Source organism: uncultured Bacteroides sp. (assembly GCF_937912035.1).
In the GTDB taxonomy this organism is placed as follows: Bacteria; Bacteroidota; Bacteroidia; order Bacteroidales; family Bacteroidaceae; genus Phocaeicola.
Genome location: NZ_CALDPF010000035.1, coordinates 57,672 through 173,014, shown reverse-complemented (window position 1 = coordinate 173,014; position 115,343 = coordinate 57,672). Strand labels below are relative to the sequence as shown.

Annotated in this window: 98 protein-coding genes and 1 pseudogene (2 of these 99 cut by a window edge); 49 read left to right on the top strand and 50 right to left on the bottom strand. The window is 39.2% G+C overall.

Annotated features, from left to right (window positions below; all coding sequences use genetic code 11):
- A protein-coding gene (locus Q0486_RS10015) for an efflux RND transporter periplasmic adaptor subunit (protein WP_299232547.1) crosses the window boundary here: on the bottom strand, positions 1–571 show its 5' portion. 644 nt of this gene lie to the left of the window's left edge; only the first 571 of its 1,215 coding nucleotides appear in the window; the start codon lies at positions 569–571; the stop codon falls past the left edge of the window.
- Between the two features lie 284 nt (positions 572–855).
- On the opposite strand from Q0486_RS10015, the gene Q0486_RS10010 reads away from it, so the two are divergent.
- A complete protein-coding gene (locus tag Q0486_RS10010) occupies positions 856–2,235 on the top strand; it encodes a threonine/serine exporter family protein (RefSeq protein ID WP_299232545.1) in 1,380 nt (459 codons plus the stop codon).
- Positions 2,236–2,326: 91 nt separating this feature from the next.
- Here the strand turns inward: Q0486_RS10010 and Q0486_RS10005 are convergent, their stop codons facing one another.
- Genes Q0486_RS10005 through Q0486_RS09985 form a run of 5 tightly spaced genes read right to left on the bottom strand, consistent with a single transcriptional unit; the run spans position 2,327 to position 7,375 of the window.
- Positions 2,327–3,079: a lysophospholipid acyltransferase family protein gene (locus Q0486_RS10005; RefSeq protein WP_299232543.1), complete on the bottom strand. Its 753-nt coding sequence runs from the start codon at positions 3,077–3,079 to the stop codon at positions 2,327–2,329.
- A gap of 23 nt (positions 3,080–3,102) precedes the next feature.
- Complete coding sequence (locus Q0486_RS10000) at positions 3,103–4,254, bottom strand: metallophosphoesterase (RefSeq protein ID WP_299232541.1); 1,152 nt, start codon at positions 4,252–4,254, stop codon at positions 3,103–3,105.
- A gap of 59 nt (positions 4,255–4,313) precedes the next feature.
- Positions 4,314–5,216 carry a vitamin B12 dependent-methionine synthase activation domain-containing protein gene (locus Q0486_RS09995; RefSeq protein WP_299232539.1) on the bottom strand — a complete coding sequence of 301 codons (903 nt, stop codon included), beginning with the start codon at positions 5,214–5,216 and terminating at the stop codon, positions 4,314–4,316.
- Positions 5,217–5,260: 44 nt separating this feature from the next.
- Positions 5,261–6,601: a dihydroorotase gene (locus tag Q0486_RS09990; protein ID WP_299232537.1), complete on the bottom strand. Its 1,341-nt coding sequence runs from the start codon at positions 6,599–6,601 to the stop codon at positions 5,261–5,263.
- 24 nt (positions 6,602–6,625) lie between these two features.
- Positions 6,626–7,375: a polyprenol monophosphomannose synthase gene (locus tag Q0486_RS09985; protein ID WP_299232535.1), complete on the bottom strand. Its 750-nt coding sequence runs from the start codon at positions 7,373–7,375 to the stop codon at positions 6,626–6,628.
- A gap of 285 nt (positions 7,376–7,660) precedes the next feature.
- Here Q0486_RS09985 and Q0486_RS09980 point away from each other — a divergent pair, with 285 nt between their 5' ends.
- The 3 genes from Q0486_RS09980 to Q0486_RS09970 all read left to right on the top strand — a co-directional run bounded on the left by Q0486_RS09980 (position 7,661) and on the right by Q0486_RS09970 (position 10,327).
- The gene (locus tag Q0486_RS09980) at positions 7,661–8,254 is read left to right on the top strand and encodes a hypothetical protein (protein WP_299232533.1); all 594 of its coding nucleotides are present in this window, start codon (positions 7,661–7,663) and stop codon (positions 8,252–8,254) included.
- Positions 8,255–8,268: 14 nt separating this feature from the next.
- Positions 8,269–8,631, top strand: coding sequence for a hypothetical protein (locus Q0486_RS09975; RefSeq protein WP_299232531.1), 363 nt, complete (start codon positions 8,269–8,271; stop codon positions 8,629–8,631).
- Positions 8,632–8,809: 178 nt separating this feature from the next.
- Positions 8,810–10,327 (top strand): DUF3843 family protein, encoded by a 1,518-nt coding sequence (locus Q0486_RS09970; protein WP_299232529.1) that lies wholly within the window; start codon positions 8,810–8,812, stop codon positions 10,325–10,327.
- Between the two features lie 118 nt (positions 10,328–10,445).
- Here Q0486_RS09970 and Q0486_RS09965 read toward each other — a convergent pair.
- The 30 genes and pseudogenes from Q0486_RS09965 to Q0486_RS09820 all read right to left on the bottom strand — a co-directional run.
- Positions 10,446–10,655: pseudogene (locus tag Q0486_RS09965) on the bottom strand (GGGtGRT protein); the annotation flags it as partial.
- Positions 10,656–10,979: 324 nt separating this feature from the next.
- Positions 10,980–12,755, bottom strand: a complete 1,776-nt coding sequence (locus Q0486_RS09960) for an NACHT domain-containing protein (protein WP_299232527.1) — start codon at positions 12,753–12,755, stop codon at positions 10,980–10,982.
- 154 nt (positions 12,756–12,909) lie between these two features.
- The gene (locus Q0486_RS09955) at positions 12,910–13,527 is read right to left on the bottom strand and encodes a hypothetical protein (RefSeq protein ID WP_299232525.1); all 618 of its coding nucleotides are present in this window, start codon (positions 13,525–13,527) and stop codon (positions 12,910–12,912) included.
- Between the two features lie 3 nt (positions 13,528–13,530).
- Positions 13,531–13,941, bottom strand: coding sequence for a hypothetical protein (locus tag Q0486_RS09950; protein ID WP_299232523.1), 411 nt, complete (start codon positions 13,939–13,941; stop codon positions 13,531–13,533).
- Position 13,942: 1 nt separating this feature from the next.
- On the bottom strand, positions 13,943–14,188 hold the full coding sequence (locus Q0486_RS09945; protein WP_299232521.1) for a hypothetical protein: 246 nt from the start codon (positions 14,186–14,188) through the stop codon (positions 13,943–13,945).
- A 594-nt stretch (positions 14,189–14,782) separates the two neighbouring features.
- On the bottom strand, positions 14,783–15,604 hold the full coding sequence (locus Q0486_RS09940) for a hypothetical protein (protein ID WP_299232519.1): 822 nt from the start codon (positions 15,602–15,604) through the stop codon (positions 14,783–14,785).
- Between the two features lie 326 nt (positions 15,605–15,930).
- Complete coding sequence (locus Q0486_RS09935; RefSeq protein WP_299232518.1) at positions 15,931–16,377, bottom strand: JAB domain-containing protein; 447 nt, start codon at positions 16,375–16,377, stop codon at positions 15,931–15,933.
- An 87-nt stretch (positions 16,378–16,464) separates the two neighbouring features.
- The gene (locus Q0486_RS09930; RefSeq protein ID WP_299232516.1) at positions 16,465–16,740 is read right to left on the bottom strand and encodes a Txe/YoeB family addiction module toxin; all 276 of its coding nucleotides are present in this window, start codon (positions 16,738–16,740) and stop codon (positions 16,465–16,467) included.
- Entirely contained in the window at positions 16,728–17,018 is a 291-nt protein-coding gene (locus Q0486_RS09925) for a type II toxin-antitoxin system prevent-host-death family antitoxin (RefSeq protein WP_118485072.1), read from the bottom strand. The genes Q0486_RS09930 and Q0486_RS09925 overlap by 13 nt, the downstream gene beginning before the upstream one ends.
- Before the next feature lie 132 nt (positions 17,019–17,150).
- Positions 17,151–18,170 carry a DUF3871 family protein gene (locus Q0486_RS09920; RefSeq protein WP_299232514.1) on the bottom strand — a complete coding sequence of 340 codons (1,020 nt, stop codon included), beginning with the start codon at positions 18,168–18,170 and terminating at the stop codon, positions 17,151–17,153.
- A gap of 333 nt (positions 18,171–18,503) precedes the next feature.
- Positions 18,504–19,280 (bottom strand): hypothetical protein, encoded by a 777-nt coding sequence (locus Q0486_RS09915; RefSeq protein ID WP_299232512.1) that lies wholly within the window; start codon positions 19,278–19,280, stop codon positions 18,504–18,506.
- A gap of 749 nt (positions 19,281–20,029) precedes the next feature.
- The gene (locus tag Q0486_RS09910; protein ID WP_299232510.1) at positions 20,030–21,799 is read right to left on the bottom strand and encodes a hypothetical protein; all 1,770 of its coding nucleotides are present in this window, start codon (positions 21,797–21,799) and stop codon (positions 20,030–20,032) included.
- A complete protein-coding gene (locus Q0486_RS09905) occupies positions 21,796–22,227 on the bottom strand; it encodes a hypothetical protein (protein ID WP_299232508.1) in 432 nt (143 codons plus the stop codon). Before Q0486_RS09905 ends, Q0486_RS09910 begins: the two co-directional genes overlap by 4 nt.
- A 57-nt stretch (positions 22,228–22,284) precedes the next feature.
- Positions 22,285–22,809, bottom strand: a complete 525-nt coding sequence (locus tag Q0486_RS09900; protein WP_299232506.1) for a hypothetical protein — start codon at positions 22,807–22,809, stop codon at positions 22,285–22,287.
- A gap of 290 nt (positions 22,810–23,099) precedes the next feature.
- A complete protein-coding gene (locus Q0486_RS09895; RefSeq protein WP_299232504.1) occupies positions 23,100–24,056 on the bottom strand; it encodes a hypothetical protein in 957 nt (318 codons plus the stop codon).
- A gap of 86 nt (positions 24,057–24,142) precedes the next feature.
- Positions 24,143–25,360 carry a site-specific integrase gene (locus Q0486_RS09890; protein ID WP_299232502.1) on the bottom strand — a complete coding sequence of 406 codons (1,218 nt, stop codon included), beginning with the start codon at positions 25,358–25,360 and terminating at the stop codon, positions 24,143–24,145.
- A 345-nt stretch (positions 25,361–25,705) separates the two neighbouring features.
- Positions 25,706–26,716 carry a GGGtGRT protein gene (locus Q0486_RS09885; protein ID WP_022125481.1) on the bottom strand — a complete coding sequence of 337 codons (1,011 nt, stop codon included), beginning with the start codon at positions 26,714–26,716 and terminating at the stop codon, positions 25,706–25,708.
- Positions 26,717–26,735: 19 nt separating this feature from the next.
- Complete coding sequence (locus Q0486_RS09880) at positions 26,736–27,437, bottom strand: hypothetical protein (RefSeq protein ID WP_154044054.1); 702 nt, start codon at positions 27,435–27,437, stop codon at positions 26,736–26,738.
- A gap of 282 nt (positions 27,438–27,719) precedes the next feature.
- Complete coding sequence (locus Q0486_RS09875) at positions 27,720–29,489, bottom strand: ATP-binding protein (RefSeq protein ID WP_299232496.1); 1,770 nt, start codon at positions 29,487–29,489, stop codon at positions 27,720–27,722.
- An 18-nt stretch (positions 29,490–29,507) separates the two neighbouring features.
- Positions 29,508–30,194, bottom strand: coding sequence for a response regulator transcription factor (locus Q0486_RS09870; protein ID WP_235339106.1), 687 nt, complete (start codon positions 30,192–30,194; stop codon positions 29,508–29,510).
- A gap of 102 nt (positions 30,195–30,296) precedes the next feature.
- Positions 30,297–31,346 (bottom strand): type I asparaginase, encoded by a 1,050-nt coding sequence (locus tag Q0486_RS09865; RefSeq protein ID WP_299232493.1) that lies wholly within the window; start codon positions 31,344–31,346, stop codon positions 30,297–30,299.
- A 363-nt stretch (positions 31,347–31,709) separates the two neighbouring features.
- Positions 31,710–32,489 (bottom strand): tryptophan synthase subunit alpha, encoded by a 780-nt coding sequence (trpA, locus tag Q0486_RS09860; RefSeq protein ID WP_299232491.1) that lies wholly within the window; start codon positions 32,487–32,489, stop codon positions 31,710–31,712.
- A 14-nt stretch (positions 32,490–32,503) separates the two neighbouring features.
- On the bottom strand, positions 32,504–33,115 hold the full coding sequence (locus Q0486_RS09855) for a phosphoribosylanthranilate isomerase (protein WP_299232489.1): 612 nt from the start codon (positions 33,113–33,115) through the stop codon (positions 32,504–32,506).
- A gap of 142 nt (positions 33,116–33,257) precedes the next feature.
- Positions 33,258–34,067, bottom strand: a complete 810-nt coding sequence (trpC, locus tag Q0486_RS09850) for an indole-3-glycerol phosphate synthase TrpC (RefSeq protein WP_299232487.1) — start codon at positions 34,065–34,067, stop codon at positions 33,258–33,260.
- 13 nt (positions 34,068–34,080) lie between these two features.
- Complete coding sequence (gene trpD, locus Q0486_RS09845; RefSeq protein ID WP_299232485.1) at positions 34,081–35,076, bottom strand: anthranilate phosphoribosyltransferase; 996 nt, start codon at positions 35,074–35,076, stop codon at positions 34,081–34,083.
- Between the two features lie 96 nt (positions 35,077–35,172).
- A complete protein-coding gene (locus tag Q0486_RS09840; RefSeq protein WP_299232482.1) occupies positions 35,173–35,739 on the bottom strand; it encodes an aminodeoxychorismate/anthranilate synthase component II in 567 nt (188 codons plus the stop codon).
- 105 nt (positions 35,740–35,844) lie between these two features.
- Complete coding sequence (locus Q0486_RS09835; protein WP_299232481.1) at positions 35,845–37,251, bottom strand: anthranilate synthase component I family protein; 1,407 nt, start codon at positions 37,249–37,251, stop codon at positions 35,845–35,847.
- 39 nt (positions 37,252–37,290) lie between these two features.
- On the bottom strand, positions 37,291–38,475 hold the full coding sequence (gene trpB, locus Q0486_RS09830) for a tryptophan synthase subunit beta (RefSeq protein ID WP_299232479.1): 1,185 nt from the start codon (positions 38,473–38,475) through the stop codon (positions 37,291–37,293).
- Between the two features lie 273 nt (positions 38,476–38,748).
- Entirely contained in the window at positions 38,749–39,117 is a 369-nt protein-coding gene (gene folB, locus Q0486_RS09825) for a dihydroneopterin aldolase (protein WP_299232477.1), read from the bottom strand.
- Positions 39,118–39,206: 89 nt separating this feature from the next.
- On the bottom strand, positions 39,207–41,759 hold the full coding sequence (locus Q0486_RS09820) for an adenosylcobalamin-dependent ribonucleoside-diphosphate reductase (protein WP_299232475.1): 2,553 nt from the start codon (positions 41,757–41,759) through the stop codon (positions 39,207–39,209).
- Between the two features lie 280 nt (positions 41,760–42,039).
- Here Q0486_RS09820 and Q0486_RS09815 point away from each other — a divergent pair, with 280 nt between their 5' ends.
- A complete protein-coding gene (locus tag Q0486_RS09815) occupies positions 42,040–42,792 on the top strand; it encodes an NADPH-dependent oxidoreductase (RefSeq protein ID WP_299232473.1) in 753 nt (250 codons plus the stop codon).
- A 128-nt stretch (positions 42,793–42,920) separates the two neighbouring features.
- Here the strand turns inward: Q0486_RS09815 and Q0486_RS09810 are convergent, their stop codons facing one another.
- The gene (locus Q0486_RS09810; protein ID WP_299232471.1) at positions 42,921–45,113 is read right to left on the bottom strand and encodes a tetratricopeptide repeat protein; all 2,193 of its coding nucleotides are present in this window, start codon (positions 45,111–45,113) and stop codon (positions 42,921–42,923) included.
- An 85-nt stretch (positions 45,114–45,198) separates the two neighbouring features.
- Here Q0486_RS09810 and mfd point away from each other — a divergent pair, with 85 nt between their 5' ends.
- The 7 genes from mfd to Q0486_RS09775 all read left to right on the top strand — a co-directional run bounded on the left by mfd (position 45,199) and on the right by Q0486_RS09775 (position 57,745).
- Positions 45,199–48,570 (top strand): transcription-repair coupling factor, encoded by a 3,372-nt coding sequence (gene mfd, locus Q0486_RS09805; RefSeq protein ID WP_299232628.1) that lies wholly within the window; start codon positions 45,199–45,201, stop codon positions 48,568–48,570.
- An 84-nt stretch (positions 48,571–48,654) separates the two neighbouring features.
- Entirely contained in the window at positions 48,655–51,948 is a 3,294-nt protein-coding gene (locus tag Q0486_RS09800) for a S41 family peptidase (protein WP_299232469.1), read from the top strand.
- 400 nt (positions 51,949–52,348) lie between these two features.
- Positions 52,349–52,909 carry a cytochrome c nitrite reductase small subunit gene (nrfH, locus tag Q0486_RS09795; RefSeq protein ID WP_299232467.1) on the top strand — a complete coding sequence of 187 codons (561 nt, stop codon included), beginning with the start codon at positions 52,349–52,351 and terminating at the stop codon, positions 52,907–52,909.
- Between the two features lie 20 nt (positions 52,910–52,929).
- Entirely contained in the window at positions 52,930–54,405 is a 1,476-nt protein-coding gene (gene nrfA, locus Q0486_RS09790) for an ammonia-forming cytochrome c nitrite reductase (RefSeq protein ID WP_299232465.1), read from the top strand.
- A gap of 7 nt (positions 54,406–54,412) precedes the next feature.
- Positions 54,413–55,636, top strand: coding sequence for a cytochrome c biogenesis protein ResB (locus Q0486_RS09785; RefSeq protein ID WP_299232463.1), 1,224 nt, complete (start codon positions 54,413–54,415; stop codon positions 55,634–55,636).
- 16 nt (positions 55,637–55,652) lie between these two features.
- Complete coding sequence (gene ccsA, locus Q0486_RS09780) at positions 55,653–56,441, top strand: cytochrome c biogenesis protein CcsA (RefSeq protein ID WP_299232625.1); 789 nt, start codon at positions 55,653–55,655, stop codon at positions 56,439–56,441.
- A gap of 17 nt (positions 56,442–56,458) precedes the next feature.
- Positions 56,459–57,745, top strand: coding sequence for an alginate export family protein (locus Q0486_RS09775; protein ID WP_299232461.1), 1,287 nt, complete (start codon positions 56,459–56,461; stop codon positions 57,743–57,745).
- A 48-nt stretch (positions 57,746–57,793) separates the two neighbouring features.
- Here Q0486_RS09775 and Q0486_RS09770 read toward each other — a convergent pair whose 3' ends face one another.
- A complete protein-coding gene (locus Q0486_RS09770) occupies positions 57,794–58,486 on the bottom strand; it encodes a Crp/Fnr family transcriptional regulator (protein WP_299232460.1) in 693 nt (230 codons plus the stop codon).
- A 174-nt stretch (positions 58,487–58,660) separates the two neighbouring features.
- Here Q0486_RS09770 and Q0486_RS09765 point away from each other — a divergent pair, with 174 nt between their 5' ends.
- From Q0486_RS09765 to Q0486_RS09715, 11 genes are all read left to right on the top strand, one after another.
- Positions 58,661–59,176 (top strand): pyridoxamine 5'-phosphate oxidase family protein, encoded by a 516-nt coding sequence (locus tag Q0486_RS09765; protein WP_299232458.1) that lies wholly within the window; start codon positions 58,661–58,663, stop codon positions 59,174–59,176.
- Positions 59,177–59,197: 21 nt separating this feature from the next.
- Positions 59,198–60,346: an aspartate aminotransferase family protein gene (locus Q0486_RS09760; RefSeq protein ID WP_299232456.1), complete on the top strand. Its 1,149-nt coding sequence runs from the start codon at positions 59,198–59,200 to the stop codon at positions 60,344–60,346.
- Positions 60,339–61,154 carry a bifunctional hydroxymethylpyrimidine kinase/phosphomethylpyrimidine kinase gene (gene thiD, locus Q0486_RS09755; protein ID WP_299232455.1) on the top strand — a complete coding sequence of 272 codons (816 nt, stop codon included), beginning with the start codon at positions 60,339–60,341 and terminating at the stop codon, positions 61,152–61,154. The genes Q0486_RS09760 and thiD overlap by 8 nt, the downstream gene beginning before the upstream one ends.
- 238 nt (positions 61,155–61,392) lie before the next feature.
- On the top strand, positions 61,393–64,044 hold the full coding sequence (locus Q0486_RS09750; protein ID WP_299232453.1) for a TonB-dependent receptor: 2,652 nt from the start codon (positions 61,393–61,395) through the stop codon (positions 64,042–64,044).
- A gap of 43 nt (positions 64,045–64,087) precedes the next feature.
- Complete coding sequence (locus Q0486_RS09745) at positions 64,088–65,533, top strand: hypothetical protein (RefSeq protein ID WP_299232451.1); 1,446 nt, start codon at positions 64,088–64,090, stop codon at positions 65,531–65,533.
- Between the two features lie 196 nt (positions 65,534–65,729).
- On the top strand, positions 65,730–66,641 hold the full coding sequence (locus tag Q0486_RS09740) for a metallophosphoesterase (RefSeq protein WP_299232622.1): 912 nt from the start codon (positions 65,730–65,732) through the stop codon (positions 66,639–66,641).
- A 299-nt stretch (positions 66,642–66,940) separates the two neighbouring features.
- On the top strand, positions 66,941–68,452 hold the full coding sequence (gene accC / locus Q0486_RS09735) for an acetyl-CoA carboxylase biotin carboxylase subunit (protein WP_154043614.1): 1,512 nt from the start codon (positions 66,941–66,943) through the stop codon (positions 68,450–68,452).
- Between the two features lie 12 nt (positions 68,453–68,464).
- On the top strand, positions 68,465–68,980 hold the full coding sequence (locus tag Q0486_RS09730; protein ID WP_154043613.1) for an acetyl-CoA carboxylase biotin carboxyl carrier protein subunit: 516 nt from the start codon (positions 68,465–68,467) through the stop codon (positions 68,978–68,980).
- Positions 68,981–68,982: 2 nt separating this feature from the next.
- Positions 68,983–70,515: an acyl-CoA carboxylase subunit beta gene (locus Q0486_RS09725; RefSeq protein ID WP_299232448.1), complete on the top strand. Its 1,533-nt coding sequence runs from the start codon at positions 68,983–68,985 to the stop codon at positions 70,513–70,515.
- 194 nt (positions 70,516–70,709) lie between these two features.
- The gene (locus tag Q0486_RS09720; protein ID WP_299232620.1) at positions 70,710–71,222 is read left to right on the top strand and encodes a TlpA disulfide reductase family protein; all 513 of its coding nucleotides are present in this window, start codon (positions 70,710–70,712) and stop codon (positions 71,220–71,222) included.
- 10 nt (positions 71,223–71,232) lie between these two features.
- The gene (locus Q0486_RS09715) at positions 71,233–72,024 is read left to right on the top strand and encodes an N-acetylmuramoyl-L-alanine amidase (protein ID WP_299232446.1); all 792 of its coding nucleotides are present in this window, start codon (positions 71,233–71,235) and stop codon (positions 72,022–72,024) included.
- A 57-nt stretch (positions 72,025–72,081) separates the two neighbouring features.
- Here the strand turns inward: Q0486_RS09715 and Q0486_RS09710 are convergent, their stop codons facing one another.
- On the bottom strand, positions 72,082–72,954 hold the full coding sequence (locus tag Q0486_RS09710) for a helix-turn-helix domain-containing protein (RefSeq protein WP_299232444.1): 873 nt from the start codon (positions 72,952–72,954) through the stop codon (positions 72,082–72,084).
- Positions 72,955–73,167: 213 nt separating this feature from the next.
- Between Q0486_RS09710 and Q0486_RS09705 the strand changes: the two genes are divergently transcribed.
- The 16 genes from Q0486_RS09705 (at position 73,168) to Q0486_RS09630 (ending at position 93,374) form a co-directional block, all read left to right on the top strand.
- The gene (locus Q0486_RS09705; protein ID WP_299232442.1) at positions 73,168–74,193 is read left to right on the top strand and encodes an efflux RND transporter periplasmic adaptor subunit; all 1,026 of its coding nucleotides are present in this window, start codon (positions 73,168–73,170) and stop codon (positions 74,191–74,193) included.
- A 29-nt stretch (positions 74,194–74,222) separates the two neighbouring features.
- Positions 74,223–77,318, top strand: a complete 3,096-nt coding sequence (locus Q0486_RS09700; RefSeq protein ID WP_299232440.1) for an efflux RND transporter permease subunit — start codon at positions 74,223–74,225, stop codon at positions 77,316–77,318.
- 25 nt (positions 77,319–77,343) lie between these two features.
- Positions 77,344–78,630 carry a TolC family protein gene (locus Q0486_RS09695; protein ID WP_299232438.1) on the top strand — a complete coding sequence of 429 codons (1,287 nt, stop codon included), beginning with the start codon at positions 77,344–77,346 and terminating at the stop codon, positions 78,628–78,630.
- Between the two features lie 980 nt (positions 78,631–79,610).
- Positions 79,611–80,654 (top strand): 23S rRNA (adenine(2503)-C(2))-methyltransferase RlmN, encoded by a 1,044-nt coding sequence (gene rlmN, locus Q0486_RS09690; protein WP_299232617.1) that lies wholly within the window; start codon positions 79,611–79,613, stop codon positions 80,652–80,654.
- A 20-nt stretch (positions 80,655–80,674) separates the two neighbouring features.
- Complete coding sequence (locus Q0486_RS09685) at positions 80,675–81,730, top strand: DUF4837 family protein (RefSeq protein WP_299232436.1); 1,056 nt, start codon at positions 80,675–80,677, stop codon at positions 81,728–81,730.
- 24 nt (positions 81,731–81,754) lie between these two features.
- On the top strand, positions 81,755–82,849 hold the full coding sequence (gene pdxA / locus Q0486_RS09680; protein ID WP_299232434.1) for a 4-hydroxythreonine-4-phosphate dehydrogenase PdxA: 1,095 nt from the start codon (positions 81,755–81,757) through the stop codon (positions 82,847–82,849).
- Positions 82,839–83,831, top strand: a complete 993-nt coding sequence (locus Q0486_RS09675; RefSeq protein ID WP_299232432.1) for a lysylphosphatidylglycerol synthase transmembrane domain-containing protein — start codon at positions 82,839–82,841, stop codon at positions 83,829–83,831. The genes pdxA and Q0486_RS09675 overlap by 11 nt, the downstream gene beginning before the upstream one ends.
- Before the next feature lie 7 nt (positions 83,832–83,838).
- Complete coding sequence (locus Q0486_RS09670) at positions 83,839–84,774, top strand: CDP-alcohol phosphatidyltransferase family protein (RefSeq protein ID WP_299232430.1); 936 nt, start codon at positions 83,839–83,841, stop codon at positions 84,772–84,774.
- Positions 84,771–85,475, top strand: a complete 705-nt coding sequence (locus Q0486_RS09665) for an IspD/TarI family cytidylyltransferase (protein ID WP_299232428.1) — start codon at positions 84,771–84,773, stop codon at positions 85,473–85,475. Before Q0486_RS09670 ends, Q0486_RS09665 begins: the two co-directional genes overlap by 4 nt.
- A 46-nt stretch (positions 85,476–85,521) precedes the next feature.
- Complete coding sequence (locus Q0486_RS09660) at positions 85,522–86,214, top strand: CDP-alcohol phosphatidyltransferase family protein (RefSeq protein ID WP_299232426.1); 693 nt, start codon at positions 85,522–85,524, stop codon at positions 86,212–86,214.
- Between the two features lie 112 nt (positions 86,215–86,326).
- The gene (locus Q0486_RS09655) at positions 86,327–88,957 is read left to right on the top strand and encodes a DUF5686 and carboxypeptidase-like regulatory domain-containing protein (RefSeq protein WP_299232424.1); all 2,631 of its coding nucleotides are present in this window, start codon (positions 86,327–86,329) and stop codon (positions 88,955–88,957) included.
- A 70-nt stretch (positions 88,958–89,027) separates the two neighbouring features.
- Positions 89,028–90,374 (top strand): sigma-54 dependent transcriptional regulator, encoded by a 1,347-nt coding sequence (locus Q0486_RS09650; protein WP_299232422.1) that lies wholly within the window; start codon positions 89,028–89,030, stop codon positions 90,372–90,374.
- Positions 90,361–90,891: an LptE family protein gene (locus tag Q0486_RS09645; protein ID WP_289075585.1), complete on the top strand. Its 531-nt coding sequence runs from the start codon at positions 90,361–90,363 to the stop codon at positions 90,889–90,891. The genes Q0486_RS09650 and Q0486_RS09645 overlap by 14 nt, the downstream gene beginning before the upstream one ends.
- A gap of 12 nt (positions 90,892–90,903) precedes the next feature.
- On the top strand, positions 90,904–91,731 hold the full coding sequence (locus Q0486_RS09640; RefSeq protein WP_299232419.1) for a tetratricopeptide repeat protein: 828 nt from the start codon (positions 90,904–90,906) through the stop codon (positions 91,729–91,731).
- Positions 91,732–91,737: 6 nt separating this feature from the next.
- A complete protein-coding gene (gene secG, locus Q0486_RS09635) occupies positions 91,738–92,100 on the top strand; it encodes a preprotein translocase subunit SecG (protein WP_299232417.1) in 363 nt (120 codons plus the stop codon).
- Between the two features lie 89 nt (positions 92,101–92,189).
- Positions 92,190–93,374, top strand: a complete 1,185-nt coding sequence (locus Q0486_RS09630; protein ID WP_299232415.1) for a DUF418 domain-containing protein — start codon at positions 92,190–92,192, stop codon at positions 93,372–93,374.
- 90 nt (positions 93,375–93,464) lie between these two features.
- Here Q0486_RS09630 and Q0486_RS09625 read toward each other — a convergent pair whose 3' ends face one another.
- Positions 93,465–95,204, bottom strand: coding sequence for a glutamine--tRNA ligase/YqeY domain fusion protein (locus Q0486_RS09625; RefSeq protein WP_299232412.1), 1,740 nt, complete (start codon positions 95,202–95,204; stop codon positions 93,465–93,467).
- Between the two features lie 630 nt (positions 95,205–95,834).
- On the opposite strand from Q0486_RS09625, the gene Q0486_RS09620 reads away from it, so the two are divergent.
- From Q0486_RS09620 to Q0486_RS09610, 3 genes are read left to right on the top strand one after another with little or no spacing between them, the layout of a single operon-like run.
- Positions 95,835–97,109: a replication-associated recombination protein A gene (locus Q0486_RS09620; protein WP_299232410.1), complete on the top strand. Its 1,275-nt coding sequence runs from the start codon at positions 95,835–95,837 to the stop codon at positions 97,107–97,109.
- A gap of 33 nt (positions 97,110–97,142) precedes the next feature.
- Positions 97,143–98,102, top strand: a complete 960-nt coding sequence (locus Q0486_RS09615; RefSeq protein ID WP_299232408.1) for a D-2-hydroxyacid dehydrogenase — start codon at positions 97,143–97,145, stop codon at positions 98,100–98,102.
- A 4-nt stretch (positions 98,103–98,106) separates the two neighbouring features.
- Positions 98,107–98,571, top strand: coding sequence for a C-GCAxxG-C-C family protein (locus Q0486_RS09610; protein WP_299232406.1), 465 nt, complete (start codon positions 98,107–98,109; stop codon positions 98,569–98,571).
- Between the two features lie 212 nt (positions 98,572–98,783).
- On the opposite strand, the gene Q0486_RS09605 is transcribed toward Q0486_RS09610, so the two are convergent.
- The 6 genes from Q0486_RS09605 to Q0486_RS09580 form a co-directional block, all read right to left on the bottom strand.
- Positions 98,784–99,512, bottom strand: coding sequence for a LytTR family DNA-binding domain-containing protein (locus Q0486_RS09605; protein WP_299232404.1), 729 nt, complete (start codon positions 99,510–99,512; stop codon positions 98,784–98,786).
- Between the two features lie 25 nt (positions 99,513–99,537).
- Positions 99,538–100,587, bottom strand: a complete 1,050-nt coding sequence (locus tag Q0486_RS09600) for a histidine kinase (protein WP_299232403.1) — start codon at positions 100,585–100,587, stop codon at positions 99,538–99,540.
- 185 nt (positions 100,588–100,772) lie between these two features.
- The gene (locus Q0486_RS09595) at positions 100,773–101,993 is read right to left on the bottom strand and encodes an ABC transporter permease (protein ID WP_299232402.1); all 1,221 of its coding nucleotides are present in this window, start codon (positions 101,991–101,993) and stop codon (positions 100,773–100,775) included.
- A 25-nt stretch (positions 101,994–102,018) separates the two neighbouring features.
- Positions 102,019–102,765, bottom strand: coding sequence for an ABC transporter ATP-binding protein (locus tag Q0486_RS09590; RefSeq protein WP_204393290.1), 747 nt, complete (start codon positions 102,763–102,765; stop codon positions 102,019–102,021).
- Between the two features lie 14 nt (positions 102,766–102,779).
- Positions 102,780–103,994, bottom strand: a complete 1,215-nt coding sequence (locus tag Q0486_RS09585; protein ID WP_299232401.1) for an efflux RND transporter periplasmic adaptor subunit — start codon at positions 103,992–103,994, stop codon at positions 102,780–102,782.
- Positions 103,995–104,044: 50 nt separating this feature from the next.
- On the bottom strand, positions 104,045–105,388 hold the full coding sequence (locus Q0486_RS09580; RefSeq protein ID WP_299232400.1) for a TolC family protein: 1,344 nt from the start codon (positions 105,386–105,388) through the stop codon (positions 104,045–104,047).
- Between the two features lie 163 nt (positions 105,389–105,551).
- On the opposite strand from Q0486_RS09580, the gene Q0486_RS09575 reads away from it, so the two are divergent.
- The 3 genes from Q0486_RS09575 to Q0486_RS09565 are packed head-to-tail and all read left to right on the top strand — an operon-like array spanning position 105,552 to position 108,497.
- Complete coding sequence (locus tag Q0486_RS09575; protein ID WP_235340220.1) at positions 105,552–105,773, top strand: DUF4492 domain-containing protein; 222 nt, start codon at positions 105,552–105,554, stop codon at positions 105,771–105,773.
- A gap of 32 nt (positions 105,774–105,805) precedes the next feature.
- Positions 105,806–107,308 carry a cytochrome ubiquinol oxidase subunit I gene (locus Q0486_RS09570; protein ID WP_299232396.1) on the top strand — a complete coding sequence of 501 codons (1,503 nt, stop codon included), beginning with the start codon at positions 105,806–105,808 and terminating at the stop codon, positions 107,306–107,308.
- Between the two features lie 37 nt (positions 107,309–107,345).
- Positions 107,346–108,497 carry a cytochrome d ubiquinol oxidase subunit II gene (locus tag Q0486_RS09565; RefSeq protein ID WP_299232394.1) on the top strand — a complete coding sequence of 384 codons (1,152 nt, stop codon included), beginning with the start codon at positions 107,346–107,348 and terminating at the stop codon, positions 108,495–108,497.
- A gap of 136 nt (positions 108,498–108,633) precedes the next feature.
- On the opposite strand, the gene trxA is transcribed toward Q0486_RS09565, so the two are convergent.
- Both trxA and Q0486_RS09555 read right to left on the bottom strand, forming a co-directional pair.
- The gene (gene trxA / locus Q0486_RS09560; RefSeq protein WP_204401161.1) at positions 108,634–108,993 is read right to left on the bottom strand and encodes a thioredoxin; all 360 of its coding nucleotides are present in this window, start codon (positions 108,991–108,993) and stop codon (positions 108,634–108,636) included.
- A gap of 31 nt (positions 108,994–109,024) precedes the next feature.
- Positions 109,025–109,264: a hypothetical protein gene (locus Q0486_RS09555; protein WP_299232393.1), complete on the bottom strand. Its 240-nt coding sequence runs from the start codon at positions 109,262–109,264 to the stop codon at positions 109,025–109,027.
- 99 nt (positions 109,265–109,363) lie between these two features.
- Between Q0486_RS09555 and Q0486_RS09550 the strand changes: the two genes are divergently transcribed.
- From Q0486_RS09550 to Q0486_RS09535, 4 genes are all read left to right on the top strand, one after another.
- Entirely contained in the window at positions 109,364–110,293 is a 930-nt protein-coding gene (locus tag Q0486_RS09550; protein ID WP_299232391.1) for a LysR substrate-binding domain-containing protein, read from the top strand.
- Between the two features lie 197 nt (positions 110,294–110,490).
- Complete coding sequence (locus Q0486_RS09545; RefSeq protein ID WP_299232389.1) at positions 110,491–111,420, top strand: TIGR01212 family radical SAM protein; 930 nt, start codon at positions 110,491–110,493, stop codon at positions 111,418–111,420.
- Between the two features lie 19 nt (positions 111,421–111,439).
- On the top strand, positions 111,440–112,630 hold the full coding sequence (locus Q0486_RS09540; RefSeq protein ID WP_299232387.1) for an FprA family A-type flavoprotein: 1,191 nt from the start codon (positions 111,440–111,442) through the stop codon (positions 112,628–112,630).
- A gap of 98 nt (positions 112,631–112,728) precedes the next feature.
- Positions 112,729–113,541, top strand: a complete 813-nt coding sequence (locus Q0486_RS09535) for an MBL fold metallo-hydrolase (RefSeq protein ID WP_299232385.1) — start codon at positions 112,729–112,731, stop codon at positions 113,539–113,541.
- Between the two features lie 66 nt (positions 113,542–113,607).
- Here the strand turns inward: Q0486_RS09535 and Q0486_RS09530 are convergent, their stop codons facing one another.
- Together Q0486_RS09530 and Q0486_RS09525 are read right to left on the bottom strand one after the other, a co-directional pair.
- Positions 113,608–114,381: a prephenate dehydrogenase/arogenate dehydrogenase family protein gene (locus Q0486_RS09530; RefSeq protein WP_287680010.1), complete on the bottom strand. Its 774-nt coding sequence runs from the start codon at positions 114,379–114,381 to the stop codon at positions 113,608–113,610.
- A gap of 25 nt (positions 114,382–114,406) precedes the next feature.
- Positions 114,407–115,343, bottom strand: the 3' portion of a protein-coding gene (locus Q0486_RS09525; RefSeq protein ID WP_154042941.1) for a bifunctional 3-deoxy-7-phosphoheptulonate synthase/chorismate mutase type II. Its footprint extends 131 nt past the window's final position; 937 of the gene's 1,068 nt are visible here — the last part of the coding sequence; the start codon falls outside the window, past its right edge; its stop codon occupies positions 114,407–114,409.

The following is a 115,343-nucleotide window of genomic DNA, read 5'->3' as shown; positions in this document are numbered from 1 at the left end:
TATGTCCTGAAATAGGGGAGCGTACAATAGTATATCCCAATTCTTGTTCAGCCTGTTCAAGGTCAGCCTTGCTCATACCTACACTTGCTTCTGCTGTTTCGTATGCAGCTATGGCATTGTCCAAGTCCAGCTGGCTGGCTGCGTTCTGCTCATACAGTGGACGGATACGGTCTAAGTCACGTTTGGCTTTCAGTGCCGTAGCCTCGTCTTTTTTCAACTGAGCTCTAGCTTTATCGGCTTTTGCACGGTATTGGTCCTGATTGATGACAAAAAGTACCTGATCCTTTTTAACGTAACTACCTTCTTCGAAGTGCATTCTTTCCAGGAAGCCTTCCACTCTGGCTCTGACTTCAACGAAAAGTTGTGCTCTGATTCGTCCCACATAGTCGCCATAGATCTCAACATTCTCCTGTACAACAGGTTGCACACACACAATAGGTTTTTCTATAACAGGTTTATCTTTTCTGTTGAAAATAAAATAAAAACCTACTACTAAGATAATGCAGATGCTTGCGTAAATGGCTTGTTTTTTCTTGAACTTCAAGTCCTTTTTTGTCAAAATTCGTTTCATATACTTATCTGTTAATATTTTAGATGCCGTTAAATTTAGGGCAATCCATGTGCCATAATTACTATGGAAAACCTAATTTATTGAAAATAAACTGTTTAAGCTGTTTTGTTAAGTAGTTTCTGTTATTAAAAGGTGTGTAATTTTTCCACAAAACTGTGGAAACGATATGTGATTTTTCTGTTTCTTATCAAATCCGGGTATTTTTTATATAATATTGCTCTGCAAAGATACGTATAAAATAGGAATAATTAATACCTTTGCAGCCGAAAACAAAACTTGACTATATGGAACATCTTCAGACGACAGAAAAAGTACATGATGAACTGCTGCTTCATCGACGAGTAGATTTACTTCTACGCACTGGGAAACTTTTGGTTGAGAGCCTTGCCGATACTAACCGTGTGGTAAGGAACATGAAGCGTACTGCCGCTTTCCTAGGTATTCCAGAAGAAAAACTTCACATCAACGTCAGTTTTACCATGCTTATGGTAAATGTGAGTGATGGTGATTATTCATTTACAAAATTCCAAAGGATAGAAGGTCATGGAGTGAACATGACTGCTATATCTGCTGTGAGCAAATTGTCATGGCGTGCAATCGAAAACGATTACACCCTTGACCAGTATGAGGAGGAGCTGGAAGAAATTCGTAAGCGCAAACGTAATTATACTCCTTGGCAGGTTGCTATCGGTGCCGGTTTTGCCTGCGGTGGATTCTGTATTCAGTTCGGTTGCGACTGGGTTGCTTTCCTTTATGCTTCAATAGCCGCTATAATCGGTATGAGGGTACGTGCCAAATGTAATGAGTCAGGTTTAAATCATTACATGGGTATTGCTATCGCTGCCTTTATTTCTACAATGTTGGCATGGGCATCTACATTATTGCCTGCTTCGTGGACAACCACTCCATGGCATCCGCTTTTGGCATGTGCATTGTTCATTGTACCGGGAGTGCCGTTGATAAACTTTGTTGATGATATGCTGGACAATTATATTCAGGTCGGTATAGTACGTGCTGTCAATACGTTGCTTATGGTTTCTGCCATGGCTTTCGGTATTGCTTTTGCTGTAAAGATATGTCATATTGAAAATTTCTTCCCGACTATCAGTATGGTTCCGCATCATACATATATTGAATATGCCATAGCTGCTGCCATTTCTGCAATGGGATTTTCTATGATATTCAATATACCTCGCCGTCTGTTGTGGGTTGTTGCCATAGGAGGCATAATAGCAGTTTGTACACGTAACTTCGTAAATTTGGGTCCAAGTACAGACAATATAGGTCTTGATATGGGACTTGTAATAGGATCGTTTGCCGGTTCTGTATTGGTAAGCCTTATAGCTATTAAGGCTGTACATTGGTTCCACTGTCCAAACCACGTATTGACTATCCCTTCTGTCATTCCTATGATCCCTGGAGTGCTTATGTACCGTATGCTTTTCGGTATCATCAATATGAATGTGGAATCACCTGAACAGATATCAGTATTGATGAAAGCAATACAGAGCGGTATTACTTCCGGTATGGTGATATTGTGTATTTCACTTGGTGTTGCCATTCCTAATATCTTTGGACGTAAATACATAGCTAAAGAAAAGAACAAACGTCTGAAAGAAATTCTTGCTGAACGCAAAGCTCGTGGTAAATTCGTAGAATGGTAATCAATTAAGTTTGATATAATACGAAAATAAAACAGCTCCGGCATAAGGAAACTAATTCCAATATGCCGGAGCTGTTTTTTGTATTACAGATTTATTGGTCTGGATTATCAACTTTTCCTTTATATTCGTCTGGTAGCGCACTTTCTATTACCTTATACGATTCTTCCATAAGCTCCTTGATGTTTTCAGGACCTTTGCATTTCGGGAAAATAGGCTTGTGGATAGTAAGCTTCATAGGATGCCATGACAACAGCTTGCCGGTACGCGGAAGTATATTAAACGAACCGTCTATAGTAAGTGGAACTACAGGAAGCTGGAGTTCGTCTGCCAACTGAAAGGCACCTTTTTTGAAGATTCCCATATGTCCGGTGAATGTTCTTGCTCCTTCAGGGAAAACTACCAGTGAAGTTCCGTCTTTCAGCACATGGAATGCCTGTTCTATGGTTTCGTGTATCTTTCTTGGACCCGATTTGTCAACGAAGATAAATCCTGCCGATTCGCATGCCTTACCCACGAACGGTATTTTTCTCAGACTTTTCTTCATCATCCATTTGAAGTTTCTTCCCAGAAAACCGTAGATCAGGAAAATGTCGAACGAACCCTGATGGTTTGCTACAAACACGTATGATTGTTTCTGGTCTATATTCTCACGTCCTTTTACTTTTATAGGTAGAAGTAAAGTGTAACATGTTATTTGTGACCAGAGCTTTCCGGGATAATATCCCCAGAAGTGTCCGTTGCCAAGATGGCATCCAATCATTGTCGTCAGTGCCGTAAGAATGGTTGTTACTAGGAATATCGGCAATCCAATGCAAATCTGATAGATAATGTACAATAATTTCATATTTATGAGTTTTTGAATTTCTGTTATTTTTTCTTTAGTGTGATTACTGTTATTTCCGGCCATGCTCCAAGGCGCATCGGGAACAATACGTGTCCTAGTCCTATGTTTACGTAAAGCCCTCTTTCTCCTTCCATATACATGCCGTTGTGTTCAGGATAAATGAACGATGATACAGACAGTCCGAAGAATGTAATCTGCATATCGTGCGTATGCCCTGACAGTGTGAGTTCAATATCCGATTCGGGCAGAACCTCCCTGCGCCAGTGGGTGGGGTCGTGGCTCATCAGTATCTGGAACATGCCTTCTGTACTTGCTGAGGCATCCTTCAGACGTGCATAGTCAGGAAAAGGCGGACGTCCGCTGTTTTCTACTCCTATTACAGCTATAGAGTCATTGCCCCTTCTGACAATGGTATGACTATTGTTCAGCATTCTCCACCCCATACTGTTTTCACGGGAAATGAGAGAATCTATATTCGCAATCCTGTCGGCTTCTGAATCCCATTTTACGTATGTTCCATAGTCGTGGTTGCCCAATACGGAGTAAACACCGTCCTTCGCCTTTAGCCCGGAGAATATTTCTGAGAATTCCAGTAGTTCGTCGGCACGGCTGTTTACCAGATCGCCGGTGAACAATGCCAGATCCGCATTCTGATTGTTGCATATATCTATAGCTCTTTTCAAAGCTTCCGGATTTCCTTTCCAGCTTCCGGAATGTATGTCCGAGAGTTGCATAATCCTGTAACCGTCGAATTCTTCAGGCAGATTTGCCGATGTGAATGTCACTTCCCTTACCTTGAAAATCTCTTTTCCCTTTATTGCTCCGAAAAGAATATATCCCAGCATAGCCAGAGCTGGCAGTGTAGATATTGCCGCATGAGGTATTTTCAATCCAGAAACTTTATTTATCCCCCTTAGTATAAGGCTGAATAAGACAAAGGTCAGTTTAGGAATGCAGAAGCATAAGGTTACGATAAGATATATGCCGAAATAGTCGTGCAGACTGTCGTGTAAGGCTATGAAGATAGCCAGCATCACGAGCATAACAATAGTGGGCCACCAAAGAAGCCTACTGTAAAGCTCACTTTTCTTGCGCCTGATATATATACGGTGTATGTACCAGTCCGGCAGCAACAGCATCAGCAGAAAAAATATTGCAACTCTAAGTAAGATCATTAAGGATTAATAATTAAAAATTAATAATTAACAGCTAACAGCTAATAACTAACAACTGATTAGCCAACATTCGCTCTCAGATACTTTCTCATCTCATCGGCAGTCTTGCCACGTCTCTCAGCATAGTCGGCAAGCTGCGCTTCGTCTATTTTTCCGACACTGAAGTATCTTGATTGAGGATGCGCGAACATCAGTCCACTCACCGAAGCATGAGGATGCATCATTCCGTTTTCAGTCAGAGTTATTCCTATACGCTTCATATCCAACAAATCATCAAGCAGAAAGTTCACCGAGATGTCAGGAAGTGAGGGATAGCCTACGGCAGGACGTATTCCGCAATACTTTTCGTCCAACAGGTCTTTTATGCTCAGATTTTCGTCAGGAGCATATCCCCAGACAGATTTTCTGATTGTTTCATGAATCTTTTCTGCTGCCGCTTCTGCCAGTCTCTCAGCTAAAGTCTTGCATAACATCATCTTATAGTCGTCACCTTCAAACTCTTCTTCCATCTTTGGATCGATAGTAGTGGCAAAACATCCCACTGTATCTGTAATTCCGGATGAGGCAGGCCTGACGAAGTCGCTCAGACATAGAAAAGGATCAGAGTCCTTAACTCTAGATTGTTGCCTTAACAGTGGGAATCTTGTTTCTTCCATTATCAGATTGTCGCCGTCCGAATTTGCGTCCATCAGGCGATACATGGCATAAACCTTGAAGCGTCCGTCCAGGCTGTTGAGCATTCTCTGTGCCTCTTTGTGCAGTTGCATAGCCTCAGAAGCCTTTGGCCTTTCATCTTCCTTGAAAGATACAAGCCACATTGCACGGCAGCCGTCACAACCATGAATATCGGCTATCGACGAATATTTGGGTTGAAATCCCCATGCATGGAAAAAGTAAATCCAGTTTATGTAGTCAGCCAGTTCGTGTATGTCGTATTCTTTTACGGTGATGTCTGTACGCATTTGGGGAATTAATAATTAAAAATTAATAGTTAAAAACTAACAAATCATCTGTCGAATACCAGTGCCTGACCTCTGTGGGCAGTATTTACGGTATCATTTTCGTAAACCACAGTTCCGTTTACCAGAGTTTTCTCAACCTTGGCATGGAAGTTTCTTCCCTCCATTGGGCTCCATCCGCAGCGGCTCTTTATGCAGTCGGTAGTGACAGTCCATTCATGATTAGGATTCAGTATCACCAGGTCTGCTTTATATCCTTCGCGGATATATCCTCTGTCTTTAATCTGATACAGCTCGGCAGGAGCATGACACATTTTCTGTACAAGCTGTTCCACTGACAACACACCTTCCTTGACAAGCTCATATATACTTACCAATGAGAATTGCAGGCTAGGCATACCAGATACAGCCTTCAGTGCACCGCCCTGTTTTTCAGAGAGTAGGTGAGGGGCGTGGTCGGTGCCTATCACATCAATCAGATTACTGCTTAGTGCTTTTCTCAGAGCGTCACGGTCTGTACGTGTCTTGATGCTAGGATTACACTTTATGCGTCCGCCAAGAGTCTTGTAATCTTCATCGCAGAACATAAGATGCGAAACGCAAGCCTCGGAAGTGATTTTCTTTTCTGACAGGGGTTTATCTTCGAACAGTTCCAGCTCCTTGGCAGTACTTACATGAAGGATATGAAGACGCGCTCCTGTCTCCTTTGCCAGTTTAACGGCAAGAGATGATGAGTTATAGCAAGCCTCCTCGCTGCGGATTATCGGATGAAGAGAAATGTCTGCATCTTCGCCATACTTTTCTTTCACCTCGGCAGTGTTGCGGCTAATCACGGTCTGGTCCTCACAGTGAGTGGCAATCAGCATTCCCGCTTCGGAGAAAATTTTCTTCAAAGCTTCCATGCGGTCCACAAGCATGTTGCCTGTACTTGCACCCATGAACAACTTCACACCGCATACGTGAGTCTTGTCTAGATTTTTAAGCTGGTCGGCATTATTGTTCGTTGCCCCGAAATAGAAAGAATAGTTCACCACGCACTTTGTAGCAGCATCAGCAAACTTGTTTTCCAGAGCCTCTATGGTAGTGGTCTGCGGATTGCAGTTAGGCATATCCATGAACGAAGTCACACCTCCGGCAGCAGCTGCAGCGGTTTCTGTAGCCATATCAGCCTTGTGAGTAAGTCCAGGGTCGCGGAAATGCACGTGGTCGTCTATCACTCCAGGAAGCAGGAAGCAACCTTCTGCATCAATGGTCTCGTTTACATCACATTCAGGCGCAGCATCGCCTTCGATAATTCTGTATATTGTTTCATCCTCAGTAACAACCGAGCCTTTAAACTGTCTGCCTTCGTTCACGATGACAGCATTCTTTATCCAAATTCTTTTCATTTCCTAAAAACTAATAACTAAAAACTAACAACCTTTTCTCTTAGGATATTTCTTGAACCAACTGTCCAGTTTCAGTTTGATAACTCCGAATACAGCCTCGCCGAATATGCTGCTGTTCATCTTCGATGTTCCGAGCTCACGGTTGATGAATATCACTGGCACTTCTATAATTTTGAATCCGCATTTGTAGGCAGTGAACTTCATTTCAATCTGGAATGCATATCCCTTGAACCGGATTTTATCCAGATCTATGGTTTCAAGTACTTCACGTCTGTAGCACTTGAATCCGGCGGTAGTGTCATGAACAGGTATTCCGGTGATAAATCTTACATATTTGGATGCAAAGTAAGACATCAATACTCTGCCCATAGGCCAGTTCACCACGTTTACTCCGCTGATGTATCTTGAACCGATAGATACATCTCCGCCGTCCTCGTGACAAGCCTTATAGAGTCTTGGCAAATCATTTGGGTTATGGCTGAAGTCGGCATCCATTTCGAAAATATAGTCGTACTTCTTCTCTATAGCCCATTTGAATCCTGTGATGTATGCGGTTCCTAGTCCCAGTTTACCTTTTCTCTCAATCATGAAAAGCCTTTCCGGAAATTCTTTCTGCAGTCTTTTCACTATGTCTGCTGTTCCGTCCGGCGAGTTGTCTTCGATAATCAGAATATGGAAAAACTTTTCCAGTCCGAATACGGCACGGATTATATTCTCAATGTTTTCCTTCTCGTTGTAAGTAGGAATTATGATGATGCTGTCACTGTTTTGCATATAAATAATTATAAATTGTACTTAAAAACAAAGGTAATGAAAAAATCCTCTACCTCTTGTTATTAATTGTTAATTGTTATATGACAAAACATATTTCTTTTGCGAATACTTTTTTATATCGAAACTTCTTGCCACATTTACCGTGACACGGACGTGTTACACGCGTTGCACGTTCGTGTTACGATCGTTACACGCTCGTGTTACACGCGTCACACGTCCGTGTCACGCGATCTTTATCTAAGAGTTTTTAATTGGGAATCGATAAACATTAAAAATAATATAAGTATGCCTATAAAATTTGATTTGTATAATAATCCCGATAGTGAAGATGTTACATCTTCGGGTCTACATGCCAAAGTGATTACGCGGGGAGTAATAAATACAAGGAACATCAGCCAAAGCATAAACAAGAAATGTACTCTTACAGAATCGGACGTATGGGGTGTGCTGACAGCTTTAAGAAACGAATTGTATGATGCCTTTAAAGAGGGGTATTCCGTTCATTTGGAAGGTCTTGGTCATTTCAGTCTCAGTCTTAAATGCGAACCGGATGTAGACCCTAAATATGTATCTTCAAATGATATAAGAGTTAAAGGCATCAAGTTTGCTCCCGAGAAGGAATTGCTTGAAATGCTTAGGACAGTTCAGTTTGAACACGACACCGATGATTCGCGTCACTCCAGTAATATGGAACAATCGGAAATAATGGCAAAGATTGACAAATATTTTGCCGATAATCAGTTCATGCGTCGTGTTGATTTTGAAAAGCTGACAGGTTTCAACAAGTCTAAAGCGTTGCGAACTCTGAAGGAACTTGTGAAAGACGGAGTCCTGAAGAATGTAGGAACCGTGAATATGCCAATGTATATTAAGAACTAAATATAACGAAAACTATGAACAAATTTAATGTATTTCTTGCAGCAAGTGCTTTTTCGTTGTGTCTCTCTTCATGTGAGACCTCAAAGTCGCCGATTGAACATCTGTCTTCATTGGTAGAACAAGTGGAAGACAGGTATGATGAATTTACGGATGAAGATTGGGAAAAGATAGCAGCTGAGTATGAGAAGATTGAAGAGGAAATGTCGAAATATGAGTTTACCGATGACGAATTGAAGGAGATAGGAAAGCTGAAAGGCAGGATTTATGCAAAAATGACCAAGAACGCCTTGAAAGATTTTTCAAAACAGATTGAGGATTTGGGTAAGCAGATTGAAGGCGGTGTAGAAGGTTTCTTTGAGGAACTTAATGAAGATTAATATCGTCTGTCTGACATAAGTTCGGTCGTCGTTCAGTGAGTGTTCACTGGGAGGCAGCTGAGGGCTTGAACTTGATTTCGTAATATTGCATAATGCAAAATTATTGCCTGTTAAGGAACAGGGGCAACAGAAGTGTGTGCATTGTATGTAGTTTGATTTAAAGTGAAATTAATCTAAGATGAGAAGAATTTATCCTAAGGAATGGGTGTCTATGCATCCATATACTAAAACCGATGCGACAGACAATTATTACTGTAAATTGGTAAATAGAATAATTGAAGTGCTATATGATTATGACATAATGAAGGGGGAGATAGAGCCGGAAGACGAGCTTTACGAAGACACGGCGATATTTCTTGTCGGATGGTTTGAAGATATTATCTCTCAGACCGGTGTCTGGCAGGTGTTCACTTCGCAGTGCGAAAAACGGTATGGCAGCCGTTTGCCTTTTTATGAACCGGGCGAAGATTATTATCCCGACGAGATAAACGTGGAAGATGTACGCTTCATTCTGTGGCATTGCTTTCAGAGAGATAAAATTGGGGAGAAAATCTATAATCCGGAAAACACCGGTATTATGGTATTGGCAAATGTAATATACGATATCTTTGACGAGGAGTTTGAGACAGCTCCTGTAAATGAAAGACTTCAGGATTTCTTCGATTTCTCTTATTTGACAGAGGATGATTTTATGGAATACAGAAGTAAGGTAGAGTGGTTCTATTTCCATTCGTATATCAACATGGGATGTTATGAATGTTATTTGGAAACTCTGTCCGATCAGTTGGATGAATTTGAGAAGCGTAAGGAACTTGATGACCGTAAGATAGATTTGATGATATATTCCTTTAGGATAAACACCGTATTGTCGGGCAGAACACCTCTTCTTTTCATTACAGCTCCTGAATATCTGAAACTTCTTTTTGAGGAACAGGCTATGAATCCAGTTGATGCACCATATATGTACGTGGACAGCAGGATGGAAGCATTATATCTGGTGACGGACGATACTGATGATTATTATGTGTTAAAGGAAGTTTCAGACAAGGAGGATATTTATAAAGTAACAAAAGATTCTATTGAGCTTAATGCTCCAAAATTAATTCCAGGTGATACGGTAGTTACATCAACTCTGTTCAAGTTTGGAAAGTATTGGCAACACAATGGAGCTATGAATATCTATAGCATTAAAGATATTCCGGACCTTGATAACATTAAGAAGGAATTCTCGAATGTTAACAAAAAGGTGGCATACGATGACTTCATTGCGGCAACTAAAGGAAAACATTTTGTATTCATGAAAGGAAAAGAAGAGATGAACGATTTCATTTCCAATAGGATGAAATATAAAATAGCTCAAGGACTGAAAGTTCCTGATACTGGAAATGACGTATTGATGTTATGTGTTACACCTAAACAAGGACTATCTGTTGTGCGTAACTATTGTGAATGTATCGCTTCTCCTGATAATCCATATTACAATAAGGAAAAGGCTCAAAAGAATGCATTCAATTTCTTGACAAACAGACAATTGATACCGTATGAACTGGCTTGCAAACTTCTTGATAGAGGATATCTAAAGGATGCAGCCTTGAATAGCACTAAAGGGCCGGAACATGGTAAAGAGTTGGTAAGGAAGAATGCCCGATTTATGTTGGATTATTTCTTCAACAGGTGCAGGGAGAAAGATTTATAATAAAATATGTATTCAGTTCAGTGACCATTTGGCACTATAAAATAAACAGAGAAGTAATTCATTATCCTCATCCGTTCATATGCGTTATAAACAAAAAAAACTCCTGCAATCATTTAGACTACAGGAGTTTATATATTTGATTAAGTATAGAATACTTATTCAAAGCAGTAGCAACGTCAACTGCACATGCAACTGTACATCCTACCATAGGGTTGTTACCGATACCCAAGAATCCCATCATTTCTACGTGAGCAGGAACTGATGAAGAACCAGCGAAATGAGCATCTGAGTGCATACGACCCATAATATCTGTCATACCGTAAGAAGCAGCGACCTTGCATCCATGCAACCTTTTTAATTGTCTATAAATCAGATTTATAGTGACAATAGATAAACTCCGAGTTAATAAATAAAAGAACTAATTATAAAAATGGGCTGCATTATGGTCAAATTCCATATGCAATCCAGCTTTAAGAGAAATCCATATTTGAATTAAGACCGTATTCTGATTTGAGTGTCGATAAAGTATAAATCACCGTCAATGCCATAAAGTACATTGTTGGGGACTACATCAAACACTTCATATTCTGAATTATGATATTCGCAGTAATTAATGTTTAAAAATATTAAATTAATTATCTGTATAATTGTTTTATGCAAGGTCGATAAAATCAGCGTCAGTAGCTTCATCGTTATTGATTTCTTGTTTTAATCGATATAAAGTATCTTGAATATTGTTGATATATTGATTTAGAAAAGGAATTATGTATTTTGTGGCTAATTCTTTTCTAACAAGTTCTCTTGTTTTATCAATCTCACCTTCAGTTTTTTGGAGTGGCTCTTGAATCTGTTTACGTTCTTCTTCAAATCTTTTTCTAAAGTATTTATTGTATTTAATATCTTCATGTATAAAAATCATTTTATCTAATAAGATGTTATTAATAGATGTGTATGTATTTCGTAAGATAGTGAATAAATCTATAACCTCTTTATAATTCATGCTATCTATTTTTTTTATATTATCAATAGCATCAGAAAGAAATGGTATGATAGTATAATTTATTATGGATCTTTTATCTAATTCAGATAATAATAAATAGAAATTATCATATTCTCTGTTTTTCCATTTTGTTTCTTTTATAAATGTCTTATAAATTTTTTTGTAGATTTTTTCTTTATTATATTCTGATAATGATGCTATATAACTAGCTGCAAAATATTCTTGTAAAGAACGATGCGGGTAAGTATATTCTGTTCCTTCTTGTGTTATAATTCCAATAGCAACTTGAAAATCCTGCATCAATTTTTGATTCTCAAAAGAAATTTTTTTCTTGCTCTTTATTAGTTGTAACTTATCTTCAATATATTGTAAGGAAAAAGTAAATTTTTCATCAAAATATGATAAAAATGAAAATAATCTTAATATTTCGATGATATTTTCTTTTGATAAACCACTTTGTTTTTCTCTAACAAAAGCCATTTTAGAGATGCTATCATGCAAAGAAAATAATGTTTCAAAGACTTGGTTATAAAAGTCACTTCTTTTTTGTGGTATATTTGAGTATGATTGAAATGTTAATATAAACATAGAAAGCAGCAAAGGATTACTGAGAAAAGTTTTATAATCTTTGTTTTCTTGATTATGGACAGCTTCAATTATTTTCTTACATAATTCCTCATCTCGTTTTGGAATTTGTTTAATAATAAATTCATCTATATCATCATCTGATAGGTCGCAAACATCATAATTGTAGAAAAGTGGTAACATTTCAATATCAGTAAAAGGTCTAGATGTTAGCATATAGTTATTCCTGTTGTACCGTTTGACAAGATCATCTATATCCTTGGTTATTTGTTGCTTTTTAGTAGAAATTATTTCGTCATATCCATCTAAAAAGAAAATGAAATCTCCAGATTGCATTAACTTTTCTGTGATATTATCACTATTGGTTAATCCTTGAAATTTGAAAATTTTATCTTGAATAAAACTGATAATATTTCCTTTATAGTCGTTTAAATACCTTAACTCTATTTTTATTGGTATTTTAAATTTTGTTTGTATTGCGTTTACAAATAAATATTTTACTATTGTACTTTTTCCACTTCCAGCCGTACCTTTTAAGGTTATATATTGATGCTCTTTGAAAAGCTCTTGAATAGAAGCAGTTGATATTTTACTTTTAGATGTATTTCTTCTCCAATATTGGCTTGGCACAATAAAAAGGGGTTGGTATATATCGAAAAGATTTACAGGGTAAGCTCTGTGTAATAAAGTTTTTATTTGAATGTTACGGTTGTATTCTTCAGATAAATATTCAAGAATATTATTGTTCATTACAAATTCTATATTTTCAATAGCTCTATCTATGTTTTTCCCTATAATTGAAGATAATTTTTCACCTAACAATTTACTTATTAATTCTTTCATATCTAATAAGATTAATTTATTTGTTATCAAATCTTTTATCCACAAAAATAAGATTTTTTTTACTATAAGCTTTTATATTTATTATGAAAATATTGTAAAATAGTTATCTAATTTTATTTTGTTTCTTGTAGATATAAAATTGATTTGTTTGTAGTTACTTATATTTGTATTGGCGTATATGCAGATAAACAAATTTTCCATCATGATATTCTTTACATTCTACCCAATTATTTAGATTGTCATATTGGTATTCAAACTCTTTTTTTATTCTCTTACCATTCCACCAAGCATCGCATAAGACTATATGTTCTAAATGATTATATTTGATAATAGTTTGTTTCTTTATGCCCTTATCATCCTCCCAATTTGAAATTATAGTTTTTTCAGCTAATTGTCCTTTACTTCCTTCTGGTTCTATATAAGGAGAAACATCTTCCGTTGTGGAACCCCTAAACTCTACTTGTTGTCTGTATTCTTTAATGTGCACATGATTAGAGTCAAATTCTCTAACTAATAATGTAGATAAATTATTCCCATAATAAGATATAGTGTCACATTGCGTTATTCTTCCATTAGAAAGAATCATTTTATGCTCATGTTGTATTGTTCTTGTTTCCTCTATTGCTTTATTTGAAAAATACCATTTACTAATTTCTTTTCTACTTATAGAGAAATTCTGTTCAATTACCCCTTGAATGAGTTCTATATTGTGCAGACTATTGAATAATCTACTAATATGTATTGAGTAAATATCTATAACTTCACACATCATAAATTATTCTAATGAGAAATCACCTAATTGTGTGTAGCTTTTTAGACAGTATTGAATCTCTTTTTTTGAGTGTTTACCTCCTACTAAAAGAGTATCAAATCCTAAAGTCATTAACTGTCTAATAAAAGGTTTGTTTGATAGTATATATTGAGAAATTTCTCTAATTTCAGAATCTTTCAAATTGCTATCGTTCTCTATGGATATTCTAAATCCACTTCTTAAAAAGAATGCACTCATTTCATGTGCATAATTTACATCTCCAATAGTTACAGATACTTTGCAGAATCTATCTAATTCACCGCAACAGTAACTATCTTTAAAATTCTGATTCATGGTATTTATCAACTTCATTCGTTCTAATGAAGTACCTACTAAAGAATTTAGTAAGTTTTTAAAGAAATCGATAATATTCATATTATGTTAATTTATCATTTACCACATCCTTAATCTTTAATAATTCTCTATAATTGAACCTGTTGTCATTAATCATTGCAGTTAGTTCCTCTGCTACATCTTTATTGTTGGGATGCTTGTCTGGATGAGTTTGCTTTATAAGCTCTTTATATAGCTGCTTAGCTTTAGCCATGCTTTTAACAACATTATATGCCTCATCATTACTTGAATGAATTTTGAAACTGAATAGTCTGGCAAATATATTCATAGTATTTTTTGTTAAGAGAATAGCCATGCAACTATTCCAATTATTACTATAACTATAAAGAAAATAAAAAACTCAGATAATTGAGGACCTTTTCCATCATAGTACATTTTTGTCATAATCATAATATTTATGCTTACCAGTCCCCATAGATAAGCTGTTAAAATAAAAAGGTGCGGGGACACTATATTGCTTTATTCTACATTCTGGTCTTCGCATTACCTCTAGCATGAATAAAACAATAGCCCCACACCAAACGGTATATATAAACCTTACAAACATAAGGTAGGTATATATCAAATGTGGGTGCTATTGCTACCATCTTCATGCTAGTTTTCAAAGTTGCGAAGTTTGAATGTAGAAGATAATTTCAATAACACCTTGTCGTTAATTATGTCCTTTCAGCTTGTTAACACTATAACTCACTGAAATTGTTGCAAATTTAGCGAAAGGTTTTGATATTTTGAAAGGAAAGTAAATTATAATATATGCTTTTTCTTATTAATAATGGTATTCAGTCTGCATATGTTACTAATAAAAAACAGCATAAGAGTTTTTAGACTCAAATGCTGTTCCTTTGTTTTAAATATTTTATGATTAGATGCAGGAAAGAATAGTTTTAACATCTGTATCTTTTATAAAATCAGCTTTACATAGAATAACATTTTTATCAGAACTTCCCCATGTAGATTTATATCTTTCTTCATAGTTACTGTAATAACGGACTCTATCGTAAATTTGTGCTATTAGATGTTCTTCTGAAATATAGATTTCTTTGTTGTCAATTAATTCTATAAGAAAATCTATAATTTCTTTTTGGGTAGGATTAATTTTTCTTCTTATAAATTCATTTAAAGCTCTGTTTATAATTCCACTTGCAGTTTTGAAATAATATCCTTCTCGTTGTTCAATAGAAACTCTACGTTTTTGGGTTAAAATTGCAGGTAATAAATACCATTCATGACCTGTAATTGAATTTATTAATGATATAACCATTAGAGTTTTTTTAGCATATTTTCCACCGCTACAGAATGTGTCAGATAATATATCATATCCTTTTGAAAGAAGTAGTTTTTCAGTCTTCTCAAAAGTTAAATTGAATTCTGGTTCGTTATTTGTGATATATCTGCGATTAATAAAAAAGCTCTTTTGATTATAGCTAAAAAAGACATCTGTATATCTAATTGGATTTAAAGGATTTAGTTTATATCTTGAATTACTTCCAGTAAACAAACTTTCATTTAATTTACTTGGAAAATAAGGGTAACCAAGTAAATTGGTATTGCGTCCCCACCTTGTAATCCTGTTAAAGACAAAATTTAATTCTGCATAAAATATGTCACTATCAAAAGGGGTTGCCCAGACTTGTTCTTTATTTTTTATATTTTCTAGGACTGGGCAAGTAAAAAACTGAGCCATATTATTCTTAAAGTTTTTTGTTATGTATTATTTCAAAAACAAATATAATATATTTTTATCAGATAGACATTTAGAGATGTATTTAGACTCTGATAAAAAGAAATAGTTTGACTATCTTAAGAAGATATAATTACCTTGTTCTGATTAAGAGTTTTTTACTTAAAATATGAGATTAACCTGTTAGTATAAGATTGAAATGCCATACATAAATAATCAGACTTTAGGTATATCTGGAGTTTAAAATTTAGGTAGGACAAACTTTGATTGGGGGTTATAAAGCAAACCTTATTCCTGATTTGTCCTACCTGTAGTTTAGAGTTTATATGTTACAGCATTCCTTCATCTGCAAAACTGTAGTATTCTGCATCAGTAAGGATGATATGGTCTAAGACTTTTATTCTCATAAGCTGGGCTGCATCCCTTACTTGTTTAGTAAGTCTTATATCCTCTGGTCTTGGCTTTAAGTTTCCACTTGGATGATTATGTGCCAGAATTAAAGCTACGGAATTAGTAAGTAATGCAGCTTGAAAAATCAGTCTTACATCTGCTGTAGTTTCTGTTATTCCTCCTCCAGATATAAGATTATATCCTAAAACTTGGTTGGCTTGATTAAGAAACAAGACTTTGAAATATTCCTTGTAGCATATAGTTCCTTTCTTATATGTAGAAAGTAGATATTTATATGCATCCTCTGAACAGGTTACTTTATATTTACTGATATTTTTAGGCTTATATGATAATTTCACTTCTCCTACTTTATAATCTATGTTCATAATTGTAATGTTTAATTGGGTTAGTAGAAATAAAAAAGGACAACTAACTTAATAGCTGTCCTTTCTTCAATATTAATAATATGTTACTTATTTCTTGGTGTAATGGTATCTCATAGAGAATATATAAACCTCTATTGTATCATCATGTACAGAGTAAACGATTCTATGCTCTGCATTGATTCTTCTTGACCATTTTCCAGCAAGTTCATATTTAAGCGGTTCTGGCTTTCCTATTCCTGTGTAGGGATGTGCGGCAATATCTTCCAATAAGTTTTTGATTTTATTCAATATTGCTTTGTTTCCGCTTTGGGTAAAGTATAGATATTCTTTCCTCGCCTGTTCTGATAATGTTACTCTGTACATGCTACACGTTTTAAGAAATCCTCTATGCTTTCACCTTCATTCTGGGATATGGAATTTCCGTTCTTAATATCCTCTTCGCCTTTATGTATTGCTTCCATTGTATCTGGTGACGACATGATGTATTCTGTTTCTTTTAGAGAATTGTATTCATCCAAAGAAATCATTACTACTCCTTTGCCATTACCACGATTGACAACTACAGTGTCATAATCATCAATTACTGCATCAATGTAGCTTTTCAAGTTGGCTCTTAAATCTGTGTAATTAGCTGTTCTCATAAATCCTCCTTTGTTATAATGCAAAGATATGTACTTATTTGCGTACTTACAAATATAAATAGTTAATTATTTGATATTTAAGAAAAGGACACTCATTAAGAATGCCCTTTTCTCTCAATCAATAAAGCTCATTTAATCAATGAACCATTTATATTTCTCATCACCATGTAAAGCTGAATTTATTCCTAAAGCCATTTCTGTAGCATTAAGAGAACGGTCTAAGAATGAATCAATATAGCTTGACTTATTAGCTCCAGTTAATAAATTATAGAATTTCCACATATTAAGCTCATTCCCAAAGCTGCCAAAGTTTTCATCATTAATGTATGCTTTAGCTACACTGTTTATCTGTGTATCAGTAAGCAACATTCTTGGTAGTGCTTTCTGGTAGCCTGTTGGTAAGCATTGATAAAGCCTTGCCTTACCCAATATTGTTGCAAACTGGTGTTCACTCATAGAAGTGTTACCTAATTGCTGCATAAGATAAATATGCTTGGCTGGATTGTAGTTACTGAAAAGTTCCAGTGCTGCACGATATAGCTCTGTAGTGTCATTTACTCTCAAATCATCCTTGTAACCGTCTGTAAATATGCACATGTTACAGCAGACTTGGTTTTTGAATCCAATTGCAAGACGGAACAACTCTGGAACTTTCTTTGAATATAGATTCATCTGGTTGTAAGCTCTCACACCTACGATAGAAAGATTTAATTTATTTTCTCCTACTGTTTCATAAATGGTTGGAACATCAATACTGAAAGCACATCTTTCATAGTAGATAGTCTTGTCAGATTCCAAAAGCTGATTGGCAGGTTTATGGATAGCTTCTGGGATTCTTCCCTTAATAATGTGGCTTGTTCTGATTGTGGCTTGTTCAACCTTTTCACCACAAAAGAAAGATTGTGCTGCATCCTGTATTGTTTCAATAAACTGAGCATGATTGATTGTAAGCTCATTGTCTTTAGAGAACACTGGAGTAATGCAATCATTCTTTAAATGATTCAATGTTACTTCCTGTGTGTTGGCTTCGATAAAATGATTTGTTGGCTTTATTGGCTCATCCATGATAATGGTAGCTTCTTCTGCATATTCACCCAAATTCATTCTCTCACGGTTCTGTGCCATAGCTGGCATAATAACTAAATTTCTCATAATGTAATTGAATTAAATGATTATTGATTGAATTGATTAAATAAGAACGAGCCTAAAACACAAATGAATTTCTTCGTTTGCATCTTAGGCTATTCTTGTGCTTTTCCCTAAAAAGACTTTATATGAAGTGAGGAGTTTAGTAAATTATTCCATTAACTATGGTAATAGTGCATCGTGCCAGTTCTCTTATTAATAAGCATTCTTTTTCAGTCAGTTATCAGAGAAAGTTTTTAAAGCATTCTTTTTTCCTTAATTGCCCATGAGGGGGATAAAATAGTGGTATGGTATCTCGTATATAACTCTTTAGATATAGAAACAGGATTTGAGTTTGATTTATAAAATAATATCTTGAAGTTCTTCATCGTCTTTTATATCCAGCTTCGTGCCAACTAATCCACTTTCTAATGATTTCATAAAAGCGTGCATGTTTTGGATTCCTTCAAATTGTTTTTCTTTACACTTCTTATAAATCATGCACTCCTTTGAAATTGGATTTCCTCTGCTTTCATTATAAGCTATCATGTGCTCAAAACGGGCTTTAACATCTTCCACATATTTATCTTTTGGCTGGTCTATAATCAGACCTTTGGCTTTTAATATGGTTGAATCACCAACTTTATCTAATAAGTCCAGTTCTATTAGCTGGTCTATATATTTATTAATAGTATCATGCCCCATGTGAATTAGTTTTTCCAGTTTTCTCATGGGTAAAGTAATGGTATAACTGTGTGGTTCTGCTGCACTGAACAGTTTAAGAATGAATCCTCTATGTTTCAAATCTAATGTATCATTATATGAATCGTAAAACTCCCTGCTGATTCTTCTGTAATTTCCATAAGTAACTGGAAAAAAGATATAATCAGTCCAAGTTCTGTCCTTTCTGCCACTGTTCTTTTCTTGTATGGTAACTTCTCCTGTATCTCTTAACTTGTCATTGAATGATTTGGTTTTCCTGTTACCTTTGTAGTTGGATTTTGATTCCCCAACAAATGATGCAAGCTGGTCTATTGTAGTATCAGTTGTCAGTGTACTTTTATCTGCTATTAATAGTAACACATAGGTTCTGTAAACATCTGCACAACCAAGTTTCTGAATAAGTGTATTATTCATTACGGTATATTCTTTGAATGGTAGTTTCGTCATAAGGCAATCGCTCAATATGGTTAATAAGAATGATTTGGTTGGTCTTTAATAGAAATCTCATTTTAGAAGAACTTAATCTGTTGATTTTCCTTAGTTCGCTTAGCTTGCCATATATATGCTTGTTGTAAATCCACATATCATCGTTTTTTTTAATTCCAAATATCCAGATTACCTTTGCAATGCTCGTGAGAGGATTGCATGGTCTAATAGGAGTGTAGTAGTAGGAATGTAGAGAGGGGGTGATTAAGCACACGGTAAAAAGGGAATAAGCACACCCAATAAATTAGACAAAATCAATCTCTGTACTTTAAATCTTATCTTTTCAGTAAGCCAGTTTCTACAATGAGATATAATAAGTAGTAACTTTTCCATTTTTCTTTCTCCTTGTCTTTAGATAGTTATTAATATTAGCCCATAATCCTATATGAACTCTGTTATCTTTTACTCCTTGTCTTAATGCTTTTTCTCTGATTTGTTCATAAGTAAATTCCTGCATTTTAGAAATATTGAATGACTTGTAAATGGGTAATCTTGTTAGTGGGATTATCTGTTTGAGGTTGTATAAAGATAGTTACTTTATATGTGGGGAACTAATCTTGGGTTCACTACTTATAAAAGATAGGTTTAACGGTGTTGCAGATGATTCTGTAATGGTAGGACAAAAGTGTAATGGGGTATAAAAAGAAGAACTTTATTTGTTTTTGTCCTACCTGTAATTATAATAGCTCTGTTCTAAGGTAATATCCTCGTTCCCGTTTTTTCCCGATTCTGCATGGGACTGTATCGAAGTAATGATTAATAGTTTCCCCACGAATGCTTTTATGAGGATGAATATTCAACATTTCAAAGATTCTAGTCAGTTCAGAAACTATCTGTGAGCATTTGTATTTGTAATCAGTCTTGAAACTGTTCTTTATCAGTTTGACAGTTGTATTGCCCTGTATCCGTTTTAGAATAATAGCTTCGTTCATGCTTTTTTGTGAATAATTCATTTCTATGATTGAATCCAAACCTAAAAGTTCGTATGCTTCTATTAATAAGAAATCAACTTTTCTCATTTCATTGATAAAGTCCAAATCAAATTCAGATAGCGGTTCTTTCAGTTCGGAAAGTATAGCTACCATTTTCTTGCGCTTTTCTTTGACTGTCATTTTAGAGCCTTGAAGTAATAGTTGATTAAAGTCTTTAAATTGATAGATATATCCTGTACAGGAGGGGCGGAACATGTAACAGTCATAGTAAAGGGATATGATTCTGTCGCTGTCATGATAACTGCTTGTTACCAACTTGTCATTGGTATCATTATCAATAGCAAAATAGTTTTTCTTTCCATTTGGGTATAGCATTCTGTTGAATGGAAGTGAACGCATGGCTTCTCCAAAAGCATTCCTTTCTGTTTCGGATGCTGCACTGTTATATAATGTTCTGATTGTATTGTATGCATGTTCCTGTGCTAACTGGTGTATTCTGATTTCTTCTGTAGTCATTATTGGTAGATTATTGTCTGTTGTGTAGATATGTGTAAGTGTTGACAAACCGTTACGGAAACGACCTGCAATCTGTACACAATCCGTATTAATATCAAGTATGGTATATGGTGATGCCTTTATATCAGTAAGCATTACAACATGTGGGGTATAATCAACTTCCAAGTCAAAGGCATTATAAAACCTGCTTGTGAAGAAATTGAACTTTCTCATTCTGTCCGTTTCCCATTCATCATAAGCATTATTGAATCCAAGTTCGTTCTTTAGCTTCTGTACACTTTTAGGCGCACAGAATATGGATGATTCGTTCTGGATTCCCAACTTTTTTATTAATGAATGGCTGTAGTCAACAAGATTAATAAAGAAACATATTGGAGAATCATTATGTTGTTCCAGATAATCTCGAATGCTTTGCAGTGTATTATTGGTATGAATTATTGTAATATCCTGTTTGTAGTCATAGTCAGCATCAATTGTGACAGTTCTGAAACCTTGTGCATTGAAACGAGGGTCTGAGAATGCAATTGGTGTTGCCGAAACCAGAGCTTTCTGTTTGAAAAGGAAAAAATCATTCATAGGTAGAACTATGTTATCTCTATAATCTACGTCTTTTACCAACAGGTGAGATTCATCCATTAAGCAAAAGAAATGCGAATAGAGGTCTATTCCTGCATTGTTGGCAGCCTGTTTGATTTTAGGAAAACTTTCTGGTGTAGTCATCAGTTTGTGGTATTTGTTTGGCTCTTGTAAGTAGTTGGTTATTTTTTCTACTGAAACACCCTCGTAAACTCCGAACACTTTAAAGTCCTTGTCTGAATTTGCACATTTGCCTTGAATGACAGGAACATTAGGCTCTATCAGTATAGAAGGTCTGGGAGAATGGATTTCCAGATAGGTAGCTCCAATGCCAGGAAATTTCTTGGCAAGATTAATGTTTGATTCTATTTGTGGCATTATATCGGATAGCTTCTGTCCTTTACTGATAATGTAGTGGTTCATATATTGTTAGAGTTTAGATATTCTACAATAGGGTCTGTCAATTTGATTCTAAAATAGATTTTCCCGAATTTGAAAACTGCTATAAGGTTTATATATGGTTGGGTTTCTCTTAGAAAAGGAATTCTGTAGATTTTATGTCTCTTGTCAACCAATTCTTTAAGGACTGTAGTCTGGAAATCGGGTAATGATTCCTTTTGTAATGGAAAAACTCTGAAATCATCGGAACTTCCAGTTTCCAGATAATTTATAACCCAGTTCCAAGATGCTGTATTTAGCATGTATTTTAACCTTGTCATGCCTGAGTTGCTTATCCAAGCACAAGGAGTATCATCAACTCGGATTGACAGATTTTTCTTTTGTTTCATCAGTTGTTTTACTTGATGATGTGCTGATTCATTATTGTATGCTGGTGGGAGTATAATGTTCATGTTATTATGGTTTATAATAGGAGAGAGGTTTTACCCTCCCTCCAAAATTGGATTCGATTATGCAGTAAGAGCTTTGTTCAATAGTTCTTCAATGTGTTTATCCCTTTTAAGGTAGAAATGTATATCATAATGGAATCCGATAGAGAAAACAGCATGGAGAAATCTGTCACCGTTTGAACTAATGAAATCATCTTCAATCTTTAAGTGATATGAAGATTCCATGAATTTTTCAAACATTTCCAGTTCAAAATTTGTCGTGGTATCCTCTACTGTATTGTTACCTTCAGTTTGGAATGCTTGGATTGGTTTCAAGTTACTGCCCATTGCTGAAATGACTGCATTGATAAGTTCACCGTTTGCAATGGTTGTAAGTTCTTCTTTTATCAATCTACCTTTTTTATCTCTGTAAGTTAATGTAACTGTAATGGCAGGTATATTGTTGAGTGTCTTGAATCGTAAACGGATTTCTGTTGGGATTCTTAGCATACCGTTTATGAATCTGGTTACAAATACTGTATCAATAGTATTATTAACTAAAATCTGGTTTTCAGCAACTGTTTGTTTTAAAATTTTTATTTCCATAATCTAATTATTTAAAATGTTATTAATTCATGTAATCTGTAACTTGGCGCCTTATCGTTACTGATTACTTTGCAAAGATATGATGTTCTAATATGGTCGGTTGGTAAAGAATATCTGTGTGTTTTAGTGAGTTTTTTACCAACCTTTTACTTTTAGAATTATCATCACTTCTTTTTTAAAGCGATGCAAAAGTAGAAAATTAGAATATGGGAAATTGGTAAAAAAGATAGCAAAGAAAAAGGCAATTCTTTACCGTTGTAAGAACTGCCTTTAAATATGGAGAATATTAATTACCAGAGTTTTGTTCCACCTATATTATAAGGTGATGATTTGAATGTTTTGTAATCTAACAGGGCTTCTACCGTATCATATTTTTTAAGGAATGAATTTAATCTACTTCTTATATTGTTGGCATCTGTTGTAACATCATCGGCATCTATCAATTCAATAGCTCTCAGATATGATTCAATTAAATTGGCTTGTGGTCTTGTTGGAACTCTTTCTTTGGTGGATTTTAAATGGGTGTTTTGCAGTAACTGATATGTTCCCCATATATAGAGTGATTGATTGGGGTCAATCATTTTATTGCCTACTTTCTTATTTCCGTAGATAATATCCAATTCCTTATGAGCTTCCTCCAAATTGCTTACCCCTAAGTATTGGTGTAAGTATTCATTCAGATGATTTTCAAACCAGCAATCTTTGTTATTGATAAGTATTGGGGAATTACCCCCTACTGCAATTTTTATATCGGTAATAAGGTTTTTCCCGTTTTTTTGCTTGGGCTGATTGAGTGCAATATAAAGCTTTAACATATCTGGTCTGACTTCATGTATATATTGTTGGTATTGCATAACCTCATATTCTCCTTCTGATATTGGAATTTCCGTTATTATATTCCTGTATAAAAGTGCTGCCATGAATATTAATGCACATGAAACCAAATTTTCATTATGAAGTTCCGTAACATACGATTCCATGATTGCTGCAGGATTAAATTTTTTTTGAACTGTTAGTACTATATTCTCATTGGTAGCCAATGCAAACTTTATTGCATCTACTCCCAAACCATTTTCTGATTTACATTGGTTGGCAAGTTCTTTTTCTTCTGGTGTCAGATTAAAGACTTTTTTGGTATAGACTTTAGTCAGCTCTTTGGATATATCATCGTAAGTAAAACCAAAACATCTATTTAGCTCTGGATATAACTTTTTTATCGTTGGAATGTCAAATGTAACTTCAAGCATGATTTCATAAATTATATTTGGAGCAAAAATAAAAAGAAAATCCCACTCACAAATACAGCAAGTGGGATAATCTTAGTTTGTAAGGTTTAGTAGTTGGAATCTTCTGTAAATGTGTCCATGAGCTTATCCATTTGTTCACCTATGCACTTATCTATCAGTTTGGCATAATGATTGGTCATTCTGGTATTGGTGTGACCAAGCATCTTAGAAACGACTTCCAGTGAAATATTATTAGCTAAAGTAACAGTACTAGCGAATGTGTGGCGGCTTGTATGAAATGTGATTCGTTTCTTGATGTCACACAAAATGGCTATATCCTTTAGGTATTTGTTTATATCTGCTGGGTCTTGGATAGGAAGTAATTTCTCTCCACCTTTGTACTTATCCAATATCAGTTTGGCGATAGGAAGTAGTGGAATGCGTGAAAGAACTCCAGTTTTTACTCTGCGTTTCTTAATCCAAATTCTACCAGCATTATCCTTTTCAAAATGTTCTGGTGCTAAGGTTTTGATGTCAATGTAACTCAATCCAGTGAAGCACCCAAAGAGAAACATATCTTTTGCTCTCTCCAGTCTGGGTAGGGGAGTGTCAAAGTTGATAATCTTTCTTAGTTCTTCTTCATCCAAGAAATCTATTTCTACAGGCTCACGTTCTACCTTATAAGTAATGAACGGATTGGTAGTCATATAGGAATTAGCTACTGCAAGGTTAATTATCTTTTTGAGTAACTTTATGTGTTTGGTAGATGAATTTTGTGCCATTCCTTTGTCTATTCTTAGGAACGTATGAAAAGATTGGATAAAGTTCAGATTTAATTCACGTAGGTATAAGTCCTCTCTTTTGTATTTCTGCTGAACAAATTCTTTGAGTAATCTTACTGTATAGATAGAAATCCAATAGGTAGCTTTAGAAACTCCATTACCAACCTGTTTTTCCTGTTCTCTGTTATGTTCTTCAAAGACTTCAAACAGACTTTTTTCGTTCAATGCTTCTACTTTGTCTGCAACAGCTTCTTTTAGTAGCTCTGCTGTAATTAGGTAACCCATTTGAAGTAGCTCAATTTCTTTCTGGTATATTTTGTTTCTTAGCTGTGTAAGATAGCTGTTTACTAATTGAGCTTCTTCACTCTTACCTTTTACTAACTGTTTTTCTCTATTCCAGTCTGTAGAGCGTGCATATTTACCTGTGCTGAAATAGATTCTTTTTCCGTTTGTGGAGATAGAAACTTCAATAGGTGATAAACCTTTCTTGTTTTGCTTACTTTCTCTCAATGAAAAGTAAACCATTGTACAATGTTTTTCCATATTAAAATGATTGTAAAATGGAGTATATCTCATTGTACTATAGTTGATTATATAAGTTTTTGCAGCCCATTTTTGAAAATGGCAAATTGGGCTGCAAATGGGCTGCAAAAGTCACTTTTTTAGGGCTTAATTAAGTGATAATTGCTCTGCTTTGGGCTTGATTGTAATAGCTTTTGGAGGAACTATATTTTAGGTTGTAACAGTCTCATTTTTCTTTTTGCTTATTAAGAAAAGATAACCAAGGAGAATGCTATTAAAATATCCCTAAATTATAAAATACAGCAAACAAAAAAACTCCTGCAACCATTTAGATTACAGGAGTTTATATATTTGATTAAGTATAGATTACTTATTCAAAGCAGTAGCAACGTCAACAGCACATGCAACTGTACATCCTACCATAGGGTTATTACCGATACCCAAGAATCCCATCATTTCTACGTGAGCAGGAACTGATGAAGATCCAGCGAACTGAGCATCTGAGTGCATACGCCCCATAGTATCTGTCATACCGTAAGAAGCAGGACCAGCAGCCATGTTATCTGGGTGAAGTGTACGACCTGTACCACCACCTGAAGCTACTGAGAAGTATGGCTTACCAGCAAGAACACGTTCTTTCTTGTAAGTACCTGCTACTGGGTGCTGGAAACGAGTAGGGTTAGTAGAGTTACCAGTGATTGATACATCTACGCCTTCTTTCCACATGATAGCTACACCTTCGCGAACGTCGTCAGCTCCGTAGCATTTTACTTTTGCACGAGGACCGTTTGAGTAAGCGATTTCACGAACTACTTTCAATTCGCCAGTGTAGTAGTCGAACTGAGTCTGAACGTAAGTAAATCCGTTGATACGAGAGATGATCTGAGCAGCGTCTTTTCCAAGACCGTTCAAAATACAACGGAGAGGTTCTTTACGTACTTTGTCTGCTTTTGCAGCGATTTTGATAGCACCTTCAGCAGCAGCGAATGATTCGTGACCTGCCAAGAATGCGAAACATTTAGTTTCTTCGCGAAGCAACATAGCAGCCAAGTTACCGTGGCCAAGACCTACTTTACGGTCGTCAGCTACTGAACCTGGGATACAGAATGACTGCAAACCGATACCGATAGCTTCAGCAGCTTCAGCAGCGTTTTTGCAACCTTTCTTCAAAGCGATTGCACAACCTACAACGTATGCCCATTTAGCATTTTCGAAGCAGATAGGCTGAGTTTCTTCACAAGTTTTATAAGGATCAAGACCATACTGTTCGCAGATAGCGTTAGCTTCTTCGATGTCTTTGATACCGTTTTCGTTCAAAGCAGCAAGAATCTGTTTGATACGACGGTCCTGGCTTTCAAATTTTACTTCTCTAATCATATGTTCTTTCCTCCTTATATTATTCGTGACGTGGATCAATGTGTTTAACTGCACCCTGTTCTGCTGTGAAGCGTCCGTAAGTACCTGTTACTTTCTTCAAAGCTTCGTTAGCGTCTGTACCTTTCTTGATTTCATCCATGAACTTGCCAAGGTGAACGAATTCGTATCCGCAGATTTCATCGTTTTCATCCAAAGCGATAGTCTTGATATATCCTTCAGCCATTTCAAGGTAACGAGGACCTTTAGCTAATGTTCCGTACAATGTACCTACCTGGCTACGGAGACCTTTACCCAAGTCTTCAAGACCTGCACCGATCATCAAACCGCCTTCTGAGAAAGCTGACTGAGTACGACCGTAAACAATCTGCAAGAACAATTCACGCATTGCAGTGTTGATAGCGTCGCAAACCAAGTCTGTGTTCAATGCTTCGAGAACTGTCTTACCTGGAAGGATTTCTGAAGCCATAGCTGCAGAGTGAGTCATACCAGAGCAACCGATTGTTTCAACCAATGCTTCCTGGATGATACCTTCTTTCACGTTAAGAGTCAGTTTACAAGCACCCTGCTGAGGAGCACACCAACCGATACCGTGAGTCAAACCTGAAATGTCTTTGATTTCTTTTGATTTAACCCATTTTCCTTCTTCAGGAATTGGAGCCGGACCGTGATTAGGTCCTTTTTTTACAACACACATGTGTTCAACTTCGTGTGAATAAGTCATATTCTTTACGTTTTTATTGATAATAAAAAAATAAGTTATTTCGTAAACCTTGGACAGGCACACTAGCCTATTCCGAACGCAAATTTACTTCTTTTATTCTTTTTTGCAACCCTAGGATGCAAACTTTTTCTTGCATTTTATAATTATTTTCATGTGCTTCTGTCATTTTGCAAACTCCACTTGTCAAAATGTTTTTTATATTTCTATATAGTATGTTTACCTTAATTATATATATAAAAAAGGGGGCTGCCGTTTCTTGCAGGGCAGTCCCGTTGATAGTTCCTATTTTTGTAGAGTAAATACGAATTCGAGTCCTCCGTTTGGAGCATTCTTTGCAAATATCGTTCCTCCGTGGAAGAGTACGGCGTTTTTGACTATCGCAAGTCCCAAACCTGTACCTCCAAGTTTTCTTGAACGTCCTTTATCGACTCTGTAGAAACGTTCGAACAAGCGTGTAAGATGTTCTTCTTCTACACCGACTCCGGAATCAGAGAAACTGAAATAATAGAACGTATCGTCTTCGCGGAAACAGTTAATAGTTATTTGTATGTTTGTTCCTGCGTATGCTATTGCGTTGTCCATCAGGTTTCTGAATATGGAGTACAGCAATGAGTGATTACCATTTATCATCAATGCCTGTGGCATCAGATTTATAACCTTTATATGCTTTTCTTCCAGTCCCAGATTAACCTCATTGATTATGTTCTCTACTACCAGACTCAGGTTTACGGCTTCTCTTTCCATCATCTCCGGTGCTTCATCCATTCTTGTCAGTACTGATATGTCGCGCAGCAGTGTTGTAAGTCTGTTGCTTTGCGCATAGCTTCTTTCCAGAAATGTCTTGACAGTTTCTTTCGGAATGTTCGGATTGCTTAGAATCGTTTCCAGATATCCCTGTATGCTGCTTACCGGTGTCTTAAGTTCGTGTGCGATGTTCTGGGTGAGTTGTCTCTTCAGGCGTGCCTGCTCTTCTTCCTGTGTTATGTCGTTTATTGATATTTCGAACGACAGATCCTGGAAAATGATACATTCTATGGTAAATGTTCGCGCATTCTTGTTGAGGTGTAGTGCTGTTCTTTTCTCTTCCTTACTGTAGTTGCCTTCGTTTTTGTTGAGGAACTCTATTATAGGTTTGAGTTCCGGTATTGTGAAAATCTCGTTGGTAGAACTCAGGTTACGGTCCGAAATATTATTGATATATTGTGTGAACAGGCTGTTCACCAGAATTTCCTTTCTTTCTTTAGTAAATACACCAAGCCCTTCGTGCGATGTCTGCAAGTGCGAAATAAGCTTTTCTCTTTCTATGTAGAGTGCTTCCTTGGCTCTGTGCAGTCTTTTGTAGATGGTAATGATGTGCTGCGAAATTTCTCCCAGTTCGTTTTTGGGGAATGTACGCAGTATATCCATGTCTATAGGTTCGTTCTTGTCGGCTTTCAATGCGAATTGCTGCAGGTTGGTAATTGATTTTCCCAGTTTGAAAGTGAACCTGTAGAATATTATCATCAGAACTATGCAGATGAGTATTGTAAACCACACATATCCCATGTCGGCTTCCAGATGTTCGGTGAGGCTTACATTGTATGGCAGTGCCGAGCGTAAGATTATACGATGTTTAGGAAAGTATTTTGCAGAGTAGAAGAACTCTTCTCCATCAATACTTTCAGAGAACCTGTTTATGGCATATCCGCTGCCGTACATGAGTGCGTCCTGTACTTCCTTTCTGGAAGAATGGTTCTGAAAATCTTCCAGATTCTTGTCTGTAGAGTCGAAGATAACTTTACCTTCAGGAGTGATTATAGTAACCCTTAGATTTGGAATCATGTGGGTCATTATATAGTTTTTCAGCGAGTCTAATGAACCGGCATCAGCCATGTAGCTGTATAGCTGTTCGTTGTAGTTCTGTAATTGGGTGTTCAGAAGTTCTGTCTTGTATGATTTTTCGCGTTGATATTGGAACAGCATGAAGCAAGCTGCAAATGCTACGAACAGAGTTATGACAGACAAGAACAACTTACGGCTGAAAGTGAGGAGACGTATGTTAAACTTTGTCATTTTTACGTTTTCAATTAATTATTCACATTCGAAACAATATCCATATCCCAGACGTGTAACAATGTATTTGCCGTATTCTCCAATTTTCTTTCTTAGTCTTGTGATATTTACGTCGATAGTGCGGTCCAGTACATATACTTCGTCATGCCATACTTTTGTAAGTATGTCTTCGCGTGAAAATACTCTTCCCTGATTTTGAAGGAGGAGAAGCAGTATTTCGAATTCTTTCTTTGTCAGTGAGATTTCTTCACCGCGTATAACTACTTTTTTCTTGCCAGAGTCAACAACCATATCTTTGAATATCAGTTGGTCGTTGCTCTTGTTCTGTACTCCGGCTGTTCGTCTTATTACGGCCTTTACTCTGGCCAGTACTTCCCTGAGTGAGAATGGTTTTGAAATGTAGTCGTCGGCACCAAGGTTGAAACCTGTAAGGGTGTCGTTTTCTGTGTCCTTTGCCGTAATGAAAATAATAGGGATATTTGCCGTATCCTTGTTCTTTTTCATCATGCTTGCCATTCTGAAACCTGAAATTTCGCCCATCATCACATCCAGCAGCAGGACATTGTATTGGGTAAGATCCAGTTTCAGAGCTTCTTCTGCCGAATTGGCTGTATCCACCAGATAGCCTTCGGTTTCCAAGTTGAATTTCAAGATTTCACACAAATCTTCTTCATCATCTACGACTAAAATTCTGTAATCGTTCATAATGCCTTTATTTATTGTTTCACAAATGTATTCAATATTATTTTCAGGTGCAAAGATGATGCGATTTTATTACTGATGTGTGAAATAAATATTACAATTGTGTTACAATACCGGTTTTGTGAATTCTCCTGCTATTGAACGGCTCATCTCGTTTCTTACTTCACGAGGACTCAGTCCATGTCCGAGCAGGAACATGAGTTTTGTCAAAACACTCTCTACAGTAGCGTCATAGCCGCTTATCACTCCTGCGTCAAGAAGATGGAGTCCGGTTTCGTAACGTCCCATTTCAACCATTCCTGTCTGACATTGTGTTATATTAACTATTACAATTCCGTTACGTGTAGCTTCGGCCAGTAATTTTATGAACCACTCTTTTTGTGGTGCATTTCCCGATCCGTATGTCTTCAGTACAACAGCTTTCAGTCCTGGAGTGTTGAGTACAGTACGTACCAGTTTTTCCTGTATTCCAGGGAATATTGTCAAAACCAGGACGTTGGTGTCGAACACATAATGAGGGTGCATGGGCACTCCGGGTTGTACTTTCTTTATTTTGTCATATTCATATTTTATGTGTATGCCCGCAGTGGCAAGTGCAGGATAGTTGTACGAACGGAAGGCATTGAAATTTTCTGCATTGATTTTTGTTGTGCGGTTTCCCCTTAACAGATGGTTCTCGAAGAAAATACATACTTCGGGTACTATGGCTGTTCCGTCCGGATGTTTTGCGGCGGCAATTTCTATTGATGTTATGAGGTTTTCCTTACCGTCTGTACGTAGAACTCCGATAGGCAGCTGGCTACCGGTAAGGATGACAGGCTTGCTCAGATTCTCAAGCATAAAACTGAGTGCCGAAGCGGTATATGCCATGGTGTCTGTACCGTGCAGTATAACGAATCCATCGAAATTGTCGTAGTTATAGTCTATTATTTTTACCAGTTTTGCCCAAAGTGAAGGCTCCATATCAGACGAGTCGATAGGAGGATTGAATTGGTATGACGAAATACGATAGTTGAATCTTTTCAGTTCTGGAACATTTTCCTGTAACTGATCGAAATTGAATGCTTCTAGTGCCCCTGTCTCAGGGTTTTCTATCATTCCTATGGTTCCTCCTGTATATATAAGCAGGACTGACGGGTAATCCGGTTTAATCATAATGCAGTTAATGTATCTTTATATTCGATACAAAGATATGAAGTTTGTATCTTATTTAAAAATGTTAATCTACTTAATTTATCCATAGAAACTTTCTATTTTCTATAGGTTTTATTGTTTTATGCTGGAAACATCCATTGTTTGGTTTCTATTTGTAAAGTCATAAGGCTTGTATTTGTTTAATATGATAGACAAATCAATTATATGTTTTACGGTTGATGTTATGATAAAAAAACTAAAATTTGTGTTTTTACTGTTTATAATGGGATGAAATAATAGTATTTATTTAGCGTTTAAACAGTATTTAAATACCGTTTAAACGCTGATTAAATATTGTTGTTCTTTTTGTGTGCTCAGGAATAACTATTCTATTTCCAAGTCCTTTTTTAAATGCTCTATTGCCTGATTCGTATTTCCGCTTTCCTCATTGAGCAGAGTTATGAAACGGCTTCCTATAATACATCCTGAAGCATTTTTTACTGCTGTCTCGTATGTCTGTCGGTTGGAAATGCCGAAACCTATCATACGCGGATTGCGGAGATTCATGTTTTTTATTCTCTTGAAGTATTCTTGTTTTGGAGTATCAAAGTCTTTCTGTGCTCCGGTTACGGCAGCCGAAGATACCATGTAGATAAATCCTTCGGTGTTCTCGTCGATAAGGCGGATTCTTTCTTCCGATGTTTCGGGGGTGATGAGCATTATAACTTTGATACCATACTTTTCGGCAACAGGTTTTACAGACTGCATGTATTCGGCGAAAGGCAGGTCGGGGATGATTACTCCGTCAATTCCCGTACGGTGGCAGCTCTCGAAAAACGAGTCTGTTCCGTATTGCATTATCGGATTGAGATAGCCCATCAGGATGAGAGGTATGCTCACTGTGTTGCGGATACCCTCCAGCTGTGCGAAAAGGCCGGTCAGTGTCATTCCGTTGCGTAGTGCCTGGTATGACGCGTTCTGAATCACAGGACCGTCTGCTAGAGGGTCGCTGAAAGGAATTCCAATCTCAATCATATCCACCCCGTTCTTTTCGAGCGAGGTTATCACTTCTGCTGTATTGTCGGCTTTAGGTGCGCCTGCACAGAAATAGATTGAGAGAATGTTATGTTTCTTGTTGCTGAAGAGTTCGTTTATTCTGTCCATAGTTGTATCTGTTTTTATAGTGTCCTTAATCGTTTTATGAATTCGGCGATTGCTTTGGTGTCTTTCAGTCCCGGAGCTGTCTCGAAACCGCTGTTGATGTCTATTCCGGCAAACGACGTATGGCGGAATGATGAAATCTGCTCCAGGCATTCCGGTTTTATTCCACCACTTAGTAGGAATGGTGTCTTGCCGTGATAGCTTTGTGTGATAGTCCAGTCGAACGTCTTGCCCGATCCGCCGTAGGCTGCGCATGGCGTGTCGAATAGATAGTATCGGCACAGCCCGTCGTATGGGGCGGTTATGGTGTCGGCATTGTCAGTCTTTAGAGAGAAGGATTTTATTATTTTTATGCCTTTGTTTCGTATGTCTCTACATTGTTCAGGCGATTCGTTTCCGTGTAGCTGTACAAGGTTGAGGCCGAATTCCCTTACTTTATATAATATATAGTCTGTTTCGCTGTTTACGAACACTCCGACGCATAGTGATGAAGATGGCATGTGTTCCGGAACTGCATAGGCGAAACGAGGGGAGGAAGGGTGGAAGATGAAACCTGTCATGTCTGGTTTCAGTTTGTCCAATGCTCTTATATTATCGGCATATTTCATGCCGCATACTTTTATAATCATTCGTTGTAATGTATTAAAAATGTATTGTAATATTTGGCGTAACACGTTCGTGTCACGCGTGTAATACGCTCGTGTTTCGCTCGTCACACGTTCGTGTTACGCCCGTTACACCTAGGTGTAACGCTAACTTTATCGAATCGTTTTATTGCTTTTGGGCTGTTTCCATTTCTTCGATGAGCGTTCTCAATGCGCCGGCCGGTTTTGCAGTCTTCATGAATGATTCTCCTATGAGAAAACCGTTGTATCCGGACTTTCGGAGTTTGATGATGGTTTCTGTCCCTGAGATTCCGCTTTCCGATATGTGCGGTATTCCTTTCGGAAGTTTTTCGGCAAGGCGGAATGAGTTTTCAATATTAGTGTGGAAACTGCCGAGATTTCGGTTGTTCACTCCTATGAGGTCGATACACTCCGTCGTATATTCCAGCTCATCTTCCGAATGTATTTCCAATAATACTTCAAGTCCTAGGCTGTGTGCCATTTCTGCAAGGTGTTTGCATTCGTCCTTTTCAAGTCCGGCGGCTATCAACAGTATGGCATCAGCCTGAATGGCTACGGACTGCAATATCTGATATTCCGATATGATGAAGTCTTTTCTCAGGATAGGGGTGGTTGGAGCTGAGAGGCGTGCTTTAAGAAGGTCGCCTTCGTTGCCTCCAAAGAAATCTGTGTCTGTCAGGACTGACAGTCCTGCAGCTCCGGCTTCGGCATATCCTCCGGTTATCAGCCGGACATCGGCTTCGCTGTTTATCCAGCCCTTTGAGGGGGAACGTCTTTTGAATTCTGATATTATTCCTGTGGGGGATGACATTATCGAACGGCTGAGGCTTAAAGGCTCTCGTGTTTCACGCATGGCAACTATGGCTTCGAGTTGCTTCATGCTTACGGCTTCCATTTGCCGGCTGATTTCCTTGCGCTTGTTGGCTATTATCTGTGTGAGAATATCTTCTTTCATACTGGTGGAGTAATTATTGGTTTATCTCGATGAATTTCTTGAGTGTCTGCAGGGCACGTCCGCTTTCGAGCGATTCGCGTGCCTTGGCTACACATTCCTCTATCGGAAGTTGCGGCTCTATGGCCTGTATGGCGAAAGATGCGTTTATAAGTACGCATTCGGTTTGTGCCTTTGTGGCTCGGTTGTCCAGCACATTGTCGAAAATCTCTGCTGCCTCGCGGATGGTGTTTCCTCCGTAGAGCTCTTCTCGGCGTGCTATGGTGAAACCTATATCGGAAGGTTTGCAGATGGTTTCATAGCGGTTGGTCATCACCTTGAACTCGTCTGTAAGGGATATTTCGTCGTATCCGTCAAGATTGTTTACTACGGCAAAACCTATTCCAAGACGTTGCAGTGTGTTGGTGTAGAGGCGCATCAGTGTAAGGTCGGCTACTCCGAGCAACTGATATGCCGGGATGCAGGGATTTACGAGAGGACCGAGCAGGTTGAATATGCTTCTTACTCCGAGCTCCTTTCTTACGGCTGCCACGGTCTTCATAGCCGGATTGAAGAGAGGCGCGTGCATATATACCATTCCGCATTCTTCCATCGACTTTCTCAGGCGGGAATTGTCGTTGGTGAATTTCACTCCGTGTTCCTCCATCACGTTGCTTGCTCCGCTCACGGAGGTACTGCCGTAGTTGCCGTGTTTGGCTACCTTGTATCCGGCTCCTGCAACTACGAAGCAGGCACATGTGGAGATATTGAATGTGTTCTTGCCGTCGCCTCCCGTGCCAACTATGTCGATTGGTCTGTATTCGCTAAGATCTATATTGACACGCGTGCTGAGGAGTGCTTCGCGGAAACCTATCAGTTCTTCTACTGTTATACCCCTCATCTGGAACACTGTGAGGAGTGATGCTATCTGGGTATTGTTGTATTTCTCTCCCGTTATGTTTTTCATGAGCGAACATGCTTCCTCGCGTGTAAGTTCCTCATGATTGAATAGTCGTTTAAGTATTTCTTTCATTGTAGCAGCTTTTTTAAATAATTAAGAATGAATAATTAATAATTTGGTGCATGAATTAATTTTTAATTAACTTCGTTGACCGTTGGTTCTTAATTTTTAATTTTCTCGAATCCAGTTCTCAATCATTTTCTTTCCGTCGGGAGTAAGGACTGATTCCGGGTGGAACTGAATGCCTCGGACATCGTATTCTTTATGTCGGATTGCCATTATGTAGCCTTCCGCGCTTACGGCTGTCACTTCCAGACAGTCGGGGAGAGAATCGTTATCGACAACCCATGAGTGGTATCTTCCTACAGGGATTTCTTCTGGAAGACCGTTGAATATATAGTCATCGGCCGTGATGCGGATTTTGCTTTGTATGCCGTGATATACTTCTTTCAAGTTTATCAGTTTTCCTCCAAACACTTCGCCTATGGCCTGTTCGCCAAGGCATACACCGAGGATAGGCTTACGTCCGGAGTAGGTACGTATCACGTCGAGAAGTAGTCCTGCCTCTTCGGGTATTCCCGGGCCTGGGGAGAGGAGTATCTTGTCGAACTCCTCGAGTTCTTCCATACTGAAACAGTCGTTTCTGAATACAGTCACTTCTGCCCCAAGTTCATTTACTAGGTGGCTGAGGTTGTATGTGAATGAGTCGTAGTTGTCTATGATTACTATTTTCATATTTGATATTTTTTAAAGGTGACGAGATGACAAGTTGACGAGTTGACAAGGTTGCCATCCGGATGGAGAGCCTTGTTACCTTGTAACTGAAGCCTTGTCAATTTATTATAATTTCTCTGCCAGTTCGATGGCTTTTCTCAGTGCTCCGAGTTTGTTGTTTACTTCCTGCAATTCGTTTTCCACATTGCTTTTTGCCACTATGCCGCCTCCTGCCTGAAACCAGAGTTCGTTGTTGCGGCTTACGAATGTGCGTATCGTTATCGCCTGATTAATGTTTTTACCGTCCAGGCTGATAAAGCCTATGCATCCTCCGTAAACGCCACGGTTGTGTGGCTCGTATTTGCTTATGAGTTGCATTGCCATGACTTTTGGTGCTCCGCTCAGTGTTCCTGCCGGAAAGGTGTCGATGAATGTACTTACGGCGTCGGCTCCGGTGTTTACTTTTCCGCTCACACGACTCACGAGGTGTATCACGTGGCTGTAATATTGTGGCTCCTTATAGAAATCCACTTTCACATCGTGGCAGTTGCGGCTAAGGTCGTTTCTTGCCAGATCTACCAGCATGACATGCTCGGCGTTCTCCTTTGGATCGGCAAGCAGGGCTTCGGCTGCTTTACGGTCGGCTTCCTTGCTGCCTGTCCTTTTGGTAGTTCCTGCTATCGGGTCGATGCTTGCTATGCCGTCCTCAATCTTGCAGTGAGTTTCAGGTGACGAACCGAAAATTCTGAATCCTCCGAAATCGAAATAGAACAGGTATGGCGACGGGTTTATGCTTCGCAAGGCACGGTAGAGCTTGAAGTCATCACCTTTGTATCTCTGTATAAATCGTCTTGACATTACAATTTGGAATACGTCGCCTTTCATGCAGTGGCTTATTCCTAGGCGTATGTTCTTGCGATGTTCATCGTCGGTCAGTGTGCTGGTGGTTTCTCCTACAGCCCTGAACTCGTATGCCGTGAAATTGCGATTGTTTATGGCTTTTTCTATCTCGTCTATATGACTTTGTTCACCTGGCGACTGCAGTTCGAGCAGTACCATCTCGCTCTTGAATCCGTGGAAAACAATGAGGTATTTATATAGAATGTATAGAATTTCCGGTGCGTCATTCTTTGCGTCTATACTGTCTGGAACGTCTATATTTTCAAAATAGCGGACGGCATTGAATGTGGTGTAGCCATACACTCCGCAGTATGACGAGTATTCACCTTCTATCCCGAAATGTCCGAGGAAGGCATTTATGGCATCTTCCACGCTTCTCTTACTCTTTACAGAAGTTTCTTCTGTAGTTCCGTCGGGGTAAGTGGCAAAGGCTTTCCCATGATTGACGCTTATGCTTGCTATCGGGTTGAGGCCGATGAAGGACTTGTTGTTTTCCGTTCCGTGATAGTCCGAACTTTCCATAAGTACGCTTTGAGGGAAAAGGTCACGCACTTTCAGATATGTGCTTACCGGGGTATGTAGGTCGCCCAGTATTGATTTATGGTTGGTGGTGTATTTGTATTTTGTATTCATCTTTAAATAATTAAGAATTAAAAAATAAGAATTAAAAAACTAATAACCCTTATACTTCAAATAAGTTTCAATATCCTTGTCGCCTCTTCCTGACACTGTAAGTACAACAATATCTGTAGGCTTGAAGTTCATTTTTTCTAAAGCTCCCAAAGCATGTGCCGATTCAAGAGCCGGTATTATTCCTTCTAGAAGCGTAAGTTCATAAGCAGCCTTGATTGCTTCATCATCGTTTATAGCCAATACTGTAGCGCGATGTTCTTTGGCAAGATTGGCGTGCATGGGACCTATTCCCGGATAGTCCAGACCGGCAGAGATAGAATAAGGTTCAAGAATCTGTCCGTTTGCATCCTGCATTACCAGGGTCTTGAAACCATGAATAATACCGATTTTACCCAGTTGGATTGTGGCAGCCGACATACCGCTGTTCAATCCCAGTCCACCTGCTTCGGCAAGTACTATTTTTACTCTCTCATCGTCCAGATAGTGGAATATAGTCCCTGCTGCATTGCTTCCGCCGCCTATGCAAGCCATCAGATAATCAGGATAATCGCGTCCTTCGTGTTCCATGAGCTGCTTTTTGATTTCTTCGCTGATGACGGACTGAAGTCTTGCCACCATGTCAGGATAGGGGTGAGGGCCTACTGTAGAGCCTATCACATAGTAAGTGTCAGAAGGATGACAACACCAGTCGCGTATGGCCTCGTTCGTAGCATCTTTCAGAGTCATGTTGCCGGAAGTTACCGGGCAGACAGTAGCTCCAAGCATCTTCATTCGTTCTACGTTTACATGCTGGCGTTCCACATCGGTTTTTCCCATATACACTATGCATTCCATTCCCATCAGTGCGCAGACTGTCGCTGTAGCCACACCATGCTGACCTGCTCCCGTTTCTGCTATGATTCTGGTTTTTCCCATACGTTTGGCAAGCAGCACCTGACCTATAGCATTATTGATTTTGTGGGCTCCCGTGTGGTTCAGATCTTCTCTTTTCAGATAAATCTTACATCCGTATTTTTCGGACAGGCGTTTGGCTAGGTAGAGTGGGGAAGGGCGGCCCACATAGTCTTTCAACAACTGTGCGTATTCTTTCTTGAACCCTTCATCTTCAAGCACCTTTGAATACGCTTCCTGAAGTTCGCTTACACATCTGTGCAATATTTCGGGGATGTATGCTCCTCCGAATTCTCCGTAATAACCTTTTTCGTTTACTTGGTAAGATTTCATATCGTTATTGTTTTTTTTAATTGTTTCTGAAAATGCAAAAAAGCAGAACGGGCTGCCGTAAAGTACGACAGCCCGCTCTGCTTTTTTTTAATTACTTATATCTTTAAATTTGGTATATACACGCGACTGATGCCCTTACGACTTTTGGAGTTGTAAGTGGCGCCACCAGAAGAATGTATTTACCATTGAGTTTGTCATAAATGTTATGTTGTTTCTTGTTTCTGCGACAAATGTATGTATTATTTTTTATAATCCAAACATTTGGCTGATTTTTTATTGAAAATATTTCACTTTGACTCCGACATTCTTGCAGTCGGCGCCCATTGGCGGATTTTCCTTGAATATGGTTATCTCTATGCTTTTGATGGTCGGGAAATCGGCGAACAGACGTTTGGATATCCTGTAAGCCAGGTGTTCAAGGAGTTTTGCAGGTATATTCATTTCTTCCTTTACAGCCTCATGTATCTCTGCATAATTGATTGTTCCTTCAAGATTGTCTGTAGCAGCAGCTTCACTGAAATCTGTTTCTATGTCAAGACTGACTTTATACTCTGCACCAACGGTGTTTTCTTGTGGAAGTACGCCATGATAAGAGTAAAATTTCATCTCATTGAGGATGATATTCATTGATTGGGCTTTCATGTATGCTATGGTTTTAAAAGAAAAGGCGAAGAATTCCGTTATTGTATGGGTATTCTTCGCCTAGGTTTGTCATTTATGTTTTAAGTATATTATCCGCATCTTGAAGAACCGCAAGTTGTACAGATAAGACAGCCTTCCTGATAAACCAATGTTTCGTTTCCGCAGTTAGGGCATTTCATACCTTTGGCTTCTGTTCCGTCCTGTACATATTTCTTCAGGGCACGTTCAACACCGACCTTCCATGTGTTGATGTTTTCGCTGTCAAGCTGAAGTGAACCTACAAGTTTGATAACCTGATCGATTGGCATTCTCCAGCGCAATACTCCTGAAATAAGTTTTGCATAGTTCCAGTATTCTTTGTTGAAACGTTCTGACAATCCTTCTACTGTCATTTTGTAGCCACGTTTGTTTTCGAACTGGAAGTCGTAGCGCTTGTTTCCATTCTCATCAATGTTCTTGATGATTTTACCGCAAGTTACAGATTTAGGAAGCACTATACCTTCTTCATCATCCTGAAGACCGGTGAAGATTTCGTATGGATGTCCGTCGAGTAAGCCTACAAATGCTACCCATTTCTCTTTGTTGTTCTGGAAGCGTACCACGTCTGCTTCAAGCACTTTTGGTCTTACCTCTACAACCTCAGGACGTTTGCATCTGCATTCTTCTTCCTTGCGCTTTTCTTCCTTGTCTGTCTTTTGTGTTGAAACAAGGACTCCGGCACGTGAACCGTCACGATATACTGTACATCCCTTGCATCCTGAACGCCAAGCTTCTACGTAAAGATTGTTTACGAGTTCTTCGTCAACAGTGTTAGGCAGGTTGATAGTAACACTGATTGAATGGTCAACCCATTTCTGGATGCGTCCCTGCATCTTAACTTTCATAAGCCAGTCAACATCATTTGATGTAGCTTTATAGTAAGGTGATTTGGCTACAAGCTCGTCTATTTCTTCTTGAGTATAGTTCTTTGTTGTGTCCAGACCGTTGATTTTCATCCAAGTGAGAAACTTGTGATGGAATACGATATATTCTTCAAAAGCATCACCTGTTTCGTCAATGAAATCAATTCTTACGTTTTCGTCGTTAGGATTTACCTTACGGCGTCTCTTATACACAGGCATGAATACTGGTTCTATACCAGAAGTAGTCTGTGTCATAAGACTTGTTGTACCTGTAGGAGCAATAGTAAGACAGGCTATATTTCTACGTCCGTATCTCACCATATCTTCGTACAGAGCTGGATCAGCTTCCTTGATACGGTTTATGAAAGGATTTTCTTTTTCTCTTTCGCTGTCATAAATTTCGAAAGCACCACGTTCTTTTGCCATAATAACTGACGAACGATATGCTTCGAGAGCAATTGTCTTGTGTACTTTTTCTGAGAATTCAGTAGCTTCTTCGGTTCCGTATCTTAGTCCCATAGCAGCCAACATATCTCCTTCAGCAGTAATACCTACTCCGGTACGTCTTCCAAGACCAGACTTTCTGTATATCTTTTCCCAAAGATGGCGTTCTGTATTTTTAACTTCATCGTTTTCTGGGTCAGAGTCAATCTTTTCAAGGATGAGACCGATCTTTTCCAGTTCGAGGTCGATGATATCGTCCATTATTCTTTGTGCATATCTTACGTGTGTTTTGAACAAATCAAAATCAAAGTATGCATCCTTTGTAAATGGATTTACAACATATGAGTAAAGATTGATAGCCAACAGTCGGCATGAATCGTATGGACACAATGGAATTTCACCGCAAGGGTTTGTTGATACAGTTCTGAATCCTAGGTCTGCATAACAGTCAGGTACAGATTCTCTTAAAATTGTATCCCAAAACAGAACACCCGGTTCGGCTGATTTCCATGCATTGTGCACAATCTTTCTCCATAATTCGTTAGCATTGATTTCTTTTACGAATTGTGGATTATCTGAATCTATAGGGAATTTCTGTATATATGGCTTGTTTTCAACGGCTGCCTGCATGAACTCGTCGTCAAGCTTTACAGAAACATTTGCTCCTGTAACCTTGCCTTCAGTCATCTTGGCATCGATGAATGATTCAGAATCGGGATGCTTGATTGAAACACTCAGCATAAGAGCGCCTCTACGTCCGTCCTGTGCTACTTCTCTTGTAGAGTTAGAATAACGTTCCATGAAAGGAACAAGTCCTGTGGATGTAAGTGCAGAGTTCTTTACAGGTGATCCTTTAGGACGTATGTGTGACAGGTCGTGACCTACGCCACCTCTACGTTTCATAAGCTGTACCTGCTCTTCGTCAATACGGATGATGGCACCGTATGAGTCAGCTTTCCCGTCAAGTCCGATTACGAAACAGTTTGATAAGGAAGCAACCTGGTATTCGTTACCGATACCGGTCATCGGGCTACCCTGCGGAACAATGTATTTAAAGTGATCGAACAGGTCAAACAATTCCTGTGAAGTCATGCTGTTAGGATAGTTTGCCTCAATTCTAGCAACCTCATTGGCAAGTCGCCAATGCATGTCCCTTGGGGATTTTTCATAGATGTTTCCAAATGAATCTTTCACAGCGTATTTGTTTACCCAAACGCGTGCGGCAAGTTCATCCCCATTAAAATACTCTAATGAAGCTTCGTATGCTTCATTGTAGCTGTAAACTTTTTTTTCCACGATATTATTGTATCTTGTTATGTTATCCGATATTTTATAGAACACTGCAAAGCTATTAATGTTTTCTTTATGAACAAAGAAAATAAACGTAAAGTTATTAACAAAAGAAAGAAGTTTTCCAATCCTGTTATGAAAGTAATTGATTATTAGTTGTTTATCGATTTTGTCTAAAAATAAAGTTTTCTTTTTGTGAAAGTTGCATTTCTTTTAGATTATTATTGTTGTAAAATATTGAGATATTTGTTTTTTATATTATCTTTGTAGAAAAGAAAAAATATTTATGGAATCAATAAGAAATAGAAGAACGATACGAAAATACAAATCTCAGGATATTTCTGCTGATTTGTTGAATGGATTGATTGAAGAAGCATCCCGTGCATCTACAATGGGAAATATGCAATTGTATAGCGTTATTGTCACCCGTAGTGAAGAAATGAAATCAAAATTAGCTCCTATGCATTTCAATCAGCCTATGGTCACTACAGCTCCTGTAGTATTAACATTCTGTGCTGATTTTAATCGCTTTAGTTTGTGGTGCAGGCAGAGAAAAGCAGAACCTGGATATAATAATTTCCTTTCATTTATTAATGCCCTTTCTGATGCATTGTTGTTTACTCAGAACTTTTGTACGTTGGCAGAAGATGCAGGTTTGGGTATTTGTTATTTAGGAACAACAATATATAATCCTGAACCGATTATTGATTTGCTTAATTTGCCGGAATTGGTTGTACCGGTAGCGACTATTACTGTTGGTTATCCGGATGAATGTCCTTCTCAACCTGACAGGTTACCATTGAATGGAATTATCCATGAAGAAACTTATAGACAATATACCCCGGATGATATTGACAATATATATTCATACAAGGAATCTCTTCCTGAAAATCTGAATTTTATATCTATAAATAATAAGGAAACTTTAGCGCAGATTTTTACTGATATAAGGTACAAAAAATCAGATAATGAATTTATGTCTTCCGGATTGATTCGTGTTCTGCAAAAACAAGGTTTCTGGGGAAAGATTACCGAATAACAAGTTGATGGAAAAATAATTTATAAAGAAAGAAGGTATACGAAATGATTCTATATAATCATTTTATATACCTTCTTTTCCTTAGAATAAGTATAATTTAAAATTCGATTGTTTAATCAGGAGTATATTTACATATCTGAGGTTACCATATCTGGAATCATGTAAATAATGTCTTCTTCAACACCCTTTTTCTTCAGCGTCTCGACATCGGATGAAAATATTTTTTCGAATGAAGTTTTTTTATCTGATATTTCATTGGCCTTCTTATAGAAGTTGATTGCATCCTTAATGTCGTTATTTACCATAAATACGTGTCCCATATTCATCCAGTCTTCGGCTGTTGCATCTTTTTTCTCTAAAATTTTAGAGTACATGTCTTTTGCCTTATCATATCTGTCTGTCATGAAATAACACCATGCAATAGCTCTTTGTGCCGATGTCTTTCCTTTGGTCATATATTCCACCTTGAACATATATTTTATAGCTTCGTCATATATACCGTCGGATATAAGTGTCTGTCCTATAATGTTGCAAATACTCAAATCGTCAGGATTTATTGCTTCTGCTTCTTTCAGGCATTCGTATGCAAGGTCATATCGTTTTTTCTTCTTATAACAGTAAGCCAGATTTTTTAGTGTCCAGATATTGCCCGGAGCAAGAATATTGGCTTTATTCAGTTCTTTTATAGCATTGTCATAATTCTTTTCCAATATATGTACATATCCTATCTTTTGGAAAGCTTCGTAGTCGTTAGGATTATCATCGATGATGTCCATGTAAGCAAACATGGCGTCATTTATATGTCCTTTGGCAAACAGATAGTCAGCCAATTGTTTTAACTTACCACTTTCTTTTACTATCATTCGTATGTTGAAGTTTTCCCATAATGCAATTCCTTCAGAGAATATATCTGTCTTTTCATATTGTTTTCTCCATAGTTTGCAGAAACGGTATAGATCCTGTATGAAATGTCTGCTTTCTGTCTGACGTCTTTTCTTTTCAGTGTTTATGTCATCTAACTCTTCATTCAATCTGTTTTGGGCATTTAATCCTGTATTCATCGCTTCCAAAGGCAGGTCAGGTACAGTTTTGAATGTCAGACATAAAGAGAATCTGTCGGAATTACACATGTCAGTGGCTTTCATCAGAGTATTAATGAATGGTGCATAATTATTTCCTTTGTCTGTCATCATTTCATGTATGACAGGTACTTCCGGACTGAATATGTAGAACCAGTGTGACGGCTCATAGAAGAAAGGGTAGTTTTTCAGATTAGAGAATGTACACATGTTTGTGTCTGCACCTTCCTGGCGTAACATATCCAATTCTTTAATCTGGTCTTTAATTTTCTCAATGTTTTCTTTCCATTCAGGATTTTCTTCGATAAAATCTTCTATGATTTCTTCGAAATTAATTTCTGACATATCATCGATAGGTGATGTCAACTCTGTCGATTGCATTATAGAAGGTATTATCTCGTCTCTCATTTTCTTGTTTATATTTTCTGTATCAAGCGATAAGATCACTTGTATGATAATAGTGTAGAAATCATCAAGAAAATATGGATTATCTTTCATGAGATTGATCTCATCGTAGAGGTAGGGATATGAATAGCTTATTGTTTCACTTTGCAAGTACATTGCTATCATGATACCAACCAAAGCACGTTGTGTAACTACCGGACTTTGACATTTCATGTAGGTGTGTATGAGCAGTCTGAACTTGTATATGTCCAGCAGGTATATTAGGCTTAGGCATAATGCTGAAGTGAATAACGCCTTGTCATTGTCTGATATTTTCTCAGAATCTATTATTGATAAGGCTCCGTTATAATCCTCTTCGTTCCATACAACAGGTCTCCATGTCTTGTTGAACAGTGTTTCAAGTATTGATTGTCTGATTTTAATTTGGGCATCTGTAGTTTCAGTCCGGTATGGTTCTTCATACATGTCGGAAATACTTATATCTTTTTGCTTTTCTTCCAGTTTTAGTAGTATTTCCGTATAATTTTTCGTTGTATTATGTTTTTCTTCTCTGTATGTCTGTGAAATGTATGAATTACCATTCTCAAGCATACTTTGTGTCTTAGTCATTTCGTTAAGAATATATGCTTTTCTCAATAATTGGTTATACATTTCTTTTCTTTTCGGATCATTCATTCCCTGGCTTGTATATTGTAACATTAAGCCGTATGTGGTTTTAAGGCTTTCAATGTCTGATTTTATCTGCCAGTTGTCTGTAGAAGAAGCGTATTCCTGAAGCTTTTCGAGTGCTTCTTTCAGTTTGTGTTTATAGATCAAATCTTTTATCTCGATGTGCATATCATTCTTATAATTACAATATTTATACTATTGCTGCAAAAATAATAACTTTTTCGTAATTTTGCACGAACTATTTTTCATAACGATGACTATTTCAGAATTGCAAAGCGTATATGCTGCACATCCTAATACCAAAGGTTTGGCTACGATTATTAAGGATAACGGCATAAAAACTGTATATGTGGACGGTGTGCATGCCTCGTGTATGTCATTGTTCTTTTCGGCGTTTATAAAAGAAAATCCTTCAGTATATGTATTTGTCCTCAACGACAATGAGGAAGCGGGATATTTCTATCACGATATGGTTCAGGCCAATGGTGATGCGGATATTCTGTTTTTCCCATCGTCATACAGGCGTGCAATAAAATACGGTCAGAAAGATGCGGCAAATGAGATTTTGCGCACAGAAGTATTGAGCCGTCTGGAGAAGAGGGATAATGTGGCAGTGGTTACTTATCCTGAGGCTCTGGCAGAGAAGGTGGTATCGAAGAAGCTTCTCACGGATAAGACCGTATCGTTAAAGGTAGGTCAGAATATAGAGACTGACACAATAGCAGCACAACTGGTTTCTCTTGGTTTCGACCATGTGGACTATGTTTATGAGCCGGGACAGTTTGCCACTCGTGGAAGTATTCTCGATGTGTTTTCGTTTGCATCAGAGTTTCCTTACCGTATAGACTTCTTTGGTGATGAGATAGACAGTATAAGAACTTTTGAGGTAGAGTCGCAGTTGTCTAAGGAAAAGAAGTCGGCCGTTAATATTGTTCCCGAACTTACTGGGGTGAGCGGAGACTCGGTTACATTCCTTGATTTTCTTCCGTCGCATGCATTACTGTGTGTGAAAGACCTGTTATGGGTAAGGGAAAGGATACAGAGTATTCACGATGAAGTCCTTTCATCGCAGGCTATAGCTGCCGCCGAAGACGGTGACAATGTGGAACTGCCTGACATACAGAAAACCATTATTCAAGGAACTGATTTCACAGACAAGGCTCTTGATTTCAGAAGGATTGATTTTGGCGCAAAACCTATCGGCACACCTCAGGCAAGGTTGAAGTTTGAGACTTCTGTCCAACCTATTTTTCATAAGAATTTTGATATGGTTTCGTCTTCTCTGAATGATTTCATTCAGCGAGGGTATAAGATATATATATGTTCAGACAGCTCCAAACAGACTGACCGACTGAAGGATATATTCAAGGAGAGGGGAGACAAGATAGAATTTGAACCAGTAGATCGCACTCTTCATGAAGGTTTCGTAGATCATACAATGCGTTTGTGTATATTTACCGACCATCAGATTTTCGACCGTTTCCATAAATATAATCTCCGCAGCGACAAGGCACGTAGCGGAAAAGTAGCGCTTTCGTTGAAGGAACTTAATCAGTTTGAACCGGGAGACTATGTTGTTCATATAGATCATGGTATCGGCCGTTTCGCCGGACTGGTGCGCATACCTAACGGAAATACCACTCAGGAAGTAATCAAACTGATTTATCAGAATGACGATGTGGTGTTCGTGTCAATCCATTCGTTGCATAAGATATCCAAGTATAAGGGTAAGGAAGGCGAACCGCCAAGAATAAGTAAATTGGGTACAGGCGCATGGGAGAAAATCAAGGAACGCACCAAGACCAAGATAAAGGATATAGCCCGCGACCTTATAAAACTTTATTCGCAGCGCAAACAGGAAAAGGGTTTCAAATACAGTCCGGACAGCTTTTTGCAGCATGAGCTGGAAGCGTCGTTCCTGTACGAAGATACTCCGGACCAATCGAAAGCCACTCAGGAAGTGAAAGCCGATATGGAGAGCGACCGTCCTATGGATAGACTTGTTTGTGGAGACGTAGGTTTCGGTAAGACGGAAGTTGCCGTAAGAGCGGCTTTCAAGGCTGTGGCAGACAATAAACAGGTGGCAGTACTTGTCCCTACAACAGTTCTTGCATACCAGCATTTTCAGACTTTCAAAAAACGACTTGAGGGATTGCCTTGCAAGGTGGAATATCTTAGCCGTGCACGTACGGCCAAGGATACCAGTAGAATATTGAAAGAACTTGCCGACGGGCAGATAAATATCCTTATAGGAACTCACAAGATAATAGGCAAGAGTGTCAAGTTCAAGGATTTGGGCTTGCTTATCATAGACGAGGAACAGAAGTTCGGGGTAAGTGTGAAAGAAAAACTCCGTCAGATAAAGGTGAATGTTGATACACTTACTATGACGGCCACACCTATTCCGCGAACACTGCAGTTCTCGCTTATGGGCGCAAGAGACCTTTCCGTGATACAGACACCGCCGCCAAACAGATATCCTATACAGACAGAGGTTCATACTTTCAACGAGGAGATAATAACCGAGGCTATAAACTTCGAGATGAGTCGTAACGGTCAGGTGTTCTTTGTGAACAACCGCATACAGAACCTTGTTGAGCTGAAGGCTCTTATAGAAAGAAACATACCGGATTGCCGTGTATGTATAGGCCATGGGCAGATGCAGCCGGAGGAACTTGAGAAGATTATCTTCGATTTCGTAAATTATGATTACGATGTACTTCTGGCAACAACCATAATCGAAAGTGGTATAGACATTCCGAATGCCAATACCATAATAATAAACCAGGCGCAGAATTTTGGTTTGAGCGACCTGCATCAGATGCGCGGACGTGTTGGACGTGGAAACAAGAAAGCCTTCTGCTATCTGCTTGCACCTCCATTGAGTTCGCTCACGCCTGAGGCACGCCGCCGTCTGCAGGCTATTGAGAATTTCAGCGATTTGGGTAGCGGTATCCATATAGCCATGCAGGATCTTGATATCCGTGGTGCAGGAAATATGCTTGGAGCCGAACAGAGTGGATTTATTGCAGACCTTGGTTATGAGACTTATCAGAAGATTTTGGCAGAAGCTGTTACCGAACTTAAAAACGATGAGTTCTCCGAACTTTATGCCGATGAGGTAAAAGCAGGTGAGGAAGTTTTGAGCGGTGAAGGATTTGTTGATGAATGTACAGTAGAAAGCGACCTAGAGCTGTTGTTCCCTAATGAATATATCCCAAGCAGCAGCGAAAGGATGTTGCTCTACCGTGAGCTTGATAAGCTGGAACTTGACAAGGATGTAGAAGATTTCAAAGCGCGTCTGATAGACCGTTTCGGAGCAATTCCACCGGAAGGAGAAGAGCTGATACGTATAGTTCCGTTGAGACGTATCGCCAAGCGTCTTGGTATAGAGAAGATATTCCTGAAATCAGGACGTATGACACTCTTCTTTGTAAGCAATCCTGACAGTCCGTACTATCAGAGTGAGGCTTTCGGCAAGATGATAGGCTATATGTCACGCTATCCTCGCCAGTGTAATCTCAGAGAGCAGAATGGAAAACGCAGCATGATTATCAAGGATATAAAAGATGTGCAGTCGGCTGTTAGGGAGTTGCAGGAGATAACGAGCATACAGGCTGGATAAGATAATTAGACAATGGAAATTTATAAAGATTAAAAATATTTGTTGATACAAAATAATATAGAACTTAAATATAATATTTGAAAAATGAGAAAGAATATTCTAATGCTTATACTTGGTGCCGGGGCTTTGACTGCTCAGGCTGCAAGTATTAATCCTCTATGGATGCGTGATGTACGCATATCACCCGATGGTAAGTCTGTGGTTTTCTGCTATAAGGGAGATGTGTATAAGGTAAATGCTAATGGTGGACAGGCTGTTCAGCTTACCACACAGGAGTCGTATGAATCAGACCCGGTATGGTCGCCAGACGGTAAGCAAATAGCTTTTGCAAGCGACCGTTATGGTAATCAGGATGTGTTCATTATGTCGGCTGATGGTGGTCCGGCACGCAGACTTACTCTTAATTCTGCGTCAGAGATACCGACAGCTTTCAGTCCCGACGGCAAGTTCGTTTATTTTTCCGCCTCTATTCAGGACCCTGCACAGAGTGCCCTTTTTCCTACTTCGGCTATGACCGAACTTTATAAAGTTCCAGCAGAAGGAGGAAAAACTTTACAGGTTCTTGCTACTCCTGCCGAAATGGTTGAGTTTAATAATGAAGGCGATTTGTTCCTTTATCAGGACTGTAAGGGGTATGAAGACGAGTGGAGAAAGCATCATACTTCTTCCGTAACACGTGATGTCTGGTTATATGATACCAAAAGCGGAAAACATACCAATCTTACAGAGCGTGCTGGTGAAGACAGAAATCCTGTGTTCTCGGATGATGAGAAGACTGTGTTCTTCCTGAGTGAAAGAAACGGAGGATCTTTTAATGTCTATTCTTTCCCACTATCAGATCCAAAGAATGTGAGCCGGATTTCCGATTTTAAGGTTCATCCCGTAAGATTCCTTTCGGTTGGTGACGGAAATAAATTGTGCTACTCTTATAATGGTGAGATTTATACTCAGAACCTTGGAGAAAAGCCAAAGAAACTGAATGTTACTGTTGTGAGAGATGATGAGGCTATGCCTGAAAATATGAGCTTCACACGTGGCGCAAGTGAGGCGGTAGTATCTCCAGACGGTAAACAGGTGGCATTTATTGTACGTGGTGAGGTTTTTGTGACTTCTGTAGAATACAATACTACCAAGCAGATAACCAATACTCCGGAAGCAGAGAAAGGTGTTTCTTTCGGGGCAGACAACCGCACTTTGGTTTATGCAAGCGAAAGAGGAGGTAACTGGGGACTATATCTGGCTAAGATAGCCCGTAAGGATGATCCTAACTTCCCTAACGCTACACTTATAGAGGAAGAAGCTTTGCTGCCTTCAACATCGGTGGAACGTGGATATCCAAAGTTCTCTCCCGACGGTAAGGAAGTTGCTTTCATCGAAGACAGAAACAAACTTATGGTGGTGAACCTCGAATCGAAGAAAGTAAGACAGATTACCGATGGTTCTACATGGTATAATACTTACGGAGGATTTGAGTATTCATGGAGTCCTGACGGAAAGTGGTTCACTCTTGAATTTATAGGTCACAAACACGATCCTTACACTGACATAGGTATTGTTAAGGCAGACGGAAAAGGAGATATTGTGAATATTACAGGAAGCGGTTACACAAGCGGTTCTCCTCGTTGGGTTATGGATGGTAATGCTCTTCTTTTCACTACAGAGAGATATGGTATGCGCAATCATGCTTCATGGGGCTCGCTGGATGATGTAATGATAGTTTTCATGAATCAGGATTCATACGATAAATTCCGTCTTAGCAAGGAGGATTATGAAATAGAGAAGGCTCTGAAGGAAGAACAGGAGAAGGCTTCCAAGAAGGAGAATAACTCTAAAGGCGACAAGAGTTCAAAGAAAGATGATAAGAAATCAAAGAAGGGTGATGATGCCGACAAGAAAGACGAAGAATCAGTAAAACCTGTTGAAGTTGAAACAGAAGGCATAGAAGACCGTATTGTCCGTCTTACTCCTAACTCATCAAGCATAGCTTCTGCTATTATTTCAAAGGACGGAGAAAAGCTTTACTATCTGTCTTCATTCGAAGGTGGATATGATATGTGGAAGTTGGATTTGAGAAAAAAAGAGACTAAGCTCCTGCATAAGATGGATGCCGGATGGGGAGATATGCAGACTGATAAGGAAGGTAAGGCTGTATTTATTTTAGGCGGAAGCAATATGCAGAAAATGGATGCTTCGTCTGAGTCTCTAAAGCCTATAACATATAAGGCTGAAATGAAAATGGACCTTGCTGCAGAACGTGAGTATATGTTTAATCATGTATATAAACAGGAGAAGAAACGTTTCTATGAGGTTAATATGCATGGAGTAGATTGGGAAGGACTTACTGCGGCTTATCGCCGTTTCTTGCCTCATATCTCAAATAATTATGATTTTGCCGAGATGCTTAGTGAGTGGCTTGGCGAGCTTAATGTTTCGCATACCGGTGCAAGTTACCGTCCGTCTTCAAAAACTGAAGCTACAGCAAACCTGGGATTACTGTACGACTGGGAATACTCCGGCAAGGGACTTCGTATCTCCGAAGTTGTGACCAAAGGTCCGTTCGACAGAAAGAACTCTAAAGTTGAGGCCGGTAATATAATAGAAAAAATTGACGGCAGTGTTATAGATAAGGATACAGACTATACTACTCTCCTTAACGGAAAGGCCGGAAAGAAGGTGCTTGTATCTGTTTATAATCCAGAATCCGGAGAAAGATGGGATGAAGTGGTTAAGCCGGTTACAAGTGGTGCCATGAGTTCCCTTCTGTATAAACGTTGGGTTAAGCAGCGTGCCGATGAGGTAGAGAAACTTTCCGATGGACGTTTGGGATATGTTCATATCCAGTCTATGGACGACGGAAGTTTCCGTACAGTCTATTCTGATATCTTAGGTAAGTACAATAATTGTGAAGGAATTGTCATCGATACACGCTTCAATGGTGGAGGTCGCCTGCATGAGGATATCGAGGTACTGTTTAGTGGCAAGAAATATTTCACACAGGTGGTAAGAGGACGTGAAGCCTGTGATATGCCAAGCCGCAGATGGAACAAGCCTTCTATTATGCTTCAGTGTGAGGCCAATTACTCTAATGCTCATGGAACTCCTTGGGTATATAAGCATAGAGGTATAGGCAAACTGGTGGGTGCTCCTGTTCCAGGAACTATGACAAGTGTCAACTGGGAGCGTCTTCAGGACCCTACACTGGTATTCGGTATTCCTGTGGTAGGTTATCGTTTGCCTGACGGAAGCTATCTGGAAAATACACAGCTTGAACCGGATATATACATTTTGAACTCTCCTGAAACTATTGTTAAAGGTGAGGATACTCAGCTGAAGGCTGCTGTAGAGGAATTGCTGAAAGAGATTGATTTGAAGAAGTAAGATAAATCTATCATATATAATAAAAAGACAGATGATGTATCATTATTTTCATGGTACATCATCTGTCTTTTTATATATCTGTACACTTTCAGTTTGAGATAATAATTTTCAGTGATGAAAATTGTCATTCCGAAGTTTTTTCTTGTAAACGTCTTGATGATTACTATAAACCACACTGTAGTTTGTATAAATTACAGTGTTATTTCTATAAACAACAGTGTGGTTTATAGAAACATAAGTTATATTTATAGATTATACATAGTTGTTTTTGTTTTTTATCTGTTCCTTTTATACTTTTCTATAACATAAAAGATTATAAATGGGAAAATATATAGTCAGTGTAATATATCTTACACTGTATTTCTGGATAAAATATTTTATTTGCAAAAAAGTATAATTTATGAAGTTATCCAAACGACAAAAAATCATAATGGCTGTCATAGCCGGAGTCATAGTAGGAGGAGGGGGATTCTTCCTGTATATGCTGAGGGCTCATACATATCTAACTGACGAGCCTTCGGCTTGTGTGAATTGTCACATCATGTCGCCTTATTATGCTACGTGGATGCACAGTTCGCATTCAAGAAATGCAACGTGTAATGACTGCCATGTACCGCATGAGAATTTTATAAAGAAATGGACGTTCAAGGGAATGGACGGAATGAAACATGTCGCGGCTTTCCTTACAAATTCGGAGCCTCAGGTCATACAGGCTCATCCTGCAAGTTCGCAAGTTATAATGAATAACTGTATCAGATGTCACCAACAATTGAATACAGAATTTGTGGAAACAGGACGCATAGACTATATGATGTCCGAAGTAGGAAAGGGGAAGGCATGCTGGGACTGCCACAGAGATGTTCCTCATGGAGGAAAAAACAGTCTTTCATCCACACCTGCAGCTATTGTACCGTTACCGGATTCTCTCGTTCCGGAATGGCTTAGAAAAATTAAGAAGTAAAATAATTAAATCTAGAATATATGATGAATAATTTTAAATCTTGGCATGGATGGTTGTTGTTTTTTGTTTCAATGGCCGTAGTTTTTTGTTTGGGATTAGCGGTGTCTGCTCTGTCTGAACGTAGGGCAGAGGTGGTAAGTATCTTCAACAACAGGAAGAACCCTATGAAGGGAATCGTTCCACAGAATGAGAAGTTCCAAAGTGATTTTCCTCGTGAATATCAGACATGGACAGAAACTGCCAGAACTGATTTCCGGAGCGAGTTCAATGGAAACATACAGGTTGATGTACTCGAACAGCGTCCCGAAATGGTGATTCTGTGGGCAGGCTATGCTTTCTCAAAAGATTATGCTACACCACGAGGACACATGCATGCCATAGAGGATATCCGTGCAACTCTCCGTACAGGCGCCCCTCAGACAGCAAACGACGGACCACAACCTTCGACCTGTTGGACTTGTAAAAGTCCGGATGTCCCGCATATGATGCAGGAAATAGGAGTTGATTCATTCTATAACAACAAGTGGGCAGCTTTCGGTTCTGAGATTGTAAACCCTATAGGATGTTCGGATTGTCATGATTCCGAGACTATGGACCTTCACATCAGCCGTCCGGCACTGATTGAAGCTTTTGCCCGTCAGGGAAAAGACATAACAAAGGCTACACCACAGGAAATGCGCTCACTGGTGTGTGCGCAGTGTCATGTGGAATACTACTTTAAGGGTGATGGAAAATATCTTACATTCCCTTGGGATAAAGGCATGACCGTAGAAGCTATGGAGCAGTATTATGATGAAAATAATTTTACCGACTATACTCATGCATTAAGTCGTGCGCCTATCATCAAGGCACAGCATCCTGACTATGAGATTTCGCAGATGGGAATACACGGACAGCGTGGAGTATCATGTGCTGACTGCCATATGCCATATAAGAGTGAAGGCGGTATGAAGTTCAGTGACCATCATATTCAGAGTCCGCTTGCCATGATAGACCGTACTTGTCAGGTTTGTCATCGTGAAAGCGAAGAGACTTTGCGAAACAATGTTTACGAACGTCAGCGTAAGGCTAATGAAATAAGAAACCGTCTTGAAAAGGAACTTGCGTCTGCACATATAGAAGCCAAGTTCGCATGGGATAAGGGTGCTACAGAAACTGAGATGAAACCGGTGCTGAAACTCCTTCGAGAAGCACAGTGGAGATGGGATTTTGGAGTCGCTTCACACGGAGCCGCATTCCATGCACCTCAGGAGATACAGAGAATCCTTTCGCATGGACTGGACAGAGCTTTGCAGGCACGACTCTCTATATCAAAGGTTCTTGCAAAGCATGGATATACCGATGATGTTCCTATGCCTGATATTTCTACAAAGGATAAGGCTCAGAAATTTATCGGACTCGATATCCCTGCTGAGAAAGCTGCCAAGGAACGTTTTATGAACAATACTGTTCCTGGATGGCTGAAAGAAGCAAAGGCTAACGGACGTATTATCTAAAATTGATATGTGGAATAATTCTTGGGGACTGAAAGAAGGTATAATGGCCTGTGGCGGACTTATCGCCATAGGTCTTATACTTCATTTTATTACCGGTGCTGTTGACTGGAACAATTTTGCCAGTCCGCTTAATATATATATATTGATTCTGTATGTGACCGCCTTGATAATGCTATATATTTTAAGGTCGAAGCTGTATTTCGTACGTTGGGCTATGTCGTATAAGGCTGCTGTTCCGTCTTTGATTGCTGTTGTTCTCCTTACATTGCTTATGGGAATGATAAGGCAAGTGCCGTCTTCGGTACAGTCGGAAGATGTATTTATCTTGAATCGCATGCTTTCATTCTGGCCTTTTATTCTTGTCTATCTCTGGATGACTACCATTGTAGGATTGGTTTCTATAAGGAGTCTGTTTCATTTTCGCATCAGAAGAATACCGTTTCTGTTGAATCATCTTGGCCTGTTCATAGCCTTGGTTTCTGCTACTTTGGGAAGTGCCGATATGAAGAGACTTACGATGAACACCCGTATAGGTCAGGCGGAATGGCGTGCCACTGATGCTGATGGAAATGTGTACGAACTGCCTCTGGCTGTCGAGCTGAAAGACTTCAGTATTGATGAATATCCTCCCAAGCTTATGTTGATAGATAATGCTACAGGCAAGGCTCTACCCTATGATGCGCCGGAACATATCTTGCTGGAGGAAGGGGTAAAATCAGGAATGTTGTCAGGATGGAATATTGAGATATCGGAGATAATAGAGATGGCTGCTTCTGTATCGGGGAATGATACTGTGAAGTATGTGGAATGGCCTAGTGCCGGAGCCACTTATGCCGTTAATGTTAGAGCTGTATCGCCTGACGGCAAACAGTCAGTCGGTGGATGGGTAAGTTGCGGAAGTTTCCTTTTCCCTTATCAGGCATTGCGTCTTGACGATGATTGCAGCCTTGTCATGCCCGATATGGAGCCTCGCCGTTATTCATCCGACGTAGTGATTTATACTGAGAGCGGCAAAACGCTGGAAGAGACTATAGAGGTGAACAAGCCTGCCGAGATAGAAAGTTGGAAGATATATCAGCTTAGCTATGACGAAAGCAAAGGGCGCTGGAGCGATATAAGTGTTTTTGAACTGGTTTCAGACCCGTGGTTGCCTGCCGTATATGTCGGAATTATAATGATGATGCTGGGATCTGTATGTATGTTCGTTACAGCACAAAAGAATAACAATTAGCAAACAAGTGATTATGATGAATTGGGATTGGTTTATATATTTTGCTGTATTGTCTGTGATTTTTTGGATTGCAGGTTCTTGGAATGCCTTTAAAGGATCACAGTCGAAGGCATGCGTTTTCATGGTTGTTGGACTCCTGGTGTTCGGTATCTTCATAGGTCTGTTGTGGGAATCATTGGAACGTCCTCCACTGCGCACTATGGGAGAGACTCGTCTCTGGTACTCTTTCTTTTTGCCATTGGCCGGACTGATAACCTATGTCAGATGGAAATACAAATGGATTCTGTGTTTCAGTACCATACTGTCAGTGGTATTCATTTGCGTCAACCTGCTCAAGCCTGAGATTCACAATAAGGCGTTAATGCCGGCATTGCAGAGTCCGTGGTTTGCTCCTCATGTCATTATCTATATGTTCGCATACGCTATGTTGGGAGCCTCTGCCATAATGGGAGTTTATCTTCTATGGATAAAGAAGACTAGGTGCGATGTTAAGGAGATGGCTTTATGTGATAATCTGGTGTATATAGGTCTGTCATTCATGACTTGGGGAATGCTGACCGGTGCCTTGTGGGCTAAAGAGGCATGGGGACACTACTGGTCTTGGGACCCTAAAGAAACATGGGCTGCCGTAACATGGTTTTCATATCTTACCTATATCCATATCAGATTAGGAATACAGGGCAGAGAGAAGTCATCCTTGTATATATTGCTTTTGTCGTTTATATTTCTTCAGATGTGTTGGTGGGGTATTAACTATCTGCCTTCAGCACAGGGAAGCAGTATCCATACTTATAATATGAACTGATTAAAACCTTGAAATTTATGGGAAAAATAAGTTTACATTTTTTGATCCCATTCCTTCTTATGGGGAATGCATCATTGTTTTATGCTCAAGATGACAAAAAAGAGGATGACAGTTTCTGGGTGTCAGCTCAGATTCGTACAAGGGGAGAATACCGTAATGGTGCATTGTATCCCCGGGATAAAGGAATGTCTCCGGCTGGATTCGTAAACGAGCGTGCCAGACTTACATTGGGTTATGAACGTCAGAAACTGGCTTTAAGGTTTTCTGCACAGCATGTAGGTGTATGGGGACAGGATGCCCTTATTGATAAAAACGGGCGTTTCATATTGAATGAGGCATGGGCATCTTTCAATATGAATGACTATTGGTTTGTGCAGCTGGGTAGGCAGGCATTGGTGTACGATGATGAACGAATCCTCGGAAACCTTGACTGGAATGTTGCCGGACGTTATCATGACGCGTTGAAGATAGGATATAAGCACAATGGTTATCAGCTTCATGGAATATTTGCTTTCAATCAGAATGACGAAAACGTAATAGGAGGAACATTCTATGACAGTAGTAAAACCAAACTATACAAGAATATGCAGACGTTGTGGTATCATTATGATTGCGCATCAACACCTCTGCAGGTTTCATTGCTTGCGATGAACATTGGTCAGGAAGGTGGAGATGCAGCAACAAGGAAAGCTGATACCAAATACATGCAGACTTTCGGTACTTATATCAAATATACACCGGACGTATGGAACTTCTCAGGATCATTCTATTATCAGACCGGTAAAAATGTGGCTTCACGCACTGTTTCCGCTTATATGGGAAATATAGACCTCTCATATAGTATAAACAGATTATGGTCTGTAGGTATAGGTACAGACTATTTGAGCGGAAGCAACGATGCAGACGGAAAATATAAGGCGTTCAATCCTCTATATGGCACACATCATAAGTTTTACGGAGGAATGGATTATTTCTATGCCACAGATTTCGCGGTTGGTTATAATCCAGGCCTTTCGGATACTCATGTGGAAGTTGACTTCAAGGTATCAAATGCTGTATCTATGGGGCTGAATTATCATTATTTTGCTACAGCGGTCAAGCTGGACAATCTGAAACGTACGCTTGGTTCTGAGATTGACTATCAGATGAACTGGAAAATAATGAAAGATGTAAGTCTGTCCTTAGGTTATTCCGTTATGTTAGGAACCTTAACAATGGATGTTGTAAAAGGTGGAAACCACAGCAGTTGGCAAGACTGGGGATGGATTTCGCTAAATATAAACCCAAGAATTTTTATAAAATGACATAAATGATGATTAAGGCTATTCTGTTCGTGGGATGGCCTTTTTCTTTTATAGAACAATGTTCTTTATAGCCTTCAGATCCAGTTCAATATAATTATTTTCCTTACGGGTAATAATGCCTTCCTTCTCCATCTTGTTGAATTCTGTTGATAGGGCAGGGCGTGTGACATTAATGTATTCTGCCAGTTGGGTGATGGTATGCGTAAGCTTTATTGTAGATGTCCCTTTGTCAATTCTTTTCATAAGATATACCAGAATTCTTTCACGTATGGTCTTTCTTGATAGAACATCCAGTCTCATAGTGGTACATACATTGCAATTTCCCGAGACACAAAGGAAATTCTTCAATATATCAGGGTATTTGCTTATCAGTTCGAATGTAGAGTCTTTGGTGGCTGTCAGTAATACAGATCTCTCTATAGTCTTAAATGTGGCAGGTAGACGGTTGTCCTTCTTGAATAGGTGAGGTGTGGCAAATGCCCTTGGCGATTCTATATATTCTATCAGGACCTCATTGGCATTAGCATCGATGATATTTACTTCCAATGTACCTTTTAGAAGTACATACAGATTGCAGCATACATTGCCCTGTTCCAATACAACAGTGTTTTCATCAATATCATAAAGCTTTACATCAAGCTTTATGATAATCTCATGTTTAATGTTGTCAGGCAAATCACAGAATAGCGGTATTGACAGCAGTTTCTCTTTGTAGTAATTATCGAAAGTTATTGTTTTCATCTTTGCTTTTCGGTTTCAGATACAAAAGTATCTGTTTAATCTCTAATAGTCAAATATATTTACGTATTAATGTTTTTTATTTATTGCCAAATGCATGTCTCTGTCATAAATCTTACATACGGATAGGAGTAATGATAGTATTTTTGTGGCTGTTGAATGATTAATTTATGGAATATGAGAAAAACAAGTCGTGAAATGGACAGCCAATGGGCATTGGAGGTGATGCGAAAGGCTCCTTATATAACTGTAAGTTTTACCAGAGTGGACGGTACTGCATACGGCGTGCCGCTTTCTCTGGCAAGTAAAGATGATAATGTATGGTATTTTCATTGTGCTCCGGAGGGGGATAAACTTGATGCCATTGCTGTGAATCCGGAAGTATGCCTTTCTGCTGTAACAAAATGCCAGCCCACTGTAGGACCTAAAGACGGAACATTCACTCTCCAGTATCGCTCGGCTATCGCATTCGGAAAGGCTGAGATTGTAACTGACGATTATGAAAAGGTACTGGCTCTAAGATTGATAAGCCAACGTTTCTTACCCAATCACATGGATGCTTTCGAAGAAGCGGTTGAGAGAAGTCTTCATCGTACGGCGGTTGTCAGGATAATCTTATTTGATCCTCCGACAGGAAAGCGTAAGCAGTACGATAAGAATGGTGATGAGATGAAGTATGGCAGGATGGAATAATAAAATACTAAAGAATTGCTTATGAATTTGTTTGATGTATATTCTGTATTTCCCATAAATATAGTTCGTGGAAAAGGCTGTTATGTATATGATGAAGTCGGAAATTCATATATGGATTTCTATGGTGGACATGCTGTAATATCAATTGGACACTCTCATCCGTATCTGATAAAGTGTATGTATGAGCAGATGCAGAATCTGATGTTCTATTCTAACTCTGTGATTAATAAACTCCAGGAAAAACTTGCATACGAATTAGGGGAATTATCCGGTTATCCGGATTACAGTGCGTTCTTTGTCAATTCGGGAGCCGAAGCCAATGAGAATGCCCTTAAACTGGCATCGTTTCATACCGGAAAGAAAAAGGTTATAGCTTTCAAGAGTTCTTTCCATGGCCGTACGTCTGCTGCAGTAGAAGTGACAGACAACCCACTGATAACTGCACCTATTAATTCCAATGACAATGTCTATTTTGCAGATATGAATATTGCCGAGATTGAGGACGTGCTGCGTAAAGGTGATGTATGTGCTGTGATAATAGAAGGAATATCGGGAGTGGGAGGAATAAGAGTTCCTGATGATGAATTCCTCAAGGCTTTAAGAAAGCTTACTCAACAATATAATGCTGTTCTCATTCTGGATGAGATACAATCCGGTTACGGACGTACAGGAAAGTTCTTTGCCCATCAATGGTGCGGCATAAAACCTGACATCATTACTGTGGCAAAAGGCATAGCAAATGGTTTTCCTTTCTCTGGAGTATTGATAAGCGATGATTTCAAACCGTGTAAGGGAATGCTTGGAACCACATTTGGAGGAAATCATCTGGGTTGTGCGGCTGCATTGTCTGTTATTCAGGTTATGAAAGATGAACACCTTATTGAGAATGCCAATGAAGTAGGTTCTTATTTTATCAGTAAATTACGATCTTTGAGTTATCCGTTAATAATGGAAGTGAGAGGGCGTGGACTGATGATAGGGATTGAGTTTGCTGTCCCTGTATCTGTTATTCGCAATTCTTTGCTGTATGATTATCATATATTTACTGGATACTCAGGAAAGAATGTTCTCAGGATATTGCCTCCATTGTGTGTCTCAAAATCGGAGGTGGATTGTTTTATAGATAAGTTTATCAGGTGTTTGCATAAGGTTGAATGCGGAAATGATTGAGCAGGAAGAAAAATTGCCTTATAAGGTTTTTGTTATAGCTGGAAGCGAACCTTTGGGTACGGCTGGTATTCAGGCTGACATCAAAGCAATATCTGCATGTGGCGGATATGCAGCCGGAGCAATAACATGCGTTGTTGATGAGGATACAGAACACGTGAAAGATGTATGTCTGATACCGGTTGAAATGGTTGTCTCCCAGATTATATCATTTATGGAAGATGTTGAGGCTGATTGTATTAAAACAGGGATGTTATATTCGAAAGAATTGGTGTTTCGGGTATCTGAAACATTGAGAAAATATGCTCATATCCCTTTGGTAGTAGATCCTGTTATGGTTAGTTCTTCAGGGGATCAACTGTTGGAAGATGATGCTGTTCTATATTATAGAAAATATCTTATTCCTCTTGCTTCCCTTATAATACCCAATATGAGGGAGGCGGAGATCCTACTTGGCAGAAGGTTGAATATTGGTGGTATCAAGGATGATTTAAGAGAACTGTCCCAGTGGGGAAATTCTGTGATTGTTAAGTCTGTACGGTGTGATGATAAAATCTCAGATTATTTTTATTGTCCGCAGAATGATTGCTTTAAGGAATATACTAAACCTTTTATTGAAACAAGGAATGTGAATGGTACAGGTGATATGTTTGCTTCTGCTATAGCTACATATATAGCCATGGGATGTAATATAGTTGATGCCATAGATAAATCTGAAGAGTTTATTTATAATGCTATAAAATATGGTGCTAGATTTTCGTTCGGGACAGGATTTGGACCAGCTTTTCCATTCTATAATAATTGGAGGTAAAATGTTTACAACACCTTAATTGAAATATATAATTTTGATTTATTTGTTACAGCTTTGTAATAACATACTTTCTTAGTGATTTTTTATTGTGAAAAATACACCTTATTATATAGATAAATTGAATCTTATAATTCAATTCTCTTTTGTATTATACTTGCAATAGACTTGAAATGTTTATGTAATACCATGCTTATACTTTCGCGGCAGAAAAGAAAAATAAACAAGAGAAAGAGACTATATGAAATTTAAGCTGGTATTGGTTTTGGTGCTGTTTGTTTCTGTTGTGGCAAATGCACGTATAGTTAGAGGTGTTATTAAGGATGCACAGACAGGTGAGGAAATAATAGGAGCGTCTGTTGTTGTAAAAGAAGAACCTTCAAAGGGAGTTGTTTCAGGATTGAACGGTAGTTTTAATCTGGATTTGGATTATGGAAAATGCACACTCGTTTGTTCATACATAGGTTATGAGACATACGAAGTAGTGGTTGAGGCTAACAATGCAGAAGTTTTTATTCCGCTGAAAACTGATGATGTTATGCTGGCAGAAGTCACAGTGGTGGCAACTAATCCCGGACGTACAGAGGCCGGAGCTAGAGGCATAGAAAGAAAAGCCATGAATGTGGTGAATGTGATGAGTGCAAAAGCAATAGAGCTTTCACCTGATATAACAGTGGCAAATGTCATACAAAGAATGTCGGGTGTGACAGTTGAAAGAAACAGTAGCGGTGAAGGACAGTATGCAATTCTTCGTGGTATGGATAAGCGCTACAATTATACATTGGTAAACGGTGTAAAGATTCCAAGCCCTGACAATAAGAACCGATTTGTTCCATTGGATATATTCCCTTCGGAAATGCTTGACAGACTTGAAGTGACAAAATCTCTTACAGCTAATATGGAAGGTGATGGAATAGGTGGAGCTGTAAACTTGGTTATGAAGGATGCGCCGTCCGAACGTCAGTTCACTGCAAATATTTCTACAGGATATAACTCTATGTATTTTGACCGCGATTTCCAGTCGTTCAATAAAGGAGCAATAACCAAACAGTCTCCTTACGAATTGAAAGGTATGCCGGAGGCATTCAAGGTAAGTGATGAAGATTTCTCACACGATAATTTGCGCATGACGTGGAAGAAACCTTTGCCGGATCTGACTGCAAGTCTTTCATATGGTGACCGTTTCTTCAATAATAAACTCGGTGTAATGTTGTCAGGAAGTTTCCTGAATACATATCGTGGAAAAGAAAGCGAGATTTATTATCAGCCGGGACGTGATGTGAATAACACTGAGACAAGAAATTATTCAGACCAGCAGACACGTATCGGAGCTCATGCCAAGTTCGACTATCATATAAGTCCGAAACATAAGCTTACATGGTATAACGGATATATGGATATGCGCGAGACTGAAGTCCGTGACCGTCTGGACAAGAAAGAAGGATATGTCCGAATGAGGTGGAACCGTCAGTATATCGTAAACTCTACGTTGAAAGGTGAACATTCATTCCTTGCGGACAATGCATTGCATCTGTCATGGTCGGCAGTACTATCAAAGGCTTTTAATGAGACACCGGACAATAATGAGATTTCACTCCTTGGAGGTGGTGATCGTGTGGCCGTGAATAGGGCATTGATAAACCGTTGGGAACATAATTCAGACCGTGACAAAGCAGGATACGTTGATTTGTCATATAAACTTGATTTGTCTGACTCTGAATTTGAATTCTCTGCCGGAGGTATGTTCCGCGACAAGAAAAGAGACAGTTTCTTCAATGAATATACTTTTGAAACTATTTTGGGAGAAAGTCAGTACAGAGGTGAAGATTGGAACAATTATGATGAAATAGATTTTTATTATAAGACACGTAATATCAACGGCGCTCTGAATTATGATGCTACAGAACAGATCGGAGCTGGTTATGGTATGGCAAAATACACTTTCGGAAAATGGGAATTTATTGCCGGAGTACGTGTAGAACATACTAATCAAGGATACCTTCTTAAATATCCTACAGATGGAGTTAATGCCGAAGGAAACCAAAAGTATGTTGATATATTGCCTAGTTTCCATACCAAGTATGAAGTTCATAAGAATGCCAATATGCGTTTCTCTTATGCACGTGCAATAAACCGTCCTAGTTTCTTTGAAATTGTACCTTACACAATTCTGAATGAAGACTTCAGCGAGAAAGGTAATCCGGATTTGAAACATACTGTGGCCGATAATTTGGATTTGCGCTATGAGTTTTTCCCTAGATCTTCAGAACAATTTATGGTAGGCGTGTTCTACAAATATATTCAGGATCCTATAGAGCAGGGTTTGGTTCCGCAGGGACAGGATTTGTTCTATATTCCGATGAACTATGGTGATGCTTCTAATCTTGGAGTAGAGGTTGATGTAATGAAGTATTTTAACTGGTTCGGTATTAAGGCCAACTATACTTATACACATTCCAAAATTACTACAGAGAAACGTACAATGCAGGGCTCTGATGTGGTAGTAGTAGAACAGACCAGACCACTATACGGACAGGCTGCCCATGTGGCAAATCTATCATTACTTCTGAAAAGCAGCAAGTATGGTTGGGAAGGTCAGATTGCCGGAAGTTATACTGGAAAGCGTTTGAGTGAAGTATCCAACTATTTCGATGATGACATTTGGGAAGACGGATATATGCAGCTTGACGCTTCGGTAGAGAAAAGCTTCAAAAACGGTATCTCCATATATGCCAAGGCATCAAATCTGCTTGATACACCTTTGCTCAGATTTACTCATAAAGGGCCTTACACAGACGGTATAACAGGCTTTGAACGTAAAAACGGCAATTTGATTGAACGTAAAGAATGGCATGGACAATCGTTTATGCTTGGTATCAGATATAAACTTTAATAGGTATTAAATAAATTGACTAACAACTTTTAATTTTTGAAAAATGAGACTGAAAAATTATTTTTGGGCTAGCGCTGCAATGATCAGCCTGTCATTAATGGCAATTTCTTGTACTGAAGATAATGTAGCTGATTCAGACAATGACAACGGTTCTGATGTAGAAGGTTCTACAGATCTAGGTGATTTTACAAACAACGATGTTGTGGTATGGGAAGCAGGTAAGGTTGTTGAACTGAAAGACCATTTCACTGTTCCGGAAGGTAAGACTCTTGTCATTAAAGAAGGTGTTCAGGTTATCGCAACAGGAAAGGTTGGAATGAATGAACTTCCTATCGAGTTTACAGTAAAGGGCAATCTTTATTGTGAAGGTACAGCTGAGAAACCTGTTCTTTTCTCTATTCCTGAAAATGAAAGAACTGAAAGTAATATTTTCGAAGGAAAGTGGGGAGGTATTGTTGCCACTTCAACTTGTCAGGAAATGCTTATCGATCATACTATTATAGAATATGTGGGTGGAGATGTTCTGGAAGGAGCTCCGGCAGCACTTGCAGGAATATATGAAGCAGGTGATGATGCTTATCCTCAGATAACTACTAATAATACTAAAGGTAATTACGTCATCACAAATTCTATCCTACGTTATGGAGTTTCAGATGCTATCTATATGATGGGTGGTAACGCAATTATTGCAAACAATGTATTCTGTGCAAACGGTAAGACAGGTGAAGAAGCTGTGAATGTCAAGTCAGGATGTGTAGTTGACGTTGCCGGAAACTTGATGTTTGCTCCAAACACCAACGCATTGAAATTATCAAGCAAGTCACAGAGTGAGGAAAGAGCTCAGGCTAAGATTCAGGCTTACAACAATACAATAGTAAATGCGGGATGGAGACGTGATGAAGATAAAGGTGGTAGTATTTATGTAGAAGAAAATGCTAATGTAAAAGTATTCAACAATCTTTTGGTTAACTGTAAGTTCAAGGCAACTACTCCTTTCTGGAATCAGGATTCTTCAGACCGTTACGACAGAAATAACTCAGTTATTGATTACAACTACTATGCTTCTGGCTCTCAGAAAATTGATGAGGCTGACTATGTATATGAAGCTGGTATAGAATATTCTTGGGAAGGATATAACTACTCTTATACATTGGAAGACGAAGATGACGGTGAAGTGATATACATCAACATGTATGACACAGAAAAAGTTGATAAGAATTCAATCGTAGCTACCGAAGATGACTCAAAAGATCCTAAGTTTACAGCTTTTGATATTAATGCAGTTCGTCTTCTTGATTATCAGCTATTCAATAATGACGGAACACAGAAATATGATTTCCATCTTCAGGCTGGTTCACCGGCTTTGAACGGAGCATATAGCGGTACAGATATGCAGCCTGCATTCGTATCAACAGGTTTGACAGTAAACGGCAAAACATATAAGTCTCCGGCTCCAGAAGCACACTATGGCGCTTATGGTCAGAAGTAATCATTAAATTGATATATGTAAAAATAAGTCCGGACAAGTTTCGGGCTTATTTTTTTGAAAATGTTTCATACCAGGAATAATTTTCAGATTCATTTCAGATTTGAGAAATACTTTTGCACAAGTAATCAATAAAATTATAATCTATAAATATAACAACATCATGAACTCATTAAGAAAGAACTTTATTACGCTATTTATGGCTTTGTTTGTCGTTACAGTTTCTTTTGCACAAACACCTGAAAGCTGGAAGACTCTTGAAAAGTCATTGAATTTCTATCTTGCCAATGACCTTGGCCGAAACGGATATTATGACCAGAAACCTATTGCCGAACTGATGGGCAATATGGCAGAAAACGTGGATATTGAATGTGTGATTGCTGCAGGCGATGTGCACCATTTTGAAGGGGTGCGCAGCGTGAATGACCCTCTGTGGATGACAAACTATGAACTTATATACAGTCATCCAGAACTGATGATTCCATGGTATGCAATTCTTGGTAATCATGAGTATCGTGGAAACACTCAGGCTGTAATCGATTACAGTGCTGTAAGTGCAAGATGGAATGTACCTGACAGATATTATACTTTCGCTATGGAAAATGATGGTGTCACTGTACGTTTCGTAATGGTGGACACAGCTCCTCTTCTTGACAAATATCGTGAAGATACTGAGAAATATCCCGATGCTTGCAAACAAGATATGAACAAGCAATTGGCATGGATTGATTCTGTTCTGACTGCTGCAAAGGAAGACTGGGTGCTTGTGGTGGGACATCATCCTATATATGCTGAGACAGGAAAAGATGATTCAGAAAGACTTGATCTGCAGAAAAGGCTCGATTCTGTTTTACGCAAACACAAAAATGTAGATATGTATTTGTGCGGACATATTCACAATTTCCAGCATATACGTAAGGCTGACAGTAATATTGATTATGTAGTGAATACATCAGGTTCGCTCAGCCGTAAGGTAAAACCTGTTGACGGAACCAAGTTCTGTAGTGGTGAAACAGGATTCTCTCTTATCTCGGCTGATAAAAAGGAACTTAACCTGCACATGATAAACAAGGAAGGTAAAGTAATCTATACGGTTTCACGCAAGAAATAAGGTTTCATATATATCCCAAATATAAGTCCGGATAACAATAATATATTGTATATGGCAGCAGCCGATACACTATGCTATTGTTGTCCGGCTTTTTTTATTATTTTGCTATATCCATGTGGCATTTGTAATGAATTGAGATTTGAGTAGTTAAAAAACATGAAATACGCAGTGGCAGATAGTTTAAAAACATGTTATTAAGCATGTGTTTGTAATTCTTTTAATATTTTTGCACAGAATTCGATTTTGTGTGCCGTTGAAGGCAATTTTGATAAAAAGATTATAAACCAAAAAAATAGAGCATGATACAGAAAGTATTGATAGCTAATCGTGGAGAGATAGCAGTGCGTGTTATGCGTTCTTGTCGTGAGATGGGAATCAGGACAGTAGCAGTTTTCTCGGAAGCCGATAGAGCGGCACGCCACGTATTATATGCAGATGAAGCTTGTTTCATAGGTCCTGCTGCATCTCGTGAAAGTTATTTGAATATTGACAAAATCATTGAGGCAGCCAAGCGTCATGGTGCAGATGCTATTCATCCGGGGTATGGTTTTCTTTCTGAAAATTCAGAATTTGCCCGCAGATGTAAGGCCGAAGGAATTATCTTTATCGGTCCGGATCCTGAGACTATGGATGCCATGGGAGATAAAATTTCTGCAAGAAAACACATGATTGCTGCCGGAGTACCTGTAGTTCCGGGAACAGAAAAACCTTTGCAGAATGTAGAGGAAGCAAAGAGAATATGTAATGAAATAGGTTACCCAGTAATGCTGAAGGCTTCAATGGGTGGTGGCGGTAAAGGTATGCGCCTTATCCATAGCGAGGCTGAAGTAGAAGAGGCTTATAACACAGCACGCTCAGAGTCAATGTCATCTTTCGGAGATGATACTGTTTATCTGGAGAAATTCGTTGAAGAACCTCATCACATTGAGTTCCAGATTTTGGGCGACAATTATGGCAATGCCATACATTTGTTCGAAAGAGAATGTTCTATACAGCGCAGAAATCAGAAAGTGGTAGAAGAAACTCCTTCTCCATTCGTAACTCCTGAGTTGCGTGAGAAAATGGGTAAGGCTGCTGTTGCTGCTGCCAAGGCTGTGAACTACAAAGGTGCTGGTACTATAGAATTTCTTGTTGACAAGAACCGTAACTTCTATTTCCTTGAAATGAATACACGTCTTCAGGTTGAACATCCTATCACAGAAGAGGTCGTTGGTGTTGACTTGGTTAAGGAACAGTTGCGTATCGCTAACAATGAGCCTTTGCATCTGAAGCAGGAAGAACTGAAACAGAGAGGACATGCCATTGAATGCCGTATCTGTGCAGAAGATACAGACAATAACTTCATGCCTTCACCGGGTATTATCAAGCAGCTGATGGAACCTAATGGTATCGGTGTACGTATAGACAGCTATGTATATGAAAGTTACGAAATTCCTATCTATTATGACCCGATGATAGGTAAGCTGATTGTATGGGCTACTACACGTGAATTTGCCATCGAACGTATGCGCCGAGTTTTGTATGAATACAAGATTACCGGACTTAAGACTAACATCAGTTACTTGCGTCATATAATGAATGTTCCTGACTTTGTAGAAGGTCACTATAATACATTGTTTATTCCTAAGCATCAGGAAATGCTTAAAGAATGGGCAGGCAAGAAAGAAGAAGAGACTGAAAACATAGCCATGATAGCTGCATATATCGACTATCTGATGAATCTGGAAGAAAACAAGGGAACATCTTCGGATAACCGTCCTATCAGCAGATGGAAAGAATTTGGATTGCAGAAAGGTGTATTAAGGATTTAAGTAGTTTATCAAATGGAAATACATATAGGAAACAGAGTTGCTGATGTTTCATTGGTCAGCAAGGAAGGTAATAAGGTGCAACTGACTATCGATGGTGTCCCATACGACGTGGATATCGTAATGGCTGAAAACGGTAGTTGCTCTATTATACATGACGGTAAATCGTATAACACAGAACTTATCCGTAAGGAAGGTGGTAAGAGTTATACTGTAAATGCTCACTATCAGTCATATAACATTGATATCATAGATTCACAGGCCAAGTATCTTCGTATGCGTAAGGGAGCTGACGAAAAACAGCAGGATAAGATTGTTTCTCCTATGCCTGGTAAGATTGTGAGCATACCGGTTTCTGTAGGTGACAAACTTGAAAGTGGTGATATAGTAGTTGTAATTGAAGCCATGAAGATGCAGAGTAACTACAAGGTAAGCGCTCCTTGCGTAGTTAAGGAGATCCTTGTAAAAGAAGGTGACTCTGTAAATGCCAATCAGGTGGTTATGACTTTGGATATTATTAAAGAAGACTAATTATGACAACAGAAGAACAATACAAATATTTTCAGGAGCTTGACAAGAAGGCTTCTCAGGGCGGTGGAGTAGAGCGTGTGGAAAAACAGCATGCCAACGGACATATGACAGCCCGCGAACGTATAGACATGTTGCTTGACAAAGGAACATTCAACGAAATAGACAAGTTAGTGATACATCACTGTACCGACTTCGGTATGGAAAAGAACCATATTCCTGGCGACGGTATCGTGTGCGGTTATGGTAAAGTTGACGGACGTCTGGTTTATGTATATGCTTACGATTTCACTGTATATGGCGGTACACTTAGTGTGACAGGCGCACAGAAAATTGTTAAAGTGCAACAGTTGGCACTCAAGAACGGTGCTCCTGTAATTGCATTGAACGACTCTGGTGGTGCACGTATTCAGGAAGGTGTGGGAAGTATCTCTGGTTATGCTTCTATCTTCTATCAGAATACTATCGCTTCAGGTGTAATCCCTCAGATTTCTGCTATCCTGGGTCCTTGTGCCGGAGGTGCTTGTTATTCTCCTGCACTTACTGACTTCATCTTCATGGTGAAGGAAAAGAGCCATATGTTCATCACAGGACCGGATGTGGTTAAGACTGTAACTCACGAGGAAGTAGATAAGGAAGAACTTGGCGGTGCATACACACACAGCAGCAAGAGTGGTGTAACTCACTTCCTTTGTGATACAGAAGAAGAAACACTTATGGGTATCCGCGAGCTGTTGAGCTTCCTGCCATCAAACAATATGGAAGATGCTCCTATCCAGCCATGTTCTGATGATATCCGCAGAGCAGACGAATCGCTTATGTCTGTAATTCCTGACGACCCGAACATGCCTTACGATATTAAGAATATCATCGAGCCTGTAGTCGATAATCAGTACTTCTACGAAGTAATGCCACACTTTGCAAAGAATATGGTAGTGGGATTTGCCCGTATGGGAGGTCGTTCTGTAGGTATCGTAGCAAACCAGCCTGCATATCTTGCCGGCGTGCTTGACATTGACGCTTCTGACAAGGCAGCTCGTTTCATCCGTTTCTGCGACTGTTTCAATATTCCTATCATCTCGTTTGTTGACGTACCTGGATTCTTGCCTGGATGCGATCAGGAACACAATGGTATCATCCGTCACGGAGCCAAGATTGTTTATGCATACGCTGAGGCTACAGTGCCTAAGATTACAGTTATCACACGTAAGGCATACGGTGGTGCATACATCGTTATGAACAGTAAGCCTATCGGTTCGGATGTAAACTTCTCATATCCTACAGCTGAGATTGCCGTTATGGGTGCTGATGGAGCTGTAAATATCCTTTATCGCAAGGCTACTCCTGAAGAAAAGGCTAAGGCAGTAGAAGAATACAAGGAGAAATTCTCTAATCCATATCGTGCTGCTGAGCAGGGATATATTGATGAAATCATTCTTCCTAAAGATACAAGATATAAACTTATTCAGGCATTGGAAATGACTCAGAACAAGAGTCAGAGCAATCCTCCTAAGAAACATGGAAACATGCCTTTGTAATAAGGTGATATCATAATAAAAGAAGATGAACAATGACATTTTATGGTTTTTGCAGACTATAGATGTTGTTGTTCATCTTTTTTATGTTTACAAATGTTTCACGCATTTTAATGTACCGATGTTTTTTTGTATTTTTACGCTCTATAAATTTTATATTCCAGAATAGTATGAAAAGATTTATTATGTTGGCAGCCATGTTCTTCTGCCTTTTTGGTGTAACAAATTTAATGTCGCAAAACCCTGTAGCCGATAAGGCGGGATATATAGTAAAGGTAGGGGATATGGCCCCTGATTTCGAAATGACTCTCACTGACGGAACTAAAGTGAAGCTCTCATCACTCCGCGGAAAAGTGGTAATGCTTCAGTTTACAGCGAGCTGGTGCGGTGTGTGTCGTAAGGAAATGCCTTTTATAGAGAGTGATATATGGCAGAAGCACAAGGATAACAAGCAGTTTGCTCTTTACGGTATAGACCGTGATGAACCGCTGGAGCGTGTGAAAGCATTTGCTAAGAAGACAAAAGTCACTTATCCTCTAGGACTTGATCCTGGGGCAGATATTTTTGCGCTTTATGCGGAAAGAAATGCCGGAATAACCAGAAATGTGCTTATCGACCGTAATGGAAAGATTGTAATGATGACAAGACTTTTCAATGACGATGAGTTCAAGTCATTGTGCAAGAAAATAGATGAAATGTTAAAAGACTGACGGTAAAGGTATGAAGCGCATTTGTTTTTTATTGTCATTCTTTTGTGTAATATCTTTTTCGGTATCGTCTCAAACTAAGAAAGAACCTCTTTTCGGTAAATCTCATTCCTTCTATACGGTAAGTTCTTCATCGTTGAAGGGTGCTGTCTTTTATCTCGTAAGTGGTCATGGAGGACCTGATCCGGGTTGTATAGGTAAGTATCAGGGAAAGGAACTTCATGAAGATGAATACGCTTACGATATAATACTTCGTTTGGGTAAGGAACTTCTGGAGAGGGGGGCAAAGGTATATTTTATAATTCAGGATGCAAAGGACGGTATCCGTGACTCCTATATCCTGAAGAACAGCAAGCGTGAAACTTGTATGGGCAAGCCGATACCTTTGAATCAGGTTGAACGCTTGAAACAAAGGTGTGTAGCTATAAATAATCTCTACCGTAAGGATAAGAGCAGTTACAAGCGTGCTATATTCATTCATGTTGACAGCCGTTCAAGAAGCAAGCAGACAGACGTATATTTTTACCATGCCCCGAACAGCAAATACGGCGAACGTCTTGCAACAGAAATTCAAAAGACTTTCAAAGGTAAATACAGAAAACATCAGCCCGGTAGAGGATTTGGTGGAACAGTAAGCGAGCGTAATCTTTACGTTCTGAAAAATACTACTCCTGTCGCAGTGTTTATGGAGCTTGGTAATATGCAGAATGCCCTTGACCAGAAACGCCTGGTGATTCCTAATAACCGCCAGGCCTTGGCTAACTGGATAACTGAGGCAATTGTGAAAGATTACAAGAGAAAATAATAAAAAGGTAAATATTTTATTAGTGATGGTTCATATATTAATGATATATATGAATCATCACTTTTTATTTTCTGTAATGTTTTCTCTGTATTCTCTTGGGGAAACTCCGAAATTTCTTTTTACATATTTCCCAAAAAAAGACAAGTTTTCGAATTTAAGTCTGTTTGCGATTTCTTTTATACTTATCTGTGGGTCCTTGAGTTGAGTTTCTATATCCTTTTTTACATATCTTGTTATAATGTCCGAGGTCGTTTCCCCACATGCCTCCTTGCATATTGCAGAGAGATATTTGGGCGTGACAAATAGCTTTTCTGCATAGTAATTTACAGAACGTTCTTTGGGGTAAGAATTTGCTATAAGTTCTATAAATGATGAAAACAGATTGTCTGCAGAATTATATCTTGGCGGGTTTAGATTTACATGCTTATCCATACCATCTTGAAATTCATACATGAAAGCCTGCAGCAATAAATCAAGTACTTGTTTCTTGTGTGTAGATTTTGATGTAAGTCTGGATTTGATGAGGCTATAATATTGCAGAAACAGCTCACATTCATCATTATCCAATGATAAAATAGGATTGTTCTCAAGAAATAGCTTAGCATTCCAGTTATTTGCTGTTATTACAAATGTTTGTCTTATGTATTCAGGCGACAAGCAGAAACCGCAGACATTAAATTCTGATCCGGTCATTTCATTTTCCAGAATGGTTTGAGGATGACATATCAGCAAATCATTTTCTTTTAATGAGTATAAATTCTTGTTTATTTTTAATTCGGCTTTTCCTTTGGTGCATAATACCACGATGAACCATTCGGTTTTAATAGGTGAATGGTTGATTAAATTTACTTCGTTTACATGACTTAGGATTATAACTCTGTCATCCTTGTAAGCAATACCTTCGTTCTCAACATCCTTTTCTTTATCCATTACTTATATTCTTATGTTTTTTGATGCAAATAAAGTTATTCTTTTCAAATAAGTAATAGTCTGTATTACCAGTTTACTGTTCTATTTTTCCGATTCTGATATATTACGGAAAAATAGGACAGTTATGGAGTGTTTTATATACACGATAAATTACTGAAATGGATTTCCTTTGTGCCATGTTTTTTGATAAATGATTTTTTAAATTAAACAGTTATGGACAAGCTATTTTTAGTTCCAGTATCATTGTTGTTCTTCTTTGCGGGTTGCGGAAATGAGGAACATAAGCAAAACAATGAAACATCAGTAAAGGTAAAGGTAGAAAAGATTGAATTTTCGGACAGTAGCAGTGAGTATTTTTATTCAGGCACAGTGAAAGAGGAAAATACTACAGCATTGAGTTTTCCGGTATTGGGTACAGTTAGCAATGTTTATGCTACTTTTGGTGAGACAGTGCGTCAGGGACAGCTCCTCGCCACAATAGATGAATCTTCAATGCTAAGCGCATATAAGGCTGCCAAAGCTTCGCTTAATCAGGCGGAAGATGCCTATAACAGAATGAAAGAACTTCATGAGAAGGGTAGTCTGGCCGAGATAAAATGGATTGATATACAGAGCAAGTATCGTCAGGCCAAGTCAATGGAAGAGATGGCAAAAAAGAATCTTGACGACTGCAAGCTTTATTCTCCATATTCCGGAGTTATATCTTCGAAATCTATCGAAGTTGGCCAGAATGTAGCTCCGGGAGTACCGGTATTTAATATTGTAAGTCGCCATAACATGAATGTCAGGATTTCTGTTCCTGAAAATGAGATATCACGTATCGAAAAGGGACAGAAAGCTGTAATTGTTGTTCCTGCACTTGAGAATATGAAGTTGTGTGGTATGGTATCAGAAAAGGGAATCCTGGCAAATTCCATATCACGTTCTTATGAGGTAAAGATAAAGATAGACGAATCATCTTCGGCAGGCGATGTAATGCCTGGAATGGTTACTGAAGTATATATATCAAATGAGTCTGGCTCACCGAGTGTAGTTATTCCTGCCGGGATAATTCAATTGGATGAGGATAACAACTATTTCGTATGGTTGAACAATTCTGGCAAGGCTGCCAAACGCATCGTAGTTTGCAGTGGTTTCACTTCTTCTGGAGTCACTGTAGAGTCAGGTCTTCAGTCGGGAGATGAAATAATAGTAGAAGGCCAGCAGAAAGTAAGCGAAGGAATACTTTTGTCTATGTAATATCACAGTAGAATGTCATTATTGGAATTATGGATGGTAAGAAACGTAATATAGTAGAATGGGCTATGCATTATCGTCAGATTATCATACTGGTGACATGCTGCCTGGTTGCATTCGGTATATACAGTTTGCCGAAAATGCAGAAAAATGAGTTTCCTGATTTTACTATCCGTCAGGGGCTTGTGGTAGCTGCCGCTCCAGGAAATACCGTTAACGAGATGGTGGAACAAGTGACAAAACCTCTTGAAGATTATATATTCACATACAAGGAGGTAAAGAAAGAAAAAACATTTTCCACGACACGTGATGGGATGGTCTTTATTCAGGTGGAACTGGTTGACGAACTGACCAATAAGGACGAGTTCTGGAGTAAGTTCAAACATGGAGTGGCTACGTTTAAATCACAACTGCCTTCGAATGTACTTGCAGTGCAGGTGATGGATGATTTCGGTGATACATCAGCATTACTTATAACAATGGAGAGCAAGGATAAAACTTACCGTGAACTCTCTGACTATATGGACGAACTTAAAGACAGGCTCAGGCGTGTGAACAGTGTGGGAAGGATAACAGTAAGCGGTGAACGTCACGAGCAGATATCCGTTTATCTGGATCCTGCAAAGCTTTCGCAGTACGGACTGAATGAACAGATTGTTGCCACACAATTGTTTGCAAAAGGTTTTGTTACTGCAGGTGGATGTATCCGTACACCTGAGTATGTATTGCCTATACATGTTGATAAATCATACAATACGATTTATGATGTACATCAGCAGATTGTTTATTCCGATGCAAATGGAAACAATTTACGGCTTAAGGATATAGCTAAAGTGGTAAAGGAATATCCCCATGCCGACAGTTATATAAAGAACAACGGTACGAAGTGTATTTTGCTTAGCCTTGAAATGAAGAAGGGCAAGAATATAGTCCAAATGGGTGAGGATGTAAATAGTGTGATAGAAGAATTCAAGAAAGAATTGCCTTCTGAAGTACGTATGTATAATGTCACAAATCAGGCAAAAGTGGTTGACGACAGTGTGGACAATTTTCTGTATGAACTCGTGATAGCTATAGTAGCCGTAGTGGTGGTTGTGATGTTATTGCTGCCTATGCGTGTAGCCCTTGTTGCAGCATCAACCATACCAATCACTATATTCATATCTTTAGGACTGTTTTATGCTTTCGGAATAGAGCTTAATACAGTTACACTGGCAGCTCTTATTGTCACTTTGGGTATGATAGTCGATAATTCCATTGTTATCATCGACAGCTATCTGGAAAAGATAGGAGAGGGAATGTCGCGCTGGCATGCTTCCATATATAGTGCCACTCACTTTTTCAAGTCCATATTCTCTGCTACATTGGCCATAAGCATAACATTCTTTCCTTTCCTTGTAGTGATACCTGGAATGATACATGACTTTCTTTTGAGTTTCCCCTGGTCAATATCGCTGATACTGGGCATTTCACTTATGGTGGCAATGCTTCTTGTCCCTTTCATGCAGTTCTGGTTTATCCGCAAACCAATTCCTTCAGTAAAGAAAGGATTTTCATTTATGGATGTCTTGCAGAAGTATTATAATCGTGTACTCGATTTTTGCTTTGCTCATCCTTATGTGACTATAGGGTCAGGTGTAGCTTCGGTAGTTGTAGGAATCTTCCTTATGGGAAAACTCCCGCAAAAACTGATGCCGGTTGCAGATCGTGACCAGTTTGCGGTAGAAATATATCTTCCAACCGGAACGGCAGTAGAAAAGACAGCGATAGTGGCAGACAGTGTCGGGAACATTCTTCGTAGCGATCCGCGGGTTTTGTCGGTTACTTCCTTTGTGGGATGTTCATCACCCAGATTTCATACGGCTTATGCTCCTCAGATAGGAGGTACAAACTATTCACAGTTGATAGTAAATACACAGGGTAATGCTGAGACTGTGGAGTTGCTTGATGAATATTCTGAGAAATATACCAATGCTTTTCCGGGAGCCAGAGTCAGATTCAAGCAAATCAGTTTCAGTCAGGCCGTTTATCCTATAGAACTTCGTTTGAGCGGACAGAACCTTGACAGTCTGAAGTTTGTGGCAGACAGATATTTGTCTTTATTGCGAAGTATGCCGGAAGTGGAACTGGCGCAGACCAATTTCAGCGAACCTCAGACTTGTGCCAAGGTGGTATTGAAGGAAGATGAGGCTTCAAGATTAGGAGTAAACAATATTCAGATTGAGTCATTACTTGCCATGAGATACGGTAGTGGATTGCCCGTTGCCAATGTGTGGGAAGGAGATTATAACATACCTGTCACAATAAAATCTAAGAATGCTGACTGTTCAGACTTCTCTGATCTAAAAGATGAAATGATTCCTGTCATGGGAGGTCTTGACAATGTACCGCTGAGGCAGATTGCCGATATCGTGCCAGGAGTTAAGGATGGTCAGATAGTAAGGCGTAACGGTATCTATACAATAACAGTGATGTCAGATGTACGCAGAAACGTGAATGTAGCTGCATTTACTGCCGGATTGAAGGAGAAGATTGCCGATATACCATTGCCTGAAGGTGTGACTCTGGCGTACGGTGGCGATGACGAACAGGATAATGAAAATTTGCCTCCTATAATGGCAGCGCTGGCTATAGCCGCATTCATTATCTTCTTCATCTTGCTGGCACATTTCAAGCGTATAAGCATAGCATTGCTGATATTCTTCAGTATGACACTTTGCCTTTTCGGAACAGCCGTAGGTGTATTGATACAAGGGGTAGATTTTGGTATGACATGTACTCTCGGTATAATAAGTCTGATGGGTATTATCGTACGTAATGGTATCATTATGATAGACTATGCAGAGGAACTGAGGGAGAAGGAAAAACTGTGTGTGCGCGATGCCATCTATCATTCGGCACGCAGACGTATGCGTCCTATATTCCTTACATCGGCTGCCGCTTCTATGGGAGTTATCCCGATGATAATAGGTAAGAGTGGGTTGTGGATGCCTATGGGTACGGTGATATGCTACGGAACTCTTATTACAATGTTGTTCCTGCTCACTGTATTACCTATATCGTATATGCTTCTTTTCAGAGGCAGTACAAAGAAACGTGTTATGCGGAATGCTATCGAAAAAATGTAATGTCTATAAAATAATAATGAGAAAAATGAAATCAAATAATAAAAATATACTTCTTCTGTTAATGTTGTACACATGTGTTCTGCCCGTAAAAGGGCAGAACGTGTACACTCTTGATGAATGTATTGAAGCTGCATTACAGAATAATGTGCGTATCAAGAATGCCGACAATGATCTTAAGATGGCTGAACATGACAAAAAGGAAGCGTTTACAAAGTATTTTCCCACAGTTTCAGCCGTGGGTTCCGGATTTATTGCAAACGAACCTTTGGTACAGATGCAGATGTCTCCGGAAGCAAAGATGTCAATGCTTAAAGATGGTGTGGTAGGCGGAGTTTCGGCTGCATTGCCTTTGTTCACCGGTGGTCAGATTGTCAATGGTAATAAATTGGCCAAAGTAGGAGTAGAAGTGAAAAAACTCCAAAGAAAACAGACTGATAACGAGGTGCGTATTACTGTAGAGAAATATTTCTGGCAAGTGGTTATGCTTAAAGAGAAACTTAAAACTGTATCGACTGTGGAAAAACAGTTGGAAAGGCTTCAGTATGATGTGCAGTCTTCGGTAGATGCGGGAGTTACAACCCGTAATGACCTGTTGCAGGTACAGTTGAAGAGGAACGATATACTAAGTGGGAAAATTCAGTTGGAGAATTCTCTGTCATTGTCTCTTAGTCTTTTAGGGCAATACATAGGTGCTCAATCTGATTCTATTGACGTGGCGTTCAGTGTTAGCGATGAACTGCCTCAGTCACCCGATGAATTGCTGTGCAATCATCTGGAGGCATTGGAAAGGACGAATGAATACGGACTGTTAAAACAGAACCTGAAAGCCAGCCAATTGCAATATAAAATGGCAATAGGAAAAAATCTTCCTACAATAGCCATTGGAGGTGGATATGTCTATGACAATTTTATCATGGGGCAGGATCAGTCGTTTTGGGTAGGATTTGCAACAGTTTCCGTGCCTATTTCCGGATGGTGGGGAGGAACTCACGCTATAAAGAAACAGAAATTAAGTGTATGTAATGCAGAGAACACTTTACAGGATAATAGAGATATGTTGGTTATAGGTATGCAGAATTCGTGGAACAACGTGAACGATGCATACAGGCAGATAAAAATAGCTCATCTTTCCATTGAACAGTCTGCTGAAAACTTACGTCTTAATCTGGACTATTATTCTGCGGGTACAACTACAATGAGTGAACTTCTTGATGCACAAACATTGTATCAGCAGAGTCGTGACAAGTACGTAGAAGCATATACTAATTATGAACTGAAAAAACGTGAATATCTGCAGGCTACAGGAAGATGATTATGGTGTGCTGATATAATATAGATTTGTATAGTTATAGAAAATCATTAAGGTTCCAATATGTCAATTTGATATTTTGGAACCTTGAGATTTTAATAAAACGGACTGGATTAAGAGTAGCTTATGATTTTATTATTCTTGGGTGGTGTTGGATATGACTTATTGTTGTCTATTTGTGCTTAATAGTAAAATGGTGTATATGTAAATATTGTTTCTTTTGTTAATATGTATTGTAATAATCATATAATGCATTAATCTGTATTCTTTGTTTTGTTGATGATTTATGATGAAATAGCGTAAAAATCAGATGAAAAATCATCATGAGAAAAATGCTTTGTCATTCTATTTAAGATTTCAGGTCGATTAAAGTCACACTTCAGTTCACTTTCTGTGATGATTTTAGTGGATTTTATTTGTGATGAGTGTTAAATTTGTTGCAGTGATTAACATTGTTGCTTATTTTGGTTGTTTAAAATTGATGCTAATTGTGATGCTATTTGATATTTGTTTTTTATAAGAACTGGTTTGTGGTTTGATGATGTTACTTTATTGTGCTGTTTTTGTGTCTTTCTGTTATTAATTTTAGATATGTTGTTTCTTTATGATTGGCCTAGTTGTCGAAATAAATTAAATAATATTAGCTTACTACTATTTTTATACTACTGATAATCCCAATGTTTGGGAGGTTGTTACTATTATTTCCTATGATTACTAAGAGACGTAATTATCAGAATAGGCTATTGCTGAAAAAAGTTTTGAAGGCATGCTATATAAAGATTATAATGTAATCATAGTTCAAGATTTGGACGTTGGAGCAAAATGCCTTTACTTATTTATTTCATGTATTATGTCCGGTTTACTGGTCAATTCGTCGGATAATATTGTCCTTTATGTCGTTTGAAAGTCATAATTTGGGAAATAATAGATGTTTTATGCTATTTTTTAGCTACCTTTGTACGCTAACTGTATATAACTGAATGATGACTGATATAAAATCACCACTTTTGGGTAAAACTTTGAACGAACTTCAATCTGTTGTTTTGGATTTAGGTATGCCAAAGTTTACCGCAAAACAGATTGCTTCGTGGCTGTATGAAAAGAAAGTTTCCTCAATAGATGAAATGACAAATCTGTCACTGAAAAACCGTGAACTTTTGTCGCAAAAGTATGAAGTTGGGGCAAATCCTCCTGTACACGAGATGCGTTCTGTAGATGGAACTGTAAAATATTTATTCCGTACCCCGGAAAATGATTATATTGAAGCTGTATATATTCCTGATGATGATAGGGCGACCTTGTGTGTGTCGTCTCAAGTAGGATGCAAGATGAACTGCAAGTTCTGCATGACGGGCAAGCAGGGATATACCAACAGCCTGACTGCCGCACAGATACTTAATCAGATTTATTCCATCCCTGAGAGGGATACACTGACTAATGTTGTGTTCATGGGAATGGGTGAGCCTTTTGATAATCTGGATGAGGTGCTTAGAGCTTTGGAAATACTCACCGCGGATTATGGATACGCATGGAGTCCGAAAAGGATTACAGTGTCAACTGTAGGCCTGAAAAAAGGCTTGGAAAGATTTCTTGAAGAAAGTGACTGTCATCTGGCTGTGAGTCTGCATTCTCCTTTTCCGGCACAGAGACGTGAACTTATGCCTGCCGAGAAAGCTTTTTCTATAATGGAAATTATAGAAATATTAAAGCGATATGATTTCAGCAAGCAGAGACGTCTCTCGTTTGAATATATTGTTTTCAAAGGAGTAAATGACAGCCTGACATATGCCAAGGAACTTGTCAAAATTCTGAAAGGACTTGACTGCAGAATGAACCTCATACGTTTTCATGCCATACCGAATGTGGATCTTGAAGGTACTGATATGGAATCTATGGTTGAATTCCGTGATTATCTGACTCAACATGGAGTATTTGCAACAATCAGGGCTTCCAGAGGTGAAGATATATTTGCGGCTTGCGGGATGCTTTCTACTGCCAAGCAGCAGGCTGAAAAAAATAATGTGTAAACCAATAAGAAATTGAGAATATGAAACGTATTGCTTTTTATTTTAGCTTCGTGGTATTGGCTGCCATGTTGGCATCATGCTGTAACGACGGTAAAAGTATTATAACTCCGGTCTCAAGTGGAAGACCGTACGAAGTGTTGGTTGTAGCTGACGACAATTGCTGGATGAGTCCGGACAGTGCTTTGTATCACGTGCTCGACACAGATGTCCCGGGATTGCCTCAGGCAGAACGTTCGTTCAGAATCTCACGTATCCGTCCTGCGCATTTTGATCGTGTGATGCGAATTTTCAGAAATATCATAATCGCAGATATTCAGGATATTTATACTCAGACCAAATTCAAGTATGTTCGCGACGCGTATGCTTCGCCACAGATGATAATGACGATACAGTCGCCAAGCCAGCAGGAATTTGCGGAATATGTAAGCAAGCACGGACAGGTGATTGTAGATTTCTTTACACGTGCAGAAATGAACCGTCAGATTAATCTTATGCGTGAAAAACACAATGGAACTATTTCTGCAAAAGTGGGAAGCCTGTTCGACTGTGATATCTGGATGCCTAATGAACTGAATTCGTTTAAGACGGGCAAGGACTTCTTTTGGGCTTCAACGAATCTTAATGATATGAATTTCGTGATGTATTCTTATCCGTTCAGGGATAACAATACGTTTACAAAAGAATTTTTTATAAATAAGCGTGACTCTGTAATGAAAATTAATATCCCTGGATCAGAGGAAGGTATGTATATGGAGACAGCCGATTCGATCTTTGTGGATGTAAAGAATATTGCTGTCAAAGGTGATTATGCTTTTGAAGCGAGAGGACTTTGGGAAATGAGAAATGATGCCATGGGAGGTCCTTTCGTGTCGCATGTAAGGGTCGACAGAGCTAATGCCAGGGTAATAGTGGTTGAGGCTTTTGTATTTAAACCTGATAAATTGAAGCGTGACCTGATGCGTAAGCTTGAAGCGTGTCTTTACACTTTAAAGCTTCCTGCACAGAAAGAGGTGTTTGAGTTGCCTATAGGGGCTGGTGTGACAGAGATTACAATAACCGGCGACTCTATAAAATAAGTATATATCATAATAAGTATAGACATGGAAAGACGTAAAATAAGAGTGGGAATCACCCACGGTGACATCAATGGAGTAGGCTATGAGGTTATTCTGAAAACCTTTGCTGAACCGGAAATGATGGAATTATGTACGCCGGTAGTGTACGGTTCGCCAAAAGTGGCGGCATATCATCGTAAAGCGATGGATATTTCTGCCAATTTCAGCATAATAAATTCTACAAAAGAAATTCAAGATGGCAGACTGAATGTCTTGAATTGTACGGCTGAAGAACTTAAAGTGGAGCTTGGCAAGCCTACTGCAGAAGCAGGAAAGGCTGCGTTAGATGCTTTGGAAAGAGCTTTAGCTGACTATCGGGAGGGTGGAATAGATGTATTGGTGACTGCTCCTATCAACAAGCACACAATACAGTCAGAAACATTCCATTTTCCTGGTCATACAGAATATATTGAAGAACGTGTGGGAGATGGCAACAAGTCATTGATGATTCTTATGAAGAATGATTTCAGAGTGGCTTTGGTTACAGGTCATGTTCCTGTCAGGGAAATCCCGTCTATACTTACCAAAGAATTGATTGAGGAAAAAATAGAAATATTCCATAAATCGTTAAAACAGGATTTCGGAATTGGGTGTCCGCGCATTGCTGTGTTTTCATTGAATCCGCATGCTGGAGAAAATGGCCTTCTTGGAACAGAAGAACAGGATATAATTATTCCAGCAATTGAAGAACTGAAAGCAAAGGGAATCCAGTGCTTTGGCCCTTATCCTGCCGATGGCTTTATGGGATCAGGTAACTTTACTCATTTCGATGGTATTATGGCTATGTATCACGATCAGGGATTGGCTCCATTCAAGGCTTTGGCTATGGATGAGGGAGTAAATTATACAGCAGGTTTGCCTATTGTAAGGACATCACCTGCGCATGGTACGGCATATGATATTGCCGGACAAGGCATTGCTTCGGAAGATTCATTCCGTCAGGCCATTTATGTGGCTATCGACGTATTCCGTAACAGATGTATGGAGAGAGAGATAAGTGCGAATCCGCTTCGCAAACAGTATTACGAGAAACGCGATGATAGCGATAAATTGAAACTTGACGCTGAATATGAAGAGTAAATTCAGGAATATATTTTTCATAGTAGGAGTTGTAGCCATAGTAATAATGCTTTTTGGAATGGACATGACATACGAAGATGTAGTGTCATGCTTGAGAAAAGCCGGTATATGGTTTCCTGTGTTACTGTTGCTATGGATGTTTATATATGCTATAAATGCGGGAGCATGGTATGCTATTATTTGTAATGGGTTGAATGGGGTTAAGGTTCCTTTCTTGAAGGTGTTCAAATATACCATTACTGGGTTTGCGCTGAACTCTACCACGCCTGTTGGGCTGATGGGAGGCGAACCTTACCGTATAATGGAATTGAAACCCTACGTAGGAATAGAAAAGGCATCTTCAAGTGTGATATTGTATGTGATGATGCATATTTTCTCGCACTTTTGTTTTTGGTTGTTCTCGCTGCTTATTTATATATTGTCATACTATAACCAAATAAACCGCACATACGTTATAATCATGAGTGTTTTTGTGGTGGCATGTATGATAGGAATTTACTTTTTTATAAAAGGGTACCGTTCGGGAATGGTAATGAAGTTGATGCGTTTTTTGCAGCGTGTGCCTTTTATAAAAAACAAGATAACTAGATTAATAGAGAAAAAGGAAGAGACTTTTTTACAGATAGACAATCAGATAAAGGACTTGTATAGGAATAATAAGTATACGTTTTTTACTTCATTGTCATTGGAATTTATAGCAAGAGTTGTATCTTGTCTTGAGGTATATATCATTTTGTTGATATTTTCTACTGATGCAAGTTTCTTCGACAGTATATTGATATTGGCGTTTACATCATTGTTTGCCAATCTGATGTTCTTTTCTCCAATGCAGCTTGGTGCGCGCGAAGGTGGATTTGTCATGTCGGTGGCGTTGCTGTCTATCCCATATTCTTATGGCGTATTCATGGCGCTTCTGATAAGAATTAGGGAAGTGGTATGTGTAATCATTGGTATAGCATTGATGAAGGTAGGCAATAAATAATAAGACCATGGATTTAGTTTCGTTTAAAAAAGGACTGAAATCAACATTAAAATCAGAAGATACAGAGGGCTTTTTTGAAATATACGTAACTCGTTCAAGTGGGTATTTATGGGCTCTGTTCTTTAAAAAGTTGGGAGTGCATCCTAATGTAGTCACCATAATATCCATCATATTGGGTATGCTGGCAGGATATATGTTTTATTTTGACGACCTGAAGCATGCATTGTTGGGTATATTCTTGCTTGTCTGGGCAAACTGGTATGACTGTGCAGACGGTCAGTTGGCCAGAATGACCGGCAAGAAGAGTTTGTTGGGACGTGTCTTGGATGGTTTTGCCGGAGATTTATGGTTCTTCTCAATATATTTCTTTATATGTCTCCGTCTTACAGATACATGGGGTATATATATATGGTTATTGGCTGCTTTTTCCGGTTTTATTTGCCATAGTAAGCAGTGTGCCCTTGCAGATTATTATAGAAACATCCACATGTTTTTTCAGAAAGGCAATATAAATTCCGAGTTTGACAAGTCATCCCGACAGGTGGAAAAGATGAAATCTCTTAGCTGGAAGTCCGACTGGTTTGAAAAGCTTTATCTGTTCTTCTATATAAAATATACAAAAAGTCAGGAAAGCTTGTCGCCTTCTTTGCAGAAACTGTTGCGTGGGCTGGAAAGAAAATGGTTGGAAAAAGGAGAGGATATACCTTCTGATTTCAGGGATGAATATAGAAGAAACAGTAAGCCATTGATGAAATATACAAATATTCTTACATTCGATACTAGGGCTTTTGTTCTTTTTGTATCTGTACTTGTGAAAGAACCATGGTTTTTCTTCGTTTTCGAAGTAACTGTTCTTAATATCTTGTTTTTCTACATGAGATACAGACATGAGAGTTTCTGTAAGAAAATGTATAAGGATTATTGTTTAGATGTAAATATATGAAAAAGATAGCTTTTGTAACGGCAGGAGGTTCTGGAGGAAGGATGCATAAGGATACTCCAAAACAGTTTCTGGAGTTGCAGGGAATGCCTGTCATAATTCATACTTTGCTGAAATTTGAACAAAGCAATGATATAGATGTTATTATTGTAGTATGTCTGAATGGATGGATTGATAAACTTAAAGCACTGGCTTTAAAATATAATATAACAAAACTTGAGGTTATAGTTGAAGGTGGTAGCAATAGTCAGGAGTCAATATCAAAAGGTATAGGATATTTGCTTGACAAAGGCTACAGTGAAGATGATATAGTTTTGGTGCATGAATCGGTCAGACCTTTTATTACAGACAAGATAATAGCCGACAATATAACATCATGTATGGAAAGAGGTAATGCTGTTACTGTAGTAAGAGGAAATGAGTCCTATTTATACAGTGAAGACGGAGTTTCTTCCGAGAGGCATTTCCTGAGGGAGAAAATGTTTATGGTACAGACACCTCAAACATTTAGGTTGGGTTGTGTGGCGAAGGCGCTGAATGATGCAAATGAAAAAGGTCTTGTTTCGCAATCGCTTTATATATTGATGTCTCAATTGGATTATACTCCGCTGTATATGGTTGATGGAGACAGATTTAATTTGAAACTGACGTATCCTGAAGATTTAAAGATATTCGAGATACTTTTGACGCAAGATGTTAGATAAATGATAATATAGGAAAAAACGTAAGATTTTATTAAAAGAGAGTGGTATGGGAAAAGAAGAGTCAAAAAGAATTCAGACATCAATACTTAACAGGGCTGAAAAAGTAGCATTGGTATGGTTAGCACAGCGTCAACCACGTTGGGTAACATCGGATTTTTTAACTTATATGGGGGTTATAGGTGCTTTGGTTTATGCTTTGGGATGCGTGCTGGCGGCAAGTAATATAATGTATTTATGGCTGGCCTCGTTTGGTATGGTATTAAACTGGTATGGTGACAGCCTTGATGGAACATTGGCACGTGTACGTAATTTGCAACGCCCTGTTTATGGATTTTTCATAGATCATTCTTTGGATGCCATAACTATATGTATAATGTGTGTAGGAGCAGGATTGTCTCCTATGTTCAGACTGGATGTGGCATTGTTGGTTCTGGCTGGTTATTTGGTTCTGTCGGTATATACATATATTGTTACTATAATTAAGGGTGAGTTCCGTCTGACATACAGCTCTTTTGGTCCGACAGAGTTCAGACTGGTTATTATTTTAATCAATACTATATGTATGTACACTCCTTGGGCTGATATATGTGTTGATGTATATGGTCAGCATCTGGGCGTTTACGATATTGTAGGTCTGGCTATAGCTGTATTCCTGTTTGTAGCTTACTTTATACAGTTCAGTAAAGACAGAAAGATATTGTCCGAACAAGATCCTTTAAAGCCTTATAAAAAACAGTAATTGGAGTCTCTGTTTTTTAGATGCAAAAATAACTGGGCTGACTTTATAGGTCATTATTGTTCCGATAATATACGGATTATGTTTTATAAGATACAAAAATATATTTATTAATATGGTAAAAAGATTACTCGTTGTGATAGCTTTGTGGGTTTGGGCTTTGGGATTATATGCTCAGATTCATGGGGTTGTTATAGATTCAGATACCGGTGAGCCTATCCCATATTTGAACATATACTATGATGGCAAGGGGGTAGGAACTATAACCGACATTGACGGTAAGTATTCAATTCCATATCATTCCGGATGGAACAAATTGACATTCTCTATGGTCGGCTACACCAGACAGGATATAACCGTCTCGTCAAAAACTACAGAGCTTAATGTAAGCATGAAGTCTGATCTGGTTCTTGACGAAGTGGTGGTCAAGCCTAAAAAAGAGAAATATTCAAGAAAGAATAATCCGGCAGTGGAGTTAATGAAGAAGGTTATAGCTTCGAAAGAAAAGACCAATCTGGAGAATAAAGACTATTATTTTTATAATAAGTACCAGAAAATAACACTTGCCGTAAATGATATAACTCCGGATTCGTTGAAAGAATCTTGGCTTTTCAAGAAATATCCATTTCTCCGCGATCAGGTGGAAATGTGTGATGTGACGCAGAAACGTATATTGCCGGTTTCTGTTGATGAAACAGTTTCGCAGAAAATTTATAGGAAGGAACCTCGTTCTGAAAAAACAATAATACAAGGTATAGAGTCGAAGGGTATAAATGAATTGTTCAGTACTGGAGATATGCTTACTACTGTATTGAAAGATGTTTTTCAGGATATTGATATTTATCAGGACAGGTTCCGCTTTTTGCAGTATCCGTTTGACAGTCCAGTGTCGGATGCCGGTATAAGGTTTTACAAATATTACATAATGGATACAGTATATGTGGAGCGCGACAGGTGTTTCCATTTGACGTTTGTGCCGAATAATTCTCAGGATTTCGGTTTCACAGGTCATCTGTACATTTTGGCTGACTCTACATATAGGGTGAAACAGTGTAATATGAATCTTCCGAAAAAGACTGATATAAATTTCGTCGATCACATGATCATTAACCAGAAGTTCGGAGAATTACCTACCGGTGAATGGTCGTTGATGGAAGATGATATGCTCTGTGAATTGTCATATCTGAAAAAAATCCTTGGGTCGTACATGGTGAGAAGGACTACACGTAACTTTGATTTTTCTTTCGAACCGTTGCCTGACAAGTTGTTCAAGAAGAAAGGTTCCGAAATAAAGGATGTAAACGCGATGATGCGTGATGATGAGTTCTGGAAAAAGTACAGGCAGGAGGAACTTACGGAATCGGAAACACGTATGGGGAGCTTCCTTGACGACTTGGCGAAGATAAAGGGATTCAAATATATAATGTTCGGATTGAAGGCCTTGATTGAAAGTTATGTCGAGACAAGCAAGGACAGTAAAGTAGATATAGGTCCGATAAATACGATGATAACATCGAACTATATCGACGGATTACGATTGCGTGCATCTGCACAGACTACGGCTAATCTGCATCCTAATATCTTCCTGAAAGGATATTATGCATACGGATTCAAGGACAAAAAGTCGAAGTATATGGGAGAGCTGGAGTATTCGTTCGACAAGAAGGAATATCTTCCGAGAGAGTTCCCTAAACATTCCATGACGTTTACTTATCAGTATGACAATATGTTGCCGTCTGATAAGTTTATAAATGCAGACAAGGATAATGTGTTTACAGCCTTGAAAGTGTGTCAGGTGGATCAGTATAACTACGAACGCAAGGCTACTATCAAGTATGAGCGTGAACGTGAGTTCGGTTTCAAGACAACAGCAATGTTGAGATATGCCAATTACGAGCCTTGTGGTGAATTGTTCTATCGTACAATGGCTGGCGAAAGTGCATTGCAGACTGCGATAGCAGACGGTTCGTTATCCGGACAGAAATGGGTACAGTCGCCTTTCAATACTCACGATATAACAGTGACTGAAGCTTCTTTAACTTTAAGATACGCTCCGGGCGAGACTTTCGTAAATACGAAACAGAGACGATTGCCTGTAAATCTTGATGCGCCGGTGTTTACTTTGCAGCACACATTAGGACTGAAAGGTGTTTTAGGTAGTGATTATACTTATAATATGACAGAAGCTACAGCCTATAAGCGTTTCTGGTTAAGTTCGTGGGGTAATCTTGACGTACATTTGAAAAGTGGAATACAGTGGAACAAGGTTCCTTTCCCATTACTGATAATGCCGGCTGCAAACTTGTCGTACATTTTACAGGACGGAACATTTAACCTTATCAATAATATGGAGTTCCTGAACGACCGTTACGCATCGCTTGACGTATCATGGAATATGCAGGGAAAACTTTTCAACCGCATACCTTTGATCAAGAAACTGAAATGGCGTGAGTTTATCGGTGTCAAGTGCTTATGGGGTACGCTTACGGATAAAAACAATCCATTCCTTGAGCAGAACAAGAATGATGATATGTTAATGATGTTCCCGGGACATTATGATCGGACAGGTAATTATAATTATTCTAGTTATGTAATGGATCCTAAAGTTCCGTATGTTGAGGTGACGGCCGGAATTCACAATATATTCAAGCTTTTGCATATAGAATATGTGAGACGTCTTAACTATAATCATCTTCCTACAGCCAACAAGTGGGGTGTGAGATTGATGATACGTACAGTGTTCTAAAGTAATTTTCTGCCATATTTACTGATTCTTTCCAAAGATTTTGTAAATTTGGCAGATAATTTTTTATAATATGGTAAAGTCGGATATTCAAAATATAAAGTTACGCTTTGGTATTATAGGTAATACCGAGGGACTTAATAGGGCTATTGATATTGCTATGCAGGTGGCACCTACGGATTTGTCGGTACTGGTTACCGGTGAGAGTGGTGTTGGTAAGGAAAGTTTTCCGCAGATAATACATCAGTTCAGCCGCAGGAAGCACGGACCGTATATAGCTGTCAACTGTGGAGCAATACCTGAGGGAACAATAGATTCGGAATTGTTCGGACACGAGAAAGGTGCTTTTACCGGTGCCATAAGCGACAGAAACGGTTATTTTGCCGAGGCTAATGGTGGAACAATCTTTTTGGATGAGGTTGGAGAATTACCTTTGTCAACCCAGGCAAGACTGTTGCGTGTCCTTGAATCAGGTGAATATATCAAGGTCGGTTCGTCCAAGGTACAGAAGACTGATGTAAGAATAGTTGCCGCTACAAACGTTAACTTTGCGGATGCCATAGCCGAAGGACGCTTTCGTGAGGATTTATATTACCGATTGAATACAGTCCCTATTAAGGTTCCGCCATTGAGGGAGAGACCTGATGATATAGCGTTGCTGTTCAGGAAGTTTGCAGCCGATTTTGCAGAGAAATACCGTATGCCTTCCATACAGCTTAACGAGCAGGCTAAGCGTATGCTTGTGGAGTACCCATGGCCGGGAAACATCCGACAGCTTAAAAATATTACCGAACAGATTTCTATCATAGAAACCAACAGGGATATTACTCCTGAAATTCTTTCAACTTATCTGCCAGATATGGGAAACAGTTCCAGGCTGCCGGCATTCGTTGGAGGTAAGGGCGCGCATTCCGGAAACAAGAGTTTTGAAAGCGAGAGAGAAATTCTCTATCAGGTGCTTTTTGATATGCGTCGTGACGTAACTGAACTGAAAAAGCTTGTACATGAGATAATGACGGAACGTGAAGCTGCAGGTCATCATGTGTCTCATCCGGTTGACAACGCTTCTCATTTCCTTCAGAATCCTACACTTGATGTCATTAGCGATGTGCCGATGGTCATGCCGCAGGTTCAGCAATATCAGCAGGTGAGCCAGATCCAGCCTGTAAGTCAGATTCAGCCGGTAAATAAGGTTTCTTCTATAACTCCTGTTTCTAACGTATCTGTAAAACATGCGGATTCGGATTATCAGGATACGGAGGTTTATGTGGAAGAAAATCTTTCGCTTGATGATGTTGAAAAAGAGATGATAAAAAAAGCTCTGGAGCGTCATAACGGAAAGAGAAAGAATGCTGCCAACGACTTGAAGATTTCAGAAAGAACATTGTATAGAAAAATAAAAGAATATGGACTTGAATAAAATAACAAGATTTAATATCGTATCTGTATTGGTACTGTCGTTATGTTTTCTTGCGGCATGTACTGTCTCTTATAAATTTAACGGATCTTCCATCAATTATGATAAGGTAAAGACTATATCGTTCGAGAATTTCCCGAACAGATCTGCCGCATTCGTATGGGGACCTATGGAATCTATGTTCAATACCGAGCTTCAGGACAGATATATGCAGCAGACCCGACTCAAACAAGTGAGACAGAACGGTGACTTGCAGCTGTCCGGTGAGATAACCAACTATGACGCATACAATAAGGGTGTAGGTTCGGACGGTTATTCTACAATGGCTGAGCTTAAGATGACTGTAAATGTTCGATTTGTGAACAACACTAATCATGCGGAAGATTTCGAGCAGCAGTTCTCTGCAAGTCGTGAGTATAATTCTACACAGCAGTTGTCTGCCGTTCAGGAAGAATTGGTTAATCAGATGATTGACGAGATAGTGGAACAGATATTCAATGCTACTGTTGCTAACTGGTAAGGAGATGAATGTATGGAAATGCAGCAACTCAATGATTGGATAAACAATCCAGAACTGATGGGGGAAGAGACTCTGGGTGAGCTTCGTTCTCTAATTTCGCGATATCCGTACTTTCAGACAGCATGGTTGCTGTATCTAAAAAATCTTTATCTGCTCAATAATCCTTCTTTCAAGGAAGAATTACGACGGGGAGCATTATATGTTGCAGACCTGAGCGTATTGTTCTATTTTATTGAAGGTAACAAATATTCCATAGAGCACAAAAAGAATGAACAGGCGGACAAACCTGTAGTCAATGACAGGACTCTCGACCTGATAGACCGTTTCTTGTCTGAGATTCCTAATGACAAGGGGTTTAGTTCTGAACTGTCTATCCCTATGGATACTGTTATGGATTATTCATCATTACTTCTTTTGAATTCCGGTTCGGGAAGAAAAAAGGAGGAAGAGGTTGAAGTTTCGCCGTTGAAAGGTCAGGATTTGATAGACAGTTTTATACAGAAGTCTGAAACCGGCAAGATTACGGAAGATAAAGATGGTATTATGTCGGAGGAAGATAGTAGAGAAGATTATTATGATGAAGTTGATGATACGGATGATTGCGGTAATGAAGTTGATGTGGAAAATGAATCTCTATCGGATGATACCGAAACTGCAGAAGGAAGTGAAGACGAATATCTTACGGAAACATTGGCTAAAATATATGTTAAACAGCAAAGATATGATAAAGCATTGGAAATTATTAAAAAATTAAATTTGAAATATCCAAAAAAAAATATTTACTTTGCAGACCAAATGAGATATTTAGAGAGATTGATTATTAACGCTAAATCAAAATAAAAGAAAATGTATTTATTATTTATTGTATTGATTGTGCTTGCAGCATTGTTGCTATGCTTTGTTGTAATGATACAGAATTCTAAGGGTGGAGGCTTGGCTTCCAGTTTCGCATCTTCAAATCAGATTATGGGTGTGCGTAAAACTACTGATTTCATCGAAAAACTTACTTGGGGACTTGCTGCCTTCATGGTAGTGGTAAGTATTGCCGCTGCATACGTTATTCCTCATGCAGCTGAAAATTCTTCAGTTATCATGAAACAGGCTGTAGAAGAACAGAGTACTAACCCATTGAATGCACCTGCCGGCTTTGCTGCTCCTCAGACTGATGCTGCGGCTGCTGCTCCTGCAACAGGTGATTCTGCGAAATAAATATTTTCAGAGTACAGAGTTTAAAAACCATAATGTCATTCATAAACCTATTATAAGTTTGTGGGTGGCATTTTTTTTTGTTTGATAATATGATGAAAACACAGAATGAAAGTACGCGTAATGTGGCTATTGATGCATTGCGCGGTTTTGCGGTAATGGGGATAATGTTGCTGCATAATATTGAACATTTTAATTTCTATTCGTTTCCAGAAGCTTCGGGGGAAACAATCAAGGCACTCAACACTAGTCTGTGGGATATGATGTTCTTTACCTTTGCAGGTAAGACATACGCAATTTTTGCTTTATTGTTTGGTTTTACATTCTATTTGCAGAGTAGAAGTACGGAGAAGAGGGGAGAAGATTTCAGAAATAGATACATGTGGCGACTTCTGCTACTCCTTGGATTTGGATTTATTAATGCCGCATTCTTCCCGGGAGAGATTCTTGTTCTCTATGCCATTGTTGGTTTTGTACTAGTCCCTGTAAGGCATTGGAGTAACAGGGCGCTTTTTGCAATGGCATTATTCCTGATGATTCAGCCTGTAGAATGGATAAAAGTTATATACTCAGCTTTCAATCCTATGGAGAATCCTAAGCAAATGATTTTCTCGCTTGGAGATGTATATCCGCAACTTGGCGGAACATCGTTTTGGGAAATGGTTAAGGTGAATCTTGTCACCGGACAGTTGGCGAGCCTTAATTGGGCGTGGTGTTACGGACGTGTGTTCCAGACAGCCGCTCTGTTTATGATTGGACTTTTATTTGGAAGATTAGGTTATTTCGATGCTTCGTCTGAAGAAAAACTTATTAAGTCACGTAATTTCTGGATAAAGGTTCTGTGTCTTTCATTGCCGGTAACTATACTGATGTATTACTTGAAAGAGTTTGTCTACACTCAGGTTGAAATAAAGTTCATGCTTTCGTCATTGAAGACAATTCTTAATTCATGGTATAATTTGTTCTTTATGCTGTGTATTGTTGCTTCATTCCTTTTGCTCTATTGGACATGCAATGGAAAGGTTCAGAAGCTTCTTGCTCCTTACGGAAGAATGAGTCTTACTGATTATGTTTCTCAGTCCATTGTCGGAAGTTTCCTTTATTTCGGTTACGGACTGGAATTGCATAAGGTGTGCGGAACCGCTTCAAGTTTGTTTGTAGGTGTAGTATTTCTGATTCTACAGGTTCTGTTTGCTCACTGGTGGTTCAGAAATTTCAAGCGTGGACCTCTGGAAACTGTATGGCACAGGCTTACATGGATAGGTAAGAAAAAATAAAATATTTCAGTTTGTGTAAAATAAAAAAGAGTAATATCATTTACCGCTTTGGTGTTGATATTACTCTTTATTTTTTATTTCATCTGACGATTACTTGTTGATTTTGCTCCAAGTATCTTTCAGTGATACTGTTCTGTTGAATACCAGGTGTTCAGGGGTAGAATCCTTATCTACATTGAAATAACCTATACGCTGGAACTGCAGATAATCCAATGGTTTTGCATCTGCCAGGAACTTCTCTACATAACATTCGTTCAGCACTGTCAGAGAGTTAGGATTAATCATTTCCTTCATTGCTTCAAGAGGTGAGCAGTTCTTGGCCTCACGGATTGCAGCCATTTCATCGCGTGGATTTTCTACTTTCCACAGGCGGTCGTACAGACGAACTTCAGCTTTCAGGCAGTGGTTACAGCTTACCCAGTGCAGTGTACCTTTTACCTTACGGTTTGCTTCAGGCATTCCGCTCTTTGTGTTAGGATCATATTCAGCATAAACAGTTGTGATGTTTCCGTTCTCATCTTTATCACATCCTGTACACTTCACGATGTAAGCATTTTTTAATCTTACTTCCTGTCCCGGAGTCATACGGAAATACTTCTTAGGAGCATCTTCCATGAAGTCTTCACGTTCCATCCACAATTCACGGCTGAATTCGATAGTATGAGTTCCTGAGTTTGGATCTTCAGGATTGTTGATGGCTTCCATTTCTTCCACCTTACCTTCAGGATAGTTTGTGATAATCAGTTTTACAGGGTTGATAACTGCTGAAACACGTGTAGAACGAGCGTTCAGGTCTTCGCGTACTGCACTTTCAAGCAATGCGAAATCGTTCAGGGCATCGTATGTTGTATATCCGATTTTATCAACGAAGTTTCTGATAGACTCAGGCGAGTAACCACGGCGGCGGAAACCGCAGATAGTCGGCATACGTGGGTCGTCCCATCCGTTTACAAGCCCTTCCTTAACCAAAGTCAGAAGATTACGCTTACTCATAAGAGTATAGCTCAGATTCAGCTTGTTGAATTCATACTGGTGTGGACGGTGGTCATCAAGGTCTTTACCTTCTTTCACCCAGTCAACAAACAAGTCGTAAAGCGGACGGTGTACAACGAATTCCAGTGTACACAACGAGTGAGTAACGCCTTCGAAGTAGTCGCTCTGTCCATGGGCAAAATCATACATAGGATATGCTTTCCATTTGTCACCAGTACGGTGGTGAGGAGTTTTTACCACGCGGTAGATAATAGGATCGCGGAAGTGCATGTTAGGGTTTGCCATGTCAATTTTTGCACGCAGAACCATCTTTCCTTCTTCTATTTCGCCACTGTTCATCTTCATAAACAGGTCAAGATTTTCTTCGATAGGACGATCACGGTATGGACTGTTAGTTCCCGGTTGGGTTGGAGTACCCTTTTGTGCAGCTATCTCTTCAGATGATTGTTCGTCGATATATGCTTTGCCTTCTTTGATAAGTTGGATGGCAAAGTCCCATAATTGCTGGAAGTAGTCCGAAGCATAATATTCGTTACCCCACTGGAATCCCAACCACTGGATGTCCTCTTTTATAGCCTCTACGTATTCCACATCTTCCTTTGTAGGATTTGTGTCATCGAAACGAAGGTTACATACGCCTCCGTATTTCTTTGCTATTCCGAAGTCCATGCAAATGGCTTTTGCATGTCCTATGTGAAGATATCCGTTTGGCTCAGGCGGGAAACGTGTCTGTATTCTGCCGTCGTTCTTTCCTTCTTTCAAGTCTTTCTCTACGATTTGTTCGATGAAGTTCAGACTTTTCTTTTCTGAACTTTCAGTAGCTTTTATTTCAGTCATAGTCCTTATTTATAATAATGTGCAAAAATAATCATTTCTTTTAATATTATATGTTTAATTGATTTGTTTTCTGTAGGATGTCATTCCGGAAACTTTATTTTGTCTTCTCATATTCTATATATACAACTTGTATTTATATAAATAAAACTTATGTTTTTATAAATATAGATTGTATTTACAAAAATCAAGTATGTATACATATAAAATGAACTGAAATTTTCTGTTATTCTGTTAGTAAGATTAAAAATATCATCTAAAGATTCTTTTATAGAATAATTATATATAAAACTTAAAATTAATATAACAAATTTTGGTATATCCATAAATAGTGTTTATCTTTGGCAACAAACAAAAATGGGGGTAGAATGCCTTGGAATTGTATTGAATATGCAGCAAAATTGCAAAATATGTTTTATGACATCTTTTTTTATTTGGTCAATCCAAAAAATCACCCCATCTTTGTGACGTTATCCTGAAAACAATCTTTTTACCTTAAGAAAAAAAAACTAATACCTATTGAAAACTTGAAAAAGGCTCTTTGTGAAAAGGGCCTTTTTTTATGTTATCACTTGTCATAATTCGTACTAATTGTGTACTTTTGTAGCAATTCATTAATAAAATTATAGTAATATGTCTCAACCATTAGCAGAACGCTTGCGTCCTAGAACTTTGGATGATTATATTGGTCAGAAACATTTGGTTGGTCAGGGAGCTGTTCTTCGGAAGATGATAGACTCCGGGCGCATATCTTCCTTTATATTGTGGGGGCCTCCTGGAGTAGGGAAAACTACATTGGCGCAGATTATAGCCAACAGACTGGAAGTACCATTTTATACACTTAGCGCCGTTACGTCAGGAGTGAAGGATGTTCGTGATGTTATAGAAAGGGCAAGTTCCAATCGTTTTTTCTCACAGCAGAGTCCTATACTTTTCATAGATGAAATTCACCGTTTCAGCAAGTCACAACAGGATTCGTTACTTGGTGCTGTTGAGAAGGGGGTTGTTACACTGATTGGTGCCACCACAGAAAATCCCTCTTTCGAGGTTATACGTCCATTACTTTCGCGATGTCAGCTTTATGTGCTGAAATCATTGGAAAAGGAGGATTTGTTGGAGCTTCTTCACAAAGCTGTAGAGCGTGACAATATTCTGAAGGAGAGAAACGTGGTATTTAAGGAAACCGATGCTATGCTTAGATATTCTGGAGGTGATGCACGAAAACTGCTTAACATTCTGGAACTTGTAGTCGAGGCCGACAGCGATACTCCTGTAGAGATAACCGACGAGAAGGTGGTGGAACGTCTTCAGCAGAATCCTCTGGCATACGACAAGGAAGGCGAGATGCATTACGACATAATATCTGCATTCATCAAGTCTATACGAGGTAGTGATCCTGACGGTGCTCTTTATTGGCTTGCGCGTATGGTAGAAGGAGGAGAGGACCCTGCATTTATAGCCAGAAGACTGGTAATTTCAGCTTCCGAAGATATCGGCTTGGCAAATCCTAATGCTTTGCTTCTGGCTAATGCTGCATTCGATGCTGTTATGAAGATAGGTTGGCCTGAAGGAAGAATTCCTCTTGCCGAAGCTACAGTTTATCTTGCCACAAGTCCGAAGAGTAATTCTGCATACGAGGGTATTAACTCAGCCATAGAACTGGTTCGTCAGACAGGAAACCTTCCGGTGCCGTTGCACTTGAGAAATGCACCAACAAAGCTTATGAAACAGCTTGGTTATGGAAAGGACTACAAATATGCCCATGCCTATAAAGGAAACTTCGTTGAACAGCAGTTCATGCCGGACGAACTGAAGGATACCAGAATATGGCATCCGCAGAATAACCCGTCGGAATCCAAACTCATTGATAGGATGATACAGTTGTGGGGTAATCGTTTTAAAGAATAATATGTAATAAATTTTTATTATGTTATAAGTGATATGAATATAGTAGTGTTGGATGGATTCACTATGAATCCAGGAGATTTATCATGGAGTGAATTAGAAAAACTAGGAACTCTGAAAGTATATGACAGAACATCGCCTGAGCAATTATTGGAGCGTGCAGCCGATGCTGAAGCAGTACTGACAAACAAGACAGTTATCAATGCTTCATCATTACGAAATATGCCAAAACTGAAATATGTGGGAGTTCTTGCTACCGGATATAATGTAGTGGATATTGCTGTGGCTAAGGAGCTTGGCATAGTGGTGACAAATATACCTGCCTACAGTACAGAATCTGTGGCTCAGATGGTATTTGCGCACATTCTTAATATCACTCACTGTGTAGGAAGCTATGCTCAGGAAGCACATGCCGGGGTATGGAGCAGACAGGCGGATTTTTCATACACCAACAGTCCTATTATGGAACTTTACGGAAAACGAATAGGTATAATCGGATTTGGAAATACAGGTTCTGCTACGGCACGTATTGCCAAGGCTTTCGGAATGGAAGTTCTGGTATATACCAGTAAATCTCAGTCTGCATTGCCTGAAGGTATGACTAAAGCATGTTCGATGGACGAGATTTTCAGAACCTCCGATATCGTAAGCCTTCATTGTCCGCTAAATGATAACACTGCGGAGATAGTGAACGCACATAATCTGTCATTGATGAAGGAAACGGCCATACTTATAAATACAGGTCGCGGCGGACTGGTAAACGAGAATGATCTGGCTGAGGCACTGAAGTCACACCGTATAAAGGCTGCGGGTCTTGATGTAATGGTGAACGAACCACCGCGTGAAGACAATCCTTTGTTGGGGTTGGAGAATTGTTTCATCACTCCGCATATAGCCTGGGCAACATACGAGGCACGAGTGAGACTCATGGATTTGGCAGTGAAAAACCTTAAGAGTTTTATTGAAGGAAATGTAATTAATAACGTAGCCCGATAGGAATATGACTAAAGAAGAAAGAATTGAAAAGGCGGTTTCGCTTTTCAAGGAAGGATATAACTGTTCGCAGTCTGTGGTGGCTGCTTTTGCCGATATGTACGGATTTACTACAGAACAGGCACTTAAAATGTCATCTGCATTTGGCGGTGGTATAGGCCGTATGCGTGAAACTTGTGGAGCAGCCTGCGGACTGTTCATGCTGGCAGGTCTTGAAAAAGGAGCTACTGAAGGTTCCGATCGTGAAGGTAAGGCTGCCACATACGCCCTGGTTCAGGAGCTTGCTGCAAAGTTCAGGGAAGAGACCGGATCATTGCGTTGCTCTGATTTATTGGGGTTGTCAAAAAAAGAACCTATAGTTTCTACTCCTGAAGCCCGTACCAGCGCATATTATGCCAAGCGTCCGTGTGCAAAGATGGTAGAAACTGCAGCACGTATATGGGCTGATTATATTTATGGAGTCAAAGAGTGATTTATAAAAAAGATACTCTTACCAATCGCTATTGATAAGAGTATCACAACACAAAAACTAAACTAGACTTAACTAAACTATTTAAATGAGAAGTTTCACAACTTCTGTTCTTTATTCACTTGCAAATGTATGTTTTTTATTAACAAAAACAAAAAAAATAATAGCTTTTTTCCTTAACTATAAATGAAAAAGTTGGGAATGAAACTTATTTATTAAATAATATGTTTATTAACATAATCCTGCAACATTGTTTTGTATGTTTCGGATATTGGAATGTATTCTTTGCCGAAAACAATCCGTCCTTTATCTATAATTTTGATTTTGGATTTTTGTACAATAAATGAACGGTGAATGCGTAAAAAGCGCTCGGAAGGTAGTCTCTCTTCCAATGCTTTCATACTTATAAGTGATAATATTGGACGTGTGTTATCTTCTGTATATATTTTCACGTAATCTTTAAGACCTTCAATATACAATATCTTGTCCAGCTCTATTTGTATTAATTTATAATCACTTTTTACGTATATATATTCAGGATTTTCTGGTTGAAAACTTGATTTTTCGCTTTCGGCTTTTAGTTTCAAATTAAACCATTCCATTGCCTTGTTTACAGCTTCACTGAAATCGGCATAACTGATTGGTTTCAGGAGATAGTCAAGTGCATTTGCTCTATATCCATCAATTGCATACTGTTCGAAAGCTGTAGTGAATACTATCCTTGTTCTTTCGGGAACCATTTTTGAAAATTCCAGTCCGTTGAGGTCTGGCATTTGTATATCGAGGAACAAAAGATCTACCGGATTGTTGGGTAGTTCGTTCATTGCTTGTACTGCACTTGAATAACTCCCACATAGTTCAAGAGACGGCGTTTTCTTTACATACCCTGCTATTAATCCTAAAGCTAGAGGCTCGTCGTCTATTATTGCGCACCTTATAGTCATAATTATATAGTGTGATAAATTTAGATTATATTTTTAATTTGATGCATGAATTGTAAACCTTATCATTATCGCTAAGCCAGCATTTCCATTCGTGCTTGTCTGGATATAACAGCTCAAGTCTTTTGCTAACTTGTTCCAATCCTATACCAGATCCGCTCTTGTCGGTAGTTGATTTAGGGTGGTTACTGTTCTGTATTGTACAGATAATATACTCTTCATTCTCTTCTATAGTTATTTTTATGAAACTTTGTTCGGTAGGTGAAATTCCATGTTTGAACGCATTTTCTATAAGAGAAATGAAGATTAGTGGAGCAACCGGAGTCTGGCTGTTGTCCTTTATCTTGAAATTGGTTTCTATGTTTACATCTTCCGAAACACGAATCCTCATCAGCGCTATATAGTTTCTGATGAAGTCTGTTTCTTTTTTCAGAGGAACGTACATTGACTGATTGTCATAGAGCACATATCTTAATAACCTGCTGAGTTCCTGTATTGCCTGTTGGGCTTTGTCAGTATCTATCGCTACCAGTGCGTAAATATTGTTCAGAGTATTAAGCAGAAAATGAGGATTAAGCTGGTTTCTCAGATTTTTAAGTTCAGCTTCTGTCATGCTTTTCACAGCCTCACGCCTTGCCAGTTCGGTTTCGTTCCATTTTATACTTAGTCTTATGGCCACACTTAGTCCTGCAGAAAAGATCATGCTGGCTATATCTCTAATCATGAAAACAATCTGTGAAGGCGGGTTGTGTCTGAATATATCAGGTGGAGGGCCAGGAACATGCATGTCGTTCCACCACCTGATAGCAAGCGATAGCAATATAGTCAAGACTGCATTGACAGCCAGAAACTTTTTCTTATGTTCGTTAAAAAGAAGTTTCGGGATTAACAGAAAATAATTTATATAGAATATAGCAAATAGTGATGCCGGAACAATGATGAACCGCATAAAAGCTTTCCAGTCTATGCTTCCGTTATCACCTTGCGTCATTATTATCGGAAAACCGAAAAACAATATCCAGCAGAATGCGTGTATTGATATTTCCAACAATCTGTTGTTGCGGTTTGTGTGTGTCATAGGTTTTTATGATTTATATTGTGTACTTACAAATATAATAGAATGTTATAAGTCTTGCAAACTTTCTATAATCTAAAGCAGTACTGGGGTACTTCTCTCGAAGTACCGTCAGCACTGCTGAAAAGGAAACCAAAGTTATGAAGAACAAAGAAGTTCCTGATTTATAGAATGAAGTTGTTTTTAAGTTATTCGTACCTCAAAGCTTCTATAGGATCAAGACAAGCGGCTTTTTTAGCCGGATACCAACCGAAGAATACTCCGGTGAATGTACATACAGCAAATGACAGTAGAACACTCCAAGGTTGAACGAACACTGGCCAGTTGGCTACTGTTTTTATTATGTACGATGCGCCACATCCCAGTATGACACCAATAAGTCCTCCGGTGATACTTATCAATACCGATTCTATAAGGAACTGCGATAGGATGTCAATTCCTCTTGCCCCTACAGACATTCTCAGACCTATTTCTCTGGTACGTTCGGTTACTGATACATACATGATGTTCATAATACCGATTCCTCCCACAACAAGAGATATTCCTGCAATGCAGGCTAGAAGAGTAGTCATCAGGTCTGTAGTAGTATTAAGCATGGAACTCAACTCCTGTTGTGTCCTGATAGTGAAGTCATCGTCATCTGTTTCTTTCAGTTTATGTTCGCGGCGTAAAATATTTGTTATTTCGTCTACAGCTTCTTCTGTCATGTCTTCGGTCAGTGCTGATGCGAAAACTCCGCTCAGATATGTCTGTGCCAAAAGACGTTTCATTACGGTAGAGTAGGGTGCCAGTACAACATCATCCTGATCCATACCCATTGAGTTATAGCCTTTTGATTCAAGTATACCTATAACTCTGAGTGGAACTTGATTGCATCGAATGACTTTACCTATCGGGTCAACACCATCAGGAAATAGATTTTCAACAATAGTAGAACCAATTACGCAAACTTTTGCTGCTGTACGGATGTCTTCTTCAGTAAACATCTCGCCTTGTTCTATTTTAAGCTGTCTGATGTTGAGGTAACCTATACTTACACCGCTTACAGACGAAGGGTAGTTGTTAGCTCCTGATATAAGCTGTCCGCTGGCAGATACGTTTGGACTTATATCCGAAATATACACACATTCATCTCTCAATGTCTCGTAATTTTCAAGTTTAAGAGTCTGCATAGAGGAAGGGTCCTGTCTTACTCCTCCTCGCATTTCACCACCCGGATGGATCATAATCATGTTAGAACCCATCTCCGAGATTTGTTTTTGAATGCTTCGTTTTGAACCTTGTCCTATTGCCAGCATGGCTATCACTGACGCTACACCTATTATGATACCAAGCATCGTAAGGAAAGCCCTAAGCTTGTTGTTGGACAGTGCTCTGATAGCTATTTTAAAAAGATTTGTTCCGTTCATTGTAAAAATGTTTTATTGTTCCGCATCAGTCCTCATCATTCTTTGGCAGGGCGGCAAGTGCCTCTGCAGCTGAGAGGATGTTGTTATTTACGGTATCTTCAATCACATGTCCGTCGCGCAGGCGAATGTTACGGCTACTGTACATTGCCAGTTCAGGATTGTGGGTAACGAATATTATAGTTCTTCCTTCAGCATGCAGTTTTTGGAAGAGTACAAGTATCTCAAATGACGTACGTGTGTCAAGGTTACCGGTAGCTTCGTCCGCTAGAATTACTGCGGGGTTGTTTACCAGTGCTCTGGCTATTGCTACACGTTGCATCTGTCCTCCGGACATCTGGTTCGACTTGTGTTCCAGTCTGTCACCCAGTCCCACGGCTATCAGAGCTTCTATGGCTCTTCTGCGTCTTTCTGCTGCCGAAACTGAAGGATTATACATCAGTGGCAATTCTACATTTTCTACTGCAGTGGTTTTAGGCAGAAGATTGTAGTTCTGGAATACAAAACCGATTTTTCTGTTTCTCAGTATAGCTCTCTGAGGTTTGCTCATGGTTCTCACAGACACTCCGTCCAGAAGATATTCGCCACTTGTAGGTGTGTCCAGACATCCAAGTGTATTTAACAGTGTGGATTTACCCGATCCTGATGTACCCATTATAGTGACAAATTCGCCCTCTTTTATGCTGAACGATACTCCTCTGAGCGCATGCACCGTTTCGTCTCCCACACGGAAGTTTCGTTTTATATTCTGTAATTCGATTACTGTTTTGCTCATGGTGCTTAGTCCTATTACTTCGATTGTTTTTTCTTGTTTCTGTCAGGAGGTCCAGGCATGAATGGATTCTGTTCACCGCCTGCCTCTATCATTTCCGGCATTTCACCTTTTACTATTGTTTCTGTTATAACTTCAGTACCTTCACTGATGCCGGAAACTATTTCAGTATTTGATCCGTCGCTCATACCAGTCTTGACAGGGTGTGCAGTCAGTGATGTAGCATCCATAGTCCATACTTTCTTCGGAGAGTTACAGTCATTTATTGTCTTTCCACCTGCCAGTTTCTTATCCGGTGTAAATCGGAGAGCCTTATTCGGAACTACAAGAACATTCTCGCGTGTATCAGTGAAGATTGTCACGTTTGCTGTCAGTCTTGGTTTAAGTTTCAGATCAGGGTTGTCTGCTGTGATTACAACCTCGTATGTCACAACGGTTTCCGATGTAGTACTGGTAGATGAGCTTGTACTGTTTGTACTTCCCAGACGAATCTGTTTTACTCTTCCTTCGAACACGTCATTCGGATAGGCATCTACTGTAAATGTAACTCTTGCACTGTCCTTTACTCCTGCTATATCAGCTTCATCTACGTCTGCCACTACCTGCATTTTTGTAAGGTCGGCTGCGATTGTGAAAAGAGTCGGAGTTTCGAAACCTGAAGCCACAGTTTGTCCGGCTTCCACTTCTCGGCTTGTCACAACACCGTCGATAGGTGATGTAATTGTGGTGTACGACAGGTTTCTCTGAGCTTTTGCCAGTGCTGCCTTACTCTGGTCGTATGTACTTTTCGCACGGCGGTAGTTATATTCGTATTGTTCGAATTCAGTGTCGCTGATAAGTTGTTTATCGTGCAGAGTCTTATTCCTTTCGTAAAGTTTTTCCTGATAATTATATTCTGCTTCTGCACCGTCGTATGTAGCTTGCGCTGACTGAAGGTCGCTTATAAGTGTCACACGGTCCATTTCTGCTATTACTTCACCTGCTTTAACTACAGAATTATAATCAACATAAATCTTGTCTATGATACCTGATACCTGAGTACCTACTTCTACTTCTGTGACAGGTTCTATAGTACCTGTAGCTGTAATTGAATTACTGATAGTGCCCTTATTTACAGCTGATGTGGCGAAACTTATTGTCTGGTTTGATTTTTTTCCACCGAATATCCACAGTCCTGCTCCAGCGAGAACTATTATAACAGCTGCGCTGATGAAAACTTTCTTCTTTTTCATATTTAGTTGTTTTTCCGTTTGTTCCTTATAATATAGTTGTTTTCCTTTTATTAAAGTTTAATTTCATTTCCCGCATAGAAATCAAGTAATGCCCTATCGAGAATAGCCATATATTTGGCTTGTACACGCTGTTGTTGTGCGCTTAATAGATTGTTTTTTTCTGTGAGAAGTTCCACTGTGTTCTTTATACCTAGGTTGAACTGTTCGTTCACCATATCGAAGCTGGTCTGGCAACTTTCCAGTTTGCTGTTAGCCGCCTCATACTGTTGCTGTGCGTTCAGAGCGTCCAGCCAGAGAGTTTCTATGGTGGAGTATAGCTCCTTTTGTTTGTTTATCAGATCCAGTTGTGATGAACTGTAAGTAATCTGTGCTTTCTGTACGGCACTTTTGGTTTGTCTGTTGTTGAAGATAGGGATGCTTAGGTTTATACCTATCATATTGTTCCATCCATATTTCATCTGTTCAGCCCAGTTGTTTGTGCTGGCATTGTTTGTCATACTCGATGTTGAGGCTGTGAGGCTGATTGTAGGCAGATACCCTGATTTAGCGGTCTTTATACCCAGTTTTGCATTGTCTATGCTTAACTTACTGCTTTGGATTTCCGGTCTTGAAGTCAGGGCAGTGTTGTAAACATCTATCTGGTTGGGCAGAGCAGCCATTACGTCTTCATCGTTCAGTTCAGGAAGGTCAAGAATCATTTCCGTAGTACCATCCAGTTCTAGTAATTGTTTAAGTTGAAGTTTATAGTTTCTCAGAGAACTTTCTGCTGTCACTAATTGATATTTGTCATTACTAGCTTGGGCCTCAAGTTGCGCCACATCTGATTTTGACAGGCTCCCTTCTTTGAAAAGCTCTACTGCGCGTTTGTATGTAGCTTCACTCACTTCAAGTGTATTTTTGTTTATAGTTACCGATTCGTTTGCATATAGAATCTGTACGAAGAGTTTTGTAATTTCTTCTTGCAACATATTTTCTGTTTCTGCAACAGACAGTCCTGCTATTTCTTTGTTAGTCTTCTGTTGCTTGATGTTGTTTAGTCGCTGTCCGCCGTTCCACAAAGTCCATTGTGCACTCAGGTTGTAACTTCCGTTGTAAGTGGTATTGCTGTTACTGGTAATAATTTCTGTACCGCTTACTGTTGCGCTGTTTTCCTGATACGGACGATTTACTAAATTATGACCCGTAGAGAAAGACAGGCTTGGAAACAGTGATGCCTTTGCAGTTTTCACATCCACATCAGCTTCTTCCAGCGAAAGTTTGTTTTGCTGCAGCTGTATGTTTTTCTCCAGAGCATAGTCAATGCAGTCTTGCAGGCTCCAGGTTTTGTTATCCTGAGCATATAGTCCTGTGCTTGAACTTAGGACTGCGATAATGAATAGATCCCGTTGTTTCATTTTTTTACTGTTATCTTTAGTTCTTTTCTGAGGCAAAATTATTCCTTATATAATATAGAGGCAAAAAAGATAGATTTGGCAAAGAAATATGTGGACCAAACCTTGATTTTTCACGATAAATCATTTACTTTGTAATCATTATAAAAATATATGCTTATTAATTATGAATATAATAGGAATTTATAGATTTTATGCAGACGGTTTCAGGTCTATGACTACAGGGCGAGTGCTTTGGTTCATAATACTGGTGAAACTGTTTGTGATGTTCTTTATAATCAAACTGTTCTTTTTCCCTTCTTTTCTGAAAGACAAGACTGCGGAGGAAAAACAGGATTATGTAGGCAATGAACTGATTATGCGGGCATCTGACTCTTATGCGAAATAATTGATCAAACTAACTTAATAAAACTTTATTTTATGATTGAAGCTATTGACACTTCTTTGATTGACTGGTCTAGGGCGCAGTTTGCCCTGACGGCCATGTATCACTGGCTGTTTGTTCCTCTCACACTCGGTCTGGCCGTGATAATGGGAACAATGGAAACTGTTTATTATCGTACTGGCAATGAGTTCTGGAAACGTACAGCCAAGTTCTGGATGAAACTTTTCGGAATAAACTTTGCCGTCGGTGTTGCCACCGGACTTATTCTTGAGTTCCAGTTCGGAACCAACTGGAGTAATTATTCATGGTTTGTGGGCGACATATTCGGTGCCCCGTTGGCAATTGAGGGAATACTGGCTTTCTTTATGGAGGCTACATTCATAGCCGTTATGTTCTTCGGATGGGAGAAGGTGAGCCGCCGTTTCCACCTTGCATCTACATGGCTCACCGGACTTGGAGCTACGATTTCGGCATGGTGGATATTGGTTGCCAATTCGTGGATGCAATATCCTGTAGGAATGGAGTTCAATCCGGATACCATGCGTAATGAGATGGTAGATTTTATGTCCGTAGCATTCTCGCCTGTAGCAGTAGTAAAGTTCTTCCATACAGTTATAAGCAGTTGGATTTTAGGAGCTGTTTTTGTTGTGGGAGTAAGCTGCTGGTATCTTATAAAGAAACGTGAAAAAGAATTTGCCAAGGCAAGCATAAAGGTAGCTTCTGCCGTAGGTCTGTTTGCTTCTATCGTTACTGCAGCAACAGGTGACCAGTCGGCATATCAGGTGGCTCAGGTGCAGCCTATGAAACTTGCGTCAATGGAAGCCCTTTATGACGGAAGTGCACATGCTCCTCTTACAGTTGTAGGTCCAGTAGAGATACCTGAGATGCTTTCCGTCCTTGCCACACACAGTACAGACGGTTTTGTTCCCGGTATAAACGATATAATGAAAGGCGGATACCAGCTTGCCGACGGAACAAAAGCGCTTTCTGTAGATGAAAAGGTGGAACGTGGAAAGATTGCAATCAAGGCTTTGGCCGACTACAGACAGGCTAAAAAAGATGGCAACTCGGCTGAGATGGAAACATCGCTTAGTCTGCTTAACGAGAATATGCCATATTTCGGTTACGGATATATCAAGGATACATCTACGCTTGTGCCAGACGTAAATCTTATGTTCTGGTCATTCCGTGTGATGGTAGGTCTGGGAATGTATTTCATTGTTCTGTTTGCTGTCCTTCTGTTCCTCACATGGAAGAAAACCTGCAATGTAGATTATCACAACTGGCTGCTTTGGCTGGGAGTATGGAGTATTCCTCTGGCATATATTGCCAGTCAGGCAGGATGGATAGTTGCTGAAGTGGGACGTCAGCCATGGACTATTCAGGATATGCTTCCTGTCGATGCGGCAATATCAAAACTCGAGACCGGTTCTGTACAGACCACATTCTTCATATTCCTCATCATGTTCACCGTTCTTTTGATAGCAGAGATAGGAATAATGCTCAAGGCTATCAAACACGGTCCAGAGGAGAAATAACACTATATTGTTTTGATAAATATTATTTACATTTAATATGGAATCTACATATATATTCTTGCAGCACTATTGGTGGTTCATCGTGTCACTGCTGGGTGCAATATTGGTGTTCCTGCTGTTCGTGCAGGGAGGAAATTCTTTGATTTACCGTATAGGGCAGACCGAAGAAGAGAGAAAGATGCTTGTAAACTCTACAGGCAGAAAGTGGGAGTTCACGTTTACTACACTTGTAACCTTCGGAGGAGCATTCTTCGCATCATTCCCATTATTCTATAGTACAAGTTTCGGCGGAGCATACTGGCTTTGGATGATAATACTTTTCACTTTCGTGCTTCAGGCAGTATCGTATGAGTTTCAGTCCAAGTTGGGCAATCTGCTTGGACAGCGTACATACAGATACTTCCTTATGCTGAACGGTGTGATGGGACCTCTGCTTCTCGGTATGGCTGTGTCAACATTCTTCTATGGTTCAAACTTCGAAGTAACAAAGGATAATCTTACCGAACTTGGTATGCCTGTCATCAGCACATGGTCAAACGGATGGCATGGGCTTGATGCTTTTGCCGAACCATGGAACCTGGTACTAGGTATGGCTGTGTTCTTCCTGGCGAGACTTCTTGGAGGAATGTATTTCATCAATAATATAGATAATGAACCGATAAATACCCGTTGCCGCCGACAGTTGATTTCCGATGCGGTACCTTTCCTTATGTTCTTTCTGGCATACGTGATACGCACATTGCTGAAAGACGGATTTGCTGTAAATCCGGAAACCCAGACGATAGTGATGGAACCTTATAAGTATTTCAACAATTTCGTTGATATGCCATATTTTCTTGTATTGTTCCTAGCAGGTGTAGTATGCGTGTTGTACGGTCTTGGTAAGAGCATCTTGGTTTCAACATATAAGAAAGGTATATGGTTTTCAGGTATAGGAACAGTATTGACAGTCCTTTCTTTGTTGCTTGTTGCAGGGTATAACAATACGGCATATTATCCGTCGTTGACTGATTTGCAGAGTTCGCTCACGATATCAAACAGCTGCTCCAGCCTGTTCACTCTCAAGACCATGGCATATGTGTCAATTCTAGTTCCGTTTGTTTTGGCTTATATAATTTATGCATGGCGTGCTATAGACCGCAAATCTATTACTGCGGATGAGATAAAGAATGATGACCATGCATATTGATGCTTGATTCAGATAAATATATAACAGAATGTGCCGGACAACAGCTTTTCCTTTTAGCTGCTTCCGGCACATTTGTTGTTTTAGATATATCACATTTCGTTTTGGTAAATCACATTTCGTTTTGTGTTAAAATGTCTTATCCGAGAAGAACCTTCTGTATAGCATCCTTCAATGCAGGTTTAGGCATAGCTCCCTGAGCCATCTGTGGAGCACCGGTCATAGGTACGAAGAGCAGTGTAGGTACGCTGCGTATAGCAAACAGTCCTGCCAGTTCCTCTTCCTGGTCAACATCTATCTTGTATATGTCAATCTTTCCGTCATATTCCTCTGCAAGTTCGTCCAGCACTGGAGCCAGCATCTTGCAAGGTCCACACCATGTGGCATAGAAGTCTATCAGAGCAGGGCGCTCACCCAGAAACTTCCATTCGTTAGGGTTAGCTTCATAGTTGGCTACTTTATTCAGGAATTCTTCTTTGGTCAAATGTTTTGCTTTCATAATCAATCATTATTTATATGTTTATACTTTATTATTTATTAGGATCGTATGTCTTTACCATATCCTTATATATAGGTTTTGTCTTTTGTCTTGTTCCGCATCCGCCTGCCGAACAGCAGCACGACCGGTTTATGACGGCCATGAATGCCAGCAGTAATCCAAGAGTTGTGAGAAATTGGTCACCGGAGTAAATACCGTATATCGCGAATCCTGCTCCGGACAGAAGTCTTATCAATCGGAATATGTCCCAGTTTCTTAATAATTCGTTCATGGTAGTAATTGTTTATTGTTTCTGATGCAAAAGTACTCCACTTCCGCTACACCGACAACAGATTATTTCTATCTTTGTATAGACAAAATCTATTGAACCATGAACTTACAACAGATGGAATATATTGTGGCACTCAACAAGTACCGTCATTTCGTACTTGCTGCCGAGGCATGCGGTGTGACCCAGCCCACACTGAGCGCGATGATTCAGAAACTTGAAGAAGAACTCGATGTAAAAATCTTCAGCCGCGACAGAAAGAATGTTGTCCCCACAGCCATAGGACAAAAGATAATACGTCAGGCACAAATAGCCTTGAACGAATCGAAGAGGATAAAGGAACTTGTATCTGACGAAACTGGTACCATGGCTGGTAGTCTGAGAATAGGAATACTTCCTACAATAGCCCCGTATCTGGTACCTGACTTCATTCACCATTTCCGTGATGCGCATCCCGATGTGGATCTTTCTATCGACGAGAAAGAAAATACCTCCCTTGTGCGTGAACTTCGTTTCGGCAATATCGACATAGCTATCTCTACACTGCCGGAGGATAGGGAAGGGATACTCGAAATACCTGTCTATATAGAAAAGTTTGTGGCGTACTTCTCTTCGGAGTGCAGCCAGGCACAGAAGATAATAGCAAGTGGAAGCCTTCCTGCCGAACAGATGTGGATACTGAAGGAAGGACATTGCGTGCCGAACGGTTCGATGAACTTCTGCAAGAACAAGGATATAGGAAACCATATCTATGAGGCCGGCAGTATAGAAACCCTAGTAAGGATAGTCGACCGCAACGGCGGTTATACCATTATTCCCGAACTTCACATTCCTTTTTTGTCTGATATCCAGAAAGATAATGTTGTACATTTGAATGTCAATCCTCCTGCTCAAAGGTGTGTTTCTATACTTATAAAAGATGATTTTATAAGGGAACGTGCCGTAAATGCTGTATTGGAAACTATGAAATCAATAATTCCTGACTATATGATGGAGGAAAGATTAAAGAAACATAAGATAAAACTTCGGTAAATATTTTGCGTAACACACTCGTGTCACGCTTGTAACACGTCTGTGTTACGCTCGTTATACGTTCGTGTTTCACGCGTTACACGTTCGTGTTACGGTAATTATGTCAAGATATCTTACAATCAGATTGATAAATCTGTTTTTTCATTTATTGTCGTTTCGGCAGAAAAATATTATCTTTGCTGCGTATTTTTAGTCAGATGGATAATAAAATAAGATATAATGATTTTGGATGTTTTCTGGCAAAACACTTTCCGTTTAAAGTTCAGAAAATTTCAGTCAACGCAGGCTTTACATGTCCTAACCGTGACGGTAGCAAGGGATATGGGGGATGTACTTATTGTAACAACCAGACATTTAATCCGGAGTATTGCCGGACTGAGAAGTCTGTGAGACAGCAACTTGAAGAGGGAAAGGAGTTTTTCTCAAGAAAGTATCCCGAAATGAAATATCTTGCTTATTTCCAGGCTTATACTAATACATACGCTGAGTTGGAAAAACTCAAGACGATGTATGAGGAAGCACTTTCTGTAGATGGAGTAGTGGGGCTGGTTATAGGTACACGTCCGGACTGTATGCCGGATTCTCTATTGGATTATCTGGAAGAGATAAACGGCAGGACTTTTCTTTTGGTTGAGTATGGCATAGAAAGCACTAATGATGTCACGCTGAAACGTATCAATCGCGGACATGATTTTGCATGTACTGCTGATGCTGTTAGGCGTACCGTTTCAAGAGGTATAATGACAGGAGGACACGTTATATTGGGACTCCCCGGCGAGGACAAAGATATGATTATACGTCAGGCTGAAGATATATCGTCATTGCCGCTCACTACGCTGAAGATGCATCAGTTGCAGCTGATAAAGGGAACAAGAATGGCGCACGAGTACGATAAATGTTCTGAAGATTTTCATCTATATACTGCCGACGAGTATATCGATCTTGTTTTGGATTATATAGAGCATTTGCGTCCCGACCTGGTATTGGAAAGGTTTATATCGCAGTCGCCGCGCGATTTGCTTATTGCTCCTGATTGGGGATTGAAGAACCATGAATTCACTGCGAAGCTGAAGAAGAGGATGATTGAGAGGGATTCGTATCAAGGAAAAAAATTAGTCAACATATAAATAACAAATTCATAATAAAATGGAAATTAAAGGTAAAGTACATTACGTAGGTGTGAACGACCGCACCAAAGCATTGTTCGAAAATCTTTGGCCGTTGCCATACGGCGTGTCATACAACTCTTATCTGATAGCAGATGATGAGATGGTGGCATTGGTGGATACAGTTGATGTTGCATTCTTCGAAGTATATCTGAAGAAAATACGCAGCATTATTGGCGACCGTAAAATCAATTATCTTATTATAAACCACATGGAACCTGACCACTCAGGCTCTATCGCTCTTATCAAACAGTATTATCCTGAAATCGTTCTTGTAGGAAACAAGAAGACTTTCGAAATGGTGGAAGGATATTATGGTGTTACTGGCGACCGCTATGTAGTTAATGACGGCGATTTCCTGAAACTTGGTTATCATAACCTCCGTTTCTATCTGGTTCCTATGGTTCACTGGCCTGAAACAATGGTTACATACGATGAAACAGACGGAATTCTGTTTGCTGGCGATGCTTTCGGATGTTTCGGAGCTTTGAACGGTGGATGTATCGACAAGAATATCAATACAGATATCTATTGGAACGAAATGCGCCGTTACTATGCCAACATCGTTGGTAAGTTCGGAAATCCTGTGCAGAAGGCTTTGCAGAAACTTGGCGGACTGAAAATTAACACTATCTGTTCTACTCACGGACCTGTTTGGGAAGAAAAGATTCCTCAGGTTATCGATATGTACGACAAGATGAGCCGCTACGAAGCTGAAGAAGGTGTTGTGATAGCATACGGAACTATGTACGGCAACACAGAAGAACTGGCTGAAACAATAGCTGAAGAACTGAGCCGTCAGGGTATCAAGAATATCATTATGCACAATGTTTCTCACACTCATCATTCATATATCCTGGCTGACGTGTTCAAGTACAAAGGTCTTATCGTGGGATGTACTACATACAATATGAACCTTTACCCTGAAATGGAATCGCTGTTGAGTAAGATTGCTGCCCGCGAAGTGAAGAACCGTGTGATGGGTTACTTCGGCTCATATACTTGGGCAAGTGCTGCAGTGAAGAAGATTGGTGAATACACTGAAAAGCTGAAGTTCGAGGTTGTAGGCAACCCTGTAGAAATGAAGCAGGCTATGAAGCAGGACAACTATGCTCAGGCAAAAGAACTTGCAAAGGCTATGGCTGACCGTCTGAAAGCTGACAGAAAGTAATCTTTATTTAAAACATATATATGAGTCCGCTTAAAAGCCTTTCATCAGGTTTTTAAGCGGATTTTTATTTTTAACGAATGTAATCTGATAACAGATTTATGCAAGGAAATTCAAAAATTACAATGCTTGGTACTGGTAATGCTGCCGTAACCAAATGTTATAACACCTGCTTCGCAATTCACAATGGAAATGACTTGCTGCTGGTTGATGGCGGTGGAGGAAATGGTATCCTCGTACAGCTTGAGAAGGCAGGTATCGAGATAAACGATATACATGATATTTTTATAACTCATGCTCATACAGACCATATCTTGGGTATAATATGGATAGTCAGAACCATAGCACAGAGAATGCAGCAGGGAAAATATAACGGTGAGCTTAATGTATATTCTCATGACAAGGCGATACATGTTCTTGACTGGATATGCAGAAACACTCTGCCAAAGAAGATTGTTGCAAGGATAGGGAATGGCATCAACTTCAATGTCCTGTCGGAAAATGATAAGTTCAGTGCAGCCGGAATGGAAATTCAGTGTTTTGATATATATTCCACAAAAGAGAAACAGTTCGGCTTTAAAGCTGTAACCTCTGACAATAAAACTATTGTCTGTCTGGGCGACGAGCCTTACAATGAGAATAATAAAGAGTATGTGAATAATGCCGACTGGCTCATGTGTGAGGCATTCTGTCTTTATGAGGACAGAGATGTATTCAAACCATATGAGAAACATCACAGTACAGCTCTTGATGCTGGAGTACAGGCGGAGGAACTTGGCGTGAAAAACCTGTTGTTGTACCACACAGAGGATAAGACTCTTCCGAGCCGTAAAGAAAAATATACTGCTGAGGCTAAAAAGAATTTCAATGGTAATGTTTATGTTCCGGACGATCTGGAAGTACTGGATTTATAATACGACTATTGTATAACAATACAGGCTGTTACGTGATTTTTAGTCATGTAACAACCTGTGTATTTATTATTTTATATTGTTTCGAATCTTGCTAAGATAGGCATGCATGCCGTCGGCATCCTTACGGCTTATTATATCAAGAAGCTCGTTCAGTTCGGTACGTATTCCTTCCACCTGTTTGGGGGTACGTGGGTTGAACAGGATTTCCTGAAGCAGATAATCGTCTTCGTTCAAAACTCCCTTTGCTATTGCCATGTGGCGTTTGAATGTTGTACCGGGCGCGTCCTGATGTTTCATCACTGCGGCAAACACGAATGTAGAAACGAACGGGATTGATAGTGAATATGCTACAGTTTCGTCATGTTCATCGAAGGTGTATTCGAAAATGTTGAGTCCAAGTCTTTGGTAAAGATCCTTGAAGAACACTTTGCCCAAACAGTCGCCTTCCTTTATTATTATGGCATTCTCTGTACTCAGCTGGTCGAGGTTGGCAAATGTAGGACCGAACATAGGGTGGGTTGATACATATCTGAAGCCACTGTTGTCGTAGAATTCCTGAAGACCGGTCTTTACTGATGCAATGTCGCTTATGATACAGTCCTGCGGAATTACCGGCAGTACCTGGCGGAATGCGTCGAGCGTGTATTTCACTGTCGCTGCATTTATTACAAGTTCAGGACGGAACTCCTTAATCTCATCCAGTGAAGTAAAACGCAGACAGTTGTACATGAAGCGCAGGTTCTGAGGTTTTATGTCGTAAACTGCCACTTCGTGGTCGAAACTTAATACATCGGTAAAGAAGGAGCCCATTTTTCCGGCTCCCAATATTAATATACGCATCGTCTTGATAATTTTCTTGTTCTTTTTACTTGTTTATTATTTCCATCTGCTGACGTACGCTTTCTTCGTGTATGGCTTCGAATACATGTTTCACAAATTCAGAATCCATACCGCACAGTGTTCCTTGTGCTCCGCGCTTGTCAAGAATTTCATTGTAACGTCCTGTCTGGAGGATAGTCATATTGTGTTCTTTCTTGAATGTTCCGATTTCGCGGCACACACGCATACGTTTTGCCATAATCTCCATCAGCTCGTTGTCGCATTCGTCAATCTGACGTCTCAGCTCGCTGAGGCTTTCTGTAGACTGGTGTTCCTTACGGATTACCAACAGGTTGAGAATATAGTTAAGAATATCCGGTGTCACCTGCTGAGAAGCGTCGCTCCATGCACAGTCAGGGTTACAGTGTGATTCTACTATAAGTCCGTCAAAACCGAGGTCCATAGCCTGCTGGCAGAGTGATGCGATGAGCTCGCGTTTGCCGCCGATATGACTTGGGTCGCACAGGATAGGTAGGTTAGGAATGCGTCTTCTCAGTTCGATAGGAATATGCCATTGCGGAAGATTACGGTAAATCTTCTTATCGTACGATGAGAAGCCGCGGTGAATGGCGCCTAATCTCTTGATTCCTGCATTGTTTATTCTTTCCATTGCTCCAATCCATAACTCCAGATCTGGGTTTACAGGGTTCTTTACATATACAGGTATGTCAACTCCCTTCAAGGCATCTGCTATTTCCTGCACTGCAAACGGATTGGCTGTGGTGCGTGCACCTATCCACAATATATCTATTCCGGCTTTAAGGCATTCGTAAACGTGTTTTGCTGTCGCAACTTCTGTGGCAACATACATTCCGGTTTCTTTCTTCACTTCTTTCAGCCATGCCAGACCGTCAACTCCTACACCTTCGAAACCTCCCGGTTTGGTACGTGGTTTCCATATACCTGCGCGGAAGATTTTTGTT

Coding starts and splice junctions, on each gene's coding strand:
- Q0486_RS09705 (WP_299232442.1), top strand. CDS start 73,168: ATGGACAAGCTATTTTTAGTTCCAGTATCATTGTTGTTCTTCTTTGCG.
- Q0486_RS09565 (WP_299232394.1), top strand. CDS start 107,346: ATGGAATCTACATATATATTCTTGCAGCACTATTGGTGGTTCATCGTG.
- thiD (WP_299232455.1), top strand. CDS start 60,339: ATGATTGAGCAGGAAGAAAAATTGCCTTATAAGGTTTTTGTTATAGCT.
- Q0486_RS09570 (WP_299232396.1), top strand. CDS start 105,806: ATGATTGAAGCTATTGACACTTCTTTGATTGACTGGTCTAGGGCGCAG.
- Q0486_RS09810 (WP_299232471.1), bottom strand. CDS start 45,113: ATGCACATCGAGATAAAAGATTTGATCTATAAACACAAACTGAAAGAA.
- Q0486_RS09890 (WP_299232502.1), bottom strand. CDS start 25,360: ATGGAAAAACATTGTACAATGGTTTACTTTTCATTGAGAGAAAGTAAG.
- Q0486_RS09870 (WP_235339106.1), bottom strand. CDS start 30,194: ATGAACGATTACAGAATTTTAGTCGTAGATGATGAAGAAGATTTGTGT.
- Q0486_RS09590 (WP_204393290.1), bottom strand. CDS start 102,765: ATGAGCAAAACAGTAATCGAATTACAGAATATAAAACGAAACTTCCGT.
- Q0486_RS09885 (WP_022125481.1), bottom strand. CDS start 26,716: ATGATTAGAGAAGTAAAATTTGAAAGCCAGGACCGTCGTATCAAACAG.
- Q0486_RS09775 (WP_299232461.1), top strand. CDS start 56,459: ATGGGAAAAATAAGTTTACATTTTTTGATCCCATTCCTTCTTATGGGG.
- Q0486_RS09715 (WP_299232446.1), top strand. CDS start 71,233: ATGAAGCGCATTTGTTTTTTATTGTCATTCTTTTGTGTAATATCTTTT.
- pdxA (WP_299232434.1), top strand. CDS start 81,755: ATGGAAAGACGTAAAATAAGAGTGGGAATCACCCACGGTGACATCAAT.
- ccsA (WP_299232625.1), top strand. CDS start 55,653: ATGAATTGGGATTGGTTTATATATTTTGCTGTATTGTCTGTGATTTTT.
- Q0486_RS09685 (WP_299232436.1), top strand. CDS start 80,675: ATGAAACGTATTGCTTTTTATTTTAGCTTCGTGGTATTGGCTGCCATG.
- Q0486_RS09620 (WP_299232410.1), top strand. CDS start 95,835: ATGTCTCAACCATTAGCAGAACGCTTGCGTCCTAGAACTTTGGATGAT.
- Q0486_RS09625 (WP_299232412.1), bottom strand. CDS start 95,204: ATGACTGAAATAAAAGCTACTGAAAGTTCAGAAAAGAAAAGTCTGAAC.
- Q0486_RS09970 (WP_299232529.1), top strand. CDS start 8,810: ATGAGAAGAATTTATCCTAAGGAATGGGTGTCTATGCATCCATATACT.
- Q0486_RS09730 (WP_154043613.1), top strand. CDS start 68,465: ATGGAAATACATATAGGAAACAGAGTTGCTGATGTTTCATTGGTCAGC.
- Q0486_RS09950 (WP_299232523.1), bottom strand. CDS start 13,941: ATGAATATTATCGATTTCTTTAAAAACTTACTAAATTCTTTAGTAGGT.
- secG (WP_299232417.1), top strand. CDS start 91,738: ATGTATTTATTATTTATTGTATTGATTGTGCTTGCAGCATTGTTGCTA.
- Q0486_RS09865 (WP_299232493.1), bottom strand. CDS start 31,346: ATGATTAAACCGGATTACCCGTCAGTCCTGCTTATATATACAGGAGGA.
- trpB (WP_299232479.1), bottom strand. CDS start 38,475: ATGAAATCTTACCAAGTAAACGAAAAAGGTTATTACGGAGAATTCGGA.
- Q0486_RS09835 (WP_299232481.1), bottom strand. CDS start 37,251: ATGAATACAAAATACAAATACACCACCAACCATAAATCAATACTGGGC.
- Q0486_RS09640 (WP_299232419.1), top strand. CDS start 90,904: ATGGAAATGCAGCAACTCAATGATTGGATAAACAATCCAGAACTGATG.
- Q0486_RS09920 (WP_299232514.1), bottom strand. CDS start 18,170: ATGAGAAATTTAGTTATTATGCCAGCTATGGCACAGAACCGTGAGAGA.
- Q0486_RS09610 (WP_299232406.1), top strand. CDS start 98,107: ATGACTAAAGAAGAAAGAATTGAAAAGGCGGTTTCGCTTTTCAAGGAA.
- Q0486_RS09900 (WP_299232506.1), bottom strand. CDS start 22,809: ATGGAAATAAAAATTTTAAAACAAACAGTTGCTGAAAACCAGATTTTA.
- Q0486_RS09770 (WP_299232460.1), bottom strand. CDS start 58,486: ATGAAAACAATAACTTTCGATAATTACTACAAAGAGAAACTGCTGTCA.
- Q0486_RS10010 (WP_299232545.1), top strand. CDS start 856: ATGGAACATCTTCAGACGACAGAAAAAGTACATGATGAACTGCTGCTT.
- Q0486_RS09800 (WP_299232469.1), top strand. CDS start 48,655: ATGAGAAAGAATATTCTAATGCTTATACTTGGTGCCGGGGCTTTGACT.
- Q0486_RS09940 (WP_299232519.1), bottom strand. CDS start 15,604: ATGGCTCAGTTTTTTACTTGCCCAGTCCTAGAAAATATAAAAAATAAA.
- Q0486_RS09530 (WP_287680010.1), bottom strand. CDS start 114,381: ATGCGTATATTAATATTGGGAGCCGGAAAAATGGGCTCCTTCTTTACC.
- Q0486_RS09930 (WP_299232516.1), bottom strand. CDS start 16,740: ATGTACAGAGTAACATTATCAGAACAGGCGAGGAAAGAATATCTATAC.
- Q0486_RS09960 (WP_299232527.1), bottom strand. CDS start 12,755: ATGAAAGAATTAATAAGTAAATTGTTAGGTGAAAAATTATCTTCAATT.
- Q0486_RS09660 (WP_299232426.1), top strand. CDS start 85,522: ATGGGAAAAGAAGAGTCAAAAAGAATTCAGACATCAATACTTAACAGG.
- Q0486_RS09905 (WP_299232508.1), bottom strand. CDS start 22,227: ATGAACATTATACTCCCACCAGCATACAATAATGAATCAGCACATCAT.
- Q0486_RS09985 (WP_299232535.1), bottom strand. CDS start 7,375: ATGCAAAACAGTGACAGCATCATCATAATTCCTACTTACAACGAGAAG.
- Q0486_RS09600 (WP_299232403.1), bottom strand. CDS start 100,587: ATGACACACACAAACCGCAACAACAGATTGTTGGAAATATCAATACAC.
- Q0486_RS09555 (WP_299232393.1), bottom strand. CDS start 109,264: ATGAACGAATTATTAAGAAACTGGGACATATTCCGATTGATAAGACTT.
- Q0486_RS09910 (WP_299232510.1), bottom strand. CDS start 21,799: ATGAACCACTACATTATCAGTAAAGGACAGAAGCTATCCGATATAATG.
- Q0486_RS09880 (WP_154044054.1), bottom strand. CDS start 27,437: ATGACTTATTCACACGAAGTTGAACACATGTGTGTTGTAAAAAAAGGA.
- Q0486_RS09670 (WP_299232430.1), top strand. CDS start 83,839: ATGGATTTAGTTTCGTTTAAAAAAGGACTGAAATCAACATTAAAATCA.
- Q0486_RS09720 (WP_299232620.1), top strand. CDS start 70,710: ATGTTCTTCTGCCTTTTTGGTGTAACAAATTTAATGTCGCAAAACCCT.
- nrfA (WP_299232465.1), top strand. CDS start 52,930: ATGATGAATAATTTTAAATCTTGGCATGGATGGTTGTTGTTTTTTGTT.
- Q0486_RS09710 (WP_299232444.1), bottom strand. CDS start 72,954: ATGGATAAAGAAAAGGATGTTGAGAACGAAGGTATTGCTTACAAGGAT.
- Q0486_RS09645 (WP_289075585.1), top strand. CDS start 90,361: ATGGACTTGAATAAAATAACAAGATTTAATATCGTATCTGTATTGGTA.
- accC (WP_154043614.1), top strand. CDS start 66,941: ATGATACAGAAAGTATTGATAGCTAATCGTGGAGAGATAGCAGTGCGT.
- Q0486_RS09995 (WP_299232539.1), bottom strand. CDS start 5,216: ATGCGTACAGACATCACCGTAAAAGAATACGACATACACGAACTGGCT.
- Q0486_RS09980 (WP_299232533.1), top strand. CDS start 7,661: ATGCCTATAAAATTTGATTTGTATAATAATCCCGATAGTGAAGATGTT.
- Q0486_RS09615 (WP_299232408.1), top strand. CDS start 97,143: ATGAATATAGTAGTGTTGGATGGATTCACTATGAATCCAGGAGATTTA.
- Q0486_RS09630 (WP_299232415.1), top strand. CDS start 92,190: ATGATGAAAACACAGAATGAAAGTACGCGTAATGTGGCTATTGATGCA.
- Q0486_RS09550 (WP_299232391.1), top strand. CDS start 109,364: ATGAACTTACAACAGATGGAATATATTGTGGCACTCAACAAGTACCGT.
- rlmN (WP_299232617.1), top strand. CDS start 79,611: ATGACTGATATAAAATCACCACTTTTGGGTAAAACTTTGAACGAACTT.
- mfd (WP_299232628.1), top strand. CDS start 45,199: ATGACTATTTCAGAATTGCAAAGCGTATATGCTGCACATCCTAATACC.
- Q0486_RS09990 (WP_299232537.1), bottom strand. CDS start 6,601: ATGAAAAGAATTTGGATAAAGAATGCTGTCATCGTGAACGAAGGCAGA.
- Q0486_RS09875 (WP_299232496.1), bottom strand. CDS start 29,489: ATGACAAAGTTTAACATACGTCTCCTCACTTTCAGCCGTAAGTTGTTC.
- trpD (WP_299232485.1), bottom strand. CDS start 35,076: ATGAAAGAAATACTTAAACGACTATTCAATCATGAGGAACTTACACGC.
- Q0486_RS09765 (WP_299232458.1), top strand. CDS start 58,661: ATGAGAAAAACAAGTCGTGAAATGGACAGCCAATGGGCATTGGAGGTG.
- nrfH (WP_299232467.1), top strand. CDS start 52,349: ATGAAGTTATCCAAACGACAAAAAATCATAATGGCTGTCATAGCCGGA.
- Q0486_RS09655 (WP_299232424.1), top strand. CDS start 86,327: ATGGTAAAAAGATTACTCGTTGTGATAGCTTTGTGGGTTTGGGCTTTG.
- Q0486_RS09535 (WP_299232385.1), top strand. CDS start 112,729: ATGCAAGGAAATTCAAAAATTACAATGCTTGGTACTGGTAATGCTGCC.
- Q0486_RS09840 (WP_299232482.1), bottom strand. CDS start 35,739: ATGAAAATAGTAATCATAGACAACTACGACTCATTCACATACAACCTC.
- Q0486_RS09815 (WP_299232473.1), top strand. CDS start 42,040: ATGGAATCAATAAGAAATAGAAGAACGATACGAAAATACAAATCTCAG.
- Q0486_RS09750 (WP_299232453.1), top strand. CDS start 61,393: ATGAAATTTAAGCTGGTATTGGTTTTGGTGCTGTTTGTTTCTGTTGTG.
- Q0486_RS09585 (WP_299232401.1), bottom strand. CDS start 103,994: ATGAAAAAGAAGAAAGTTTTCATCAGCGCAGCTGTTATAATAGTTCTC.
- trpA (WP_299232491.1), bottom strand. CDS start 32,489: ATGGACAGAATAAACGAACTCTTCAGCAACAAGAAACATAACATTCTC.
- Q0486_RS09855 (WP_299232489.1), bottom strand. CDS start 33,115: ATGATTATAAAAGTATGCGGCATGAAATATGCCGATAATATAAGAGCA.
- Q0486_RS09595 (WP_299232402.1), bottom strand. CDS start 101,993: ATGAACGGAACAAATCTTTTTAAAATAGCTATCAGAGCACTGTCCAAC.
- Q0486_RS09760 (WP_299232456.1), top strand. CDS start 59,198: ATGAATTTGTTTGATGTATATTCTGTATTTCCCATAAATATAGTTCGT.
- Q0486_RS09740 (WP_299232622.1), top strand. CDS start 65,730: ATGGCTTTGTTTGTCGTTACAGTTTCTTTTGCACAAACACCTGAAAGC.
- Q0486_RS09945 (WP_299232521.1), bottom strand. CDS start 14,188: ATGAATATATTTGCCAGACTATTCAGTTTCAAAATTCATTCAAGTAAT.
- Q0486_RS09575 (WP_235340220.1), top strand. CDS start 105,552: ATGAATATAATAGGAATTTATAGATTTTATGCAGACGGTTTCAGGTCT.
- Q0486_RS09700 (WP_299232440.1), top strand. CDS start 74,223: ATGGATGGTAAGAAACGTAATATAGTAGAATGGGCTATGCATTATCGT.
- Q0486_RS09545 (WP_299232389.1), top strand. CDS start 110,491: ATGGATAATAAAATAAGATATAATGATTTTGGATGTTTTCTGGCAAAA.
- Q0486_RS09745 (WP_299232451.1), top strand. CDS start 64,088: ATGAGACTGAAAAATTATTTTTGGGCTAGCGCTGCAATGATCAGCCTG.
- Q0486_RS10005 (WP_299232543.1), bottom strand. CDS start 3,079: ATGAAATTATTGTACATTATCTATCAGATTTGCATTGGATTGCCGATA.
- trpC (WP_299232487.1), bottom strand. CDS start 34,067: ATGAAAGAAGATATTCTCACACAGATAATAGCCAACAAGCGCAAGGAA.
- Q0486_RS09540 (WP_299232387.1), top strand. CDS start 111,440: ATGGAAATTAAAGGTAAAGTACATTACGTAGGTGTGAACGACCGCACC.
- Q0486_RS09695 (WP_299232438.1), top strand. CDS start 77,344: ATGAAATCAAATAATAAAAATATACTTCTTCTGTTAATGTTGTACACA.
- folB (WP_299232477.1), bottom strand. CDS start 39,117: ATGAAAGCCCAATCAATGAATATCATCCTCAATGAGATGAAATTTTAC.
- Q0486_RS09925 (WP_118485072.1), bottom strand. CDS start 17,018: ATGAGAACAGCTAATTACACAGATTTAAGAGCCAACTTGAAAAGCTAC.
- Q0486_RS09975 (WP_299232531.1), top strand. CDS start 8,269: ATGAACAAATTTAATGTATTTCTTGCAGCAAGTGCTTTTTCGTTGTGT.
- Q0486_RS09725 (WP_299232448.1), top strand. CDS start 68,983: ATGACAACAGAAGAACAATACAAATATTTTCAGGAGCTTGACAAGAAG.
- Q0486_RS09915 (WP_299232512.1), bottom strand. CDS start 19,280: ATGAATAATACACTTATTCAGAAACTTGGTTGTGCAGATGTTTACAGA.
- Q0486_RS09785 (WP_299232463.1), top strand. CDS start 54,413: ATGTGGAATAATTCTTGGGGACTGAAAGAAGGTATAATGGCCTGTGGC.
- Q0486_RS09895 (WP_299232504.1), bottom strand. CDS start 24,056: ATGCTTGAAGTTACATTTGACATTCCAACGATAAAAAAGTTATATCCA.
- Q0486_RS09935 (WP_299232518.1), bottom strand. CDS start 16,377: ATGAACATAGATTATAAAGTAGGAGAAGTGAAATTATCATATAAGCCT.
- Q0486_RS09675 (WP_299232432.1), top strand. CDS start 82,839: ATGAAGAGTAAATTCAGGAATATATTTTTCATAGTAGGAGTTGTAGCC.
- Q0486_RS09665 (WP_299232428.1), top strand. CDS start 84,771: ATGAAAAAGATAGCTTTTGTAACGGCAGGAGGTTCTGGAGGAAGGATG.
- Q0486_RS09605 (WP_299232404.1), bottom strand. CDS start 99,512: ATGACTATAAGGTGCGCAATAATAGACGACGAGCCTCTAGCTTTAGGA.
- Q0486_RS10000 (WP_299232541.1), bottom strand. CDS start 4,254: ATGATCTTACTTAGAGTTGCAATATTTTTTCTGCTGATGCTGTTGCTG.
- Q0486_RS09955 (WP_299232525.1), bottom strand. CDS start 13,527: ATGATGTGTGAAGTTATAGATATTTACTCAATACATATTAGTAGATTA.
- Q0486_RS09580 (WP_299232400.1), bottom strand. CDS start 105,388: ATGAAACAACGGGATCTATTCATTATCGCAGTCCTAAGTTCAAGCACA.
- trxA (WP_204401161.1), bottom strand. CDS start 108,993: ATGAAAGCAAAACATTTGACCAAAGAAGAATTCCTGAATAAAGTAGCC.
- Q0486_RS09650 (WP_299232422.1), top strand. CDS start 89,028: ATGGTAAAGTCGGATATTCAAAATATAAAGTTACGCTTTGGTATTATA.